The organism is Devosia sp. Z6_126 (assembly GCF_058133495.1).
Genome location: NZ_JBYUNO010000001.1, coordinates 953,347 through 1,066,595 on the forward strand (window position 1 = coordinate 953,347; position 113,249 = coordinate 1,066,595).

General features: G+C 63.4%; 108 protein-coding genes and 1 pseudogene (2 of these 109 only partly in view). 52 read left to right on the forward strand and 57 right to left on the reverse strand.

What is annotated here, in order from left to right:
* The 3 genes in view from holA to leuS are tightly spaced (each overlapping or abutting the next) and all read right to left on the reverse strand, a layout consistent with a single transcriptional unit that may run on beyond the window.
* A protein-coding gene (holA, locus tag AC3YOG_RS04685; RefSeq protein WP_489934252.1) for a DNA polymerase III subunit delta crosses the window boundary here: on the reverse strand, positions 1-31 show its start. Its footprint begins 992 nt before the window's first position; only the first 31 of its 1,023 coding nucleotides appear in the window; the start codon lies at positions 29-31; its stop codon lies beyond the left edge, outside the window.
* Positions 32-535, reverse strand: a complete 504-nt coding sequence (locus AC3YOG_RS04690; RefSeq protein ID WP_489934253.1) for a hypothetical protein — start codon at positions 533-535, stop codon at positions 32-34.
* Positions 522-3,140 (reverse strand): leucine--tRNA ligase, encoded by a 2,619-nt coding sequence (leuS, locus tag AC3YOG_RS04695; protein WP_489934254.1) that lies wholly within the window; start codon positions 3,138-3,140, stop codon positions 522-524. The genes AC3YOG_RS04690 and leuS overlap by 14 nt, the downstream gene beginning before the upstream one ends.
* A 128-nt stretch (positions 3,141-3,268) precedes the next feature.
* Between leuS and AC3YOG_RS04700 the strand changes: the two genes are divergently transcribed.
* From AC3YOG_RS04700 to AC3YOG_RS04710, 3 genes are all read left to right on the forward strand, one after another.
* A complete protein-coding gene (locus tag AC3YOG_RS04700; RefSeq protein WP_489934255.1) occupies positions 3,269-3,955 on the forward strand; it encodes a YggS family pyridoxal phosphate-dependent enzyme in 687 nt (228 codons plus the stop codon).
* Positions 3,956-4,125: 170 nt separating this feature from the next.
* Complete coding sequence (locus tag AC3YOG_RS04705) at positions 4,126-4,809, forward strand: response regulator transcription factor (protein ID WP_489934256.1); 684 nt, start codon at positions 4,126-4,128, stop codon at positions 4,807-4,809.
* A gap of 109 nt (positions 4,810-4,918) precedes the next feature.
* Positions 4,919-5,365, forward strand: coding sequence for a cyclic nucleotide-binding domain-containing protein (locus tag AC3YOG_RS04710; RefSeq protein ID WP_127754946.1), 447 nt, complete (start codon positions 4,919-4,921; stop codon positions 5,363-5,365).
* Positions 5,366-5,368: 3 nt separating this feature from the next.
* Here AC3YOG_RS04710 and AC3YOG_RS04715 read toward each other — a convergent pair whose 3' ends face one another.
* Entirely contained in the window at positions 5,369-6,178 is an 810-nt protein-coding gene (locus AC3YOG_RS04715) for an exodeoxyribonuclease III (protein WP_489934257.1), read from the reverse strand.
* A gap of 288 nt (positions 6,179-6,466) precedes the next feature.
* Between AC3YOG_RS04715 and ffh the strand changes: the two genes are divergently transcribed.
* Positions 6,467-8,044: a signal recognition particle protein gene (gene ffh, locus AC3YOG_RS04720; RefSeq protein WP_489934258.1), complete on the forward strand. Its 1,578-nt coding sequence runs from the start codon at positions 6,467-6,469 to the stop codon at positions 8,042-8,044.
* Positions 8,045-8,070: 26 nt separating this feature from the next.
* Entirely contained in the window at positions 8,071-8,445 is a 375-nt protein-coding gene (rpsP, locus tag AC3YOG_RS04725) for a 30S ribosomal protein S16 (RefSeq protein WP_489889537.1), read from the forward strand.
* A 144-nt stretch (positions 8,446-8,589) separates the two neighbouring features.
* Here rpsP and leuB read toward each other — a convergent pair whose 3' ends face one another.
* The 4 genes from leuB to argC form a co-directional block, all read right to left on the reverse strand.
* Positions 8,590-9,690 (reverse strand): 3-isopropylmalate dehydrogenase, encoded by a 1,101-nt coding sequence (gene leuB, locus AC3YOG_RS04730; protein ID WP_489934259.1) that lies wholly within the window; start codon positions 9,688-9,690, stop codon positions 8,590-8,592.
* Between the two features lie 11 nt (positions 9,691-9,701).
* Positions 9,702-10,091 carry a RidA family protein gene (locus AC3YOG_RS04735; RefSeq protein WP_489934260.1) on the reverse strand — a complete coding sequence of 130 codons (390 nt, stop codon included), beginning with the start codon at positions 10,089-10,091 and terminating at the stop codon, positions 9,702-9,704.
* Positions 10,092-10,102: 11 nt separating this feature from the next.
* Positions 10,103-10,708 (reverse strand): 3-isopropylmalate dehydratase small subunit, encoded by a 606-nt coding sequence (gene leuD / locus AC3YOG_RS04740; RefSeq protein WP_127754940.1) that lies wholly within the window; start codon positions 10,706-10,708, stop codon positions 10,103-10,105.
* A gap of 341 nt (positions 10,709-11,049) precedes the next feature.
* Positions 11,050-12,000 (reverse strand): N-acetyl-gamma-glutamyl-phosphate reductase, encoded by a 951-nt coding sequence (gene argC, locus AC3YOG_RS04745; RefSeq protein ID WP_127754939.1) that lies wholly within the window; start codon positions 11,998-12,000, stop codon positions 11,050-11,052.
* Positions 12,001-12,131: 131 nt separating this feature from the next.
* On the opposite strand from argC, the gene deoD reads away from it, so the two are divergent.
* Positions 12,132-12,842 carry a purine-nucleoside phosphorylase gene (gene deoD / locus AC3YOG_RS04750; protein WP_489934261.1) on the forward strand — a complete coding sequence of 237 codons (711 nt, stop codon included), beginning with the start codon at positions 12,132-12,134 and terminating at the stop codon, positions 12,840-12,842.
* A gap of 52 nt (positions 12,843-12,894) precedes the next feature.
* Here the strand turns inward: deoD and AC3YOG_RS04755 are convergent, their stop codons facing one another.
* The gene (locus tag AC3YOG_RS04755) at positions 12,895-13,257 is read right to left on the reverse strand and encodes a hypothetical protein (RefSeq protein ID WP_127754937.1); all 363 of its coding nucleotides are present in this window, start codon (positions 13,255-13,257) and stop codon (positions 12,895-12,897) included.
* 323 nt (positions 13,258-13,580) lie between these two features.
* On the opposite strand from AC3YOG_RS04755, the gene glgX reads away from it, so the two are divergent.
* From glgX to AC3YOG_RS04790, 7 genes are all read left to right on the forward strand, one after another.
* A complete protein-coding gene (gene glgX / locus AC3YOG_RS04760; protein WP_489934262.1) occupies positions 13,581-15,668 on the forward strand; it encodes a glycogen debranching protein GlgX in 2,088 nt (695 codons plus the stop codon).
* 126 nt (positions 15,669-15,794) lie between these two features.
* Positions 15,795-18,113 (forward strand): AI-2E family transporter, encoded by a 2,319-nt coding sequence (locus tag AC3YOG_RS04765; protein WP_489934263.1) that lies wholly within the window; start codon positions 15,795-15,797, stop codon positions 18,111-18,113.
* Between the two features lie 136 nt (positions 18,114-18,249).
* Positions 18,250-19,026: an ATP-binding cassette domain-containing protein gene (locus AC3YOG_RS04770; RefSeq protein ID WP_489934264.1), complete on the forward strand. Its 777-nt coding sequence runs from the start codon at positions 18,250-18,252 to the stop codon at positions 19,024-19,026.
* A gap of 54 nt (positions 19,027-19,080) precedes the next feature.
* Positions 19,081-20,091, forward strand: a complete 1,011-nt coding sequence (locus AC3YOG_RS04775; protein ID WP_127755386.1) for a sugar ABC transporter substrate-binding protein — start codon at positions 19,081-19,083, stop codon at positions 20,089-20,091.
* A 70-nt stretch (positions 20,092-20,161) separates the two neighbouring features.
* A complete protein-coding gene (locus AC3YOG_RS04780; RefSeq protein WP_489934265.1) occupies positions 20,162-21,157 on the forward strand; it encodes an ABC transporter permease in 996 nt (331 codons plus the stop codon).
* Entirely contained in the window at positions 21,154-21,930 is a 777-nt protein-coding gene (locus AC3YOG_RS04785; RefSeq protein ID WP_489934266.1) for an SDR family NAD(P)-dependent oxidoreductase, read from the forward strand. The genes AC3YOG_RS04780 and AC3YOG_RS04785 overlap by 4 nt, the downstream gene beginning before the upstream one ends.
* Positions 21,931-21,972: 42 nt before the next feature.
* Positions 21,973-23,208 carry an NAD(P)/FAD-dependent oxidoreductase gene (locus AC3YOG_RS04790; RefSeq protein ID WP_172121669.1) on the forward strand — a complete coding sequence of 412 codons (1,236 nt, stop codon included), beginning with the start codon at positions 21,973-21,975 and terminating at the stop codon, positions 23,206-23,208.
* A gap of 17 nt (positions 23,209-23,225) precedes the next feature.
* Here the strand turns inward: AC3YOG_RS04790 and AC3YOG_RS04795 are convergent, their stop codons facing one another.
* A complete protein-coding gene (locus tag AC3YOG_RS04795) occupies positions 23,226-24,317 on the reverse strand; it encodes a Crp/Fnr family transcriptional regulator (RefSeq protein ID WP_489934267.1) in 1,092 nt (363 codons plus the stop codon).
* Positions 24,304-24,672, reverse strand: coding sequence for a response regulator (locus AC3YOG_RS04800; protein WP_489889548.1), 369 nt, complete (start codon positions 24,670-24,672; stop codon positions 24,304-24,306). Before AC3YOG_RS04800 ends, AC3YOG_RS04795 begins: the two co-directional genes overlap by 14 nt.
* A 468-nt stretch (positions 24,673-25,140) precedes the next feature.
* Here AC3YOG_RS04800 and AC3YOG_RS04805 point away from each other — a divergent pair.
* A pseudogene (locus AC3YOG_RS04805) lies at positions 25,141-25,459 on the forward strand (helix-turn-helix domain-containing protein); the annotation flags it as partial.
* Positions 25,460-25,475: 16 nt separating this feature from the next.
* Here the strand turns inward: AC3YOG_RS04805 and AC3YOG_RS04810 are convergent.
* Positions 25,476-27,338 carry an adenine deaminase gene (locus tag AC3YOG_RS04810; RefSeq protein ID WP_489934268.1) on the reverse strand — a complete coding sequence of 621 codons (1,863 nt, stop codon included), beginning with the start codon at positions 27,336-27,338 and terminating at the stop codon, positions 25,476-25,478.
* 199 nt (positions 27,339-27,537) lie between these two features.
* On the opposite strand from AC3YOG_RS04810, the gene AC3YOG_RS04815 reads away from it, so the two are divergent.
* From AC3YOG_RS04815 to AC3YOG_RS04840, 6 genes are read left to right on the forward strand one after another with little or no spacing between them, the layout of a single operon-like run.
* The gene (locus AC3YOG_RS04815; RefSeq protein ID WP_172121664.1) at positions 27,538-28,575 is read left to right on the forward strand and encodes an ABC transporter substrate-binding protein; all 1,038 of its coding nucleotides are present in this window, start codon (positions 27,538-27,540) and stop codon (positions 28,573-28,575) included.
* A gap of 59 nt (positions 28,576-28,634) precedes the next feature.
* Positions 28,635-29,459, forward strand: coding sequence for an ABC transporter permease (locus tag AC3YOG_RS04820; protein ID WP_489934269.1), 825 nt, complete (start codon positions 28,635-28,637; stop codon positions 29,457-29,459).
* A complete protein-coding gene (locus AC3YOG_RS04825) occupies positions 29,456-30,247 on the forward strand; it encodes an ABC transporter permease (protein WP_489889551.1) in 792 nt (263 codons plus the stop codon). Before AC3YOG_RS04820 ends, AC3YOG_RS04825 begins: the two co-directional genes overlap by 4 nt.
* Positions 30,248-30,259: 12 nt before the next feature.
* Complete coding sequence (locus AC3YOG_RS04830; RefSeq protein WP_489934270.1) at positions 30,260-31,327, forward strand: ABC transporter ATP-binding protein; 1,068 nt, start codon at positions 30,260-30,262, stop codon at positions 31,325-31,327.
* Positions 31,324-32,649 (forward strand): amidohydrolase family protein, encoded by a 1,326-nt coding sequence (locus tag AC3YOG_RS04835; RefSeq protein ID WP_489934271.1) that lies wholly within the window; start codon positions 31,324-31,326, stop codon positions 32,647-32,649. The genes AC3YOG_RS04830 and AC3YOG_RS04835 overlap by 4 nt, the downstream gene beginning before the upstream one ends.
* On the forward strand, positions 32,646-33,572 hold the full coding sequence (locus AC3YOG_RS04840) for a nucleoside hydrolase (RefSeq protein ID WP_489934272.1): 927 nt from the start codon (positions 32,646-32,648) through the stop codon (positions 33,570-33,572). Before AC3YOG_RS04835 ends, AC3YOG_RS04840 begins: the two co-directional genes overlap by 4 nt.
* Here the strand turns inward: AC3YOG_RS04840 and AC3YOG_RS04845 are convergent.
* Complete coding sequence (locus AC3YOG_RS04845; protein ID WP_489934273.1) at positions 33,554-34,720, reverse strand: M20 aminoacylase family protein; 1,167 nt, start codon at positions 34,718-34,720, stop codon at positions 33,554-33,556. The two genes, AC3YOG_RS04840 and AC3YOG_RS04845, sit on opposite strands and share 19 nt — an antisense overlap.
* A 74-nt stretch (positions 34,721-34,794) precedes the next feature.
* Here AC3YOG_RS04845 and AC3YOG_RS04850 point away from each other — a divergent pair, with 74 nt between their 5' ends.
* A complete protein-coding gene (locus AC3YOG_RS04850; RefSeq protein WP_489934274.1) occupies positions 34,795-35,493 on the forward strand; it encodes a phosphoribosyltransferase in 699 nt (232 codons plus the stop codon).
* Positions 35,494-35,556: 63 nt separating this feature from the next.
* On the opposite strand, the gene AC3YOG_RS04855 is transcribed toward AC3YOG_RS04850, so the two are convergent.
* From AC3YOG_RS04855 to AC3YOG_RS04895, 9 genes are all read right to left on the reverse strand, one after another.
* Positions 35,557-35,826, reverse strand: a complete 270-nt coding sequence (locus AC3YOG_RS04855; protein ID WP_127754919.1) for a DUF2312 domain-containing protein — start codon at positions 35,824-35,826, stop codon at positions 35,557-35,559.
* Between the two features lie 116 nt (positions 35,827-35,942).
* On the reverse strand, positions 35,943-36,824 hold the full coding sequence (locus tag AC3YOG_RS04860) for an N-acetylmuramic acid 6-phosphate etherase (RefSeq protein ID WP_489934275.1): 882 nt from the start codon (positions 36,822-36,824) through the stop codon (positions 35,943-35,945).
* Positions 36,821-37,729 carry an N-acetylglucosamine kinase gene (locus tag AC3YOG_RS04865; protein WP_489934276.1) on the reverse strand — a complete coding sequence of 303 codons (909 nt, stop codon included), beginning with the start codon at positions 37,727-37,729 and terminating at the stop codon, positions 36,821-36,823. Before AC3YOG_RS04865 ends, AC3YOG_RS04860 begins: the two co-directional genes overlap by 4 nt.
* Positions 37,729-38,406: an N-acetylmannosamine-6-phosphate 2-epimerase gene (locus AC3YOG_RS04870; RefSeq protein ID WP_489934277.1), complete on the reverse strand. Its 678-nt coding sequence runs from the start codon at positions 38,404-38,406 to the stop codon at positions 37,729-37,731. Before AC3YOG_RS04870 ends, AC3YOG_RS04865 begins: the two co-directional genes overlap by 1 nt.
* The gene (locus tag AC3YOG_RS04875; RefSeq protein WP_248305190.1) at positions 38,403-39,266 is read right to left on the reverse strand and encodes a carbohydrate ABC transporter permease; all 864 of its coding nucleotides are present in this window, start codon (positions 39,264-39,266) and stop codon (positions 38,403-38,405) included. Before AC3YOG_RS04875 ends, AC3YOG_RS04870 begins: the two co-directional genes overlap by 4 nt.
* Positions 39,263-40,183 carry a carbohydrate ABC transporter permease gene (locus AC3YOG_RS04880; protein WP_489934278.1) on the reverse strand — a complete coding sequence of 307 codons (921 nt, stop codon included), beginning with the start codon at positions 40,181-40,183 and terminating at the stop codon, positions 39,263-39,265. Before AC3YOG_RS04880 ends, AC3YOG_RS04875 begins: the two co-directional genes overlap by 4 nt.
* Positions 40,184-40,245: 62 nt before the next feature.
* Entirely contained in the window at positions 40,246-41,484 is a 1,239-nt protein-coding gene (locus AC3YOG_RS04885; protein ID WP_489934279.1) for an extracellular solute-binding protein, read from the reverse strand.
* Positions 41,485-41,538: 54 nt separating this feature from the next.
* Entirely contained in the window at positions 41,539-42,603 is a 1,065-nt protein-coding gene (locus AC3YOG_RS04890) for an ABC transporter ATP-binding protein (RefSeq protein WP_127754914.1), read from the reverse strand.
* 89 nt (positions 42,604-42,692) lie between these two features.
* A complete protein-coding gene (locus AC3YOG_RS04895; protein WP_489934280.1) occupies positions 42,693-43,490 on the reverse strand; it encodes a GntR family transcriptional regulator in 798 nt (265 codons plus the stop codon).
* Between the two features lie 276 nt (positions 43,491-43,766).
* Between AC3YOG_RS04895 and AC3YOG_RS04900 the strand changes: the two genes are divergently transcribed.
* From AC3YOG_RS04900 to AC3YOG_RS04925, 6 genes are read left to right on the forward strand one after another with little or no spacing between them, the layout of a single operon-like run.
* Positions 43,767-45,236: an ABC transporter substrate-binding protein gene (locus AC3YOG_RS04900; RefSeq protein WP_489934552.1), complete on the forward strand. Its 1,470-nt coding sequence runs from the start codon at positions 43,767-43,769 to the stop codon at positions 45,234-45,236.
* A gap of 49 nt (positions 45,237-45,285) precedes the next feature.
* Positions 45,286-46,245, forward strand: a complete 960-nt coding sequence (locus AC3YOG_RS04905; protein WP_489934281.1) for an ABC transporter permease — start codon at positions 45,286-45,288, stop codon at positions 46,243-46,245.
* Positions 46,245-47,084, forward strand: coding sequence for an ABC transporter permease (locus AC3YOG_RS04910; protein ID WP_489889560.1), 840 nt, complete (start codon positions 46,245-46,247; stop codon positions 47,082-47,084). The genes AC3YOG_RS04905 and AC3YOG_RS04910 overlap by 1 nt, the downstream gene beginning before the upstream one ends.
* Positions 47,081-48,811: an ABC transporter ATP-binding protein gene (locus AC3YOG_RS04915; RefSeq protein ID WP_489934282.1), complete on the forward strand. Its 1,731-nt coding sequence runs from the start codon at positions 47,081-47,083 to the stop codon at positions 48,809-48,811. Before AC3YOG_RS04910 ends, AC3YOG_RS04915 begins: the two co-directional genes overlap by 4 nt.
* On the forward strand, positions 48,808-49,815 hold the full coding sequence (locus tag AC3YOG_RS04920; RefSeq protein ID WP_489934283.1) for a serine hydrolase domain-containing protein: 1,008 nt from the start codon (positions 48,808-48,810) through the stop codon (positions 49,813-49,815). The genes AC3YOG_RS04915 and AC3YOG_RS04920 overlap by 4 nt, the downstream gene beginning before the upstream one ends.
* A gap of 4 nt (positions 49,816-49,819) precedes the next feature.
* Positions 49,820-50,935 carry an anhydro-N-acetylmuramic acid kinase gene (locus tag AC3YOG_RS04925; protein WP_489934284.1) on the forward strand — a complete coding sequence of 372 codons (1,116 nt, stop codon included), beginning with the start codon at positions 49,820-49,822 and terminating at the stop codon, positions 50,933-50,935.
* On the opposite strand, the gene AC3YOG_RS04930 is transcribed toward AC3YOG_RS04925, so the two are convergent.
* Positions 50,932-51,351, reverse strand: coding sequence for a GNAT family N-acetyltransferase (locus AC3YOG_RS04930; RefSeq protein ID WP_489934285.1), 420 nt, complete (start codon positions 51,349-51,351; stop codon positions 50,932-50,934). The genes AC3YOG_RS04925 and AC3YOG_RS04930 overlap by 4 nt on opposite strands.
* Positions 51,352-51,607: 256 nt before the next feature.
* On the opposite strand from AC3YOG_RS04930, the gene AC3YOG_RS04935 reads away from it, so the two are divergent.
* Entirely contained in the window at positions 51,608-53,272 is a 1,665-nt protein-coding gene (locus tag AC3YOG_RS04935; protein WP_489934286.1) for a hypothetical protein, read from the forward strand.
* 21 nt (positions 53,273-53,293) lie between these two features.
* On the opposite strand, the gene uxuA is transcribed toward AC3YOG_RS04935, so the two are convergent.
* The 4 genes from uxuA to AC3YOG_RS04955 are packed head-to-tail and all read right to left on the reverse strand — an operon-like array spanning position 53,294 to position 57,407.
* Entirely contained in the window at positions 53,294-54,514 is a 1,221-nt protein-coding gene (gene uxuA, locus AC3YOG_RS04940; RefSeq protein ID WP_489934287.1) for a mannonate dehydratase, read from the reverse strand.
* 55 nt (positions 54,515-54,569) lie between these two features.
* Positions 54,570-55,853 carry a TRAP transporter large permease gene (locus AC3YOG_RS04945; protein ID WP_489934288.1) on the reverse strand — a complete coding sequence of 428 codons (1,284 nt, stop codon included), beginning with the start codon at positions 55,851-55,853 and terminating at the stop codon, positions 54,570-54,572.
* 2 nt (positions 55,854-55,855) lie between these two features.
* Positions 55,856-56,377, reverse strand: coding sequence for a TRAP transporter small permease (locus AC3YOG_RS04950; protein ID WP_489934289.1), 522 nt, complete (start codon positions 56,375-56,377; stop codon positions 55,856-55,858).
* Positions 56,378-56,429: 52 nt separating this feature from the next.
* Complete coding sequence (locus AC3YOG_RS04955; protein ID WP_489934290.1) at positions 56,430-57,407, reverse strand: C4-dicarboxylate TRAP transporter substrate-binding protein; 978 nt, start codon at positions 57,405-57,407, stop codon at positions 56,430-56,432.
* 90 nt (positions 57,408-57,497) lie between these two features.
* Between AC3YOG_RS04955 and AC3YOG_RS04960 the strand changes: the two genes are divergently transcribed.
* Positions 57,498-58,202: a GntR family transcriptional regulator gene (locus AC3YOG_RS04960; RefSeq protein ID WP_489934291.1), complete on the forward strand. Its 705-nt coding sequence runs from the start codon at positions 57,498-57,500 to the stop codon at positions 58,200-58,202.
* A gap of 16 nt (positions 58,203-58,218) precedes the next feature.
* Here AC3YOG_RS04960 and AC3YOG_RS04965 read toward each other — a convergent pair whose 3' ends face one another.
* Positions 58,219-58,689 carry a MarR family transcriptional regulator gene (locus AC3YOG_RS04965; RefSeq protein ID WP_489889570.1) on the reverse strand — a complete coding sequence of 157 codons (471 nt, stop codon included), beginning with the start codon at positions 58,687-58,689 and terminating at the stop codon, positions 58,219-58,221.
* A gap of 69 nt (positions 58,690-58,758) precedes the next feature.
* Here AC3YOG_RS04965 and AC3YOG_RS04970 point away from each other — a divergent pair, with 69 nt between their 5' ends.
* The 9 genes from AC3YOG_RS04970 (at position 58,759) to AC3YOG_RS05010 (ending at position 68,893) form a co-directional block, all read left to right on the forward strand.
* Positions 58,759-59,940 carry an HlyD family secretion protein gene (locus AC3YOG_RS04970; RefSeq protein ID WP_489934292.1) on the forward strand — a complete coding sequence of 394 codons (1,182 nt, stop codon included), beginning with the start codon at positions 58,759-58,761 and terminating at the stop codon, positions 59,938-59,940.
* A gap of 9 nt (positions 59,941-59,949) precedes the next feature.
* Positions 59,950-60,987, forward strand: coding sequence for a hypothetical protein (locus AC3YOG_RS04975; protein ID WP_489934293.1), 1,038 nt, complete (start codon positions 59,950-59,952; stop codon positions 60,985-60,987).
* Between the two features lie 143 nt (positions 60,988-61,130).
* Positions 61,131-62,177 carry a LacI family DNA-binding transcriptional regulator gene (locus AC3YOG_RS04980; protein WP_489934294.1) on the forward strand — a complete coding sequence of 349 codons (1,047 nt, stop codon included), beginning with the start codon at positions 61,131-61,133 and terminating at the stop codon, positions 62,175-62,177.
* 89 nt (positions 62,178-62,266) lie between these two features.
* On the forward strand, positions 62,267-63,322 hold the full coding sequence (locus tag AC3YOG_RS04985) for an ABC transporter substrate-binding protein (RefSeq protein ID WP_127754899.1): 1,056 nt from the start codon (positions 62,267-62,269) through the stop codon (positions 63,320-63,322).
* A 67-nt stretch (positions 63,323-63,389) separates the two neighbouring features.
* Positions 63,390-64,214: an ATP-binding cassette domain-containing protein gene (locus tag AC3YOG_RS04990; RefSeq protein ID WP_127754898.1), complete on the forward strand. Its 825-nt coding sequence runs from the start codon at positions 63,390-63,392 to the stop codon at positions 64,212-64,214.
* The gene (locus tag AC3YOG_RS04995; protein ID WP_489934295.1) at positions 64,211-65,470 is read left to right on the forward strand and encodes a sugar ABC transporter permease; all 1,260 of its coding nucleotides are present in this window, start codon (positions 64,211-64,213) and stop codon (positions 65,468-65,470) included. Before AC3YOG_RS04990 ends, AC3YOG_RS04995 begins: the two co-directional genes overlap by 4 nt.
* Before the next feature lie 126 nt (positions 65,471-65,596).
* Positions 65,597-66,328, forward strand: a complete 732-nt coding sequence (locus AC3YOG_RS05000) for an SDR family oxidoreductase (protein WP_489934296.1) — start codon at positions 65,597-65,599, stop codon at positions 66,326-66,328.
* 24 nt (positions 66,329-66,352) lie between these two features.
* Complete coding sequence (locus tag AC3YOG_RS05005) at positions 66,353-67,972, forward strand: FGGY-family carbohydrate kinase (protein WP_489934297.1); 1,620 nt, start codon at positions 66,353-66,355, stop codon at positions 67,970-67,972.
* Between the two features lie 72 nt (positions 67,973-68,044).
* Positions 68,045-68,893, forward strand: coding sequence for a sugar phosphate isomerase/epimerase family protein (locus AC3YOG_RS05010; protein ID WP_489934298.1), 849 nt, complete (start codon positions 68,045-68,047; stop codon positions 68,891-68,893).
* Positions 68,894-68,918: 25 nt separating this feature from the next.
* Here the strand turns inward: AC3YOG_RS05010 and AC3YOG_RS05015 are convergent, their stop codons facing one another.
* From AC3YOG_RS05015 to AC3YOG_RS05070, 12 genes are all read right to left on the reverse strand, one after another.
* Entirely contained in the window at positions 68,919-69,503 is a 585-nt protein-coding gene (locus AC3YOG_RS05015) for a DUF6969 family protein (protein WP_489934299.1), read from the reverse strand.
* A gap of 1 nt (position 69,504) precedes the next feature.
* Positions 69,505-69,939 carry a hypothetical protein gene (locus AC3YOG_RS05020; RefSeq protein WP_489934300.1) on the reverse strand — a complete coding sequence of 145 codons (435 nt, stop codon included), beginning with the start codon at positions 69,937-69,939 and terminating at the stop codon, positions 69,505-69,507.
* The gene (locus AC3YOG_RS05025) at positions 69,936-71,153 is read right to left on the reverse strand and encodes a YeeE/YedE family protein (protein ID WP_489934301.1); all 1,218 of its coding nucleotides are present in this window, start codon (positions 71,151-71,153) and stop codon (positions 69,936-69,938) included. The genes AC3YOG_RS05020 and AC3YOG_RS05025 overlap by 4 nt, the downstream gene beginning before the upstream one ends.
* A gap of 94 nt (positions 71,154-71,247) precedes the next feature.
* Positions 71,248-72,150, reverse strand: a complete 903-nt coding sequence (locus AC3YOG_RS05030; RefSeq protein WP_489934302.1) for a sulfurtransferase — start codon at positions 72,148-72,150, stop codon at positions 71,248-71,250.
* Positions 72,151-72,312: 162 nt separating this feature from the next.
* Entirely contained in the window at positions 72,313-73,002 is a 690-nt protein-coding gene (locus AC3YOG_RS05035) for a hypothetical protein (protein ID WP_489934303.1), read from the reverse strand.
* Between the two features lie 112 nt (positions 73,003-73,114).
* Positions 73,115-74,395: an O-acetylhomoserine aminocarboxypropyltransferase/cysteine synthase family protein gene (locus AC3YOG_RS05040; protein WP_489934304.1), complete on the reverse strand. Its 1,281-nt coding sequence runs from the start codon at positions 74,393-74,395 to the stop codon at positions 73,115-73,117.
* Positions 74,396-74,524: 129 nt separating this feature from the next.
* Positions 74,525-75,313 (reverse strand): DUF1684 domain-containing protein, encoded by a 789-nt coding sequence (locus AC3YOG_RS05045; protein ID WP_489934305.1) that lies wholly within the window; start codon positions 75,311-75,313, stop codon positions 74,525-74,527.
* Positions 75,310-76,071 (reverse strand): ABC transporter ATP-binding protein, encoded by a 762-nt coding sequence (locus tag AC3YOG_RS05050; protein WP_489934306.1) that lies wholly within the window; start codon positions 76,069-76,071, stop codon positions 75,310-75,312. The genes AC3YOG_RS05045 and AC3YOG_RS05050 overlap by 4 nt, the downstream gene beginning before the upstream one ends.
* Complete coding sequence (locus tag AC3YOG_RS05055; protein WP_489934307.1) at positions 76,068-76,877, reverse strand: ATP-binding cassette domain-containing protein; 810 nt, start codon at positions 76,875-76,877, stop codon at positions 76,068-76,070. The genes AC3YOG_RS05050 and AC3YOG_RS05055 overlap by 4 nt, the downstream gene beginning before the upstream one ends.
* A complete protein-coding gene (locus tag AC3YOG_RS05060) occupies positions 76,874-77,728 on the reverse strand; it encodes an ABC transporter permease (RefSeq protein ID WP_489934308.1) in 855 nt (284 codons plus the stop codon). The genes AC3YOG_RS05055 and AC3YOG_RS05060 overlap by 4 nt, the downstream gene beginning before the upstream one ends.
* Positions 77,725-78,672, reverse strand: coding sequence for an ABC transporter permease (locus AC3YOG_RS05065; protein WP_489934553.1), 948 nt, complete (start codon positions 78,670-78,672; stop codon positions 77,725-77,727). The genes AC3YOG_RS05060 and AC3YOG_RS05065 overlap by 4 nt, the downstream gene beginning before the upstream one ends.
* A gap of 389 nt (positions 78,673-79,061) precedes the next feature.
* Positions 79,062-80,549, reverse strand: coding sequence for an ABC transporter substrate-binding protein (locus tag AC3YOG_RS05070; RefSeq protein WP_489934309.1), 1,488 nt, complete (start codon positions 80,547-80,549; stop codon positions 79,062-79,064).
* Between the two features lie 385 nt (positions 80,550-80,934).
* Here AC3YOG_RS05070 and AC3YOG_RS05075 point away from each other — a divergent pair, with 385 nt between their 5' ends.
* From AC3YOG_RS05075 to AC3YOG_RS05090, 4 genes are all read left to right on the forward strand, one after another.
* A complete protein-coding gene (locus AC3YOG_RS05075) occupies positions 80,935-81,564 on the forward strand; it encodes a hypothetical protein (protein WP_489934310.1) in 630 nt (209 codons plus the stop codon).
* 144 nt (positions 81,565-81,708) lie between these two features.
* On the forward strand, positions 81,709-82,725 hold the full coding sequence (locus tag AC3YOG_RS05080; RefSeq protein ID WP_489889591.1) for a TRAP transporter substrate-binding protein: 1,017 nt from the start codon (positions 81,709-81,711) through the stop codon (positions 82,723-82,725).
* A 96-nt stretch (positions 82,726-82,821) separates the two neighbouring features.
* Positions 82,822-83,340, forward strand: coding sequence for a TRAP transporter small permease (locus AC3YOG_RS05085; protein ID WP_172121621.1), 519 nt, complete (start codon positions 82,822-82,824; stop codon positions 83,338-83,340).
* A gap of 1 nt (position 83,341) precedes the next feature.
* Positions 83,342-84,625 carry a TRAP transporter large permease gene (locus AC3YOG_RS05090; protein ID WP_172121620.1) on the forward strand — a complete coding sequence of 428 codons (1,284 nt, stop codon included), beginning with the start codon at positions 83,342-83,344 and terminating at the stop codon, positions 84,623-84,625.
* A 72-nt stretch (positions 84,626-84,697) separates the two neighbouring features.
* Here the strand turns inward: AC3YOG_RS05090 and AC3YOG_RS05095 are convergent, their stop codons facing one another.
* From AC3YOG_RS05095 to AC3YOG_RS05120, 6 genes are all read right to left on the reverse strand, one after another.
* Positions 84,698-85,408, reverse strand: coding sequence for an orotate phosphoribosyltransferase (locus AC3YOG_RS05095; RefSeq protein WP_127754878.1), 711 nt, complete (start codon positions 85,406-85,408; stop codon positions 84,698-84,700).
* Positions 85,409-85,513: 105 nt separating this feature from the next.
* A complete protein-coding gene (pyrC, locus tag AC3YOG_RS05100; protein WP_489934311.1) occupies positions 85,514-86,554 on the reverse strand; it encodes a dihydroorotase in 1,041 nt (346 codons plus the stop codon).
* A gap of 17 nt (positions 86,555-86,571) precedes the next feature.
* A complete protein-coding gene (locus tag AC3YOG_RS05105) occupies positions 86,572-87,864 on the reverse strand; it encodes a hydantoinase/carbamoylase family amidase (protein WP_489934312.1) in 1,293 nt (430 codons plus the stop codon).
* Positions 87,861-88,802, reverse strand: coding sequence for a dihydroorotate dehydrogenase (locus AC3YOG_RS05110; RefSeq protein ID WP_489934313.1), 942 nt, complete (start codon positions 88,800-88,802; stop codon positions 87,861-87,863). The genes AC3YOG_RS05105 and AC3YOG_RS05110 overlap by 4 nt, the downstream gene beginning before the upstream one ends.
* The gene (locus tag AC3YOG_RS05115) at positions 88,796-89,641 is read right to left on the reverse strand and encodes a dihydroorotate dehydrogenase electron transfer subunit (protein ID WP_489934314.1); all 846 of its coding nucleotides are present in this window, start codon (positions 89,639-89,641) and stop codon (positions 88,796-88,798) included. The genes AC3YOG_RS05110 and AC3YOG_RS05115 overlap by 7 nt, the downstream gene beginning before the upstream one ends.
* A gap of 67 nt (positions 89,642-89,708) precedes the next feature.
* Entirely contained in the window at positions 89,709-90,602 is an 894-nt protein-coding gene (locus AC3YOG_RS05120) for a helix-turn-helix domain-containing protein (RefSeq protein ID WP_172121616.1), read from the reverse strand.
* Between the two features lie 86 nt (positions 90,603-90,688).
* Between AC3YOG_RS05120 and AC3YOG_RS05125 the strand changes: the two genes are divergently transcribed.
* Positions 90,689-91,009 (forward strand): hypothetical protein, encoded by a 321-nt coding sequence (locus AC3YOG_RS05125; protein WP_173088346.1) that lies wholly within the window; start codon positions 90,689-90,691, stop codon positions 91,007-91,009.
* A gap of 227 nt (positions 91,010-91,236) precedes the next feature.
* Here the strand turns inward: AC3YOG_RS05125 and AC3YOG_RS05130 are convergent, their stop codons facing one another.
* The 5 genes from AC3YOG_RS05130 to AC3YOG_RS05150 form a co-directional block, all read right to left on the reverse strand.
* Complete coding sequence (locus tag AC3YOG_RS05130) at positions 91,237-92,403, reverse strand: mandelate racemase/muconate lactonizing enzyme family protein (protein WP_489934315.1); 1,167 nt, start codon at positions 92,401-92,403, stop codon at positions 91,237-91,239.
* Between the two features lie 79 nt (positions 92,404-92,482).
* The gene (locus tag AC3YOG_RS05135; RefSeq protein ID WP_172121614.1) at positions 92,483-93,682 is read right to left on the reverse strand and encodes a mandelate racemase/muconate lactonizing enzyme family protein; all 1,200 of its coding nucleotides are present in this window, start codon (positions 93,680-93,682) and stop codon (positions 92,483-92,485) included.
* A 242-nt stretch (positions 93,683-93,924) separates the two neighbouring features.
* The gene (locus AC3YOG_RS05140) at positions 93,925-95,283 is read right to left on the reverse strand and encodes a mandelate racemase/muconate lactonizing enzyme family protein (protein WP_489934316.1); all 1,359 of its coding nucleotides are present in this window, start codon (positions 95,281-95,283) and stop codon (positions 93,925-93,927) included.
* A gap of 53 nt (positions 95,284-95,336) precedes the next feature.
* Positions 95,337-96,506, reverse strand: coding sequence for a mandelate racemase/muconate lactonizing enzyme family protein (locus AC3YOG_RS05145; protein ID WP_489889600.1), 1,170 nt, complete (start codon positions 96,504-96,506; stop codon positions 95,337-95,339).
* Positions 96,507-96,548: 42 nt separating this feature from the next.
* Entirely contained in the window at positions 96,549-97,250 is a 702-nt protein-coding gene (locus tag AC3YOG_RS05150) for a GntR family transcriptional regulator (protein ID WP_489889601.1), read from the reverse strand.
* Positions 97,251-97,485: 235 nt separating this feature from the next.
* Between AC3YOG_RS05150 and AC3YOG_RS05155 the strand changes: the two genes are divergently transcribed.
* The 6 genes from AC3YOG_RS05155 (at position 97,486) to AC3YOG_RS05180 (ending at position 103,972) form a co-directional block, all read left to right on the forward strand.
* On the forward strand, positions 97,486-98,970 hold the full coding sequence (locus AC3YOG_RS05155) for an ABC transporter substrate-binding protein (protein ID WP_489934317.1): 1,485 nt from the start codon (positions 97,486-97,488) through the stop codon (positions 98,968-98,970).
* Positions 98,971-99,050: 80 nt separating this feature from the next.
* Positions 99,051-100,010, forward strand: a complete 960-nt coding sequence (locus tag AC3YOG_RS05160; RefSeq protein ID WP_489934318.1) for a carbohydrate ABC transporter permease — start codon at positions 99,051-99,053, stop codon at positions 100,008-100,010.
* A 110-nt stretch (positions 100,011-100,120) separates the two neighbouring features.
* Positions 100,121-100,915, forward strand: a complete 795-nt coding sequence (locus tag AC3YOG_RS05165) for a carbohydrate ABC transporter permease (RefSeq protein ID WP_210258578.1) — start codon at positions 100,121-100,123, stop codon at positions 100,913-100,915.
* Positions 100,916-100,926: 11 nt separating this feature from the next.
* On the forward strand, positions 100,927-102,024 hold the full coding sequence (locus AC3YOG_RS05170) for an ABC transporter ATP-binding protein (RefSeq protein ID WP_489934319.1): 1,098 nt from the start codon (positions 100,927-100,929) through the stop codon (positions 102,022-102,024).
* Positions 102,025-102,042: 18 nt separating this feature from the next.
* Complete coding sequence (locus AC3YOG_RS05175; protein WP_489934320.1) at positions 102,043-103,203, forward strand: mandelate racemase/muconate lactonizing enzyme family protein; 1,161 nt, start codon at positions 102,043-102,045, stop codon at positions 103,201-103,203.
* A 28-nt stretch (positions 103,204-103,231) separates the two neighbouring features.
* Positions 103,232-103,972, forward strand: coding sequence for a ribonuclease activity regulator RraA (locus tag AC3YOG_RS05180; RefSeq protein ID WP_489934321.1), 741 nt, complete (start codon positions 103,232-103,234; stop codon positions 103,970-103,972).
* Positions 103,973-104,032: 60 nt separating this feature from the next.
* Here the strand turns inward: AC3YOG_RS05180 and AC3YOG_RS05185 are convergent, their stop codons facing one another.
* Positions 104,033-104,911, reverse strand: a complete 879-nt coding sequence (locus AC3YOG_RS05185; RefSeq protein ID WP_489934322.1) for an aldo/keto reductase family oxidoreductase — start codon at positions 104,909-104,911, stop codon at positions 104,033-104,035.
* A 91-nt stretch (positions 104,912-105,002) separates the two neighbouring features.
* Here AC3YOG_RS05185 and AC3YOG_RS05190 point away from each other — a divergent pair, with 91 nt between their 5' ends.
* Together AC3YOG_RS05190 and gst are read left to right on the forward strand one after the other, a co-directional pair.
* Positions 105,003-105,905 (forward strand): LysR family transcriptional regulator, encoded by a 903-nt coding sequence (locus tag AC3YOG_RS05190; protein ID WP_489934323.1) that lies wholly within the window; start codon positions 105,003-105,005, stop codon positions 105,903-105,905.
* Positions 105,906-105,978: 73 nt separating this feature from the next.
* Entirely contained in the window at positions 105,979-106,680 is a 702-nt protein-coding gene (gst, locus tag AC3YOG_RS05195; protein ID WP_489934324.1) for a glutathione transferase, Atu5508 family, read from the forward strand.
* A 39-nt stretch (positions 106,681-106,719) separates the two neighbouring features.
* Here gst and AC3YOG_RS05200 read toward each other — a convergent pair whose 3' ends face one another.
* The 5 genes from AC3YOG_RS05200 to AC3YOG_RS05220 form a co-directional block, all read right to left on the reverse strand.
* Positions 106,720-107,652 (reverse strand): manganese catalase family protein, encoded by a 933-nt coding sequence (locus tag AC3YOG_RS05200; RefSeq protein ID WP_127754859.1) that lies wholly within the window; start codon positions 107,650-107,652, stop codon positions 106,720-106,722.
* Positions 107,653-107,811: 159 nt separating this feature from the next.
* Positions 107,812-109,344: a TolC family protein gene (locus AC3YOG_RS05205; protein ID WP_489889608.1), complete on the reverse strand. Its 1,533-nt coding sequence runs from the start codon at positions 109,342-109,344 to the stop codon at positions 107,812-107,814.
* A complete protein-coding gene (locus AC3YOG_RS05210; RefSeq protein WP_489934325.1) occupies positions 109,344-111,305 on the reverse strand; it encodes an FUSC family protein in 1,962 nt (653 codons plus the stop codon). Before AC3YOG_RS05210 ends, AC3YOG_RS05205 begins: the two co-directional genes overlap by 1 nt.
* 19 nt (positions 111,306-111,324) lie before the next feature.
* Positions 111,325-112,371 (reverse strand): multidrug transporter subunit MdtN, encoded by a 1,047-nt coding sequence (gene mdtN, locus AC3YOG_RS05215; protein ID WP_489934326.1) that lies wholly within the window; start codon positions 112,369-112,371, stop codon positions 111,325-111,327.
* Positions 112,371-112,565: a YtcA family lipoprotein gene (locus AC3YOG_RS05220; RefSeq protein WP_349236651.1), complete on the reverse strand. Its 195-nt coding sequence runs from the start codon at positions 112,563-112,565 to the stop codon at positions 112,371-112,373. Before AC3YOG_RS05220 ends, mdtN begins: the two co-directional genes overlap by 1 nt.
* Before the next feature lie 340 nt (positions 112,566-112,905).
* On the opposite strand from AC3YOG_RS05220, the gene AC3YOG_RS05225 reads away from it, so the two are divergent.
* On the forward strand, positions 112,906-113,249 hold the 5' portion of the coding sequence (locus AC3YOG_RS05225; protein ID WP_127754854.1) for a TetR/AcrR family transcriptional regulator. 220 nt of this gene lie beyond the right edge of the window; 344 of the gene's 564 nt are visible here — the first part of the coding sequence; the start codon lies at positions 112,906-112,908; its stop codon lies beyond the right edge, outside the window.

Sequence of the window (113,249 nt, forward strand, 5' to 3'; positions counted from 1 at the left end):
GCGCGACCTCATGAGCCTTGAGCGCGCTCATCTAGCGCGACAGGACGGCCAGGAGCCCGAGACGCAGTGACTCGGCGACCGATTGGGCCGCGCGTTCCGCGGCTTCGGTGCCGGCCATGCGATCGGCCAGAACCTGATCATTCTTGGTGAAGCTCGCTGTCGCCGTGCGGGTGAGCACGATCGGCTTGCCACTTGGTAAGGCTGCCACGGTCAGGGTGCCGGTAATGGTCACTTCGAGCGGCTTGTAGGGGCTGCCAGTTTGCGACAGCGCCGCATCGGCATAGGTTACTGCGAGGCTGACGCGGGCCTCGCGAGGGGTAGCAGTGGCCGAATTGCTGAAGCTTTCAGCCAGCTCCTGGTAGATGATTTGCTCGAGCCGGTTGCCCGGCTTGGCAAAGCTCAGCGCAAACTGCTCGACCAGCGCCGCATTGGCTTGCCCATAGACCGGCGAGAAGCTGCAGCCACCCAAGGTGGCCGCAGCAGCGACAAGGCCAAGAGCGAGCAATGCGCTCCGGAGCGGGCTAGACCACGACATTGACGATCCTGTCCGGCACCACGACGATCTTGCGCGGTGTCTTGCCGTCCAGCATGCGGGCAATCGCTTCAAGTGACAAGACCATGCGCTCGATCTCGGCAGGGGCGGTGCCCTTGGCCGCCGTGATTTCACCACGCCGCTTGCCGTTGACCTGGATGGGCATGACCACGTCATTGTCCACGAGGAGCGCCGGATCGACCTGGGGCCAGGCTGCATCGGCCACGAGACCGTCGCGGCCTAGTGCCTGCCAGCAGGTTTCTGCCAGGTGCGGCATCATCGGGGCGATCAGCTGCACGAGATAGCCAACGCCTTCCTCGAGCGCGGCGAGACGCGCAGCAGGCGCTGCGGACACCAGGCCCGAGGAGCGCACCAGGGCATTGGTCAGCTCATAGATCTGAGCGACAGCGCGGTTGAAGCGCAGGCCTTCAATGTCGTCTGCGACCTGCTGCACGGCACGGTGGGCGGCGCGGCGCAGGGCGATGGCTTCTTCGTCGGCGGCAACAGGGGCGAGGTCCTGCGACTGGGCGCGCAGGGCCACCGTGTCGCCTACCAGTCGCCAGACGCGCTGCTGGAAGCGGCTGGCGCCTTCAACGCCCGCTTCGGTCCATTGCACGTCGCGCTCGGGCGGGGAGTCCGAGAGCATGAACCAGCGCGCGGTATCGGCGCCATAGGTGGCGACGATCTCGTCGGGATCAACGACGTTCTTCTTGGACTTGCTCATCTTTTCCACCGAGCCGATGCTGATCGGCGCGCCGGTTTCGAGATGCGTGGCGGAGCGGGTTTCGCTGCTGGTTTCGAGCACGACGTCCACCGGGGCGACCCATTCGCCCGCTGCCGAGCGATAGGTTTCATGGGTGACCATGCCCTGGGTGAAGAGGCCCTTGAACGGCTCATCGAGCCCCACATGGCCGGTCGCCTTCATCGCGCGGGTGAAGTAGCGGGAATAGAGCAGGTGCAAAATCGCGTGCTCGACGCCCCCGATATACTGATCGACCGGCAGCCAGCGATTGGCAATGGCCGGCACCGTCGGGGTTTCCGCCTGAGGTGCGGTGAAGCGCGCATAATACCAGGAGCTGTCCACGAAGGTGTCCATGGTATCGGTTTCGCGCCGGGCGGGGCCGCCGCATTGCGGGCAGGGCACGTGCTTCCAGGTCGGGTGATGATCGAGGGCGTTGCCGGGTTTGTCGAAGGTGACATCCTCGGGCAGCACTACCGGCAGGTCCTTTTTGGGGACGGGCAGGGTGCCGCAGACCTCGCAATGGATCACCGGGATCGGGCAGCCCCAATAGCGCTGGCGCGAAACGCCCCAATCGCGCAGGCGATAATTGACCTCGACCTTGCCCTGCGGCTTGCCGTCGACGGTCCGCTCGGCAAAGAACTGCGCTGCGGCGGTCTTGGCTTCGGCAATGGAGAGACCGGAAAGGAAGCCCGAGTTGAAGATGTGACCAGTGTCAACATAGGCTTCATCGCCAATGGCAAAGCTGGCCGCGTCCGCGTCGGGCGGCAGCACGACGGGGATCACCGGCAGGTCATATTTGCGCGCAAAGTCGAGGTCACGCTGGTCATGGGCCGGGCAGCCGAAAATGGCGCCCGTGCCATAGTCCATCAGCACGAAATTGGCGACATAAACAGGCAGGGTCTGGCCTTCGAGCACGGGGTGCTTGACGTGGAGGCCGGTGAAGACGCCCTTCTTTTCCGCTTTTTCGATGGTTTCGGTTGCCGTGCCGAGGCGCCGCGTTTCCTCGACGAACTCGGCCAGCGCCGAATTGCTGCCCGCCAGTTCAGCCGTCAGCGGGTGATCGGGGGAGAGGGCGACAAAGGAGGCGCCGAAAATGGTGTCGGGGCGGGTGGTGAAGACCTCGATGCTGCCGGCATTGACGGTGTTGTTGGGCACCATCTCAAACAGCAGGCGCAGCCCTTCGGAGCGGCCGATCCAGTTGCGCTGCATGGTGCGCACTTTTTCGGGCCACTCGGTCAGGCCATCGAGCGCTTCGAGCAGCTCTTCGGCAAAGTCGGAGATCTTGAAGAACCACTGCGTCAGCTCGCGCTGTTCCACGACGGCGCCCGAGCGCCAGCCCTTGCCATCGATCACCTGCTCATTGGCGAGCACGGTCATGTCGACGGGATCCCAGTTCACCTTGCTTTGCTTGCGGGTAACGAGGCCGGCCGCCATCATGTCGATGAACATGGCCTGCTGGTGCTTGTAGTATTCGGGCTCGCAGGTGGCGAATTCGCGCGTCCAGTCGATGGACAGGCCCATGGATTTGAGCTGGCCCTTCATGGTCGCGATATTGGCGCGGGTCCAGGTGCCGGGATGGGTCTTGCGCTCGATCGCGGCATTTTCCGCCGGCAGGCCGAAAGCGTCCCAGCCCATGGGGTGCAGCACATTCTTGCCCCGGGCGCGGTGATAGCGCGCGACAACGTCGCCCATGGCATAGTTGCGCACATGGCCCATATGGATGCGCCCCGAAGGATAGGGGAACATTTCGAGCACGTAATAGGGCTCGCGCGGGTCATCATTGGAGGTCACAAAGCTTTGGCGCTGGTCCCAGACCTGCTGCCAGTGCGGTTCCATTTCGCGCGGATTATAGCGTTCGCCGCTCAATCTATCAGTCCTTGGGGGCAAATGCGCAGTATGCCGAAAGGGCGAAGCTGCTTGCGTTTATTGGGGATTTTGGCTACCGGACCATCATCAGAAATCACCCCTCAGGTCAACAGCAACAGGGCAAAAGCGTGAGCGAGACTGCAGTGGACGCGCCGGCGCGGCTGGCCGAAATCCGTCATCGCATCGCGCGGGCGCAGGCTCGCTTCGAGCCAAGGTTGGCCGAGGTCAAGCTGGTGGCGGTATCCAAGACCTTCGATGCCGACGCGATCGTCCCCTTTCTCGTGGCAGGGCAGCGCGTCTTCGGCGAGAACCGGGTGCAGGAGGCAAAAGGCAAATGGCCGACGCTGCGCGAGCGTTTTGCCGATGTGGAACTGCACCTGATCGGGCCGCTGCAGACCAACAAGGCGCGCGATGCGGTGGCCCTGTTCGATGTGATCCAGAGCGTCGACCGCGACAACCTAGCTGAGGTGCTGGCCGCTGAGATGGCGCGTGCGGGGCGGAAATTGCCCTGCTATGTGCAGGTCAATATTGGGGAAGAACCGCAAAAGAGCGGCATTGCGCCGGCCGAAGCCGTGGCGTTTGTGGAGCGCTGCCGGAGCGTGCATGGGCTCGATGTGGTGGGGTTGATGTGCATCCCACCCGATGGGGTGCCGCCTGGGCCTTATTTTGCTCATCTGGCCACGCTGGGCCGGGCGGCCGGGGTGTCGCGCCTCTCCATGGGCATGAGCGGGGACTTCGAAACGGCGATCGCCATGGGCGCCACCGATGTGCGGGTTGGATCGGCACTGTTCGGGGCGCGTCCGCCGCTTACCTAAGTCAGCCAAATGGTTAGCGCGCGATAAACTTGGCGCGGTTTTCTCGCGCACTGCAACTTCTGGCCGCCATGTTCCGTTGCTTATCACCGTAACGGCGACGTGACCGGCAGGCCAGCGTTCCAGCAGGCAGCCTTTTGCACTCGCCCTGGTCCAAGTCCGGAGCGAATCCCATGAACAAGCGCCGCATTCTTCTGGTTGATGACGATGCGGATCTGCGCCAGACGCTGGTGGATCAACTCGAAGACGAACGCGAATTCGAGATCGTGCAGGCCGCCAGCGCCAATGATGCGCTCAAAGCCACCCGCGAAAGCAATATTGACCTCATGATCCTCGATGTCGGCCTGCCCGACATGGATGGGCGCGAGGCGGTCAAGATCCTGCGCCAGGAAGGCTTCAAGAGCCCGATCCTGATGCTGACGGGGCAGACCAGCGATGCCGATCAGATCAAGGGGCTGGAATCGGGCGCCAATGACTATCTGACCAAGCCCTTCCGCTTTCCGGTGCTGATGGCGCGCATCCGCTCGGCGCTGCGCCAGCACGACCAGAGCGAAGACGCGGTGTTCACCATCGGGCCTTATAGCTTCCAGCCGGCGGCCAAGATGCTCGAGGCTAATGACGGGGGCAAGGTGCGCCTCACGGACAAGGAAACCTCGATCCTCAAATATCTCTACCGGCAGGGCCCAAAAACCATCACCCGGGATGTGCTGCTCAAGGAGGTGTGGGGCTACAACAACCGCGTGACCACCCATACGCTCGAAACCCACATCTATCGCTTGCGCCAGAAAATCGAGCGTGACCCGTCTCATGCCCGGCTCCTGGTGACCGAAGAAGGGGGCTATCGCCTCGTCCCCTAGCCCATTGGCGCTAAAGGGGGTTCAAAGCGGGAGCCGAATTGCCCTATAGCTTGGCGAACCGCTTCGGACCGACCGGGCGACCCGCTGATTTGTTGGATAGGGCGATATTATGGACGATACGGCCGCGATGTTGGCGCGGGCCGAGTTCCTGGAAATGTGCGACGACGAGCAGCGGCGCATGCTGGCCTTTGCCGGCGACCAGCAGCATTTTGGCGCCGAACAGGTGCTGTACCGGGCCGGCGAGATCCCGAGCGGCGCCTTTGTGCTGCTCGAGGGAGTCCTGCAGGTGGCGCCACAAGGCGACGGCTCGGCCCCCTATACAATCGATGAGCCCGGCAGCGTTGTTTCTGCCATGGCGCTGATCCTGGCCAAGCCTCGTCCCGTCACCATCACTGCTTTGACCGAAGCCCAGGTGTTTTTCGTGCCGCGGCACGCTTTCATGAAGCTGGTGCAGCAGTCCCCGGTGCTGGCGCAGCGCGTGGCCGAGCGCATCCAGGCCGACCTTGGCAGCTATCTCGAAGCGCTGCAGCCCATTCGCAACAAGTTCAAGCGCTAGGCGTCACAGGCCAAATTGGGCGATCACCGGCACGTGGTCAGAGGGCTTCTCGGTCCAGCCGCGCGCCGGCTTGATGATCTCGGCCCCTGAGCAATGGGCGGCCACGTCTGCGGTGGTCCAGATATGGTCAAGCCGGCGACCGCGATTGCTTTTTTCCCAGTCGAGCCCGCGATAGCTCCACCAGGAAAACAGCTTCTGGTCATAAGGGAAATGCTTGCGCACCACGTCCACCCAGCCGTGGCCCCCCGCCAGCAAGGCATCGAGCCGGTCGGTTTCAGCTGGCGTGTGGCTGATGACCTTGAGCATCTGCTTGTGGCTCCACACGTCGTTCTCGTGCGGGGCGACATTGAAGTCACCGGCGATGAGCTGGCCCTGGGCGAACTGCGGTTCGGCAAACCAGAGCGCCATTTCGTCGAGGAAATCGAGCTTGTGCTTGAACTTGACGTTGATCTCGGCGTCAGGCTCGTCCCCGCCAGCCGGGATATAGAAGTTGTGGAGGGTCACGGGGCCATTGCCCCAATCAAGCCGCGCCGAAACGTGGCGGGACTGCTCGATATTGCAGAACTGGCGGGTGGCAATCTCGGTGAGGGGAAAGCGCGAGATGATCGCCACCCCATGATAGCCCTTCTGCCCGCTCACCGCCTGATGGGGATAGCCAGCTTCGGTAAAGGCCACGCGTGGGAACTGGTCCTCGGTGCACTTGATCTCCTGGAGCATCAGCACATCGGGGCTATATTGCTTGAGAAAGTCGAGCACCATGGGCAGGCGCAAGCGCACCGAGTTGATGTTCCAGCTGACAACGGCAATCGGCATGGGTGGATCCAGTTGTTCGGGGTGGCGCCCTTATGGCTGAGCGGAGCGGCGGGCGTCCAGCCGCTAAAGGGGCGCAGGCCGGGCTTTCCTTGACTCGAAGGCGTGAAAACTCTATGCAACACCCATTCATCAGGCCGTACCTGATCCGCCGACCGGGACCCCAAGTGGTATAAAACGATCCCGGAGGCCACCATCCGCCAGCGCGTTGCGCCCGCGGGTGGGTTTGGCGTTTGGGCTGATGGATCTTATCTCTCCTCGGATCACCCGAAGAGAATAAAGGACAAGTTCATGTTCGAGAGCCTTTCAGACCGGCTTGGCAAGATCTTCGAGGGACTGCGAGGGCGCGGTGCGCTCAACGCTGCCGATGTCGATGTAGCGCTGCGCGAAATCCGCCGCGCGCTGATCGAGGCCGACGTGTCGCTCGAAGTGGTGCGTGCCTTTGTGGAACAGGTGCGCGAGCGCGCGGTAGGCGCCGAAGTCACCCGTTCGGTCACGCCCGGCCAGCAAGTGGTCAAGATCGTCCACGACCAGCTCGTTGCCGTGCTGGGCGAGGACGCCGTTGCGATCGATCTCAATGCGCCTGCGCCCGTAACCCTCCTAATGGTGGGTCTGCAGGGCTCGGGCAAGACCACGACCACGGCCAAGATTGCCAAGCGCCTCAAGGACCGGCAGAAAAAGAAGGTGCTGCTGGCCTCGCTCGATACAAGCCGCCCCGCTGCCATGGAGCAGCTGCGGGTGCTGGGCGAGCAGGTGGGCGTTGCCACTTTGCCGATCGTCGCGAGCGAAACCCCGGTCGAGATCGCGCGGCGCGCCGCGCGCGAAGCCCGGCTGGGCGGCTTTGATGTGCTGGTGCTCGATACCGCCGGTCGCACCCATATCGATGAAGAGCTGATGGTCGAAACGACCCAGATCAAGTCGATCGCCAATCCGCACGAAATCCTGTTGGTCGTCGACGCCCTGACCGGTCAGGACGCGATCAATGTGGCGCGCTCGTTCGATGAGCGGCTCGATGTCACGGGTATCGTCCTTACCCGCGTCGATGGCGATGGCCGCGGGGGCGCTGCGCTTTCGATGCGTGCCGCCACCGGCAAGCCGATCAAGTTGATCGGCGTGGGCGAAAAGATGGATGCGCTTGAGGATTTCCATCCCTCGCGCATTGCCGACCGGATACTCGGCATGGGGGACATCGTTTCCCTGGTCGAGCGGGCGGCTGAGCATGTGTCGGCCGAAGACGCCGCCAAGATGGCCAAGAAGCTCAAAAAGGGCTCCTTTGACCTCGAGGACCTGCGCAACCAGCTGCTGCAGATGAAAAAGATGGGCGGCATGGGTGGCCTCATGGGCATGCTGCCGGGCATGGGCCAGATGAAAAAGGCCATGGCCGGCGCCAATGTCGACGAAAAGATCTTTGATCGCCAGGTCGCCATCATCAATTCGATGACCAAGAAGGAGCGGGCGGAGCCTGACCTGCTCAATGCCTCGCGCCGCAAGCGCATTGCCGCTGGCGCGGGCGTGGAAGTCAGCGAAATCAACAAGCTCATCAAGCAGCATCGGCAGATGGCCGATATGATGAAAAAGGTCTCCAAGGGCGGCATGGGCGCACTTGGCGGCATGTTCGGCGGCAAGATGGGCAATATGCTGGGCGGCATGCCGGACCTGAGCAATATGGATCCCGCACAACTCGAAGCCATGGCCCGCCAGGCCGGCATCGATCCCAAGCAGTTGCAGGGCCTGCCCTCCGTGCAGCCGCAGCTGACCGAAAAGCTGCCGACCGATGTCGGCTCGCTGCTAAAATCCGCCCCGGGTCTACCCGGCCTGGGCGGTGCTCCCCGTTTCCCCGGCCTGCCTGGCTTGGGCAAGAAAAAGTAACCCTTCAACCAAACTAGGATACCAAAATGGCTCTCAAGCTCCGTCTGGCTCGTGGTGGCACCAAGAAGCGCCCATTCTACCACATCGTTGTTGCCGATGCCCGCTCGCCCCGCGATGGCCGCTTCATCGAAAAGCTGGGCACGTTCAACCCGCTCCTTAACAAGGATGCCGAGAACCGCGTCGTGCTGAATGGCGAGCGCGCCAAGCATTGGCTCGAAGTTGGCGCCCAGCCGACCGACCGCGTGCTGCGCTTCCTTGACAATGCGGGCCTGACCAAGCGTGACCCCCGCAACAACCCCAACAAGGGCAAGCCCGGCGAGAAGGCCACCCAGCGCGCTGAAGAAAAGGCCGCCAAGGCTGCTGCCGCCAATGCTCCGGCCGAGGACGCTGCCGCCGAGTAATTCGGCTTTTTGGCGACTGCCAGAAGAACCCCGGTGCGCAAGCGCCGGGGTTTTTGGTTTGTGGGGCTTGGCCGTGCGCCGGCACAAACAAAAACCCCGGCGCGAGGCCGGGGTGATCTTGGTGCAACGCTGAGGAAAGGGGCCTTAAGCCTTGAGCTTGGCGAGGATCGCGGAGCCCATTTCCTCGGTGCCCACTGTCTTGCGGTTGTCCTGGGCGATGTCGCGGGTGCGCAACCCGTCGCTGAGCACGGCCGAGATGGCATCCTCGACCTTGCCGGCCAGTTCCACCATGCCAAAGCTGTAGCGCAGCGACATGGCAAAGCTCGCGATCATGGCGATCGGATTGGCAATGCCCTGGCCGGCGATATCGGGGGCCGAGCCATGGACGGGCTCGTAGAAGGCCTTGCGCTTGCCGGTGACCGGATCGGGTGCACCCAGCGCGGCGGAGGGCAGCATGCCGAGCGAGCCAGTCAGCATGGCCGCCACGTCCGAGAGGATATCGCCAAAGAGGTTATCGGTGACCATGACGTCGAACTGCTTGGGATTGCGCACGAGCTGCATGGCGGCGTTGTCGGCCAGGATATGGCGCAGCTCGACGTCCGAGTAGTCCTTGTGCACCTGGTGCACGACTTCATCCCAGAACACGCCGGACTTCATGACGTTCTTCTTGTCGGCGGAGTGCACGAGACCGCGGCGGGTACGGGCCAGGTCAAAGGCGACGCGGGCGATGCGGTCGATCTCATAGGTCTCGTAGACCTGGGTGTCGACGGCGCGTTTCTGGCCATTGCCAAGATCGGTGATCTCCTTGGGTTCGCCAAAATACACGCCGCCGGTCAGTTCGCGCACGATCAGGATATCGAGGCCTTCCACCAATTCCCGCTTGAGCGAGGACGCGTCGGCCAGCGCCGGATAGCAGATGGCGGGGCGCAGATTGGCGAACACAGCCATTTCCTTGCGCAGGCGCAGCAGGGCGGCTTCCGGGCGGTGCTCATAGGGCACATTGTCCCACTTTGGCCCGCCCACGGCGCCAAACAGCACGGCATCGGCCGCGAGTGCCTTGGCCACGTCAGCGTCGGTGATGGCCACGCCATGCTGGTCATAGGCTGCGCCGCCAGCCAAGCCTGTGTCGATGGTGAAATCGGTCAGCTGCTCGCCGTTGGTCCAATCGATGAGCTTTTCGACCTCCACCATGATCTCGGTGCCGATACCATCGCCGGGCAAGAGGAAGAGGGAATGGGTGGCCATATTTTGTGCTTTCAAGAGTTGGAGGCGCCCAGGCGGGCGGTGACTTCGATTTCAATCTTCATGCCGGGCTCGATCATCTGCACGATCAGCATGGAAGCGGCGGGGCGGACCGTGCGGAAAACCGGTCCGACCGCCGCTACGACGTCCTCGACATGTGAGCGGTCTGCTACGTAATAAACGACGCGGACCGTGTCGGCGATCGTGCAGCCCAGTTCACGCAGGGCCGCATCGATGGTGGCGAGGGCATTGCGGGCCTGATCGCCCACGCCCTCGGGCATGACCATGCTGGCATAGTCATAGCCGGTGGTGCCCGAAACATAGACGGTGTCCCCGTGCCGGACGGCGCGGGAATAGCCAAGGTCGGTTTCAAACGGCGAGCCGGTAGAAACGCGCTGCACCATGGCCGGGAGCCTTAGAGCCAGGGGCGGTCCACGGCCATCTTGCTTTCAAAGCCAGCGATGGACGGGTCGGATTTGAGTGTGCCGGCGATATCGTCGAGGCCTTCGAGCAGGATCTGCTTGCGGCTGGGGTCAATATCGAAATGGATGGTGCCGCCATCGGGACCCTGAACGGTCTGGGCTTCCAGATCGATGGTCAGGGTGGCGTTGGAGCCGCGCTCGGCATCGTCAAGCAGGAGCTTGAGCTGCTCGGGGCTGACGACCAGCGGCAGGATGCCGTTCTTGAAGCAGTTGTTGTAGAAAATATCGGCAAAGCTCGTCGAGATCACGCAGCGGATGCCGAAATCCAGGAGCGCCCAGGGGGCATGCTCGCGCGAGGAGCCGCAGCCGAAATTGTCGCCGGCCACAATGATCTTGGCGCCGCGATAGGCTGGCTTGTTGAGCACGAAGTCGGGGTTTTCGGTGCCGTCTTCGTTGTAGCGCATTTCCGAAAACAGCGCGGTGCCCAGACCCGTGCGCTTGATGGTTTTCAGATACTGCTTGGGGATGATCATATCGGTGTCGATATTGATGATCGGCAATGGCGCCGCAACACCGGTCAGGGTGGTGAATTTGTCCATCGGAAAACCTCGCTTTGGCTTGGTCTTTGCGCGAAAGCGGGGATGGGGTCAAGTCGAGTTGGGGGGAAACCGTTCGCTGGCGTACTCTTGGTTACGCCTGCGAAGTGGTTTTGGGGTGGAAGAGGGAATTTCCGGCGTTTGGAAGGGCTCAAAGGTGGCCTTATCAGCCAGCTGTCATTCCGGCCTTGAGCCGGGACCCGTCCTGAGGTGTTGGTGGAAGGTGCTCAAGGTGCCCTGGTGGAGCACCTTGCGGCAGGGGCCGGATTTCGTGATGGGGCCGGGTGACATCGAGGGTGGGGCGGCGGTGATCGTCCTGCCGTCGTCAGGTTTGGGGGCTTGCCTTAAGCCGCGAGGCTTTCGCGCGCGTCCACGCCGAGCATCAGGTTGAGGTTCTGCACGGCAGCGCCCGAGGCGCCCTTGCCCAGATTGTCGTAGATCGCCACGAGCAGCGCCTGGGCGCGATCATCATTGGCGAAGACGTGCAGGGTCATGCGGTTGGTGTCGTTGTGGTGCTGTGGATCGAGCGCCGGGGTCTTGGCCACGGCCTCGAAGGGCGCCACGTCGACAAAGCTGTCGGGAATGGCAGCGTAATGGTCGGCCAAAGCGGCATGCAGTTGCTTGCCGGTCGGGGCCTTGGGCAGAATGCCCAGCTGCAGCGGCACGGCCACCAGCATGCCCTGGGCGAAATCGCCAACGGCCGGCTGGAACAGCGGCTCGCGCTGGAGGGTGCCGTATTGGGTAAGCTCGGGCACATGCTTGTGCTGGAAGGTCAGGCCATAGGGCATGAAGTGGCTGGCGCTGGCACCGGCGGCTTCATATTCCTCGATCATCTGCCGACCGCCGCCCGAATAGCCCGACACGCCATTAACCGTCACCGGGTAATCGGCCGGCAGCAAGCCCGCAGCGATCAGCGGGCGCAGCCCGGCAATGGCGCCTTGAGGCCAGCAGCCGGGATTGGCCACGAAGCGCGCTTCGGCAATCGCCTTGGTTTGTGCGCGGTCCATCTCGGCAAAGCCATAGGCCCAGTTGGGGTTCACCCGGTGCGCGGTGGAGGCGTCGATCACGCGGGTGGTGGTGTTCTCGATCAGCGCGACGCTTTCCTTGGCGGCATCGTCCGGCAGGCAGAGAATGGCCACATCGGCCTCGTTGAGCAGCTGGGCGCGCATGCCTGCATCCTTGCGCCGCTCGGGCGGGATGGTGAGCAGTTCGAGATCGCGCCGCTCCTGCAAACGCTCGCGGATCTGCAATCCGGTGGTTCCAGCTTCCCCATCGATGAAGATCTTGGCGGCCATGTGCTGTTTCGCGCTCCTCGTGTTGCTCGTCTAGATGGGCCGCGTCCGACGCGGCGTCAAGCCGCCGGCCTTGCCCGGAGGGGCGGCCGATGGCAGGGTTTTGTCTCCGAAACCAGCCAGGGACGCAACCGATGACGCCGCATAATCATGCAAAGCCGGGCGATTACGCCGATGCCGTGCTGCTGCCGGGCGATCCGCTGCGGGCTAAATGGATTGCCGAAACGTTCCTCGCCGATGCGCAGCAGGTCAACAGCGTGCGCAATTGTCTGGGCTATACCGGCACCTATCAGGGCCGGCGGGTTTCGGTGCAGGCGAGCGGAATGGGGCAGCCTTCGCTCTCGATCTATGTGCATGAGCTCATCAATGTTTATGGCTGCAAGACGCTGATCCGGGTGGGCACCTGTGGCGGCCTCAACACCAAGGTCAAGGTGCGCGACGTAATCCTGGCGCAAGGGGCCTGCACCGACAGCTCCATCGTCAAGGGGCGGTTTGGCCCCTATAGTTTTGCCCCGATCGCAGATTTTGGGCTGTTGCGCCGTGCCGCCGAGCGCGCCGAAGAGCTCAAGCTGCGCTTTCACGCTGGCAATATGCTGTCGGCCGATATCTTCTATCATGCCGATGGGATGGCCGGTTACGACGCCTTGCCCGAACATGGCGTTCTGGGCGTCGAGATGGAGGCGGCCGCGCTTTATACGATCGCCGCCCGGTTCGGGGCGAGGGCGCTCGCCATCTGCACCATGACCGATTGCATCATCACCAAGGAGGAGCTCAGCGCCCAAGAGCGGCAAAGCTCCCTTCGCGAGATGGTAGAACTGGCGCTCGAGGTGGCCATCGCGGGCTGACCCTCAAGCGGTCAGCAAGCAAAAGGCCCGGCATAAAGCCGGGCCCAAGCGATTAGCGGCGAACCCGGTCGCGATCGATGATGCGGCCGCGGCAGGCGTCTACAGTCACAATATAGGAGCGGCGACCTTCGTCACCCCGGACGCGAACATAGCGGTCGCCCGAAGCATAGATGCGGACGTGACGATAGCCGGCGCGCTCCACCAAGCGCCGCACCTCACGATCGCTCATGCAATCGCGCTGCGGGCGGTGGCGTTCGCCAACCGAAAAGCCATAACCATTGCCGTTCTGGAAGCTGAACGACAGGCTGGGGCTATTGGACTGGGCCTGGGCCGGCATGGCCGAAACTGCGGTGACACCCAGTGCCAGTGCCACGGCCCCAGCACGCAGGAGGGGAGAAAAAGCGGGGAGTTTCATGGGAGAACCTCAGGGTTTTAAAATGATCATGCCCTCAAAAGCATGCTCGGTTCTAACCGCTGGGCTCTGAACCAAACCATATCGCCTGGTTCATTTTCGGTTCAGCGTAGGGCGCCTGCCCAACCAAATGGACAGGCGCCTCACTGACGCTGTTTGCACGTACCCGGTACATACCGTGCGCCTTCCTTGTAGGGCGCGCATAGTGAAGACGAGGTTACCGCCGCCCGCCGTCGCCGCCAATTTGGCGCATTAACGCCACAGATTTGAGGCAACTTCGAAGGGCCTCGCGACGTTGAGCGGCGTCAATCAAGGGTTCCCGCTCCATGTCGATTACAAGCTCGTCTTCCCGCCAGGTCCTGCCCGGTGATTTCACCACGCTGGGCGCTCACTGGGACGGGGACGGGACCAATTTTGCCCTGTTCAGCGCTCATGCCGATCGGGTGGAGCTGTGCCTGTTCGATCCGGCAAGTGGGGCGGAAGAGCGCATCACCCTTCCCGAATATACCAACGAAATCTGGCACGGCTATCTGCCCGGTGTAGGACCCGGCACCCTTTATGGCTATCGCGTCCATGGTCCCTATGATCCCATGAACGGCCATCGGTTCAATCCCAACAAGCTGCTGGTGGATCCATATGCCCGTGAATTGGTGGGTGACGTGCAGTGGTCGCCCGCCCATTTCGGCTACATCACCGATAGCGAAGACAAGGATCTGTCCTTTGACGAGCGCGACAACGCCGCAGGCATGCCCAAGGCGCGGGTGATCGATCCGCGTGGCTATGACTGGAGCGGTGATCGCAAGCCCAATATCGCGTGGGACCAGACCATCTTTTACGAAACCCATGTGAAGGGCTTCACCCAGCTCAATTCGGCGATCCCCGAAAACCTGCGCGGCACTTTCGAAGGAATGGGCCACAAGGCGGTGGTGGACTATATCAAGAGCATGGGGCTGACTTCGGTTGAACTGCTGCCGACGCACTTCTTCCCCGATGACGATTTCCTGCTCAATCGCGGGCTCAAGAATTTCTGGGGCTATAATACTCTCGGCTTTTTCGCGCCGGCGAACCGTTATTTTGGCCCGCGGGGGCTCGACGGGTTCCGCGACATGGTGCGCGCCTTCCATGATGGCGGCATCGAGGTGATCCTCGACGTCGTGTACAACCACACCGCCGAAGGCAACGAAATGGGCCCGACCCTCTCGTTCAAGGGCATCGACAACTTCGCCTATTACCGCACCATGCCGGGCGAGCCGCGCTACTACATCAACGACACCGGCACCGGAAACACGGTCAACACCAGCCATCCGCGCGTGCTGCAGATGGTGACCGACAGCCTGCGCTACTGGGTCGAGCAGATGCATATCGACGGCTTCCGCTTCGATCTGGGCACGATCCTGGGGCGCGAGCCCTATGGCTTTGACGAGCGCAGCGGCTTTTTCGAAGCGGTCGGGCAGGACCCGGTGCTGAGCAAGGTCAAGCTTGTGGGTGAGCCCTGGGATATCGGCCCGGGGGGTTATCAGGTCGGTGGCTTTCCGCCCGGCTGGTCGGAATGGAACGACAAATATCGCGATACCGTGCGCGATTACTGGCGCGACGAGGACAACACCGTCCGCGATTTTGCGGCCCGCTTTACCGGATCGGGCGATGTTTATGATCTACGCGGCCGCCGCCCCTGGTCGAGCGTCAATTTCATTACCGCCCATGACGGCTTCACCCTCAATGACCTCGTTTCCTACAACGAGAAGCACAATGAGGCGAATGGCGAAGACAACAATGACGGGCACAACGATAACCGCTCCTATAACTACGGCGCGGAAGGCCCCACGGACGATCCCGGGATCAATGAAGTGCGCGAACGGCAAAAGCGCAACATGCTGGCGACGCTCCTGCTTTCTCACGGCACGCCGCTGATCCTGGCGGGCGACGAGTTCAGCCGCTCGCAGCTGGGCAACAACAATGGCTATTGCCAGGACAGCGAGATCTCCTGGGTCAACTGGGACGAACGGCCTGCCTCCACCGCTGAACTGACCGAATTTGTGCGCCAGGTGATTGCGCTCCGGCAATCACAGCCGCTGCTGCGGCGCGCCAATTGGCGCGACGGCATGACCGTCACCTGGTTCAATCCGGGGGGCGGGGAACAACAGGACGAGCATTGGGAAGACGCCGGCGCCACCACGATCGGCCTGCATCTGGCGCGCGAGGATCTCAAGGGCCAGCCCGACACCTGGTGGGAGGTGCTGGTGCTGTTCAATCCCCATGACGGCGACGTGGATTTCGTCGTGCCCGAGCGGGAAGGTGGCCATGAATGGCTGGTCGAGATCAACACTGCTGCCGTCACTGGCGAGGAAGTCCGCAAGCTTACAGCGGGCGAGCCCGTAAGGATGACCTCGCGCTCGCTGCTGCTGCTGCGCTAACCTTGCCGGGGTGCCTGAGGGCACCCCTTGCGCCATTGTGCGCCCTAGGCGCGGAGTAACGGAACCGGGAGGGGCCGTGGCCGTTGCCTTGGCGCAGCAATCTCGCGGCCTTTCAGGTATTCACCCATGAGCGATCCGCACGACACTCCTCCCCTGGTCGGAGCGGTCAACTACAAGGGCGCCCCGCCAACCAACACCTTGGTCACCGCCGCCTTTATCGGAATGACCATTGTGGTGCTTTATCTGGGGGCGGGCATTTTCGTGCCGCTGGTCCTGGCGGTGCTGCTGGCTTTCGCGCTGGCGCCGGTGGTGCATCGGCTGCGGCGGCTGCATCTGCCCCATATCGTGGCAGTGCTGCTGGCCGTGCTGCTGGCAGGCGCGGTGCTGTCGACCATCGGCTATATTGTCGCCACCCAGCTGATCAAGCTCGCGGGCGACCTGCCGCGCTACCAGACCACAGTAATCGAAAAATTTACCGCGCTGCAGCAAACCCTCGGCGGGGAGGGCGGCACGGGTTTCCTCAGCAGTTTCGGCGATGCGATCGGCCAGCTGCAGGGGCAGCTTGAAGCAGCGGATGGCGCTGAAACCACGCGGCCCATGCCGGTCGTGATCACCAATGATGCCGCTGGCCCACTCGCCATGGTGCAATCGGTGCTCAGTTCCGTGCTGGGGCCGCTGACCACCGCCGCTATCGTAGCAGTGTTCCTGATTTTCCTTCTGCTTGAACGCGAAGACCTCCGCGACCGCTTCCTCAAACTCGTTAGCCGGGGCGATCTGCGCACCAGCACCAAGGTAATGAACGAAGCGGCCGCCCGCGTTGGGCGCTATCTGCTGGTGCAGTTCTGCGTCAACCTTTCCTATGGGGTGGTGTACGGGACGGGCCTCAGCCTGATCGGGGTGCCCAATGCGGTGCTTTGGGGCTTGCTCGCGGCCATTTTCCGCTACATCCCCTTTGTCGGTACGCTGATCGCCTCATCCATTCCCTTTACCCTCGCCTTTGCGGTGGATCCGGGCTGGTCGATGCTGCTCTATTCCGTGGCGCTGTTCGCGACGCTCGAGCTCGTCACCACCAATGCCATCGAGCCGAGGCTTTATGGCTCGAGCACCGGGCTGTCACCGCTCGCGGTGTTGGTGGCGGCTATGTTCTGGGCCACACTATGGGGACCAATCGGCCTGATCCTGTCGACGCCTATAACCGTGTGCCTTGTCGTGCTCGGCCGCTATGTGCCCCAATTGCAGTTTTTCGAGACGCTCCTCGGCAGCGAGCCGGTGCTGGAACCGACGGAGCGGTTCTACCAGCGGCTGGTGGCGGGCAACACCGTGGAGGCCATTGAGCTGGCCGAAGAATATGTCGGCGAGCATGATCTGCAGCGCTTTTACCAGGAGATCGCCATGCCCGCGCTGCGCCTGGCGGAAGCAGACCTCGACACCAACGCCAATGATGTCGCCCATCGCCGCCGGGTGGTGGAAAGCCTTTCGGGCGTGGTGGACGACCTCGACGATGATCTGGGCCGCCATGCGGTGGAGGCGGAAAAGCCTCAGGTGCTTTGCATCGGCGGGCGCACCGAGCTCGACGGCTCGGCCGCACTGTTGCTCGGGAGGCTGCTGGAAACCGAATATGCCATCAGCGTCATGCCGCCCCTAGCCGTCCGCCAGGAAAGCATCGGCCAACTCGATCTCGAAGGCGTGCGGGTGGTGTGCCTGTGTTATCTCGGCGAGAGCATGCGCAGCTATCTGCGCTATGTGGCGCGCCGTCTACACCGTCGCCAGCCCGGCCTTGTCGTAATCGCCTGCGTGTTCAATGACGACATGGCGACGGCCGAAGCGGGTGAGCTGAACGTGGACATGGTGGCGCGCAATATCGAGGAAGCAGCCACTGCCGTGCGCGTCGAGATGGCTGAGCCCGAAGGGGGGACACCGGCTCTCGAAGCAACCGACCCGCTTGGCGCGGCCGCCGACATGGCCTGGATCCGGCAACTCGCTCGTCCTGAGGGCCCCGTGGCCGAACGCCTGCGGGAAATTGCGGTGACCATGGAAGTGCCTGTTGCGGTTGTGGACTTGCGCCAGGACGAGGCCGGCGGCAGCAATGGTTCATCCACGCCCGCGACGCCGCATGGCGCCAGCACGGTGGCCGCTCTCGCCATGAGCACGGGCGAAGTCGTGGTGGTGACCGATGTGCGTTCGGACGCGCGTTTCTCCGCCGATCCCGCCCTGCTCGAGAACGGCATCGGGTTTTGTGTTTCGGTGCCGCTGGTTGGGGGCGACGGGGAAATCGTCGGCGCGTTGTCGCTCTTGGACCAGGAAGCGCGCAGCAGTTTTGGCGCCGAGGACGCCGAAAAGCTCAGCCTTCTAGCCTTGCACCTCATGCAGGATGCTGCCAACGGCCACCTTGCGGTGGCGAGCGGTTCAGGAAAGGGACCGGGCGAGGGCAGCAAGAGCCATTGATTGCCGATTGACTTGAAATTTAGGCGCTGCCAGTCTGCTGCCTATTGAGGGAGCACGGCGGCATGGTAGTTGGCGGGGCAGATGGTGCGGTTGGCAGGTTGAACTGCCTATTCGCCGCGGCTGGTGGAGTGGCCGCGTGAACCAGCCTCTCCTCGAGCTCGATGGTATCACCAAGAGCTTTGGCGCCGTGGAGGCGCTGCGAGGAGTGTCCTTTTCCATTGCCAAGGGCGAGGTCATCGCCCTTCTGGGCGACAACGGCGCCGGCAAGTCGACCCTCGTTAAGATCATCTCGGGCGGGCTGGAGGCTAGTTCGGGCAGCATGCGGTTTGAGGGACGCGACTTCCGCCCCCGTTCACCGTCCGAAGCCAAATCCGCCGGGATCGAGACGGTCTACCAGGACCTGTCGCTCTGCACCAATATCGATGTGGTCGGCAATTTTTTCATGGGGCGGGAGCTGACGCGCAAGGTGCTAGGCGTTCGCGTGCTCGATGAAGCCACCATGGAGCGGCAAACGGCCAAGGCCCTCGCCGATGCCGGAACCCGCATTCCCTCCTTGCGCACCAAGGTCGAGCACCTGTCGGGCGGGCAGCGCCAGGCGATCGAGCTCAATCGGTTCGTGCATTGGGGCGGCAAGCTGGTCTTGCTGGACGAGCCCTTTGCGGCGCTCGGCGTCGAGCAAACCCGGCGGGGCCTGCAGATGATCCGCCAGGTCGCTGCGCAGGGCATCGGCGTCGTCATCATCACCCATATCATGCAGCAGGCTTTTCAGGTTGCCGACCGCATCGTGGTGATCCGCCAGGGCGTGGTGGCCGGCGATGTGGCGCGCAGTCAAACCAATGCGGACGCAGTGATCGGCATGATCACGGGCGAAACCTTGACCGGATCCGGACCGGCCCTGGGCGCGGGGCAGTAGCGATCCGGTTCGAGGAGCGATGTTTTGAACAAACTGCTGAAATCGACCCTGCTCATGGCGGCGAGTGGCGCCGCCTTGTTGAGCCCGGCCTATGCCCAGGACAAGGGCACGGTCTACTACATGGTCCCGACCCTCTTGGATGAATTCCAGACCGGCTCGGTCAGTGCGCTCGAAATGTTCCTCGAGCAGGTCGGCTACGACATGACGACGCTCAATGCCGACAACAAGACCGACTTGCAGCAATCGCAGATGAACGACGTCATCACCCTAGCCCCCACGGCCATTATCCTGGCAGCCGTGGACTTCAATGCCCTGGCGCCTTCCGTTGATGCGGCGCGGGCGGCAGGCATTCCCGTCATCCAGTTTGATCGGCAGATTTCCTCTACCGTTTCGGACTTCACCTCGGTCGCCGGCACGATCGAGATTGGCTATGTCGCCGCCCAAGAGGTCGAGCGGCTGCTGACCGAAAAGAACGGCGGGGTTAAAGGCAAGGTGCTGCAGGTGCTGGGCGACCCCGGCGACCCCTACACCCTCGATATTCAGAAGGGTTTTGAAGAGAAGATGGCAGCCTTTCCCGAGGTCACCATCATCAGCCAACCCGCCATGATGTGGGAAGCGAGCAATGCCGGCACCATTGTGTCGGACCAGCTGCTGGCCAATCCCGACATCGACATCGTCTTCAGCCACGCAGCGCATCTATCCGTCGCGGCCGTGGCGGCGCTGGAGTCGGCCGGCAAGCAGCCTGGCGATGTCCTGGTGATGAGCTCCAATGGTGCCCCAGTCGCCCTGCAGCTAATCCGCGATGGCTGGATGCAGGTGGAGGTCGAGCAGCCGCTCTATGCGCAGGCTGCGGCGGTGGCGATGTTCATGGACAAGATCGTTGCCAAGGAGCCCATCGAGCCCGGCGAATATGATGTGCTCGGGCTGACTTCAGCGGTGACGGTCGAAGACTGGGGCCCCACGATCAAGATTCCGGGTGCCGCGGTCACCGCCGAAAATGTGGATGACCCCGCTTTCTGGGGCAACGGGCAGCCGCCAGCACAGCCGATCACGCCGGTTGAATAACCATTGAACCCTCTGCTCCCTCCCCCATCGGGAGGGAGCCTTTGTCCATAGCCCTCCCGGAAGCTCATCCATGCCGCCTCGCCAACGCCAAGCGCTCGAGTTCGTGCTCGATAACCTTGTGTGGTTCATGCTGCTCGCGGTGCTGGCAATCTTTTCGGCTGTTATCCCGAACTATTTCCAGCCCGGCATCTTCGCCAACATCATCGAGCAATCCAGCGTTCTGGGCGTCATGTCCATTGGCCTGGCGCTGGTGATCATCGCCGGCCACATGGACTTATCGGTGGAATCGGTCGCCGCGCTCAGCGCCATGGTCACGGGGATTCTCTTTGCTTCGTCTGGCATCGGCCTTGGCATAACTTTGACACCGGGCTGGCTGGTCGTGCCAGTCTCGCTTGGCGCCGGCCTGCTGGTGGGCGCCGCCATCGGCGTGCTTAACGGCTTTCTCGTGGTCAAGGTCAAGATGAATGCCTTCATCGTCACCCTGGCGAGTTTTATCTGGGTGCGCGGGCTGGTTGTGGCCTTGTCGGGCGGCCGCTCGGCGCAGAACCTGGCACCCGAATTGCGTTGGCTCGGTATTCAGCGCGTCCTTGGCATTCCCCTCACCGCTTACATCGCCATTTCCTGCTTTGTGGCCTTTTCCTTCATCCTGGCGAGAACCCGGTTCGGCCGTCACCTGCTGATGATCGGGGGCAATGAAGGCGCCGCGTTTCGCGCGGGCATCAAGGTCAACAAGGTGCTGATGGCAGCCTTTGTCCTTTCAGGGGCCATTGCCGCCCTGGCCGGCTGGCTCCTCGCCATTCGCACCTCGGGAGCTACCGCCAATCTAGGCGCCGGCATGTTGTTCAATGCCTTTGCCGCGGTGGTGATCGGGGGCGTCAGCCTCAAGGGCGGCGTAGGCTCGCTGCCCGGCGTTTATGCCGGCGTGCTGTTGCTCTCGTCGATCAACACCGCCATCAACCTCATGGGCCTGCCGGCTCATTACACCCAAGTCATCCATGGCCTTCTGGTCTTGGCGGCGGTGCTGCTCGATACCCTCAAACAAACCATCAGAAAGCAATTGGCATGAGCGACAGGCTGGCGGGCAAGACGGCCCTGATCATCGGGGCTGCCCGTGGCATTGGCAAAGGCATTGCGCTGCGCTTTGCCGAGGAAGGCGCCAACCTCGTTCTGGCCGATTGGGAAGCCGAGGCCGGTCGCGCCTCGGCCGAGGAGTTGGGTGCGCAGTTCATCGCCACCGACATTTCGCGGCTGGCCGATGCGGAAGCGGCCGTGGCTATGGCACTATCCGCCTATGGGCGGCTCGATATCATCGTGCAAAATGCCGGCGTTTATCCCTGGCAGTTGATCGAGGACACTTCGGAAGCCGATTGGGATCGCGTCATGGCGGTCAATCTGCGCGGCTCGTTCAATGCCGCCAAAGCTGCGCTCGGGCCGATGCGGGCGCAAGGCTCGGGGCGGATCCTTTTTACCTCCTCGATCACCGGCCCGCATGTCACCAGCCCGGGCCACGGCCACTACGCCGCGACCAAGGCGGGCATCAATGGCTTTATCCGCTCGGCGGCGCTGGAGTTTTCCGCCTATGGCATCACCGTCAATGGCGTCGAGCCCGGCAATATCCTGACCGAAGCGATGCAGGAGCATCGCGGCCCGGCTTTCATCGCCGATATGGAAAGCGCCATTCCCCTGGGTCGGCTGGGTAGCGCCAGGGATGTCGCTAACGCGTTTTTGTTTCTGGCTTCCGACGAGGCCAGTTATATCACTGGCACCACCATTGTCGTAGATGGTGGTCAGTTGCTGCCCGAGGGCAACGACTTCCGCATGCGCCCCAGCGGTGTCTAGACAGCGGATCGCCAACATTATTGAGTTGAGTCGGAATTCTCCATGAAAGCAGATTGCGTTGTCCTCGGGGCTGGGATCGTCGGGGTCAGTGTCGCCATTCACCTTCTCAAGCGCGGCCGTTCCGTGGTGCTGCTGGACCGGGGGGAGGCCGGAAAGGAAACCTCCTATGGCAATGCCGGACTGATCCAGCGCGAAGGGGTGGCGCCGCATCTGTTTCCCCAGTCGCTGGTGACCGTACTCAATTATGGCCGCAACCAGAGCGTCGACATGCGCTTTCGCTGGCGCGACCTGCCCAAGTTGTCGCCGTTCCTTGCGCGCTATTGGTGGGCGTCGCGCTCGGGCTCCTATCAGAAGATCGTTGAGGACTATTCCAAGTTCATCGCCCATTCCGTGTCCGAGCATGCGCCGTTGATCGAGGAAGCGGGCGCCGGGGACCTGATCGGCAAGGCGGGCTGGATGGAGGTGTTCCGCACCGAAAAGGGTTTCCGCGCCGCCCTCGAGGAAGCCGAGGGGCATGGCCGCTATGGGCTGGAGCACCAGGCGCTCGACCAGCAAACGCTGCGCAGCCAGGAACCCCATGTCACTGCCCCGCTCGTTGGCGCGGTGCATTGGACGCAGCCCTGGACGGTACGCGACCCGCTGGCGCTGACGCAGGCTTATCTGCGCTTGTTCATCCAGCTGGGCGGAAGGTTCGTGCATGGCGATGCGCTCAGCCTGCGTGAAGCGGCGCCGGGCTGGAGCGTCGACACGGTCGAGGGCCCGCTCCAGGCGCGCGATGCGGTGGTGGCGCTGGGCCCATGGTCGGGCGGGCTGCTGAGCAGACTGGGGCGGCACCTGCCGCTCGGGGTCAAGCGCGGCTACCACATGCATTACCGCCCGCGCGGCAATGCCACCATCTCCATGCCGATGTTTGATGAAGCGGGCTTCCTGATGGTGCCGATGCGCCAGGGCATCCGGCTCACCACCGGGGCGGAATTTGCCGCGCTCGATGCGCCGCCCAACCCGGTGCAGGTGGATGCGGCCGAGCCTTATGCGCGCGAGGGCTACCCCATTGCCGAGCGGCTCGATGCCAAGCCTTGGATGGGGGCGCGGCCCTGCACGCCCGACATGAAGCCCATAATCGGGCCTGAAGGGCGCAAGGGGCTATGGCTGGCCACCGGCCATGCCCATCATGGGCTGACGCTCGGGCCCGCTACGGGGCGGCTCCTGGGCGAAATGATGACGGGGGAGACCCCCTTTGTGGATCCAACGCCCTACAGCGTTGCGCGTTTCCGCTAAGGGCGCAAAGCCAGGCCTCAGGCCTGGCTTTTGCTGCGGTCGGGCACCAACTGCACCCGGTGAAACAGGCTCGTCAGCGTTTCCACCGTGGCCTTGCGCTCGGGGGCATCGCCCGCCAACTCGTGCAGATCATTGGCGAGGCGGGTGAGCTTTTCAAACAGATCGTCAGCTTCCCCGCGCATGATGCCCGAGGACACAAATGACCAGGTCTTGAGCATCTGCTTGAAATCAGCCGCCTTGCGCCGGAAGGCGTCGGGCTCCTCGGACGCTGTAGGGGCGCGACTGGGGATGAACTCGAAACTGTCCTCAATCCGGCTTTGCAGCACCGGGGTGGGCCGGGCTGGGGCCAGCTCGGCAGCCTGCTCGCCCAGATGCAGATAGCCGGGGGTGAATTCGCCAATTTCAGCCAGCTCGTCCCAGCGGTGGATCGTCAGCACGCCATTGGCAAATTCGATCAGGTTGTCGGCGCGCAGCACCATCAGCGTGCGGTTGACATGCACCACGGACATCCCGGTCACTTCGGCAAGGTGGCGCTGCGAAAGGGGCAGGGGGCAGCTATTGCCCTGGGCAATGCCGGCGGCCTTGGCGCGGATCAGCAATTCGCAAAACAGATGCGCCAGCTGCCCGGCGGCATTCTTGATGCTGTTGCGAAGAAGCCAGATGCGCAGCATCGAGGCCTGCACCAACGTTTCGCGCCACATCAGGCCCTGCAGGGACGGGAACTGCGCGAGCAGGTCGAGCATCTTGCGCTGCGGAATGAGCCCGACAATGGAGGGCACCAGTGCTGAAAGCCCCTGGTCCGCGATCGGCATCTGCAGCGTTTCCAGCCCCGGGGCATCGCCGCGCAGGTAAAGCCCGCAGATCTGGCGATTGCCGCGGGCATCGTCGTTGAAGCGCTGCAAGACGCCATCGAGCACCACGACGATGCTGGACGCGTGCGACCCCAGCTGGGTAATTTCTTCATTGGCCGACAGCCGCACGGTGGAGCCCGTCAGGGCCAGCAGGCCAGTGCGCTCAGCGGGGCTTAGGGGGCCAAACAATCCCAGATGGCCGGCCAAGGCATCGCCGCTGGCGGGCAGGCCCGAGCCTGAATGGTTACGCATGAGCATGTTGCTGCAATCCTTGCTTGATGGCTCGAGCCAAGTCTTCGGTCGAGAACGGCTTGGCCAGCACTGGGGCGTTGCCACATTGGGTCGGCACGTCGGCGGGGGTGTAGCCGGTGGTGAAGACAACAGGGATGTTGCGATCGTGACAGGCGGCCGCGATGCCGAGGCTCGTGGTCAGGCCCAGATTGATGTCCAGCACCGCCAGGGCAGGCTTGTGGCTGTTGAGGTAAACAAAGGCATCCGCTTCGGAGTGGAGGCACCTCCCGACCGGCCAGCCGATTTCATCGGCCATTTCCTCGATCATCATGGCAATCAGGGGTTCGTCCTCAACGATCATCAGTTCCGCACCATCCGACATCGCCAACCTCCTGTTCATTGAACTATGTTAGTCAAACTCGAGAATTACGAAGCCATGTCTGCGCTTGTTGCCGTGCCGCTGATGGCGCCAGGAAGCGCTACAGGGAACTGCAGTTTAATTGTCTCGCCTGAGCCGGTCCGCTCAGGTTCGTGCAGCAATTCTGGCGTATAAAGCGGCCTGGATCGGGCAGTGACGTCCGCTCATGGCGAACGCAGCAGGGCAGCATCGCCTGTGGCGGCTGCGTCTCTAGGCGTCATCAACTCAGTCTTAGCACATCAGCCCCGATAGGACCAACTTGTATTAGCAAGCGTACCAAGTTGGACCGATTCCCCTTGGGTCCGGTCAGCCGGTTCATTTAATCGTGATGCAAATGGCTGGCGCCGGTCACGTCATCGATAGCACAGCATTGCTGGGGGCGTGCCGAGCCAGCCATCCCTGCACCAGATGCTTTCGCTATTTGTGCACACGCTGTCGATCCAGACCGGATATACGGCCTGTCCAACGCCGTGCACCCGGTCCACGAGCGGTTGGCGCGCTGGCTGTTGATGTGTCACGACCGGGCCGAGGCTGATGAGATGGCGCTCACGCACGACTTTCTCGCGCTGATGTGGCCGTGCGCTGCCCCAGTGTCACCACGGCGCTCCACTCTCTTGAAGGGAGCCACTTCATTCGTGCGAAGCGCGGCTTCATCACCATTCGTGATCGCGAAGCGCCGGAGGCCTTTGCCGCCGATGCCTATGGCGCCCCCGAGGCAGAATATCGACGCGTGCTGGGCCCGTTGCACTAGGCGAGCCCAGCCACATCTACCAGACGATGGGGTGGGTGGCTCCGGTGGCAACATTGACGAACCCCTCCGGCGCGAGCGGCGAAGGGGCTACCAGAACCCAACGCCAGGGCGCGCAGGTCAGGGTGGCAAAGGCCAGCCGTTCGGGAAAGCCGGGCCACCAGCGCGGCGAAAAGGTCGGCTCGAACATCCACTCAATGGTTTCCCCCTGCCGATAAAGCTCGGCCATTTCCGCGTCGAGTTCGGCTGCCGGCCGGCAGGTCATCAGCCCCCCGACTTCATAGCGTACCGTGGCGAGCACTTCGCCACCGCGCACCAGCGCCCAGCCCCCTTGCGTTTGGCGCAGGGTATTGACCGCGAGCGCCATGGCCTCGTCCGACGAGCCCACAACCCAGATATTGTGCTTGTCGTGCCCCATGGAACAGGCCAGCGCCGTATCGGGCGTAGCCGGCCCGGTGCCCAGCCAGAACATGGCCGCGGCTTTGCCCTCCCCCGAAAACCGGTCGACAATGGCCCATTTGGTGATGTTGCGGGCAGTGTCGCGCTGCACCAGCCCATTCTCTACCTTGAGTTCGGTGGTGATGAAGTCATCGGCCCAGTGGAAAGGCCGCAACAGCGCAGCCTGAACCGTGTCGCGATCCGCAGGTGCGGGAATGGCGAAATCATCGGCCGTCATCTCCCGCTCGATATGGACCGTCTTGGTTGCCCAGTCGGGCCAGGTGATCTGGGGCAGGGCGCCGGTATAGCTTTTCCCCTGCGAGACCTGGGTGCCGTCAGCCCAGACCTGGTCAATGGCGAGCTTTTCAATGTCATCGAGCAGAACCAGATCGGCAAAGCGTCCTGGCGCGACAGCGCCGACCCAAGGCGTTAGCCGCATATGCCGGGCCGGATTGATCGTCACCAGTTGGATCGCGGTCTCGACCGGCAGCCCTGCGGCGATGGCGAGCCGCACATTATGGTCGGTGGCCCCCAGCTTCATTGTATCGGAACAGGAGCGATCATCGGTGCACAGCGCGACATTGGACCAATCGCTCTGCCCGCGCTCAAGCAGGCCCGTGATCATTTCGGTGAGGGAATGGGGGCGCAGTTCCATGAACAGGCCCCGCCGCAGCTTGTCGCTGACCTCCTCGGCCGTCCAGGCTTCGTGGTCCGACGCCATGCCGGCGGCGGCAAAGGCATTGATGTCATTGAGGTCCCGCATCCCGGCCGCATGCCCCTCGACCACGCCGCGCTGCTCGAAGGTGGCGCGGATCATCCCCCAGAGCCGCTCATAGGAGGGGTTGTCGGGGTTCCAGACTGCCGGCCAATCCATCACCTCGTCGAGCCCCGCCACCATCAGCTGGCTGCGCAGGAACTGGGCCTGTTCGGCATAGCCGAAATGCCCGCCACCCCATTCATAGGCGGTGGGCGGAACGGCCGAGCCGGGCAAGGGGATAATCTTCATGGGCGAGCCGGCCAGCCGCGCAGTCAGCCAGAATTGGAGATTGTGAGCGCCATTCACGTTGGAAAATTCGTGGCTGGCTTCACAGGTCCAGGTGCAGCCATGGGGCAGCACCAGCGCCGCCTCCCATTCGGGGGTCAGATGGCTCGATTCAATATGCTTGTGCACTTCGCCAAAGCCGGGCACCGCCGCCAGATGCGAGCGGTCGATCCGTTCGGCAACAGTGCCGGGATACGCACCAGCAGGGCCGACCCAGGCGATGCGGCGCCCGGCCACGACGATCTCCTGATCCTCGTGCCAGTTGCGGCCATAGACATCGAGCACCTTTCCCACGCGAATGGCGCGATCGGCCGGCCGCTTGCCCAGTGCCACCAGGGCCAGGTTCTGCCGGATCGCGACTTCGTCTTCAGGGTTGATCAGCAGATCGCTTATGGTGGTCATATCAGTTCCGAGATACAGTTTGCCGCGCTGACAATGCGCTTGCCTGTCAATAAGAGGGATGGCGAGTAGAAGCCATCTTCCCATGACAGTTGCACAAAGATAAGGCTTGCGGCATATGCGACCCAAAAAACAGGCTTCTGCCGGCCGGGCCTGCGCTCCATCCGTTCGCGGACGGCACTCCGCGTGCAAAGGAATATCCATGTCGAAAACTGTTTCTTCCGTCTTCGCGGTTGCCCTTGCCGCCACTACCCTGATGGCTGCGCCCGCAATGGCGCAGGACAAGACCCTGACCATCTCCTGGTGGGGCTTCAATGGCGAAAAGCTCGAGACGCTGGTGCTCGCGCCCTTCCGCGAAATGTGCGACTGCGAGATCGTGTTCGAGACCGGCAATAATGGCGAGCGTCTCAACAAGCTGCAGATCCGCAATGGCGGTGGCGTTGACGTCGCCTATTTCTCCGACAGCTTCAGCCAGCAGGGCATTGAAGCGGGCCTGTTCCAGCAGATCGATCCGGCCAAGCTCCCCAATCTTGCCGGTCTCTATGACATCGCCAAGGACCCGCAGGGCGGGTATGGTCCGGCCTATACGATTGGCCGCGTCGGTATCGTTTACGACACCGCCAAGATCGCAACGCCGGTCACCTCCTGGAATGACCTCTGGAGCGAAGACCTCGCTTCCTCGCTCTCGCTGCCCGGCATCACCACCACGGCTGGCCCGATGGTCGTGCTCAAGGCAGGCGATCATGCCGGCGTCGATGCCTATGAAGACACCGATGCCGCCTTTGCCGCCGTCGCCGAACTCAAGCCCAATGTGGTCAAGAACTACAATACCGGCTCGGAGATGATCAATCTCTTCTCGACCGGCGAGATCAGTGCTGCCATTGCGCAGGACTTCACCCTTGGCCAGATTCAGGCTGCCGTGCCGACCGTTGAATGGGCCGAGCTCGAGGAAGGCTCGATCGCCACGCTCAACACCGTCAACATCCCCAAGGGCGCAGCCGAGCCGGAACTGGCCTACCAGTTCATCAACTTCATCCTCTCGCCCGAAATCCAGCAGGTTCTGGCTGAAGAGGGCGTTGACGCTCCGGTCAACACCGCGGTGGAACTGACCCCCGAGCAGGCAGAACTCTGGACCTATGGTGCCGACACCATCGCCGGCCTGCAGCGCATCGACTATGCCAAGATGAACGCCGCCAAGTCCGGCTGGATCGAGCGCTGGAACGAAATCTTCGGCATGTAATCTCCAAGCGGGGCGCCTTAGCGCCCCGCACTCTTTGCTGGACTAAAGGGCCAGGTTGAATGAAGCGATTTTCAGGTTGGACCCTGGCCTCCCCCGCGACGCTGCTCGTGGTCGTCTTTCTGGTGCTGCCGGTGGTCGCCACCATCGTCACCACGTTCATGACGCCCGCTGGTCCGCTGGCGCCGTATCTTGGATTTTTCGGCAGCGGTTTTCGCCGCACGGTGCTGTTCCGCACCATTCAGGTTTCGTTCATAGTTACGGCGATCGCGCTCATAGTTGGCTTCATAACGGCCTTTGTGATCAGCCGCGCGCCGGGTTGGCTCAAGTCGATCCTGATCATTGCCGCCGTGTTCCCGCTGCTGACCGGCGTCGTCGTGCGCTCCTTTGCCTGGCTCATCATCCTGGGCAAGAACGGCATTCTCAACAATTTCCTCGTCTCCACCGGTCTCATCGGCGAGCCCCTGACCATGCTGTACACGCAAGGCTCGGTAATCGTGGCGATGGTCTATCTCTTTGTTCCGCTGATGATTTTGACCCTGGTGGGCGTGCTTGAATCCATCCCGGAAGACCTGATCCAGGCCTCCTCTTCGCTGGGCGCCAAGCCTTGGGCGACCTTCACCCAGGTCATTCTGCCGCTCGCGGTGCCGGGCCTCATCGTGGGCGCGGTGCTGGTGTTCACCGGCAGCTTCACCTCCTATGCCACGCCCCAATTACTGGGCGGCGAGCAGGTGATGATGATGGGCACCCTGATGTATCAGCAGGCCATGGTTACCTTCGACTGGGTCGCGGCCTCCACCATCGCGGCCGTCATGGTGGTGTTCACCATCGCCATTGTCCTTGTGATGACGCGGGTCGCCCGCCGTCTCAACCCGATGGCGGTATGATGACCCAAAAGCTACACCCGGCCCTCATTGGCTTTACCGTCCTCGTTTTCATCTTCCTCATCGGCCCGCTCATCATCGTGGTGGGCTCGGCGCTGAGCGACACGACCTATCTGACCTTCCCACCCCAGGGGCTGTCGCTGCGCTGGTTCGCCAATATCTTCGAGATCGCTGCGTTCCGGCGTACCATCATCACCAGCCTGCAGATCGCGTTCCTCTCAACCTTCATCGCGCTGCTGATCGGTATTCCCGCCGCCTATGCGCTCAATCGCTACCGCATCCAGCTGCCGGGCTGGCTGGCCACGCTGTTCGTGCTCCCGGTGCTGGTGCCCGAGCTGGTGCTGGGCTTTGCGCTGCTCAAGAATGTGGCGGTGCAGTTCAACACCCCCATCTTCCTGACGCTGGTGTTCGGGCACAGCCTGCTCGTGCTACCCTATGTGGTGCGGGTGATCAGCGCGTCGCTGGCCTCGTTCGACTTCTCGATCGAGGAAGCGGCAATCAGCCTTGGTTCTCCGCCGCTGCGCACCTTTTTTACCATCCTGCTCCCCAATGTGCGCTCGGGCGTGATCGCGGCGTTTATCCTCGCCTTCATCACCTCGATCAATGACGTGTCCATCTCCATTTTCCTCACCGGCCCGGGCATTTCCACGCTCCCCATCCAGTTGCTGGCCCATATGGAGCAGTTCTTTGATCCCACCGTTGCCTCGGTGTCAGTGCTGCTGATGGTGCTGACCGTCGGGGTCATGGCGATTGTCGAGCGCACGCTCGGCCTTACCTTCCTTGCTAAATAGAGTGCCACGCGCGTGACCAAAGCTCTTTCGATCCAGTCGATCACTGCCCATTACGGCACGACCAAGGTGCTTGAAGATCTTTCGCTCGAGGTGGCGGAAGGCGAACTCGTCTCGCTGCTGGGCGCCAGCGGCTGCGGCAAGACCACGACCCTGCGCCTCGTCGCCGGTTTTCTGCAGCCGACTTCCGGTCGCATCCAGCTGGGTGGGGTTGACCTGACGCGGCTGCCCGCGCATCGGCGCGATATCGGCCTGGTGTTCCAGAACTATGCGCTCTTTCCCCATATGAGCGTGGCCGACAATGTGGGCTTTGGGCTCAAGCAGCGCGGGGTCGCGCCGGCGGAAAAAACCAAGCGGGTCGCGGCGATGCTCCAGCGCGTAGGCCTCGCGCATCTCGCGAGCCGACTGCCCGGAGAGCTGTCGGGCGGGCAAAAGCAGCGCGTGGCGCTGGCGCGGGCGCTCGTGATTGAACCGCCGCTGCTGATGTTTGACGAGCCGCTGTCCAATCTCGACGCCAAGCTGCGCGTCGATATGCGGGTCGAAATCCGCCAGCTGCAGCGCGCCAATGGCACGACCTCGGTTTACGTCACCCACGACCAGGAAGAAGCCTTTTCGATCTCGGATCGCGTGGCCATCATGCATGCGGGCCGCATCATGCAGCTCGATACGCCCGAAACCCTCTATCAGCGTCCAGCCAATGCGTTCGTCGCGCGGTTTGTGGGCTTTGAGAACCTGATCCCCATGCGAGTTGTCGAGCGGGATGGGGCGAAGATCACCGCCGAGGCTGCCGGTGGCGTGCGGTTGACGCTGGGCCTTGAGCAGTTCGGCGCCATTCCCGACAGCTTCACGCTGGCCTGCCGGGCCGATGGCCTTGTGGCAAGCCCTGACCTGGCCATGGAAGGCATTCCGGCGACGCTGGGGCTGCGCACCTATCTGGGTCGTGCCTACCAGTATCAGTGCGACACGGCCGCCGGCCCGCTGCTGGCGAACGGCCCGCTGACGCGGCCGCTCGAGATGGGTGGGCAGGCCAAGCTCGTGCCCGTGCCCGAGCAATGCACGATTCTGGCGGCAGAAACGGCGTGACCATTCTTTTCGTCAATGCCTGGGTGCTGACGCTCGACGAGGCGATGAGCGAGCACAATCCTGGCTGGGTGCAGGTGGATGGCACCACCATCACGGGACTGGGCGGTGGCGAGCCGCCCTCCATCGCCGGCGCCGAGATTGTCGATTGCGGCGGCGATATCGTGATGCCGGGCATGGTCAACACCCACTGCCATATGGGCATGGCGGTGTTCCGGGGCCTGGGCGAAGACGTGGATGATCGCCTGTACCGCTATATCCTGCCGCTTGAGCGCAAATTCGTGTCGCCCGAAATGGTGCGGGTCGGCTCGGCCCTGTCGGCGCTTGAGATGATCCAGGGCGGGGTCACCACCGTCGCCGACATGTATTATTTCGAGCAGGAAGTGGGCCGGGTAGCTGCGGCTTCGGGCCTGCGCGCCATTGTCGGCCAGACCCTCGCCGACTTCCAGCCGCCCGATCATCGCGACTGGGACGAGGGCTTTGCCCTGGTCGAGGCGCTGGTGGACGAGTTTGCCGGCCATCCGCTCGTCACGGCCTCCATTGCCCCGCATGCGCCATACTCCACCGGCCGGGCCACCATGGAACGGGTGGCGCAATGGTCGGCGGATCACCCCGATATTCCCGTGCAGATGCATCTGGCCGAAAGCGATCTGGAAGTGCGCTGGGCGCAAGACGCCCATGGTTGCTCGACGGTCGAAGTGACGCGCCAGGCCGGGTTGCTCAAGCCCAACCTCATCTGCGCGCACTGCCTGCAGCTCGATCATGCCGATATAACCATGATGGCCGAGGCGCAGGTTTGCGTCGCGACCAATCCGCGCTCCAACGGCAAGGCCGGCCGCGGCATCGCGCCGGTGGAAGCCCTGCGTAATGCCGGCTTGCCGGTTGGAATGGGCAGTGACGGGGCGATGAGCGGCAATACGCTCGATCTGTTTGCGCAGTTCGCGCCGGTGTCGATGTTTGCCAAGTTGCTGGGCAAGTCGCGGCGGCCATTGCCAGCGCGTGATGTCGTGCAGATGGCGACGATCGAGGGAGCCCGGGTGCTGGGGCTCAATCTGCAGACGGGCTCGCTCGAGCCGGGCAAGCAGGCGGACCTTATTCGCATCAGCCTCGCAGCGCCGCGGCTGCATCCGATCTATGATCCTTATTCGGCGCTGGTGTTTGCAGCCATGCCCGGTGATGTGCTCGACACTATGGTGGCCGGCCGCTGGCTGATGCGGGAGCGGCAGGTGCAAACGCTTGAGCCCAAAAAGGCGCTGCGCGATGCCCTGCAGATTGCCGAGCAGTTCAAAGCCGAGATGGTCCTTCTCGACGAGCAGAAAGCTTGAGCGCGCCAGCAACCCCGCGGCGGGTGATCATCGACACCGATCCCGGGCTCGATGATGCGGTCGCAATCCTTTATGCCCTGGCTTGCGGTCAGTTCGAGGTGCTGGGACTGACGACGGTCGCGGGCAATATCGGTATCGAGGCGAGCACAAGCAACAGCCTTCGGCTGCTTGCCGCGATGGCGCGCAGCGATGTGCCGGTGCGCCGGGGTGCTGCGCAGCCGCTCTGCCGAGTGGGGGCGGAGCTCACCTCCATTCACGGCGATGATGGGATGGGCGGCCTTACGCTGCCCCCGCCGCAAGCCCAAGCGCAAGGAGAAGCGGTCGGGTGGCTCGTCGAGCAATTGCAGTCGGCGCCAGCCGGAAGCATCGACATCCTCGCTCTCGGGCCCCTGACCAACATTGCCCTGCTGGTGCGCGACCACCCCAATGCTGCGGCGCGCCTGGGTCGACTCATCGTCATGGGCGGGGCGGTCGACGAGCCCGGCAATATCGGAGCGCGTTCGGAGTATAATTTCGCGACTGATCCGGAAGCGGCGCAGATCGTGCTTGGGGCGGGGCTTGATCTCACCCTGATCCCGCTCGATGTCACCCGGCGCGTCCGGGTGGTTCCGGCGCAGATTGCCTCGTTTGCAGGCTCGCTGGCCGGAGACCTTTGTGCCGAGATCATCGCGCTCTACTTCGGCAGTGGCCGGGAAAGCCGGCCCCTCCACGACCCTTGCGTGATGCTGTTTGCGGTCGAGCCTGGCTTGTTTGGCCTCGACACCTTGAGGCTGGCCGTTGATGTGAGCGATGGACCTGAAGCGGGCGCCCTTATGCAGGACGCGGACGCGCCGCCCATCAAGGTTGCGATGCGGGTCGATGGCTACGGGGCTATCGAGGCCCTTAGGCAGGGCCTCAACGGGGCTCAGCGCAGCTCTTGTTGAACCAGCGTGCTCCAGAAGCGGGCGCCGGTTGCAATGGCTTCGTCGTTGAAGTCGTAACGCGAATTGTGGTGCAGCGCGCCATCCACTGCCGGACCATTGCCCAGCCAGACATAAGCGCCGGGCACCGCTGCGCCAAAGAAGGCAAAGTCGTCGCCGGCAGTCGAGGGTGGGAAATCGGTGACCACCGGCCGGCCGGTCACGGCCTGCGCTGCCGCCAGGGCGCGACGGGTCGCGTCGGCATCGTTGATCACGGGCGGGATGCGGCGCAGGAATTTATAGTCCGCAGTGATGCCGAACATGGCAGCGGTGCCCTGCGCCAGCTGGCCAATTTCGGCTTCGAGCTGGTCGCGCACCGCGGCGCTGTAGGCGCGGGCCGTACCGCCGATGCGGACAGTGTCAGGGATGACATTGAGGGCCCGGAAATCGCCGCTCTCGATAGCGCAGGCGCTCACCACGGCGGGTTGCAGCGGATCGACGCGGCGGGCGACGATGGTGTGGAGGGCAAGAAGGAACTGGCCGGCGGCGGTGACCGCATCGCGTCCCAGATGGGGCTTGGCACCGTGGGTGCCAACTCCGCGGAACGTCACTTCCCAGCTATCGGAAGAAGCCAGCTGCGGGCCGGCGACCACTGCCATCTCGTCGGGAGCGAGCCCGGGCATGTTGTGAAGGCCATAAACGGCATCCACCGGAAAGCGCTCGAAGAAGCCGTCATCGATCATCGCCTTGGCGCCACCGCGCCCTTCTTCTGCGGGCTGGAAGATGAAATGCACCGTGCCCGAAAAATTGCGCTCGCGGGCGAGCTGGCGGGCGGCCGCCAGCAGCATCACCGTATGGCCGTCATGGCCGCAGGCATGCATGGTGTTAGGGGTCTTGGAGGCATAATCGCGCTGGGCCAGTTCGGGCATAGCCAAGGCGTCCATATCGGCCCGCAAGGCGATCGCCCTTGTGCCGGTGCCTACGCGCAAGGTGCCGACGACGCCAGTCTTGCCCAGGCCACGATGCACTTCAATGCCGACTTCCGCGAGTTGTTCGGCGACGATCTGGCTGGTGCGGATTTCCTCAAAGCCCAGTTCGGGGTGGGCATGCAGGTCGCGGCGCAGCTCGATCATGCGCATGAGCTCGAAGGGGTCATTGCTGTTGGATTGCATCGAAAGCCCGTACTTGAAACACTAGTCCCCAGACATCGGCTCCCGGGTGGGGCCCTTGCAAGAGAAACCTTGCCGTGACCATCGAACCACACAGCTTTTGGCAGCAGATCGTGCCGCAGGGCACTTATCCTGGCGACCCGGAAACCGGCTATCTCGGCGGCTATCCGGCCCAACTTGCGGATGGGCGCGAATTGCTGCTGCCCATTCGCGTCCTGCCCGGCGATGGCACCAGGGCGGTTGCCTCCCTGATCATCAACCAGGCGAGCTTTGCCGTGGAAGATGCACTGGCCGAGCAATTGGCGGGGCTGCTCGCCCCTCATGCGCCCGATGTGGTGGTTGGGGTGCCGACGCTTGGTTTGCCGCTCGCCAATAATGTGGCGCGCCGGCTGGGCCACCCCCGGATGGTGGCGCTCGGAACTTCGCGCAAGTTCTGGTATGTCGAGGATCTCTCCGAGCCGATCAGCTCGATCACCAGCCCGGGACTGGGCAAGACCATGTTCGTTGATCCCCGCATGCTGCCCCTGCTGGAGGGCAAGCGGGTGGCGGTGATCGACGATGTGATCAGCTCGGGCACCTCGACAGCAGCCGTGCTGCGGCTGCTAGGGAAGGCCGGGATCGAGCCGGTGGTGATCGGGGTGGCGATGCTGCAGGGCACGCGGTGGCAGGAGCCACTGGCGCCCTGGCGAAAGCGCATCGTGGCGCCCCTGGCTTCGCCCTTGCTGCAGCGCGAGGGCGAGGGTCCCTGGCGGCCATTGCCGAACGGGGCCAGCTGACAGCAAAAAGCACCCCCAAGCTCGTCGGGAGTGCTTTTCCAAGCTCACGAGGCGAAGGCGAGCTCAGGCCGCCTTGGCGTCTTCGGTCTCGTCGGTGCGGTCCATGGCGCGCATATAGAGATCGAGCAGGGTTTCGTGCTCGTCACGCTCGTCCTGGTCCTGCTTGCGCAGCTTGATGATCTCGCGGATCACCTTGACGTCGAACCCTTCGCCCTTAGCCTCGGCAAAGATCTCTTTCTTGCCTTCGTTGAGTTCGGCGATCTCGCCTTCGATCTGCTCGATGCGTTCAACAAAGGAACGGATCCGTCCACCCGCAATACCAGCGTCGCTCATGGTGCCTCCTGGGTTTCAATGAGATCGGCACTATTCGCGGCTGCGGGTTGACGGAAGGTAAACCATAAGCGGTTGTCCCGGGATCTTTGCGCGGGCGCCGCGAAACGCGCGCCGGACTATTGCAGGGCGCTGCGCAGATTGCCGTCAACGCCGGCCAGAGCGGCTTCCGCGTCCGCCCGATCGAGCGACTTGAGCAGCATGACGGCGGCGATCTTGATGCTGCCGCCGGCAGTGGCGAGGGTTTCGGCGGCGGTGGCGTAATCGGTGTCGGTGAGGGTCGCGACCATTTTGGCGGCGCGGTCCTTGAGTTTGGTATTGGTGGGGCGCATCTCGACCATGAGGCCGCGATAGACAAACCCCAGCCGGATCATCACGCCCGTCGAGATGCAATTAAGTGCCGCCTTTTGCGCGGTGCCAGCCTTCATGCGAGTGGAGCCCGAAAGGATCTCGGCCCCGGTATCAAGCAGCACGGCGATGTCGGCGACTTCGCCCAGGCGAGCGCCTGAGTTGTTGAAGATGCTGATCGTCAAGGCACCCTTGGCGCGGGCATGCTGGACGCCGGCAATGGCATAGGGGGTGCGGCCGCTAGCGGCGAGGGCAATCACCACGTCGTTTTCGTTGACGCCGATGCCCTCGAGAGCCTCGATGGCCAGCTGCTCGCTGTCTTCGGCACCTTCGGCGGCGCGGAACACGGCATCTTCCCCGCCTGCCATGAGGCTGAGGGCGCGCTCATAGGGCCAGTTGAAAGTGGGGGGCAGTTCGGCAGCGTCCTGGGTGGCGATGCGCCCCGAGGTGCCGGCGCCGAGGTAAACGAGGCGACCACCACGGGCCAGCCGTTCGGCGCCCCGGTCAATGGCTTCGGCGATGGGGGCGCTGGCGGCCTGGACGGCACTGATCGCGCTGAACTGGCCTTCCAGAATGCCGGCAACGAGATCGGTGCTGGACCAGTCTTCGAGATTGGCGAAGCGCAGGGAGGCGGATTCAGTGGTGTGGCTCATAAAGGGGCCTCCTGTTGGTGAGTGGTTCTGGCCCATTGGGCAGCGTGGCTGGCGGCGTCGATCTGGGGGAAACTGACTGATGTTTCCGGTAGGGCAGCGGTCAGGCCGGATTTGATCAGGGGGTGGAGCGTCGTGATCCCACCCACAAAGGCGACGGGGAGCCTGCCGGCACGGCCAATCAGCGCCTTGGCGAGGCGGGCGAGTTCATCGGCGGCGCGCTCGAGGACCTCGGCTGCCAGTGGATCGCCGGCAGTCGCGGCGCGGGCCACGGCCTGGGCGAGGGTGCCGATGCGGCCGCGGTCGCTTCCATAAACAAAGGCGCGGGTCTGGTCCCAGTGATCGCCGTCCGTCTCGGCAAAGAGTTCGCGCGCGAGGATGGCGGCATCGGCGGGGCCGCCGGTCGCATCGATGCGGCGATAGAGTTGATCAAGCGCGGTCAGGGCGATCCAGGTGCCCGAGCCGCCGTCATCGATCAGGAGCCCGCGACCGCCGACCCGGAGCATGGTGCCGTTGGCATCGAGATGCAGCCCGATCGAGCCAGTTCCCGCCGAGATGAGGTGCCCTTCGCCCGGAGCAAAGGCGGTGCGAAAAGCCAGTTCCATGTCGTCGACGAGGCGAATGGCGCCTGCCTGGAGCTTGAAGCTGCTGCCGACCAGTTGCCGTGCCTCTTCATGCACGCTTTGGCCCAGCCCTGTAATGCCCAGGCAGGTAGCATGGATGGGCTCTTGAGGGAGCGCTGCGGCGATAGCGGCGAGGGTGGTGGCCAGTCGCTCGCGTTCAGCGGGATTAAAGAGATGGCCGGTGGCGCCGGCGGCCGAACCACGGGCGAGCGGGGTGCCAGTTGCATCCACCAGCACCCAGCGCGAGGCGGTGCCGCCGATATCGATGCCTAGAAAGCCTGCCATCAATGTGCCTCGGCAACCGCCCGGGCAAAGCCGCGGGTGATCTCGCGCGGATTGGTGATCATGGTGCCGACCACGACGGCATAGGCGCCAGCAGCGATCGCGGCTTGCGCCAGTTCGGGGGTGTTGAAGCGGCCTTCGGCGATGATGGGCGTCTTAACGGCGGCAGCAAGCGCACGGATCAGCTCGAAGTCGGGCAGGTCGGGCTTGGGCTGGGTGTATTCGGTGTAGCCCGAGAGGGTGGTCGAAACATAGGTCGCGCCCATGGCCGCCGCCGCGATGCCCTCCTCCAGCGTCGAGACATCGGCAAAGCTTTCGAGCCCGAGCCGGTCGCGGATATGGGCTATGATGGCAGCGGGTTCATCGCCATGGCGGGGGCGCGGGGTGCAATCCAACGCGATGATATCGGCGCCGGCTGCCGCCAGCGCATCGGCGGCCGCAATGGTGGGGGTGATGTAGACGGGCGCGTCGGGGGAAAAGACCTTGTGGATACCGATCACCGGCAGACCCGCAGCTTTCACGGCCCGCACATCCTCAGGCCCATTGGCGCGAATGGCGCTGGCTCCCCCATCGCGCGCGGCCAAGGCCATGGCGCCCATGAACTGGGGACCATGCAGGGGATTGTCGGCCCGGGCCTGGCAGGACACGATGAGGCTCCCCTGTTGCAGGCGCAGGCTCATTTGATGGCTCCCGAGGTCATGCCGCTGATGAACTGCCGGGACAGCACGATATAGATGATGATGATGGGAAGGGCCGAGAGGGTGAGGCCGGCATAAAGCACGCCGTAGTCGGTGGAATATTCACCCATGAAGGTGGTGAGGCCCTGGGGGAGGGTTTTCAGGCGATCGTTCTGGATGAACACCAGCGGGAAGAAGAAGTCGTTCCAGATGGGGACGACATTCTGGATGCCCGCGATCACCATGGCCGGACGCACCAGGGGCAGCATGATCGACCACATGATCCGCGCTTCGCTGGCGCCATCCATTCGCGCGGCATCTTCAAGTTCATTGGGCAGGGTGCGGATGAACCCGGTCATGATGAAGATCGTCGTGGGCAGGCCCATGGCGGTATAAACGAAGATCAGCGAGAGCTGATTGTTGAGAATGCCCAGATCGCGCATCAGCATGAAGAGCGGGATGATGGCGAGCTTGAGGGGCAAGGTGAGCCCCGCGATGAAGAACATCAGGATAAAGCCGGCGCCAAAGAACTCGTAGCGCGCCAGCGCATAGGCCGCCATCGTGCCCAGGGTCAGGATCAGCGCCATGGAGGCGCCAGTCACGACAAAGGAATTGATGAGGTATTGAAGGAAGTTGGTCTGCGTCCAGATGCGGCTGAAATTGACCAGATTGGTGAAATCAGGAATGCCGAAGGGCGAAGCGAAGATCTGCGGCGTGGTCTTAAAGGCCGAAAACATCATGATGACGATGGGCGCCAGCATGATGAAGGTATTGGCGATGAGGATGATCTGGATCAGCCCGTCGCGCCCTAGGGTGGCGATCAGGCCGGGACGATCGCTGTAAGTGCTGGTGACCGTGCTCACAACTGGATCTCCCGTGCGCGCAGGCGCACCGTGATGACGCCGGCGATGGCGGCGATAAAGAGGAAGATCAGCACGGCAAGGGCACTGCCCAGACCGAAGTCTTGCTGACCAGAGGACACGTTACCGAAGGCGGTGCGGTAAAAATAAAGGCCCAGCACGTCGGTAGAGCCAAAGGGCGAGCCATCGAGCCCCGCCATCACATAGGGCAGCTCGAACCAGTTAAAGGCGCCCACAAACAGCAAGACGAAGACGACGGTGGCGCTGGGCGCGACGAGCGGCCAGACGATCTTGGTGATCTTGACCCATTCGCTGCGGGTTTCCATGCGCACGGCATCGAGCATTTCCGTGGGGATGCGCTGCATGCCGGCGAGGAAGACAAGGGTGGGAAAGCCGACCATGTGCCAGGCATTGGCCGCGATCAGGGCCCAAAGCGCGGTTGAGCTTTGCCCGAGCCAAGGTTGCGCCAGTTCGCCCAGGCCCATGCCGCGCAGGCTGATGTTGACGACGCCGAACAGCGGATGAAGGAAGAGCTTGAAGAGATAGCCGACAATGATGGTCGAGAGCACGACGGGCAGGAACACCGCGATGCGGTGAAAGCGGGCGCCGGGCAGTTCGCGCCACAGCGCATAGGCAAGGAAGAAGCCAAGGCCGTTCTGCAGCACCATCAGGGCAAAAAAGACGATGATGTTGTGGGAGAAAGCGTTGCGGGTCCAGCTGGCATAGGGCTCGACAAACAGCACGGTATGAAAGTTGTCGAGGCCGACAAATTCGCCGCGCAGCAGCCCGTTCCAGTCAAAGAAGGCATAAGCGAAGGCGGAGATGATCGGATAAACGACGAACAGCGCCACAAAGGCCAGTGGCGGCACGATCAGCGCCGTGATCCAAAGCCCGCGCCCGGTGAGGCGAAGTTGTGGCATGGTGTTCTCCAGCTAGGATCTCCCCCGCCGGTGGGCGAGGGAGGGATTGGGCGAAGGGGTGATCAGTCCTGGAAGGGCTCGTACCAGACCTTAAGGCCATCGGTGATGGCTTGGCCCGCGGCTTCCGGCGTGGTTTCGCCGGCAAACAGCTTTTGCACTTCGCTCTGGATCAGCACCGAGCCGGAGGGCTCGCCATAGCGGAAGTTCACGAGAAACAGGTAGGGGATCGAGGTGGCATTGAGCTCGGCAACCTCGGCCAGGAGCGGATCCTGGAAGGTTACGCCCGGTGCGGTCGAGATGTTGTTGAGGTTGTCGGCAAAGGCCTGACCGAACTCGGTGCTGGCGAGATAGTTGATGAACTTGAGCGCCGCTTCCTTGTTGGCGCCGGCGGCATTGGCTGCATAGCCGCCGTCGAAATAGAGAGCGACAAGCTTTTCGTCCTTGGCAGTACGGCCGGGGGCGGCAAAGACGCCGAGTTCCAGATCGGGGTTCTGGGCGCGGAAGGTGGCCAGCTCATAGGAGCCGCCGCCAAACATCGCCGCCATGCCCGAGGAGAACAGCTGCTGGGCGCTGGCATAATCAAGGCCGATAAAGCCGTCCGGGAAGTACTGTGACAGGTCTTTGAGAGCGGCCAGGGCACTGGTGAAGCGCTCATCGGTGAAGTCGGTTTCGCCCGACATGATATCGGCAACGAAATCCTTGCCCATCAGCGAGGACACGAAGTCGAAGGTCACGGTCTCGTTCTGCCAGGCCGTGGCGGTGCCATTGGCGATCGGGATGATGCCGCTGTCCTTGAGCTTCTGGCTCAGCGCCATGAACTCGTCCCAGGTCTGGGGTTCGCTGAGGCCTGCATCATCGAAAATCTTCTTGTTGTAGATCACGAGCTGAGTCTGGCTGGCGAAGGGCACGGCATAGACCTTGCCGTCGGCGCGCACGGTTTCGGCGGCCAGCGCTTCGGGCGTGTAGTTGGCCAGAGCCGGCACGATTTCGGTCGTCAGCGGCTCGAGATAGCCGGGCACGGCGATGTTTTCGAGCCCCCCATAGGCGCGGACCATCATCAGGTCGGGCCCGCTGCCGCCGGCGAGAGCCGTGGCGAGAATGGTGTTGTAGTTCGTGGCTTCGAAGGTTTCGAAGTTTACGGTGATGCCGGGATTGGCGGCTTCGAACGTGTCGATGAACTGGTCATACTGGGCGCGATCTTCCTGGCGCCAGCTCCAGAAGGTCAGGTCCTGCGCCAGTGCGGGCGCCGCGACGGTGATGGCGGCCAGTGCGGCCCCGATCCGAATGAGTGTGCTTGGCATTTCAACTCCCTTGATTTGTTTGCAGGCGTAATCGTCATCAACTCGCCACCTGGATTACGCGGGTAACCGGCGGCCATCTTCGGCAGAAAAGAAATGGATCGCGTCATTGTCGAGCAGCAGGCCGACCGGCGCGTCGGGCTCATAGAGATCATTGGGCGTGGTGCGGATGCCCACCAGCGTGCCATCCACGAGCCGGGCATAAACAAAGGCGTTTTCACCCAGATATTCGGTGTAAACGACTTTGGCCGGAATGGCGCTGGCACCCGGCTCGCGCTGAATGCGCATGGCGTCGGGGCGAATGCCCAGGCGTAGCGCACCTCCACCGGCGGGCAGGCGAGCGAGTGGCACCGTGGCGCCGGCGACAGTCACGGCATTGCCGGTGCGCTCAGCATTGATCACCGCCATTTTAGGCGAGCCGATAAAGGTCGCCACAAAGAGATTGGCCGGGGTTTCATAAAGTTCGCGGGGCGAGCCCACTTGCTCGATCCGACCGGCATTCATGACGACGATCCGGTCGGCCAGGGTCATGGCTTCCACCTGGTCGTGGGTCACATAGATCATGGTGCCACCGATTTCCCGGTGCAGGCGCGCGATTTCGAGGCGCACTTCGGAGCGCAGGGCTGCATCGAGATTGGACAGCGGCTCATCGAGCAGGAACACTTCGGGCTTGCGCACAAGGGCGCGGCCAATGGCAACGCGCTGGCGCTGGCCGCCCGACAATTCGCGCGGGCGGCGCTTAAGCAGTGGCTCGAGCTGCAGCATGCGCGCGGTTTGGGCGATGCGGGCTTCGACCTCGGTCTTGCTCAGGCCCATCAGGCGAGCGCCAAAGGCCATGTTCTCGTAGACATCCATATGCGGGTAAAGCGCATAGCTCTGGAAGACCATGGCGATGCCGCGCTGGGACGGATGCACTTCGTTCATGCGCCGGCCGTTGAGGATGAACTCGCCTTCGCTGATGGGGTCGAGGCCGGCGATCAGGCGTAGCAAGGTCGACTTGCCGCAGCCGGAGGGGCCGACAAACACCACAAATTCACGGTCACCGATGTCGAGATCGATGCCATGGAGCACTTCAGTGCTCTTGAAGCGTTTCTTGACGCCACGAAGGTTCAACCGCGCCATGCATGGCCTCCTGCGCACGGACCATACCAGTGCAATACCACAGCATTGAACAAGGCGCTGCGGATGTAAAGCACTTGTCGCATTTTGCCTCAGTCTTCCAGGTGCAGTTCGGCGACAAAATCATAGCGATCACCGCGGTAAGCGGAGTGAGTCACCTCAATGGGCTTGCCATTGGCGAGAAAGGAATGGCGCTCGATATGAAGGATCGGGCTGCCTTCGGGAATGTCTAGATGACGAGCCTCGTCCGCGTCCGCTACCGCGGCGCGCAGCCGCTGCAGAGCGCGCACCGGTCGGTTACCGGTGTGTCGCATGGCTTCGTAGAGTGAATGCTCGATCCGGTCTGGCTCAACAGCAAACAAGGGGACCACGGCGTTTTCAATGGCCAGCGGCTCGTCGTCCGCCAGGCGCACGCGCGAAAGGCGGAGCACTTTGTCGCTGGGAGAAAGGGCGAGCTTGAGCAATTCGTCGGGCTTGGGCAGGCTGACCGTCTTGTCCAGCAGAATGGACCGACCCGCAAGGCCCCGGCGCGTCATGTCAGCGGTGAACCCGACCAACACCGACATGGGCTGATCGAATTTGCGCGCGACATAGGAGCCGGCTCCTGGCCGGCGGGACACCAGACCTTCGCGGAACAGCTGATCAATAGCCTTGCGCACGGTGACGCGAGAAATGCCGGTGGCCCGGACCAAAGTGCGCTCCGAAGGCAGCGATTCGCGGTAACGCAGGTGACCGCTTTCGATCAGGCCGCGAATGGCGCGGGCGAGCTGCAGATAAAGTGGGTCTTCATGGGCCATGTCGCTGCGCATGGCAGCAACAATGGCCTGCGACAGGGCAGAGGGCAGCTCTTCACTCTGGGGCGCAAGCGCCGCCAGCCCGTTTTCTGCCATCACCGGCCCCTCCCGATAGATCCAGTATGATACCAGTCTCGACAGAGCAGACGTTATGGCGCTAAGCTCGTCAACGCAAGAAGCGCTGCCAAGCTTTGTGAAGCAAGGCTATCGACCTGTTGGTTGATTGCCGTTCCCGCTCTCCCAGGCATAAGCTCGCCCTCGGCACCGTGATGGCCCATAAGGCATCAAAGAGCGCGCAAGAGTTTCGCACCGGAGATCACAATGCATCTGAAGTTCGGCAAGCCGTTTTTGTCCAGCGTCGCCATAGCGACGATGTTTTCCGCAGCCCTGGCGCTGCCCGTTGAGGCGGCGAGCTTGCGCATGGCCTGGGCGCAGGACGCCACGGGGCTTGATCCGCACACCCAGACCGCATTCTCGTCCCTGCGGCTGCTGGAGTTGATCTATGAGCCTCTCGTGCGGCTCGACGGCAAACTCAATGTGGTGCCGGCGATTGCCGAAAGCTGGAGCTTTTCCGAAGACGGCACCACGCTGACCTTCAAGCTCGATGCCGATGCCAAGTTCAGCGACGGCACGCCGGTGACCTCCGCGGACGTCAAGGCTTCGTTCGAGCGGTTGCTGGATGAAGCAACAGGTGCCGCGGCTCGCTCCAATTTCCTGTCCATTGCCTCCATCGACACCCCCGACGAGGGCACGGTGGTGTTCACCGTGTCCCAGCCCGATGCGCCGATCCTCGTGGCCATGGCCACGATCAATGCCGCTGTGGTACCGACCAGCGCTATTACGGCGGGCAGCATCGGCACCACAGCGCTTGGCTCGGGTCCGTTCAAGCTCGACCAGTGGGATCCTAATTCGCGCGAAGTGCTGAGCGCCAATCCCGAATGGGCGGGCGGCGAGCTTGCCATCGATGGCATCACCATTTCGGTTCTGCCCGATGAGACCGCGATCCTGGCCTCCCTGCGTGCGGGGCAAACCGACTTTGCCCTGCTCAACGATCCGCTGATCGCCACGCTCGTTCCTAATGAGCCGAACCTGCAGCTCAATGCTATTCCGGGCCTTGCGTACAACGTGCTCCAGCTCAATCCCTCGCGAGCGCCGATGGACAACCTCCTGGTGCGGCAGGCCATCTCTTGCGCGGTCAACCGCCAGGAAGTGCTCGATACCGCCCTAGTGGGTGAGGGGCAGGTCACCGGCCCCCTGACCATGCCGGCCTATGCCAGCGATCCCAGCACGCTGTTCTGCTATGAGCAGGACCTGGAAAAAGCCAAGGCGCTGATGGAAGAAGCCGGGATGGCTGACGGGTTCAAGGCCACCGTCATTGCCGCCAGCGGGGAACCTCCGGTCGCCTCGGCCGAGGCCCAGGTGCTGCAGAGCCAGTTGGCAGAGATCGGGGTTGATCTCGAAATTAAGATCATGGAGCTCAATGTCTTTGTCGATACCTGGTTGGCCGGTGATTTCGACATGGCAGTCGCCCAGAACGGCGGCCGTCCCGACCCCTATCCAATGTACAATCGGTACTTCACTAAGGATGGCAATCTGCTCGCCGTTTCCAACTATGTCGATGACGAGCTCGACAGCTTGATGCAGCAGGGCCGGATCGAAACGGACCCCGCCAAGCGCAAGGAAATCTTTGGCCAGTTCGAGGCGCATCTGGTGGAGATGGCCCCGTGGATTTGGCTGTCGACCTCCAACACCTATACGGCCCAGCTCAAGACCGTGTCGGGCTTTGAGCCTTCGCCGACCGGTACGCTGTTCGGCCTGACCAAGGTTTCCGTCACCCCCTGATGCCTGAAGGCGGGCCAGGGGCCCGCCTCCTTTCCCAACGGTTGATTTCATGAACTACGTCGCGCAGCGGCTGCTGACCTTTCCGCTGATCCTGCTGGGCGTTTCGGTGCTGGTATTCGTGTCCATCCGGCTCATTCCGGGCGATGCGATCACCGCCATGCTGGGCACGGAAGCGGGCCTGCTGACCCCGGCGCAACGTGCGTCCCTAGCCGCCTATTTCGGCATCGACCAACCCATCCACCTGCAATATTGGCGCTGGCTTACTGGGCTCTTCGGGGGCGATATGGGTGTGTCGGTCACCTATGGCCGGCCGGTGCTGTCCGTGATCCTCGAGCGCTTCCCGCTGACGCTGGAACTGGCCGTTTTGTCCATGCTCATCGCGCTCAGCATCGGGGTGCCGGCGGGGGTGCTCGCGGCGACGCGGGCGCAGCGTCCCACTGACCTCGTCGTGCGGGTGCTGGCCATGCTGGGTCAATCGACGCCCGGCTTTGTCGTGGGCCTCGTGATCATCTTCGTGCTGTCGGTTTATTTCGGCGTCGTGCCGGCCATGGGCACGTTCACGCCGCTCCACGTCGATCCCCTGGCCAATCTGAGCCAGCTGATCTTTCCGGCGCTGACGCTGGGCTTTGCCTTTGCCGCATCGGTGACCCGCATTTCCCGTTCGGCCATGCTCGATGTACTGCATGAAGATTATGTACGCACCGCCCGCTCCAAGGGCGCTTCGTCTCGCAGCGTCATCTGGCGCCATGCCTTGCCCAATGCGCTCATTCCCGTGGTGACGCTGAGCGGGGTGGAGTTCGGTTATCTCCTTGGCGGCGCCGTGATCGTCGAGCAGATCTTTGCTTTGCCAGGGCTTGGGCGGCTGACGCTGGATGCAATCAGCCAGCGCGATTACGCTTTGGTGCAGGGATCGGTATTGTTCGTGGCTTTCAACTTCCTCATCGTCAATCTTCTGGTTGATCTCGCCTATGCGGCGCTTGATCCCCGCATTCGGCTGGGGAGTCGCTGATGGGTTTGCTCAAAGCTATTGCCGCTCATCCGAGCGGCCGGATCGGCGCTGCCATCGTCACCCTTTATATCTTCCTCGCAATCCTTGGGGCTGTGGGCATCACCCCTCATGATGCCCTGCAACAGTTTCGCATTGACCGGATGAAGGCGCCGAACGGCACCTATCTGATGGGCACTGACCTCCTTGGACGCGATACGGCCAGCCGGCTGATGGTGGCGATCGGGCAGTCCTTCGTTGTCGCCTTTGCTTCGGTTGGCATTGCGACGCTGGCGGGGACGGTCATTGGCCTGTTTGCCGCCTGGTGGGGCGGCCCGGCCGATGGCGTGCTGATGCGGTTGATGGATGTGCTCCTGGCTTTTCCCGCGATCCTTCTGGCGCTGCTGATCATCGCTATTGTCGGCCCCGGCACCATGACCAGCATTGCCGCCATCGGCATTGTTTATACACCGATCTTTGCGCGCGTCGTGCGCGGCCCGACCTTGTCGCTGAAGCGGCGGGAATTCATCGAGGCAGCCAAGACCTTTGGATCCTCGCAATGGTTCATCCTCACCCGCCACCTGCTGCTCAATCTCGTGGCGCCGCTGACCGTGCAGGTGACGCTGGCGCTGGCATGGGCCCTTCTCACCGAGGCGGGGCTCAGCTTTCTCGGTCTCGGCACTCAGCCCCCGTCGCCTTCGCTGGGCTTGATGATGAGCGAGGCGCGCAACCTGATGCAGCAGGCGCCCTGGCTGCTGATCTTTCCCGGGCTGACGATCATGTTGGGTATTTTGGGCTTCAATCTCTTCGGCGATGCCCTGCGCGACATTCTTGATCCTCGCACGCAGGGGCGCACCCCATGAGCCCGCTGCTTTCTGTTCGTGACCTGCGGGTGGGCTTTGGCCGTGATCCCAAAGCCAATGAAGTTGTGCGGGGGGTCAGCTTTGAGCTCGACCAAGGGCAGACCCTCGCTATTGTGGGGGAAAGCGGTTCGGGCAAGTCAGTTACGGCCTTGTCGATCAACCGGCTGGTTGATTTTGGCGGCGGGCGCATCACTGGCGGCACCGTAAAGCTGCAGCGGCCTGACGGCGACCTGCTCGATATTACCAGTGCCGAGGAGGGTGTGCTGCGCCGGATTCGGGGGCGCGAAATCGGCATGATCTTCCAGGAGCCCATGACTTCGCTCAATCCGGTGCAAACCATTGGCAAGCAGATCGAGGAAGCCTTCCGCCTCAACCGCGGGCTTGAGGGCCGCGCGGCAACTCTGGCGGCAGAGCAGGCGCTGGAACGCGTCCGCATTCCCGATGCCAAGGCGCGGCTGGCTTATTATCCACACCAGCTATCTGGCGGCATGCGCCAGCGCGTGATGATTGCGATGGTGATCGCCAGCAATCCGCGTCTGCTGATTGCCGATGAGCCGACCACGGCGCTCGACGTGACGGTGCAGGCGCAGATCATGGCGCTCTTGGCCGAACTGCGCGAAGAAACCGGCATGGCGATGATCTTTATTACCCATGACATCGGGCTCGTCGCCGGAATTGCCGACCAGATCATGGTGATGCAGAACGGGGTTGCGGTGGAGCAGGGGGCGCTCGATGGCGTGCTGGACCGGCCGCAGCACGATTATACCAAGCACCTGCTCGGAGCGGTGCCCCATTTCAACCAGGGTAGTGCGGTGCGCAGCGATGCGCCGCGCAAAGGCTCCGAGCAACGAGCAGTGACCGTCGAGGACCTTGTGGTTCGCTTCCCGGTCAAGCGGGGGCTGTTTGCGCGCGCTAGGGGCGCGGTGCATGCGGTGGATGGGGTCGAGTTCGATCTGGCGCCCGGCGAAACGCTGGCCATTGTGGGGGAAAGCGGCTCGGGTAAATCCACTACCGCCAGGGCCATGCTGGACCTCGTCGCCAGGACCCGTGGCAACATCGAGACGGCCAGGGGCGCAGGTGAGCGTCCGATGCAGATGGTGTTCCAGGATCCGTTCGGTTCGCTTAATCCCCGTCTCAATGTGCGTGACCTGATGGCCGAGCCTGCCATTGCCGCTGGTCAGAAGCTGGATGGAAAAGTGCGTGAGCGCATGAGCATGTTGCTGGGCCGTGTTGGGCTGCCCGAAGATGCTCTCCTGCGCTTTCCGCATCAGTTCTCGGGCGGGCAGCGCCAGCGGCTCTGCATTGCGCGGGCGTTGATGCTGAACCCCAATGTTCTGGTGCTGGATGAAGCCGTGTCAGCGCTTGATGTGTCGGTGCAAGCAAAAGTGCTGGATCTGCTCGTGGAACTGCAGCAGGAATTCGGGCTCGCTTACCTTTTCATCTCGCATGACATGGCCGTGGTGGAGCGGATCGCCCACCGGATTGCCGTGATGTATGCGGGCCAGTTCGTCGAGATTGGAGCGGCAGCCTCGGTGCTGTCTGATCCGCAGCACAGCTATACCAGGCGGTTGATTGCGGCGGTGCCTACTATCGAGCGGCGGCGTCAGCACTTCACCGTGGATGCCACCCAGATCCCATCGCTGGTGCGGCCGCCGGGCTATGAGCCAGCTACGCCGAACTGGCGAGATGCTGGTATTGATCACCGGGTAAGGCTGGAGGACGCATGAGCCTAGAGGATGTTGCGGAGCGCGCTTTTGCCCCCGTGCGGCACGCGATTGAACAAGGGCGCATCCCCGGCGGCGTGCTCGGAGTGGTTGAGCGGGACGGTTCCCGGGCAACAAGGGCTATCGGCTTTGCACAGCTGGTACCAGAGCAGCGCCCCATCAGCGAAGCCTCTTGGTTCGATCTGGCGTCACTCACCAAGGTGATCTTTACCACCCCGCGCATTCTTGCGCTGGCGGATGCGGGCACCATCGATCTCGATGCACCCATCATCTCAGTGCTGCCAGATTGGCGGCAGTACAATCCCGACAATTGGGAACGCAAGATCACCTTCCGGCAGTGTTTGGGACACCAAACGCCGCTACCTGGGGTATTTCCCATCTATACCTATGGCAGTGATCCCGAGCTGTTGCGCGCCTTTGTGATGCAGCATGAATGGACGTCCGGTCCGGCGGTTTATTCCGATCTCAATTTCATCCTTCTGGGCTTTGTGCTGGAGCGGTTGCAGGGCTGCTCCATGCGCCAGATCGATCCCGGACCGGGTTTCGCCTGGTCGGTTGACCCAATTCAGGCGGTAGCAACGGAACAGGATCCCTGGCGCGGCCGGGTCATGGTTGGCGAAGTGCATGACGAGAACTGTTACGCGCTGCAGGGTTCCGGTCACGCCGGGCTGTTCGGCACCGTTGGCGCCGTGCTCGACTTTGCCGAAGGCCTCCTGAATGGCACGGGTGCTTCGGCCAAAGCCATCGAGCTGATGCGCACCCCAATGTCGGGACGCCGGACCCATGGCTGGGAGCGCCCCTATGAGGGGTGGTCGGGTGGGGAGGCTTGCTCGGCCGAGACGATTGGCCATACCGGCTTTACCGGCACCGGCCTATGGATCGATTTCGCGAATAGCCGGGCCTGGACTCTCCTGACCAATCGCGTCCATCCGACCCGGCATTTCGACAGTGGCATTATGAGCCTGCGGCGCGCCGTAGGCGATCTTATTAGCGGCAATGGAGAATAGCACCGTGGACCCGATCTGGACTGTTGGGCTGATGACCGGCACGGTGCTGGACGGCAATATCGATGTTGCGCTGCTCAAGACCGATGGCGAGCGGATCGAGCAGTTCGGCGCCTATACGCTGGCGCCATATACGAGCGAGGTTCGCCGATTGCTCGAAGCAACCCTGGCCGCCGCTCGGCAGTGGAACTTCGAGGGGCCCGAGCCTGCCATTTTTGCCGAAGCCGAAGCCGCGCTCACCCGCGCCCAAGCTGAAGCGGTGCGACAGTTGGTGGAAAGCACGGGCCTCAGCATAGCCGATATTGGCATTGTTGGTTTTCATGGACAGTCGGTGCTGCACCGGGCGCCCCAGCGGGGCCGGATCGGTGCAACCCGCCAGTTGGGCGACGGCGCGTTGATGAGCCAGTTGCTTGGCGTGAAAGTTGCGTTCGATTTTCGCTCGGCCGATGTGCGCGCCGGTGGGCAAGGCGCGCCTCTCGCTGCCGTCTACCACCAGGCGCTGCTGCGGGGCATTGGGGCGAGCGGCGACACCGCCGTCCTGAACTTGGGCGGGGTGGCCAATGTCACTTGGTGGGACGGCGAAGCCGGGCTGATTGCCTTTGACGCCGGTCCCGCCAACGCCCCGCTTAACGACTTCATGAAGGCGCTAGGCCTGGGTGAGATGGATCGCGACGGTGCACTTGCCGCCAGCGGCCAGGTCGATGAGGCGCGGCTCGCGCAATTGCTGCAGCATCCTTATTTCTCCGCGCCCTTTCCTAAATCGCTCGACCGCTTCGACTTCACCGCTGCGATGGCCGACGGTCTCGATCCCGCAAGGGGTGCGGCGACCCTCACCGCGTTTACCGCTGGAGCGGTCGGCAAGGCACTGGACCTGTTGCCGGAGCGCCCAACCAAGCTGGTGGTGTGCGGGGGCGGGCGGCGTAACCCGACCATCATGGCGATGTTGCATGAGCGTGCCGGCGTGGAAGCCATTCCCGCCGAAGCAGTCGGCTGGCGTGGCGATGCGGTGGAGGCGGAATGCTTTGCCTTCCTTGCGGCTCGCGTGCTGCGGGGGCTGCCGATCAGTTTTCCGACCACCACCGGGGCGCCCCATCCTCTCACCGGCGGGCGCATTGCCGGCTAAAGCGGCTTTTGCAAAAAGGTGCGTGTTCGCCCTGCGGGGAAGTTGGGCAGGGCACCAAAGGGCACATAGCCGGCACGCTGGTAAACCTTGAGCGCCACGGGACTGAACGTGTCGATATAAGCGCCGTGGCAGCCGCGGCTACGCGCTTCTGCTTCCGCTTCCTCGAGCATGCGCCCGGCCAGGCCGTGGCCGCGCTGGCCTTCATCCAGCCACAGCCACTGCACGTAAAGCCAGCCCCATGCCGTATAGCCGGAAAGCCCGCCCACAAGCGTGCTAGTACCGTCTTTGAGTGTCACGGCAAGGGCTCGCCGCTCCGCTGGCCCGACATCTGCCTGGTTGAAGGCTGCCAATCCTTCACTGATCGCCGACAGGTCGGCGGCCGAGGGCTCGGCTGTCACGGTCAAGATAATGCTCATCTGCTTGGTGCTTTGCTGCTGCCGTTCTGTTCCCCGGCAAGTAGCACATTTGGGCTTATCTGCTGGGCTTTCACCTGTGTCTTGCGGCGGGGCTACACCCCTCTTTGGAGATTAGCAGCCATCGACCGACGCGTGCTCCGACACGGCAAATGCGTCGAGGTTAATGCTTTGTAAAGCCGCGGCATGCTCAAGCGGAGAATACGGCGCCAACTGAACCGCTTTCGGTTTGGAGACTGCCAAGCAACAAGGCAATATCGTGCGCACTGATTACCTGCTGAAGCGCGTCCGAGAGCTATTCACCGGATCGAGCAAGGCTGTGGGCTTTGCCGCCGCAACATCGGCGTCCTCGCCTCGCGTCAATGACATTGCTGGCCTGGTCAGCCATATACGCGCGCGCAATTCAACGGCCGTGATGGCGGGGTGCGTGCTCCTTGTCGGGCTCGACGAGATCCGGGCGCGCGTTGGGGAGGGATGGAACACGCTCGCGGATCGCGCCACTGGCATAGCCGAGGAGGTGCTGCAGCAATTTCTGGGCCCGCAGGATGTGTTCCAGCTGTTGCCCAGTGGCGCGTTTCAGGTTTGCTTTGAGACCCAGGACGAAGCCTTCGCGCACTTCCAGGTGCAGCGTATCGCGGCGCGGATCGAGGAAAGGATCAAGCTGGAGCTGCAACATGGCGCTCCCATGGTGTCGGTCGAAAGCTTTGCCGCGGCCGTTGACTCGCAACGTTTTACCGAAACCAGCGACCCGCTGGCGGCCCTCCATGCCAGCTTACTTGACATTCGCGATCAGGTCAGCGACCGGTCGGCCAAACGCCACCGCATCACCGCGCTCCGTTATGCCAGTGCCCTGTTCCAGCCGCTCTGGCCTAGCCGCGCCTTTGGTAAAACCATCAACCGGAGCCTGCTTGATAGCTGGGTAGGGACCGCGGCGGCCGAACATCTTACCGCGCTCGAAAGCCGAGATGAGCTGCTGGAGGCGCTCGCCAATCTTGATTGCGTGTTGTTCGCCAAGTCCGTCGAAGGCCTGCATCAGGCGCTTGGAGACATCAAGCAGGCCAGCGTCATGGTTCCGGTGCAGTTTCAAACTCTGCTGGGTGCTTCGCCCGAGTTCATCGAACTGGGCGCGGCCCTGCCTCCACCCTATCGCAAGTTCCTGTTGCTCGACGTTATCGGCGTGCCTTCCGCGGCAAGTGCGCTTGAGTTGCTCCAGGTCGTCAGAACGGCGCGCGAGATCACCGAACGTGTCGTGTTGCAAGTTACGCCTTGGGACGACCGGTTGAACGATGGCGTTCGTGGCGCGACCTGGGGGTTGTCCATCTCGCTGGGTGAAGCCGAGGGCGAAAACCTGCAAATGGCGAGCGAACTCGAGCGGTTCGGGCGGGAAGCGCGGCTTGCCGGTCTGGCCAGCTTTGCTTATGGCGCCAATACGATCGGCAAGGCGGAAGCGGCCTATTCCGCTCAATTCAATTACCTAGGTGGGGCTGCGGTGCACAGTACGCTCGCCACGCCGCGCTCGCATGCGCGCTTTGCGCCGCTGTTTGGGGACCGGCTTCCAAGCTCGGCTGCTGGCGATGACCGCGCGGAATTGCGCGCTGATCCCCGCTTTGTGCCCCTTAATACGCAGGCGCTGATCTTCCTGCCCGATGGCCGGCAAACCCGCTGCCGCATTGCCAATGTTTCGGCCTCGGGCGCGGTTGTGCTGACCTTTCTGGCTCTGGGGGTCGGCGACTATCTCGCGATCGGCGCCATCGGCGCCCAGGTCGTGCGGGTAACCCGCGGCGGCTTTGCGGTGCAGTTTCTCGAGGTGCAGCAAGCCTTGAGCCTCGAAAGCGCACTGCAGGCTAAAAGCATTGAACCGAGGCTGCTCAAGACCCTGCAGGAATTGGGAGCCGATCGCTTGGGGCACCGGAGCAAAGCTTAGTACCGGAGGCGGGCTTCGCTCCTAAGCGTCTTGATAGCGAACGGCGCCGTGTTGCAGCGCTTTGGTGATGCCGCGCAATTCGGCCAAGCCCTTCATGCGACCGATGGTCGGATAGCCGGGTTGGGCACTGCGGTTGAGGTCATCGAGAATGTCCTGGCCATGGTCGGGACGCATCGGGATCTCCCAATCGGTGCGGCCCGCCGCCTTGCGGCGCCCTTCCTCAGCAAGTACCGCCGCGATCAGCGCGACCATGTCGGTATCGCCGCCCAGATGCTCGGCTTCGTAGAACGAGCCCATGATCGCATCGTTTTCGCGCGTCACATTGCGCAGATGCAGGAAGTGCACGCGGTCGCCAAGCTCTGCCATGATGGAGGGCAGGTCATTGTCCGGCCGGGCACCCAACGAGCCCGAGCACAAAGTCATGCCATTGGCCGGGCTGTTGACCGCGTCCAGGATCAGCCGGAAGTGCTCTCCGGTCGACATAATGCGCGGCAGGCCGAGCAGCGGAAACGGGGGATCGTCGGGGTGGCAGCAGAGCCGCAAACCCAGATCTTCAGCAACCGGGACCACTTCTTCCAGAAAAGCGATGAAATGGGCGCGCAACTGGTCGGGGGAGATCGCGCCATAGCGGGCGAGGTGGGTGTGCATGTCGGCAAGCGACATGGACTCGGTGGAGCCGGGCAGGCCCATGGTCACGCTGCGGGCGAGGGTGATTTTATCGGCATCGCTCATATCGGCAAAGCGCCGGCCCGCTTCCTCGACCACAGTCTCGGGGTAGTCGTCCCCAGCGCCTTTGCGTTCCAGGATGTGGATGTCGAAGGCCGCGAAATCGTTGAGCTCGAAGCGCATGCAGGTGCCGCCATGGGCGAGCCGCCAGCGAAGCGCCGTGCGCGTCCAATCGAGCACCGGCATGAAGTTGTAGCAGATCACCTCCAGCCCGGCTTCGGCGAGGTGGCGCAGGCTGGTCTGGTAGTTGGCGATGTGAAGGCGCCAATCGCCAGTCTGCTGCTTGATGTCTTCCGAGATCGGAAGACTTTCGACCACGTCCCAGCGAAGCCCCGAAGGGGAGCCATCCCTGCGAGTGCCGATCTGGCGCTGGCGCAGCGCGATCTCCTCGGGCGTCCAGACCTCCCCATTGGGGATGTGGTGCAGGGCCGAGACCACGCCCTCGGCACCGCTCTGGATGATGTCGTCAATGCTGGTGAGGTCATGGGGCCCGAACCAGCGCCAGGTCTGCTTCATGTCGATCTCCGAGGGAATAGGGTCGGAGCCGCTGCACGCGGCTCCAACGGCGTCGTCAGCTGCCAAAGGCGAGGCGCGGCAGCCAGAGCACGAGGTCGGGCACAAAGAGCAGCACAGCGATCAGAGCGACGACGGCAGCGATGAAGGGGATCGATTCGATGGAATATTCTTCGATCGACACATTCATCAGCGAGCACACGGCAAACATAGCCGAACCGCTGGGCCAGGTCATGCCGCCCAGGGTGACAATCGACATCATCAGAATGCCGAAATGGACGGGATCCATGCCGACCTGCGTGATGATGGGCACAAAGATCGGTGTCAGCAGCAGCACCATCACCGTGCTGTCGAGCGCCAGGCCGGCCACCAAGAGGAAGATCAGGATGACGAGCACGATCATGTTGGGATCGGTGATGCCGGCCAGCATCCAGCCTGCCAGTTCTTGGGGCACCTGCAGATAGATGGTGGCATAGCCCACCATGCCGCTCATCAGGATAATGAGCATGATCAGGCCAACATCGGAGGTCGCCTGACCAAAGCAGCGCCAAACCTTTTCCATAGTTAGCTCGCGATGGGCGAAAAACCCAATGACGAGGGCATAAACCACGGCGGCGGAGCCGACCTCGGAAGGTGTAAAGAGGCCGCCCCGGATGGCCAGCACCAAGGCCACGGGAAACAGCAGCGCCCATTTGGCATCCCAGCAGGCGGCGGCCAGCGCCTTGACCGTCGGTTTCTTGCTGTCGGCGACTACATATTTCCGCTTCTTCGCAATGAGATAGGTGGTGAGCATCAGGACCACCATCATGAGGATGCCAGGAATGATGCCGGCCAGGAACAGCCGGCCAATCGAGACATTGCCGACAAACCCATAAAGGATCAGCCCGATGGACGGCGGAATGGTGGCGGTGATAAGCGAGCCCACGGCAATTGCGGCGGCCGAGAAGCCCTTGCCATAGCCCTTGGCAGTCATGGTGGGGCCAAGAATGCGCGCTTCCATGGCGGCGTCGGCCACGGCGGAGCCGGAAACTCCACCCATCAAGGTGGAAAGCACTATGGCCACCTGCGCCAGACCGCCAGACATCCAGCCTACCGAGAGTAGCGCGACCTTGAGAAGGCGGCCGGTGATGCCGCTTTCATTCATCAGGTGGCCGGCCAGTACGAAGAAGGGCACGGCGAGCAGAGGGAAGCTCTGGCTCATCGATGCGATCTTCTGCACGCCGATGGACATTGGCATGCCCTGCGTGGTCATGAAGAAGATGAAGCCGGAAATGCCGGTCGCGAAGGCAACGGGCATGCCCAGGACCATCAGCACAACAAAGGCGATACCAATCAGGGCCATGATCAGAGCTCCAGTGTGGGGGCGCTGGCGTCCATTTCGGCCTGCGTGCGGTTATAGATCAGCAGTTCCTGCCGACGGCCCTTGAACGCCCGAACCGTATTGTAAATCAGTGTGGCGGCGAGCAGCACGCAGCCCACGGGCACGGCAACGGTGACCCAGGAATAAGAAAGGGTGCTGTCGCCAAAGGTGCGTTCACGGTTGAGCATGGTCAGCTTCCAACCCTCAACTGCCAGCACCAGCAAAAAGGCGATGATCAGCAGCGTGCAGGCAAATTCCAGCCAGAACCGGCGTTTGTAGCCCAGGCGCGACACCAACACTTCCATGCCCAGATGCGATTTTTCGCGCATGGCCTTGTTGGAGCCGAAAAAACACAGCCAGATGAAGAGGAGCTGGGCCATGTCCACCGACCAGATCAGCGGATGGCCAAAGAACCGCATAAGGGCGGCGGTGAACACCAGGCCGGTGATGCCGGCGAGCAAGGCGAAGCAGATCGCCAGCTCGAGTTGAGCCAAACGCTTGAGCATGGATTTTACCTGAGCAATGGAATGGCGGGCTCCGCAGGACCCGCCATAGGAATTACTGGTTGGCGATAGCCTGCAACTCGTCGCGCAGCGCGCCATAGCCGAGCTTGTCATAAACGCCGGCCGTCGCTTCCTTGAACGGGGTGACGTCGATCTCGTTGACAGTCATTCCGGCGGCGACGAGGTCGGCCTCGATATGGGCCAGGGCATCCTGGGTGCCATAGGAAGCGATATCGCCAGCCTTAAGGGCCTCGTCGCGGAGCACGGTTTGCAGCTCGGCCGGCAGGCTGTCGAACCAGGGGCCGGAGGTGACAAGTCCGGTGATCAGGTTGATGTGGCCGGTCTTGGTCAGGACGGACGTGACTTCCTGCAGATTGGAGCCAAAGCCGGCAGGAAGCTGGGCTTCCACGGAATCGATCACGTTCTGCTCAAGGCCCGAATAAACTTCCGAGAACGGCATGGGGGTTGGGGTCGCGCCCATGGCGGAAACCGTTTCCACCCAGACCGGCGCGCCTGGGGTACGCATGCGCGAGCCATTGAGGTCAGCGGGCACATTGACCGGCATCTTGGTCCAGAGGTGCCGCTCACCCTGCCACCAGTTGAACGAGAGCACCTGGTGACCCGAAGCGTCGTGCAGCTTGGTGATCCATTCCTCCATCTGCGGGGAAACGACCACCTTGCGGATGCCTTCATAGCCCGAAGCGAGATAAGGAGCGCCGAGCACGCCAAATTCGTTGACGAATGCGGCGAGGCGACCGCCATCAACCACCACAGCGACCGGCGCTCCGGCACGGGCCTGCTCCAGCACGTCTTCATCGGCGCCCAACTGCGAATTGGGGAAGAGCTTGACTTCGATGGCGCCATTGGAGGCGGTGGCGACATTGTCGCGGAAGGCTTCAAGCCCCTTATACAGCGGGTCTGAAGTGGCCAGCGCCGTGTTGACGCTGAGGGTATAGTCAGCCGACATCGCGGGAACCGAGTACGAGATGACCAAGCCAGCAGCAAGCGCCGCGGCGAGCGGTGTGAATTTCATGATTTCCTCCCAAGCGGCGTAGCCGCGACGTTCCGTGCTCTAGGCAACGGCCTCGCAAAAATGGTAGTATGGTAGTTGAAAGGAGTCAACATGGTAACGATTGCACCCCTGACCCATGAGGGTGCCCAATTGGGGCGGCCCGCTACCGTGGGCAACAAGGTCTTTGAGGCCATGCGCCGGGCCATCATCCAGCTGCAGTTGCGGCCAGGCGATCCCTTGTCGGAAGCCGAGATGGCCCGCCAGCTCGGTGTGTCTCGCCAGCCCGTGCGCGAAGCCTTCATCAAACTGGCAGAGGTGGGGCTGGTGGAGATTCGGCCCCAGCGGGGCACTTCAGTGGTGATGATTTCACGCCGGGAAGTGGAAAACGCCCGGTTCATTCGGGAAGCCATTGAAGTAGCCGTGGTGCGCAAGGCCGCCGCCGAGGCCGACCCTCGTCACCATTCCATTCTCGATGGGTTGATCGAGCGGCAGCGCCAGGCCAATCATGCCGGCGAGCATGTGGAATTCTTGCGCCTCGATGAAGCCTTTCACCAGGCGATTGCACTGGCTGCCGATTGCGAACATGCCTGGCGTTTGCTGGAGAGCCTCAAGGCGCAGATGGACCGGGTGCGCTACCTGTCCCTCTCAGACGCCACGCCGATCCAGACCTTGATCGAGCAGCACGCGGTAATTGCCGACGCCATCCGCCGCCGTGATCCCGATAGCGCCGAAGCGGGGATGCAGCGACACCTAAGCGAAATCCTGACTTCTCTGCCCAAATTGGCGGAAGCCCATGCCAGCTGGTTTTCTGCCTGAGCTGGAAGGCGTCAAATCACGGCCGGGGATGCAGCCGGGTAAGGGCGGCAACGCCATCGAGGAAGTCCGCCACAGTGTCCATATCCTTGTCGGTCAGGTTTTCCGTCACCCGAACATAGGCCTGTTCGATTTCCCGATACCGGGCCAGTGGCTCGGCGGCCTGCTGTTTGTCGAGTTCGATCAACACACTGCGGCGATCGTCTGGATTGGGCAGGCGACGCACAAAGCCGGCCCGTTCCAAGCGATCCAGCAAGGCCGTCCCTGAGCCCGAACTCAGATGCAGCTCGTCAATGATCTGCTTGGGACTGATCGGTGCTCCTGCTCGGGCCAGTAGGCCAATGCAGGAGAAATCGGTTGGATGCAGCTTCTGGGCGCGGGCAGCGGCCTCACGCGCGCTTTCTACATTGCGCATCAGATTTTGCAGCGCCGATCCGAGCCGGCGCATCTTCAGGTCGCGCGCACTGCTGCTTGACGGTTTCTCTTCCATGAAGTATCTCTACGGTGAAGATAAATTACTTGTAGAGGCGTCGGCGCCTTGAGGCAAGGACGAAAAAACGTGGTTCGCACAACTGCTCAAATCGATACCGAAGTTGCAACTCCCGCGCAGGCGCTGCAGCCACACGCTGCGGCAGGCAAGCCAGATGAAGCTGCGCCGCGCGCGGAACCGGCCGCCAAACGAGCCAACCCGGCACGCAAGGTGGCCGGGGTGATCCTTGTTGTCCTTATCGGCACTTTGGGCTGGCATGTAGCGACCGACCTGGTGGCTCCGGCGAGTTCCTCGGGTTCGGTGACGGCGCTAACCGCGTTGATGGCCCCCAGGGTATCGGGACAGGTGCAAACTGTACTGGTGCAGGACAATCAGTTTGTCGTCCGGGGTACGCCGCTGTTTCAACTGGATCCGGCTCCCTTTGACCTGGCGGTCCGGCAAGCCGAGGCCAATCTCGCTCAAGTCACGCAAACCCTTGACGCTTCGGTCATCTCGCTGGTGGCGACGGAAGCCAAAGTCGAGCAGGCGCGCGCCAGCCTTGATACGGCCCGGACCGCTGCCGAGCGCACCACGAGCCTGCATCAGCGTGGTTTGGCATCACAGGTTCAGCTCGATGCGGCAAATGCACAACTGGCATCGGCGCGTTCGGGACTTGATGCCGCCACTGCGGAACTTGAAAGCGCCCGGCTTCGTGCCGGTGGCAAGGAAGCCAATCCGCAGGTGGAAACGGCTGCGGTGCAGCTCGAGCAAGCGCGGCTCAACCGATCCTTTGCTTCGGTGCTGGCCCCCGCTGACGGGGTGGTCACCAATCTCAAGCTCGCCCAGGGCCAGTATGTGAATGCCGGCACCCCCGCGCTCACCTTTATCGAGGCCGATAGTTCCTGGGTGGTGGTCGATATGCGCGAAAATCAGCTTGCCAACATCGATGTCGGCGATGACGCTGATATCCTGTTTGATGGCGCACCGGGCCGCAAATATCCTGGCGTGGTGCGCGGCATTGCCTGGGGCATTGATCCCGGCCGCACCGCTGCTAACGGCTTGCCGCAGAATCAGGCCATGGCCCGCTGGTTCGAGCCGGCCCGGACGATCCCGGTGCATGTTGAACTGGCGCCCGACCAAACCTGGCCGGACAATGTTCGGGTGGGCTCAAAGGCCAGTGCGCTGGTTTACGCGCAGGGCCGCTCGCATCCGGTGGCTGTTGCGGCCTCTGCCTTGCAGACGCTCAGCGCTTATTTCTCCTATCTGTACTAACGGGCAGCCATGTTCATCGCTCCCCGGCCGCTGATCGATGAAGACCCGCTATTTGCCGTGCGGGTTGCCATCATGCCTGTTATCGGGCTCCTCATTGGCATGGCCTTCCGCTCGCCCTTGGCGATGATTTTTCCCACCCTGATGTTCTCGCTCCTGGCGGGCAATCGGAAGGCTTTCGACGCCCGGCGGGTCTTTGCCGCTCCCATCATGTTCAGCGGGGTGTTGTGGCTGATGTCGGGTGTGGTGCTGCTGTTTTCAGGCATCCCGGCGCTGCTGTTGCTGGTGATCGGCGGCATCTACTTTCTGGCCTTTTACCTGATCCAGCGAACCGGCAACGCCTTTGGCTTGCTGATCATCGTCGCCGTGGCGCTGATGTCGATCATGGGCCTCGGCTCCTACCCGGCCATGGCTTATCTGCGCAGCGAGATGAGCAAGGCGGCCTTGTGCTCGGCCGTCGTCATCCCACTGCTTTATGTGCTGCTGCCGCCCCGCACCACCGAGATCAATGTGGACAAGTATGAACCGGCATTTCCCTCAGGATGGGGGATCCGTGCGGCCAATCGCACGGTGGTCATGCTGGGCTATAGCCTGTTCTTGTACACGATCCTCGACTTCTCCAACATGATGCTGGCAGTCGCCGGCATGTTCGTGCTGGTGCAATCGACGCGTCGCTCGATCTGGGCAGAGGCGGGACAGCGCAGTTTTTCAGTGATCCTTGGGGGAGTGCTGGCGCTCACCATTCTTGCGCTGCTCAATTGGGTCGGGCATCTGGCTGTGCTGCTGTGCCTGGTCTTTCTCGCGACCCTCTGGTTAGGGCACAAGATGCTGAGCGGCCGGTTGCCCTCTATGGCTTATCAGGATGCTGCTTCGGTGATGATTTCGCTGGTCGGCAGCGCGCTGGCCACCTCCGAGCCCGGCTTTGCGTTCGTCCAGCGGGCGGGCTTGACGGTGGCCGGTACGCTGCTCGCCGCGCTCTTGGTGTCGCTTCTGGACGCCACCTTTCTTCCTCGGGACTCCGCCGGAGACAAGGCGGCGGCGCCTGCATAGGCTTCTGCAGCCCTCCTCCTGCGGCGAGCAAAGCACCCGCTTGACAGCCTCGCGGCGCCGTGAAACGATTTACGTAAATCGTTTTTAGCTTCGGCTGGAGGCGGCTCACCGGGGAGGGTGGGAAGATCAAGATCAACGTGACAATGAAGGACGTTGCCAAGCGCGCGGGCGTTTCCGTGGCGACGGTGTCCAACGTGCTATCGGGCGACAAGCCGGTTCGTGCCGGCTCGCGCGAGCAGGTCATGGCGGCGGTTGAGGCGCTCAACTACCGGGTCAATCCGGCGGCCTCTTATCTCCGCAGCGGACGCTCCAAGATCGTGGCAGCGATCGTGCCGGCCCTCGACAACCCATTCTTTCCCACCATCCTGGCGGCAGTGGAAGCCAGCTGCCAGAAGGATGGCTTCGAGCTGATCGTGGCAAGTTCCGCCCATCAGCCCGAAATCGAGGAAGCCCGCATCAACGCTTTGATGCAATGGAAGCCCGCCGGCTTCATCATCATACCCTGCTCGGCCGGACTTGCGTCCCGCAAGCAGATCGAGGCGGCCCGCATCCCCTTGGTCTTTGCCGATCGGGCGCCCGACGGCGAGCCCAGCGACTTCGTCGAGATCGACAATGTTGCCGCCGGTGCGGCAGCGGCCCGCCACCTGGTGCAGCTCGGTCATCGACAAATCACCGTCTGCGCCCCCTCGCTGGGAGTGCGAAATCTGCGCGAGCGCATCGCCGGCGTGGCGCAAGTGCTGGCTGAATTCGGCGCCGAACCCTTGGTGGTGGAAACCGGCCTTGGCGGCGTGCCCGAAGCGTTGCCAGACACGGCGGAGGCGCAGATTGCCAGCGCCAGCGCGATCGTTGCCTTGATGAATACCACGACACTGCAAGTGCTGGCGGCGCTCAACCGCACTGGGCGTGCGGTACCTCACGACGTGTCGCTGGTGGGCTTTGATGATTATTCCTGGATGCCGGTTGCCCGGCCGTCCATCACCGCGATCCGGCAGCCTGTTGACCTCATAGGGCGGCTGGCCTGGTCGCAATTGCTCGAACGCATCAACGGCGCCAGCGGTGGCCCGGTGCACCGGCAGCTGCCGGTGGAACTGGTGCTGCGTGAATCGACCGCCGCACCGGGCTCCACGGGCAAGAGCGTGGGACACGCAACAGGAGGCGCAGAGCTGCTGACGCTCGGCCGACGGCGCTAAGCGCCGCCACGAAGAATCAAGGGAATCCCGGCCCAGACACAAAGTCGGGCGGGGGGAGTGAGTGAAATCAACCACAATGGGAGGACTACATGTCTAGAACTTTGATCGGAACTGCGCTGGCGACGACGCTTGCTGGCTTGCTGATGGCGGCCCCAGCTTTCGCCCAGGCCGAAAATGCCACGATTGCCTTTTTGATGCCGGACCAGGGCTCCACGCGCTACGAGGAGCATGATTGGCCGGGCTTCCAGGCAGAGATGCAAAAGCTCTGCGCCAACTGCAATCTGATCTACCAGAACGCCACGGCTGATGCCGCGCTGCAGCAGCAACAGTTCAACTCCGCCATCACCCAAGGCGCCACGGTGATCGTGCTTGACCCGGTGGACTCCTCGGCCGCCGCATCGCTGGTCCAGCAGGCCCATGCCCAGGGCGTCAAGGTGATCGCCTATGACCGCCCGATCCCCGATACCCCGGCGGATTATTATGTGTCCTTCGACAATGAAGGTATTGGCCGGGCCATCGCGCAGTCGCTGGTGGACCACCTCAAGGCTGAGGGCGTGCCCGAGGGCGCGGGGGTGCTGCAGATCAATGGTTCGCCCACCGACGCGGCAGCCGGCTTGATCCGGGACGGCATTGACTCGGCGCTCGATGCGTCCGGCTACGAGACCCTGGCTGAGTTCGATACCCCCGACTGGGTGCCGGCCGAAGCCCAGCAATGGGCGAGCGGACAGATCACTCGCTTTGGCGACCAGATCGTGGGCGTGGCTGCGGCCAATGACGGCACTGCCGGCGGCGCCATCGCTGCGTTCAAGGCGGCAGGCGTTGACCCCGTTCCGCCCGTCACGGGCAATGACGCGGTGATCGCGGCACTGCAGCTGATCATTTCGGGGGATCAGTACAACACCATCTCCAAGCCGTCCGAGATCGTGGCGGCTGCTGCGGCGCAAGTCGCCTACAAGCTGCTGAACGGGGAAACCCCCGAAGCCAAGACGACGCTTTACGACACGCCCTCGGAGCTGTTCGTGCCGGTTGTGGTGACGCGCGAAAACATCAAGGCCGAGATCTTCGACAAGGACATCGCCAGCGCAGAGGAAGTGTGCACGGGTGAATATGCCGAAGGCTGCCGCGAACTGGGCATTCTCGAGTAAGCGCCACCCCGTCCGCTCGGCCAGGTCATGGCCGGGCGGATGTTTCTCCTGAGCGAAGGGGCAGGCCATGTCCGACCAGTCATCAACTGCGCAGCATACTGGCGAGCCGGTACTCAGCCTGCGTGGTATTTCCAAGAATTTCGGCGCGGTATCAGCGCTGACCGATATCGAGCTAGAGGTGCATGCTGGCGAGGTCGTGGCGCTGGTGGGCGACAACGGCGCTGGCAAGTCGACCCTTGTCAAGATCCTGGCTGGCGTGCACCAGCCGTCGGCAGGCACTATCCGTTTCAATGGGCAAGAGGTGAGCCTCGACAGCCCCGCCGCAGCGCTTAATCTTGGCATCGCCACGGTGTTCCAGGATCTGGCGCTGTGCGAAAACCTCGATGTTGTCGCCAATATCTATCTTGGGCGCGAGCAGAACCCCTGGCGCCTTGATGAGGTGGCGATGGAAGTGCGCGCCTGGACGCTGCTTAACGAGCTGTCCGCCCGCATTCCTTCGGTGCGCGAGCCGGTGGCGTCGCTCTCGGGCGGGCAGCGCCAGACCGTAGCCATCGCTCGCTCGCTGCTGCTGGAACCCAAGCTCATCATGCTTGACGAGCCCACTGCCGCTCTTGGCGTGGCGCAGACCGCCGAAGTGTTGAACCTGATCGAGCGGGTTCGCGCGCGGGGGCTGGGTGTGCTGATGATCAGCCACAACATGGAGGATGTGCGGGCGGTCGCAGACCGCATTGTCGTGCTGCGCCTGGGCCGCAACAATGGCGTGTTCACGCCCGAGGATTCCAACCACGAGCTGGTGGCGGCCATCACCGGCGCTACTGAAAACGCCGTGTCGCGGCGCATGAGCCGCAAACAACTTGCTGCGGACACATCCGACCAGGAGGCAATGCGATGAGCCAGCTCGATCAGGTAAAGCCTGAGGCTTCCCGTGAACTGGACCGCAGCGATGTACGCGTCCGGCATGACGAGGGCGTCTCGGGCGCGATCCGAGGCTTTTTCGACCGGGTGCGTTCGGGCGATCTCGGCATGCTGCCCGTTGCCGTCGGGCTGGTGGTGATCTCGCTGGTGTTCAGCGCCCTCAACCCAGTTTATCTGGCGCCCAACAACCTCGTGAACCTGCTGTTCGATTGCGCCACGGTCGGCATCATTTCGCTTGGCATTGTTTGCGTGCTGATGCTGGGCGAGATCGACCTGTCGGTCGGCTCGATGAGCGGCCTGGCTTCCGCGCTATTCGGCTCGCTTTGGGTGACGCAGGGCTGGCCTTTTGAGGTCGCGCTCCTTGCGGCCCTCCTCGCCGGCGTCGTCGTCGGCAGCATCTATGCGCTGCTCTACAACCGGCTGGGCATGCCAAGCTTTGTGGCGACACTGGCGGGCTTGCTCGCCCTCTTGGGCCTGCAGCTCTACATCCTGGGCAATGCCGGCTCGATCAACCTGCCCTATCAGTCGCCGCTCGTTATGTTCGGGCAGATCCTGATGATGCCCAAATGGCTTTCGCATGCTGTGGGCCTGCTGCCCGGCATTTTCACCATCGTTCTGGGCATGCGGACGATCCGACGCCGGCGCGCGGCAAATCTGAGTGCCGGGGGCATGGGCGGGCTCTTGTTCAAGGCGGCGGTGTTGACGCTCGTGATCGAAGGGGCCGTTTACTACCTTAACCTCGGGCGCGGCGTGCCCTGGATGTTCGGCCTCTTTGTGGCGCTGGTCATCATCATGGATTACGCCTTTACGCGCACTAAATGGGGCCGCTCCATGCAGGCGGTGGGCGGCAACAAGGAAGCGGCCCGCCGCGCCGGCATCAATGTGCGGCGCATCTATGCCAGTGCCTTTATCTTGTGCTCGACCTTTGCCGCGCTGGGGGGCGTGCTGGCGGCGTCGCGCCTGGCGTCCTCGAGCCAGCAGGCCGGCACGGGCGACGTGAACCTCAACGCCATCGCGGCGGCAGTGATCGGCGGCACGAGCCTCTTTGGCGGGCGGGGCAGTGCCTATTCAGCGCTGCTCGGCATCATCGTCATCCAGGCCATCGCCAATGGGCTGACTCTGCTGAACCTCAATTCGTCCCTGCGCTACATGATCACCGGCGCCGTGCTGGCCATCGCCGTGATCGTGGATTCGCTGGCGCGGCGCTCGCGCGCCTCGCATGGGCGGGCCTGAGAGCCGGAACCAGCTGCCAGCAAGCACGCAAGAACCAGGCTGATGGGCAAACCCGCCCATCAGCAACAGTTTGGGTGAGGCACAAGGCTGCGGCGCGCTTCAACCCCTTTATCCAGGAGAACAAGAATGGCGGAATCCCTGCAGGGCAAGATCGCGGTGATCACCGGGGCAGCTTCGGGCATCGGCTTGGCGACCACCAAGGCCCTGCTCAAGGAGGGCGCGACGGTGGTGATGGTCGACCGCAACGAGGCGGCGCTGACGGCGCTTGCGGGCGAACTGGGGGACAAGGCGGTTGTCCAGGTCACCGACCTGCTCGACGCCGAGAGCTGCAACGCCATGGTGCCCGAGATCCTCGCCAAGGTGCCGCATATCGACATCCTTTACTGCAATGCCGGCACCTATGTCGGTGGCGATCTGCTTGAAACCACGCCCGAAGCCATCGACCGCATGCTCAATCTCAACGTCAATGCGGTGATGAAGAATGTGCATGGCGTGCTGCCCCATATGATGGAGCGCAAGACCGGCGATATCCTCGTTACCTGCTCGGTGGCCGGGCATTTCCCCACCTATTGGGAGCCGGTTTATTCGAGCTCCAAATGGGCCATTACGAGCTTTGTGCAGGGCATGCGCCGCCAGCTCATTCCCCATGGTATCCGCGTTGGCCAGGTCTCGCCGGGGCCAGTGGTTTCAGCCCTGCTGGCCGACTGGCCCGAGGAGAATCTGCGCAAGGCCAAGGAGGCGGGCAGCCTCATGGACCCCGAGGAAGTGTCGGACGCCGTTGTCTACATGCTCACCCGCAAGCGCACGGTGACGATCCGCGACATGATCGTGCTCCCCACCAGCTTCGATCGCGTCTGACACGGGCTTAGGGGAGAGACCGCCATGGCCAGCTATGTTATTGGGGTTGATGTCGGCACCGGCTCAGCGCGAGCCGGCGTGTTCGACACAGATGGCCGCATGCTGGCCACGGCGCGCCGCAATATCGACATGCACCGCGAGGACGGCGGGATCGCCGAGCAATCCAGCGCGCGAATCTGGCAGGCCGTTTGCGAAACGGTTCGGCAAAGCGTCGCCGAAGCCGGGATCGACCCGGCCGATGTGCGCGGGCTTGGGTTCGACGCCACCTGCTCACTGGTTGTGCTGGGCCCCCAGGGCGAAAGCCTGCCGGTAGGCGACCCCGCCCATCCCGAACGCGACATCATCGTGTGGATGGATCATCGGGCGCTGGAGCAGGCCGAGCGCATCAATGCGCAGGGCCATCCCGTGCTGCAATATGTGGGCGGCCGCATTTCGCCTGAGATGGAAACCCCAAAACTGCTGTGGTTGAGCGAGCATCGCCCGGACATCTATGCCCGGGCCGCCAATTTCTTTGACCTCACCGATTTTCTGACCTGGAAGGCGAGCGGGGCGCTGGATCGCTCGGCCTGCACCGTCACCTGCAAATGGACCTATCTGGCCCATGAGCGCCGCTGGGATGGGAGTTATTTCCGCCAGATTGGCCTGGCCGACCTGGCGGACCAGGACTTCGAGCGTATCGGGCAAAGCGTGGTTGACCCCGGCACGCCGCTGGGACAGGGGCTGACCGAAACCGCCGCACAGGCGATGGGCTTGTTGCCGGGCACGGCCGTGGCAGCCGGGTTGATCGACGCCCATGCGGGTGGATTGGGCACGGTTGCGGCCGGTGGCGACGCCATGCGCTGCCTCGGCTATGTGTTCGGCACCTCATCGTGCACCATGACGACTACCAAAGAACCGGCTTTTGTACCCGGTGTGTGGGGGCCCTATTATTCGGCCATGGTGCCCGGCGCCTGGCTGAACGAAGGGGGGCAGTCGGCAGCCGGTGCCGCAATCGATCAGCTGGTGCAACTGCATCCCGGCAATGCGGAAGCGACGGCCGCAGCAAAAGCGGCCGGCATGTCCCTGCCGCAGTGGCTTGCCGATCGCGCCTTGCAGCTCGCCGACAACGCCAGCGCCACGGTGCGGCTGGCCGAAGACCTGCATGTGGTGCCGGAATTTTTGGGCAACCGCGCGCCCTTTGCCGATCCGCATGCCCGTGCCGTGATCATGGGCCAAGGCATGGAATCGGGTCCGGATTCGCTGGTAGCCCTTTACGTCGCCGGCATTTGCGGCCTGGGTTATGGCCTGCGCCAGATCATCGAAACGCAGGCGGCTCATGGCGCTCCAGTGGAGACGATCAGCATTAGTGGTGGCGCCGGCGCCCATCCACTGACCCGGCAATTGCTGGCCGATGCCACGGGCCTGCCGGTCGATATCACGGAATCCCCCGAGCCCGTGCTGCTGGGTTCGGCCATGCTGGGGGCGGTGGCGTGCTACCTTTATCCGGACCTGCAAACGGCAATGCCGGCCATGTCTCGCGTGGCGGCGCGCTGCCTGCCCAACCCTGACCTGCGGGCGCTGCAGGATTTCCGCTACCAGGCGTTCCTCACCCTGCAGGCTACGGCGCGGGATCTCCGCAACCTTGCCGCCGCGCATCGGTCCTGAGGCGCCATGTTGGTTTTTGGCTATTTGAGACGGCACCGTAGTCAAGATTTCTGACGAGAAGAGGAAAAGGCGATGCAAGGCTTTGGTGTTCACACCAGCATGTGGACGATGAACTGGGATCGGGCCGGAGCGGAGCGCACGGTTGCCGCCGCTGCGGCCTACAAGATGGATTTCATCGAAATCGCCCTGGTCAACCCGGGTGTGGTGGATCCGGCCCATACAAGATCGCTGCTCGAGCAGCACAATATGCGGGCGGTCTGCTCGCTCGGCCTGCCTGAGGGCAGCTGGCCTTCGGTTGATCCAGAAGCGGGGATCGCCCATCTCAAGCATGTCATGGATGTTGCCGCAGCCATGGGGGCGGAGGCCCTGTCGGGCGTCACCTATGGCGGCATCGGCCAGCGCAGCGGGCTGCCCCCCACGGCGCAGGAATATGACAACATGGCCCGGGCGCTGGAAGCGGCGGCGCGTCATGCCAAGCAGGTGGGCCTGGCCTTTGGCATCGAGCCCGTCAATCGCTACGAGAACCACCTGATCAACACGGCAGCACAGGCCCGCTGGATGATCGAAAAGGTGGGCGCCGACAATATCTTCATTCACCTCGATACCTACCACATGAATATCGAGGAAAAGGGTGCGGGCAACGGCATCATCGATGCGGGCGACCTGCTGCGCTATATCCATATGTCGGAATCCGATCGCGGCACGCCGGGCGAAGGCACCTGCGATTGGGACGAAATCTATGCAACCCTCGCCGCTATCGGCTTTAAGGGCGGCATTGCCATGGAAAGCTTCATCAACATGCCGCCCGAACTGGCCTATGGCCTTGCGGTTTGGCGGCCCGTCGCCAACAGCTTTGAGGAAGTGATGGACAAAGGCCTGCCGTTCCTGCGCAACAAGGCCAAGCAGTACCGGTTGCTTTAGCCGGTCAACAAACCCGGCCGTCGGCTCAGGCGGCGGCCGGAAAGAACTCTGAGAGCACTTCGAGCGAACGATCCTGGCGGCGGGCGTCGATATCCCCGCCGCCTTCCGCCAGAGCTGCATCGCGCTGGCGCAGCAGGTCCGCGATCTGCTCCCCATAGGCAACGATGATCGCCGTCAGCCACCGGTTCACCAGATAAGAGGGCCGGGGCATCTGCATGTCGAAGCGCTCGAGCAGCGGGATCGTTGTCCCGGCATCGGCCCAGTCATCGCCCACTACCCATTGATTGACGGTGAAAAGGCGCAGTAGGCGCCCTTCACCATCGACGCCGATCGCCACCAGATGGTGGATGGGACCGGCGGGACCCTGCGGGCGCAAGAAGCAGTGAAAATGGCCGTGCTCGCGCGCCCCTTCCGCTGCCGGGTGGCAATGGTAGAACCATTGGGAATTGCTCGCAGGGTCGAACACATCGCCGGGGGGATAATGCTCCCATGCCTCAATCGCGGTCACGCCGGCAAAGGTTTCGCTCAGCACATTGAGGCCGCCCTTGGCGAGGATTGTCTCGCACAAGGCGACTTCAGCCAGGGCTTGCCCGCGGGCGTCCTCACCCATTTCAGGACGGGTCCAGAACCAGATCAGGCGCTTCCTCACCCGCAAGCTTAGCCTTGGGCGGAGGTGGCGGGGCAGCCAGCGCAGCCTGCGGCTGAGCCGGAAGTGTCGCCGGTGGTGGCGGGGGCGGTGCCTTGCCGGCATCAGGCGGGGTGGCTGGTGGTGGCGGCGGCGCCGCCAGCTGTGGCGCACCGGCCGCGCAGGGTGCAGCGGCTGGGGGTGGGGGAGCCACGCGCATGGGTGGGGCCGGCGCGCCGGCGGCGCAGGGAGCGGCCCCCGCGGCACAGGGCGCGGCTGCACAAGGGGCAGAGCCCCCCGCTGCGGCAACGGTCTGGGTGCCCGGGCGCGGCGGCACCGGATTGGTCACGTGGTCATAGGCGATCGCGGCAGTGGAAACGGCCAGAGCAGCGCCAAACAGAAGGGTGTTACGCGCGCTCATTTCTTGGCAAGTCCATCAAGTCCAAAGACGGGCCGCAGGGCAATGCCGAAGAACGAGCCAACGAAAGCTGCGGCAAACCAGAGCCAGCCATGTAGGCTCCCGGTGGCGATGCCCGAAAACAGCGCGCCGATATTGCAGCCAAAGGACAGGCGGGCGCCGTAGCCCATGAGGAGGCCCCCAACAATGGCAGCAAGCAGCGAGCCGAGAGGCAAGGCGGCCCTGGGCGCAAATTTGCCGGCGATGGCGGCGGCAGCTGCGGCGCCAAGCACAAGGCCAAAATCCATCACCGAAACGGTGTCGGCCAGAACGCTGGATTGTAGGGCCTGGGCCTGAGCGGGCCAGGTCCAGAACTCCCAACTGGCGACATCGATGCCGACGGCCTGGGCGATCTTGGCGCCCCAAAGCCCGAAGCCATAGGTAATGGACCAGGGATGGCCGGCCAGCAGAAGCGTCGCGATATTGAGCAGCGCCAGCACTAGGCCGGCACCCACGAGAGGCCAGGGTCCACGCAGGATCCAGCCCCAATCGGCCCGCGCCGGTGCCGGTTCGTGCTCGATATTGCCATGCACGCGCTTTTCAACCAGCGCGGTGATCAGCGCCACGATGGCCAGGCCAGCGATGGTGACGGCAATGGCAAAGCCGACACCCAGTTCGGCACCGATGCTGATCGGCGGCAGCGAGGGCTGCTGCAGCCAGAACGGCAGATGGGCCGTGCCGGCGACGGCGCCGATGATGAAGAAGACCAGCGTCACCAGCATCCGGGCGGAGCCGCCCCCAACGGTGAACAGCGTGCCCGAGCCGCAGCCGCCGCCCAGTTGCATGCCCAACCCGAAAATAGCGGCGCCGAGCAGGACGGAAAGGCCGACCGGCGCCATGGCGCCAACCATGGCCTGGCCGCCGATATTGCCGGCAGCCACCAGGGGGATCATGGCGATGGCGGCCACGCCGATGGCGAGCATCTGGGCGCGCATGCCGCGGCCGCGCTTTTCCACCACCATGCGGCGCCAGCCGCCGGTGAAGCCAAAGGAGCCGTGGTAAAGCGCAACGCCCAGGGCGGCGCCGATCAGGAAGAGCCCGCCCTGACGCAGGTCGACCTGCCAGGTGATGAGGGCAAAGCCGAGCACCAGCATGACGCTGGCCACGAGGAGCGGCGCCCGGTCAGGGACAATGGTGGGGAGCAGTTTGGGCGGGGCGGCCGCAGATATCTGGCTCATGGGTCTCGAAAAACTGGTGTGTTCAAAAAGCTTTGGATGCTGCGCCGGTCAAGCGCAACACCCAAGATGGTGGTGGCGGGGCGGCGCCAGGTTTTTACTGGATCGGGCGGGCCGGATCGGCAGCCCATTCGGCCATGGAGCCGTCATACATGGCGGTGTTCTTGTTGCCCGCCACTTCGCTCAGGGCGAACCAGGCGATGGATGCCCAGTGGCCGGTGTTGCAGAAGACGATGTTTTCTTCGCCTTCGGCCAGGCCCACGCCCTGCGCCAGGGTGGCAATGGTTTCGGGCTGGGCAAAGCTCGCATATTCGCCGCTGTAAAGGGTCGAGTGCGGGATGTTGACCGCGCCCGGGATGGTGCCAGTGACACGAACGACCGGGCTCTTGGACTGGCCGACGAACTGCTCGGTGGGGCGGCCATCGATGAGCTTGGTGCCTTTTTCAAGAGCGGCCTGCACGTCAGGGGTGGTGGCGCGCAGTTGGGGCTGAATCTCGTAGGGGAACTCAACGGGCACGGGCTTGGCGGCCTCGGCGACGCGCTCGCCGCCCTGGGCGTCGTATTGGCGCCAGCCGCCATCGAGAATGGAAACATCGTTGTGGCCCAGATATTTGAACGTCCAGTACACTCGCGTGGCGCCGCCAAATTCGGAGGAATCGGTGCCCCAGGGAACGATCACGACGTGATCGTCGCCATCAATGCCCAGATTGCCGATCAGCTCGGCGATCTCAGCTTCGGGCGGGATCTGGCCGGGGACGCCGTCGACCTCGGTGCGCCAGCCGGCGCTGGCATAGGGAGCGACCACGGCATTGGCGATATAGGGCAATTCGCCGAGGTCGGTGCCTTCGATCTCGTCACGGATGTCGATGATCTTGACGTTCTCGTCGGCGGCATTGGCCTTGAGCCATTCGGCGGTGACCAGCGGGGTCACCTCGGCGGCCTGGACGGCGACGGGAACCGCGACCAGCATGGCGGCCGCAACCAAAGACGAAAAACGCATCCCACACTCCTGCAAAGTTGCTGGGAGCATAAGGCTTTGGGCGTGCGGAAGCGAAGTCTGGCGCTCCAAAGCCCGGGCAGAATAGATAAAAGCCTGGTTGTTTGGGCCGCCGAGCAGAGAAGAAAATTCTACTCGGCGGCAAGCATCGCCGCGGGGTGGAGTTTATTGTGCCCCGGCGCGGAAGATCTCGACGGCGCCAAAACTGTCGAGCTCGGCGCGGATATGGTTGGCGGCAAGCTCGATCGGGCCGAGGCGGGCGCCGGTGATGATGACGGTGCCGGGGGTGAAGGGCAGGCCGATGCGGCTGGCGTATTCGCTGGTCCAGCGGGCCGCTTCAAGGAGGTCGGAGACTGACAGATTGGTGGTCAGCGTCTGGCTTTCGTCGCCCGCAAGTAGCTGGATTGTCACGGCAATTTCGCTGTCGGACGATGGCAGGGGCTGGGGGGTGCCGAGGACGAGGCCGCCGGTGACGAGAAGGTCGGCGTGCTTGGCGGCGGCGGGCCATTCAGCGTCGGCCTGAGTGCGCGAGCGGATGAATTCGAGGGCGGGGGCGATGCGGAAGGAGCCGTCATCAGCGACAACCAGGGCGAACTCGACCTCGAAGCGCAGGCCGGAAAGATCAACGGTTTCAGCGCTTTGGTGAACCCAGGCCTTGGGAATGGGAGCCGCCGTCATGGTGGTACCGGGTGACCAGGGGGAGACTTTCCAGGCACCGATGCCACCGAGGGCGGCGATCAGTTCGGCCTGGATGGCTTCGCTTTCAGCCGCGGTTTGCGGGGGATTGGCGGTGGTGCGGCGGACCGGATTGCCGGTGTTGATGGCGTCGAGCAGCTGGGTAGTGAAGGGGTGCAAACGGGGTCTCCGGGGCGGGTTGGCCGGGTTTTGGCCATGATGATGAACGCGTTCTGAACAAAATGTCAGGTGCTCGCCGGCTGGTGCGATTGCAGCCGGCGAGCGGAGTGGGTCAGGCGGCTGGGACGGCGGCCAGGGCCTGCTCGATATCGGCAATGATGTCGTCGATATGCTCGATGCCAACCGAGATGCGCACGAGGTCTTCGGAAACCCCAGCCTTGGCCAGTTCTTCGGCGTTGAGCTGGCGGTGGGTGGTGGTGGCCGGATGGGCGGCGAGCGACTTGGCGTCGCCGATATTGACCAGCCGCAGGATCATCTTGAGGTTGTCGATGAAGACGCCACCGGCGTCGCGACCGCCCTTGATGCCAAAGCTCAAAATGCCCGAGGCCTTGCCCTTGGTGATCTTTTGGGCCACGGCATGGAAGCGGCTATCGGGGAGGGCGGCGTAGTTCACCCAGGCGACCTTGGGGTGGTTCTGGAGGAATTGGGCGACCTTGAGGGCGTTGTCGCAATGGCGCTCCATGCGCAGCGCCAGGGTTTCGAGGCCCTGCAGGATCAGGAAGGCGTTGAAGGGCGAAAGGGCGGCGCCGGTATTGCGCAGCGGCACGACGCGGGCGCGGCCGATAAAGGCGGCAGCCCCCAGCGCTTCGGTATAAACGACGCCATGGTAGGAGGGGTCGGCCTGGTTGAGGATGGGGAAGCGGGTCTTGTTGGCGACCCAGTCGAACTTGCCGCTATCAACGATGATGCCGCCGATCGAGGTGCCGTGCCCGCCGATATATTTGGTGAGGGAATGCACCACGATATCGGCGCCGAAATCGAAGGGGCGGCAGAGCACGGGGGTGGCGACCGTGTTGTCGACGATCACGGGCACGCCATGGCGATGGGCGATCTCGCTGATGCGCTGGATGTCGACGACATTGCCAAGCGGGTTGCCGATGGATTCAAGGAACACGGCCTTGGTCCTGGCGTCGATCAGGCGTTCAAAGCCCTCGAAATCGTCAAAGCCGACCATGCGCACTTCGATGCCCTGGCGGGGGAAGGTGTGCTGGAAGAGATTATAAGTGCCGCCATAAAGCTGGGAGATGGAGACGATGTTGTCGCCGGCTTCCGCGATGGTTTGGATGGCATAGGTGATGGCCGACATGCCCGAGGCGACGGCGAGGGCGCCAATGCCGCCTTCCATTTCGGCGACCCGCGCTTCGAGCACAGCGGTCGTGGGGTTCATGATGCGGGTATAGATATTGCCGGCGACCTTGAGATCGAAGAGATCGGCGCCGTGCTGGGTGTCGTCGAAGGTATAGGACGTGGTCTGGTAGATCGGCACGGCCGCGGCCTTGGTGGTGGCTTCGGCGGTGTAGCCGTGGTGCAGGGCGATGGATTCGAGCTTCATGGTTTCCTCCAGTGTTTTTGTGGGCCGGTCGGCTGGTGCAGCAAGGGAGCATGCCGAAGTGAGGGCGGCAACCGCCCGGGGCGGAACAGTGTTCCCCCGGGCGGTGGCGCAGGGGAAAAGCGCCGCGGCCTAGTGGCTGTTGGCCAGACGCTTTTCGCCGGCCTCGATGCGGATAGGCAGGACGTTCTCGGCGGGCGGCAGCGGGCAGACGGCGAAATCGGTGAAGGCGCAGGGCGGATTGATGGCCTTGTTGAAGTCGAGCACGATCGAGGTGTCGGTAACCTCCTCGCCGAAGACAAAGCGGCAGGCGCCATAGGTTTCGCTCTGCGCCGTCAGGTCGCGAATGACGAATTGCGGGCTTTGCGGCGTGCCATGGGTGGCGAGCAGCTCGTAAGTGGTGCCCTCGCGGGTGAACACGGCCTTGTGGGAGGCCTCAACCTCGGTCGGGATCGCCTTGGAGGTGGTGATGGAAAGCTGCTTGGGGGCGTCGAGCGCGATCCACTGGGCGGAGATGCGCCAGCTCGGATCATAGGGGAAGTATTGGATGGGCGGCAGGTCGTCGCCAGCTGATGACGCGGTGTCGCGCACGCGCAGCGCGTTTTCGCCGTTGAGGGTGGTCACTTCGAGCAAGAGGTTCTCGGCGGTGAAGCGGGGAGGGTTGGTTTTGGAGAGCGCAAGCCTAGTCGGCTCGCCGTCAAGGGGCGTATAGGTGACGCTGCCATCCGCGGATTGCGTCAGGGTGCCGATATGGGCGGGGCCGGTGGGCAAGACGATGTCGTTATCGGCGGCGCTGCCGACCGAGACGGTGCCTTCGGAGAGCCAATCGCGGGCAATGATGTTGAGCCAGCCATCGGGGGCCTTGAGGGCGGCGAGGCGGCGGTCTTGCCAGGCGGTGTAATCGGCGGGGGCGGTGGTCATGGCGTCGGGGTCTCCAGATGCAGGCGCGGCACGCTAGCAAGCAGGCGCTGCGTATAGGGGTGTTGGGGATGGGCGAGCACGTCGCGGGTGAGGCCGGCTTCAACAATGCGGCCGCGCTCGAGAATAATGACGCGGCGACAGAGGGCCGCAACGACACCTAGATCGTGCGACACGAGCAAGAGGCTCATGGATTGGCTGAGGCCCGCCAGGAGTTCGACAATGCGAATGCGAGTGGTGAGATCCAAAGCGCTCACCGCTTCATCGGCCAGCAGCAGGCGGGGCCGGGCGACAATGGCGCGGGCAATGGCGATGCGCTGGCGCTGGCCGCCCGAGAACTGGTGGGGATAGCGGGTGGCGGCATCGGCATCGAGCCCGACGGCGGCGAGGGCGGCCCTGATCATCTGCGGATGGTCGCCTTCGACCCGGAGCGAGCGCAGGGGTTCGGCAATGACGGCCTGGATCGTTTGGCGCGGATCGAGCGAGGAATAGGGATCCTGAAACACGACCTGCGCCTGGCGGCGGAAATTTCGCATGAAAGCGCGGTTGCGCGGGTCGAGCGGGGCGCCATCGAAATGGATGGTACCACTGTCCGGGCGTTCGAGGCCGAGGAGCAGGCGCAAAATCGTGGTTTTGCCGGAGCCGGATTCCCCGACCAGCCCGACGGTGTCGCCCTCCGCGATTTCGAACGAGATATTGTCGAGGATTGGGCGGCTCCGGGTGTAGCCGAAGCCGACATTTTCAACCGTAACAAGGCTCATGGCTGGCCCTCCAGTGCACGGTCAAAGCTGCGCGCAGCGGCCAAGAGGCTGCGCGTATATTCGTCGTGGGGGGTGTTGAACACGGTGCTGACGGGACCGGCTTCCACGGCAATGCCGCGGCGCAACACGACCACGCGCTCGACCGTGTTGGCGACGACGGGCAGGTCGTGGCTGATGAAGAGGAGCGCCATGTTGCGCTCGCGCACGAGGCGGTCCAGCAGTTGCAGGATTTCGGCCTGCGTCGTGACATCGAGCGCAGTGGTGGGCTCGTCGGCGATCAACAGGTCAGGCCGGCAGGCCAGGGCCATGGCGATGGCGACACGCTGGCGCTGCCCGCCCGAGAGCTCGTGGGGATAGGCACGGGCGATGCGGGCGGGATCGGGGAGGGACACTTCGCCCATCAGGATCTGCACTGCTTCGGCGAGAGCGCTGCCGGACAGGGGCTTGCCGTCGCGGCGGGCGCGACGTGCCAGGGGCTCGGCGATCTGCTTGCCGATGCGCATCAGGGGATCGAGCGCGGTCAGCGGTTCCTGGAACACGGTGGCGACAGCGGTGCCGCGTAGCGGGTTGAGCTTTTGCTCTGATGTGCCGACCATCTGCTGGCCGGCGAGATGCACCGAGCCGGTGGCGGAAAGGCCCCGCGGCAGCAAGCCGGTGGTGGCCAGCGCGGTCAGCGACTTGCCAGAGCCGGATTCGCCAATCAGGCCGAGGCGTTCGCCGCGGGCGAGGGTAAAGCTCAGATTCGAGACCAGCGTCGTCGTACCGGCCTGGATGGAAAGGTTGTCGACCGTCAGCAAGGGGCTCATCGGCTGCGCCTCGTCGGATCGGCGCGGTCGCGCAGGCCATCGGCGAGAAGGTTCATGCCAATCACCAGCGACACAAGGGCGAGGCCGGGCGCGATGGCGCCGATGGGGGCGGTGTAAACCGTGGCCTGGGCTTCCTGCAGCAGCCGGCCCCAGGAGGCATTGGGCGGCGGGGCGCCAAGGCCCAGATAGGAGAGCGAGGCTTCGGCGATGACGGCAAGGCCGAACTGGAGGGCGAAATTGACTGAAAGGGTGGGCAGGATATTGGGCAGGATGTGGATGAGCACGATCTTTGGCCAGGAGCTGCCCGAGGTGCGAGCGGCGGTGATGTAGTCCATCACCAGAACGCGCTTGGCGAGAATGCGGGTGAGCCGGGCAACAATGGCCGAAAGGGCAATGCCTAGCGCGAGGATGGCGGAGCCAAGGCTCGCCGTATCGCTGGCCGCCACCACCAGCATGGCGATGAGGAGGGTGGGAAAGGCAATGAGAATATCGAGGGCGGCGGCGAGCACGTCATCGAGCCATTTGCTGGCAAAGGCGGCAAGGAGCCCGAGGGTCACGCCGATCACCGCGCCAATGGCGACAGCGCCGGTGCCGACCTGAAGGGCAATGCGGCTGCCGATCATCAGCTGGGTCCAAAGATCGCGGCCGAGCCGGTCGGTGCCGACCCAGTGGAGAAGGCTTGGGCCCTCGAGGCGGCCGCCGGAAAAGGCGGTGGGATCATAGGGCGTCCAGACGAGGGTCAGGAGCCCGACAACGAGATGCAGGCTCACCAGGGCAATGCCGACCCAAAGGAGCAGCGCGCGCGGGCGGCGCTGCGGGGCCGCGGCGGCGGTGGTGGAAATGCCGGTCATGCGCGGGCCTCGCTGCGGGTGCGCAGGCGCGGATCGATCAGGCGCTGGGCGAGATCGGCGGCAAAGCCGATGAGCAGGACGAGGAGGGTCGAAACGAAGAGCACGCCCTGCACATTGGGATAATCGCGCTGCTGGATGGCAAGGAGCAGCATGGAGCCAAGGCCGGGCAGGCTGAAGACGCGTTCGATCACCACGGCGCCAAGAAAGGTCGAGGCCAGCTCGATGCCAAGAATGGAAATCACCGGCACGGCGCCATTGCGGATGCCGTGGCGGATGAGAGCCTCGGGGAAGCTGGCGCCCAGGGCACGGGCGGTGCGCAGGAAGTCGCTGCCGAGCACTTCAAAGGTGGCAGCGCGCACATAGCGCAGCAGCGAGGCGCCCATGACGAGGCCAATGGTGAGAGCGGGCAGGATCATGCCGGTGGCCGCTTCGCCAAAACTGCTCCAGCCGCGCAGGGGAAAGCCGCCCGAGGGCAGCCAGCGCAGGTTCACGGCAAAGAGGGTAACGAGGAGAATGCCGACCCAGAACACGGGAATGGCGATGCCGAGTTGCGAGACCACCGAGATGGCGGCGCCATACCAGCGATCGGCCTTGACCGCCGAGATGATGCCGAGGGGAATGGCGAGGAGGAGCGCGATGGCAAAGCCAAGCGCGGTGAGGGGCAGGGTGACGGCAAGGCGATTGCCGATTTCGGCGAGCACGGAGGCGCGGCTGACGAACGAGGTGCCCAGATCAAGCCGGGCGATATTGCCGAGGAAGGTGGTGAACTGGGTGAGGAGGGGCTGGTCGGAGCCGACCTGGGCCCGGGCGGCCTCGATCTGCTGGGGGGTGGCGCCGACGCCCAGCAGTGCATTGGCGGGATCGCCGGGCAGCAGCCGCAGAAGGACGAACAGCACCACGGCCGCGATCAGCAGGGACAGCAGCAGGATGATGGTGCGGCGGATGGTATAGGCGAGAATGGGCTGATGTCCTTTGGCGGCGATGCGACGCGCGCAGTGTAGCTGGGGGCGATGGACAAAACCACCGGCGCCCCGAAAGGGCCGGTGGGGTTATCCAAGGTTTGGATGTGTGCTCTAGGTTCGCCCTCTGGAGAAGGGTGGCCTAGCGGTGGCAGGCTCGACGACCCCCTCCCCAGCTCCGCTAGGGCCTTGCGGCCCAAGCTGCGCTACCCTCCCCGCAAGAGGGAGGGTGGGATGGAGCGGAGAGGCTGGCGGCGAGCGTTGAGGGAAGCGCCGGGGTTCTGGCTGGTGGATGGGCTGGCACCCCCACCCTGGCCCTCCCCTCAAGGGGGAGGGGATGGGCCGGTGTTTGCCGGTGGATCGGGGTCAGGCCGTCAGTTGGTCTTCTGGATGTCGTAGGCGAAGAACTGGGCGTTGAGGCCGTTGGTGGGGTAGCCGGTGACATTGGCGGCCGAAACGACGATCTGGGGATAGAGATAGAGCCAGTTGCTGGCGGCATCTTCGGCGATGATGCGGTTGGCTTCGGTCAGCTTTTGCGTCTGCTCGGCTTCGGAGGCGGCCGCTTCGGCGCTGGCGATCAGCTCGACCACTTCGGGGTTGTTGTAGCCCCAGTAGAAATCGGGATTGCCGTAAAAGACGATGTCGCGGTGATTGACGTGCTCCTGCAGCGTCGCCTGGAAATCATGGCTCTGGTAGACCTTGGTGTACCATTCATTGGCGGTGATGATGTTGATGTTCACCGTGACGCCGATCTTGGCATATTCGGCCTGGAGGAACTGCGCCACCAGCGGATGGGGGTCGTAGTCGGGGGTGTCGAGGGTGAACTCGAAGCCGTCGGGATAGCCGGCCTCGGCAAGGAGCGCCTTGGCGGACTCGACGTCATAGGCATCAACGCCGGTCAGATCCACATACCAGGGATCGGTGGGGGGCACGAAGGAGCCGATCAGCGTGCCGTAGTCGCCCCAGACGGAATTGAGCAGCTGCGCCTTGTTGGTGGCGCGGGCGAGGGCCTTGCGCACCTGGGGGTTATCGAAGGGGGCGACGCGGTCGTTATAGGCGAGGATTTCCTTGGTGGTGGAGGCCCCTTCGGTGACGGTGAAGGCCGGGTTGTCGGCGAACTGGGCCAGGGAATCGGGGCTTTGCACCGAGGTGATGATGTCAACGGCGTTGGTCAGCAGCGCATTGTTGAGCGCGGTGGCCTCGGTGAAATACTGGAACAGCACGCCGCCATTGCTGGGTGCTTCGCCCCAATATTGTTCGAACGGGGTGAGGGCGAGGGCCGAACCGCGGCGCCATTCGGCGAGCTGGTAGGGGCCGGTGCCGTCTTCGGCCGCGGTGATGTCGGGGGCGGCGTCGTTGACGATCCAGACATAGGAGAGATTGTAGGGCAGCGAGATGGAGCGCTGCGAAAGGGTGATGACTACGGTCTGGTCATCGGGGGTCTCGATGCCGGTGATGGTCGAAAGGCTGCGCTTGCGCGAGCTTTGCGAGGTTTCGGCGGTGACGCGCTCAATGGAGTGCTTCACATCGGCTGCGGTCAGCGGATCGCCGGAATGGAAGGTCACTCCATCGCGCAGGGTGAAGGTATAGGTGAGCCCGTCTTCCGAGACGGTGTAATCGGCCACGAGCCGGGGCTCGACCGTGCCGGCATCGGTGAGCTGGAACAGCGCTTCATAAACATTGCCGTTGAAGGCCTCGTTGATGCCCTGGCCAGCGCCCGCGGTGTTGTCGAGGTTTTGCGGCTCGTAGAGCGAGCCGATACGGATGGTGGCGGCGGGATCAAAATCCTGGGCAAAGGCGGCGGCGGGCAGAAAGCTGACGCCAGCAAGGAGGGCGGCGGCAAGAAGCGCAATTTTGGGCATGAGGGCTCCACGAAAAGGGTGCCGCAGCATAAGGCAGGGCGGCAGCCAACTCCATTAGCGGAAGGAAGATGGACTGCTCGCGCTGGGTTCCAGAGGAGTAACAAATTCTGCAAAACGACCGTTTGTGGAAAGCTGTTCTCCGGCGGCTGGGGCAACCGGACGCGGGGGCGTGGGCATTGCCAAGCTGGCGGCAGCCGGGATAAGCAGCCGGCCGGGGCTGGCGCCAAGTTCTGCTGGGGTGTGCCAGGGCAACAACAGCAGAACGCGGGCGGATACTGCACAAGCGGCAAAGCAGACGGAGCTTTTGTCTCAATCGTGAGACGAAGCGGCGATGTTGCGCGGCTGCGAGGCAGTTATAGCCGGGCCGATAGTTGCGGAGACACGGATGCATTCACTGGCGGGGCGCGGCTTTGTGGCGATCTGGAACGGGATCCCGGCCGAAGGGCGGCAGGATTTCGTCGATTGGCACCGCGAGGAGCATATGCCCGAGCGCCTCGCCATCCCCGGGTTTTTGAGTGGCACGCGCTGGCGGGCCGACGAGGCGCCGCTCGAGTTTTTTACGCTCTATACCCTTGCGGAGCCCGAGGTGAGCCGGTCGGCGGCGTATCTGGCGCGGCTCAACGATCCCAGCCTGTGGACGCAGCGAGTGATGCGCCAGTTCCAGAACAACCGGCGCTGCGTCGGCGGTTTCGCCCAGAGCGCTGGCGAGGCTCCGGGCGAGCGGGTGCTGGTGGGGTGCCTTGTCGCCGAGGCTGCGGAGGGCTGGGCGGCGGTGGCGTCGCGGATTGCGGCGCTGCCCGGGGTGGCGGGGTGCCATCTGGGCCTCGCTGATCAGGCCATCTCGGCGCTGCCGACAGCGGAGCGACAGGGGCGCGATGTGGGTGAGCCGCAAGGCGTGGTGCTGGTGGCGCTGGCGCGCGATGTCGATGTGATAGCGGTGCGCGAAGCGGTGCGGGCGCTGCTGCCGGTGGAGACGGAACTGGCCGGATTTACCGAGGAACTGGCGCTGCCGTGAACCGGTGCCAACCGGGGCAGAGTTTGGGCAGGCCGCCCAACATTGGGGCAGGCTAACAGAACTGTCTAGTTTTTGAGAAAGTTCGCTTGACTCCGTTGGGGCGCAGGGCTTTTGTCGAAAATAATTTGAATGAAGGGGAACCAAATGAACCGTCGTGTATTGCTTGCCAGCGTCGCGGTCCTGTCCGCACTGATCGGGGCGCTGCCCGCCGCCGCCCAGCAATTCACCGCCCGGATCGGCCACCTGGAATCGGACCAGCAGCCGCGCCACAAGGGCCTGGTGATGGTTGCCGACCTCGTCAAGGAGCGCACCGACGGCAACGTGGCGTTCCAGCTGTTCCCCGCCGGCCAGCTCGGCCAGGCCCGCGAGATGAATGAAGGCACCCAGCTGGGGCTGATGGAAGGCACGGTGTCGCCCGCCGCGTTCCTTGCCGGCTTCAACCCTGCAGTATCGATCCTCGACGTGCCATTCCTTTATCCCGCCGACCGCGCCCAAGCCAATGAGCTGCGCACCGGCGCTTTCGGGCAGGCCGTGCTCGACAGCTTTGCCCCGCTCGGGCTCAAGGCCATTGCTATCTGGCCCAATGGGCGCAAGTCGATGACTTCCAACGAGGAGATTGCCGCGCTCGAGGACTTCGCCGGCCAAAGCTTCCGCGTCATGGACAGCAAGGTGCTGATCGAGCAGTTCAATGCCGTGGGCGCCTCGGCCGTGGCGCTGCCCTTTGGCGAGCTCTATACCGCGCTGCAGACCGGCGTGGTTGATGGGCAGGAAAATGCCCTCGATACGATCGCGACCATGAAGTATCACGAAGTGCAGAATTACCTGCTCGTCTCCGAGCACGGCGCCAATGAAGACGTGGTGATGTTCAACCAGGCCTGGTGGGATGGTCTGCCGGCCGAATACCAGACCGTGATCACCGAGGCCTTCGAGGAAGTGCGCCCGCAGGTGGAAGAGCTCAAGGAAGCCGCCCAGGCGACCGCGCTCGAAACCATCCGAGCCAGCGACATCACCATCCATGAACTCGACGACGCCCAGCGCGCCGCTTTCCGCGAAGCCATGTATGGCCCCGCGCGCGACGCCTATCTCGCCAATGCGGGTGCCGCCGGGCAGGGGATCGTGGATGCCTATGAAGCGCAGTACAGCGCGGTCTCGGGGCAGTAACCCCAAGGATCAACCGGCGCCGGCAGGCGCCAGCCACAAGGCGCCAGGTTCCAACACCCCTGGCGCCTCTTTTGTGCAGAGGGAACCCGCAGTGACATGAGCCCAAACAGTAAGTTATCCAAGGCGCTGGCCGCCTGGTCGTCCCTGGAGCGGATCGCGTTGGCAGCCCTGATGCTGATCATGGTCGCGCTTTACGTCACCGGCGTGGTCGTGCGCGAACTGGTTCCCGTCTATGCGCGCAATTTCGCCTGGATCGACGAAGCCGCCCGCTATCTGATGGTATGGCTGGTGTTCCTGTCGCTAGGGCTAGCGCTGGCCGAAGGGCGCCAGATCGCCATGACCAGTTTCCTCGAACGCATGTCCCCGGGCGCCCAGCTCTGGATCCGCCGGGCCATTGATCTGTCGGGGCTGGTGCTGTCGCTTTATATCGCCTGGTTTGGCCTGCAGATGGCACTGACCGTGGCAAAGACCGGCCAGATGAGCCCGACGCTCGGCGTGCCGGCTGCCCTTTTGTATTACGCGCTGCCCGCCGGCTTCCTGCTGCTGGCGCTGCGCTATGCCATGAGCCTGTTCGGGCTGATCGATCGCTGGTCCAACAAGGCTGAGGCCCACTGAGATGTTGATTGCCGTTCTTGTTGCCGGGGCCCTGGCCCTCCTCTTCCTTGGCTTTGAAATGCTTATCGTGCTCGGCATTCCGGGCATCCTGACCAAGGAGTTCTTTTTCTCGGGCATGCCCGATTTGATCTATGGGCAGCGCATCGTCGGGGGCATCAACCATTCGACGCTGCTGGCCATTCCCTTCTTTATCTTTGCCGCCGAGATCATGTCCAAGGGGGTGATCGCGCGGCACCTGATCCAGCTGGTGGGGGCCTTTCTCGGCCATCGCCGGGGCGGCATGGGGCTGACGACGGTGGCAGCCGCGGCGGCCTTCGGTTCGGTATCGGGTTCGGCGCCGGCCACCGTGGCGGCGCTGGCCGGCATTGTTTATCCCGAAATGCAGCGGCAGGGTTATTCCGACAAGTTCTCGCTCGGGCTGATCGTGTCTTCGGCGGAAGTATCGCTGCTGATCCCGCCCTCCATCACGCTCATCATCTATGCCTGGCTGACCGGCACGTCAGTGGCGGCGCTGTTTGCCGCCGGCCTCGTCGTGGGCTTGTTCCTCGCCGGCGTGTTTTGCTGCTATGTGCTGTTTTACGCCTATCGCCACGACATCAAGGGCGATGCGCCGCTGCCCTGGAGCGAGCGGCTCAAAGTGGTCGGGCGCGGGATCTGGGCGCTGGGCCTGCCGGTCGTGCTGCTCGGCGGTATCTATTCGGGCCTCTTCACCCCCACCGAAGCTGCCGCCGTCAGCGTGGCCTATGCGCTGATCGTCGAGGTGCTGATCTATCGCCACATGAAACTGGGCGATGTGTTCAAGGTCGCGACCGGCGCGGCGGTGACCACGGGCACGATCTTCGTGCTGCTGGCGATGGGCTCGATCGTGGCCTATTTCATTACGCTGGCGCAGCTGCCAACTCTGGTTATCGACTTTCTCGGGGCGATCGATGCGAACTGGGTGATGTTCCTCCTGATCGTCAACCTGCTGTTCCTTGTCGCCGGCATGTTCATCGATCCCAATTCGACCATGCTGATCCTCGTACCGGCGCTCTATCCGGTGGCGGTCAGCTTTGGCATCGATCCCATCCATTTCGGCATCATCGTGTGCCTCAACACCTGTATCGGCATGATCACGCCCCCATTCGGGCTCGACATTTTCGTGGCGTCCTCGACGCTCGGGGAGTCGGTGGGCAAGATCATTTCGGGCATTTTTCCCTTTGTGGTGGTGAACCTGCTGGCCTTGCTGGTGATCACCTATCTGCCCGAGATCTCGATGTTCCTGCCCCGCATGCTGGCGCCCTGACCGGGGTCACAGAGGGACAAAAAAAGGGCCGCCCACTGGGCGGCCCTTTTGTTTTGCCGGTTGAAAACGGGCTTATTCCTTAGGGGTAGGGGAGAATTCGGAAATGCCGCCATGGGCAGCCGACCAGCTCGAGGGGTCGTTGAGGAAGCTTTCGACCTCGGTCAGGGTCTTGGCATCGAAGTGCCCGGATTCCTTGGCTGCCTCGAGGATATCCCACCAGGTCGCGAGATAATGCAGCTCGATGCCGAGCTCCTTCATCAAATCGTGGCTGTTGGGGAAGATGTCGTAGAAAAAGACGATGAAGCAGTGGTCGACCTTGGCGCCCGCCTTGCGCAGCGCATCGGCGAACATGACCTTGGAGCGCCCGTCGGTGGCGAGATCTTCCACGAGGAGGGTGCGGGCGCCGGCGATCACTTCGCCCTCGATCTGGGCGTTGCGGCCAAAGCCCTTGGCCTTCTTGCGCACATACTGCATGGGCAGCATCAGCTTGTCGGCGATCCAGGCGGCAAAGGGGATGCCCGCGGTTTCGCCACCGGTGACCACGTCGATCGACTCATAGCCGATTTCGGTGACGATGGTCTGGGCGGCCATGTCCATCAGCGCCGAACGCAGGCGCGGATAGGAGATGAGCTTGCGGCAATCCACGTAAACCGGGCTGGCCCAGCCGGAGGTGAAGACGAATGGATGTTCAGCATTGAAGTGAACAGCGTTGATCTCGAGCATCATCCGGGCGGTTTGCCGGGCGATGGCTTTTTTGTCTTCGCTGCGGTGCAGTGCACTCATGGGAAACAGTCCTTCATCATTGCGTCATGCGGTCGCGCGAAATCGCGGCCGCCGGATGGAAGTCCAGCGCCGCAGGGTGCTTAAATCTCGATTGCAACCGGTTCGCTATAAACCGCGGCTCAAAGCCCAGTCAACTCGTTCGCCCGCAAAGAGCGGGACAATCTGGTGCTCTTCCACCGAAACGCTGGCGGGCGCGGTCCAGGCGCGTTCCTCATAGGTCACGCGGGTTTCCGAAGGCGCAAAGCCGTAAAAGGCGGGACCATTGAGCGAAGCAAAGGCCTCGAACTTGTCGAGCGCGTTTTCCTCGGCAAAGACCTTGAGATAAGCCTCGACGGCGACAGGGGCGGAAAAGACGCCGGCGCAGCCGCAGGCATTTTCCTTGAGGTGGCGCAGATGGGGCGCGGTGTCGGTGCCAAGGAAATAGTTTGGCGCACCGCTTGTAGCCGCCTCGCGCAGCGCCAATTGGTGGGAGCGGCGCTTGAGGATGGGCAGGCAATAATAATGCGGGCGGATGCCGCCTTCAAACAGCACATTGCGATCATAAAGCAGGTGCTGGGGGGTGATGGTGGCAGCCACGCGCGGGCCGTGGCTCCTCGCGAACTGGGCGCCTTCACTCGTCGTGATATGCTCCATCACCACTTTGAGTGTGGGGTGGCGCTCGAGCCGCGGAGCGAGAACGGCGTCGATGAAGCGCGCTTCGCGATCAAAGATATCGACATCGTGGTGGACGAGCTCGCCATGGGTCAGGAGCGGCATGCCGGCTTGTGCCATGGCGGCGAACACTGGATCGAGCCCGGCGATGGAGGTGACGCCATGGGCCGAATTGGTGGTGGCGTGGGCGGGATAAAGCTTGGCCGCGGCAAAGATGCCGTCGCGATGACCGGCAATGAGGTCGGCGGGATCGGTGGCGTCGGTGAGGTAGCAGGTCATCATGGGGGTGAACTCGACCCCCTCGGGAATGGCCGCCTCGATGCGCCCGCGATAAGCGGCGGCCATGGCTGATGTGGTGACCGGAGGCACCAGGTTGGGCATGACGATGGCGCGCGCAAACTGGCGGGCGGTATGGGGCACGACGGCATCGAGCACCGCGCCGTCGCGGAAATGCACGTGAAGGTCGACGGGCTTGCGGATGGTCAGGGATCGCATGGGGTCGGGGGCCTGGCTCAGTTGGTGGCGGTCACGGCCTTATAAAGCACATCGGTGCCTTTGATGAGATCCCCGATATCCATGGCTTCGGCGGGATTGTGCGAGCCATTGGCATTGCGCACGAACACCATGCCCGAGGGAATGCCGGCATTGGCGAACACCGCCGCATCATGGCCGGCGCCCGAAGGCAGGGTTTGCGGATCGAGGTCGCAGTCGGCGGCGGCGGCGCAGAGGCGCTCGATCACGGCGGGGTCCATGCGAGCGGGCTCGGTATAAACGCGCTCGTCGAGCTCGAAGACGACGCCACGCTGCTGGCCGACGGCGCGGCATTCGGCGCGGAAGAGTTCGTAGAAGCTTTCGAGCGTGTCGTGGCTCTGGCTGCGCACTTCAAAGGAGAACATGACTTCGCCCGGAATGCGGCTGAGGGCGTGCTGGTCGGGATCGGTGCCGACAATGCCCGTGGTCACCACGAGGTCGAGGCCGCGCTCGAGGAGGACGCGCCAATGCTCGTCGAGGCGCCCGACGAGATCGGCAAAGGCGAAAACGGCATCCTTGCGCAGCCAGCGGGGGATGGTGCCGGAATGGCCCGCTTCGCCGCGGCAAACGACGCGGCGGTGGCGCAGATTGCCGCGAATGCCGGACACGACGGCGGCGGGCAAGCGGCGGTCGATCAGCACCGGCCCCTGCTCGATATGCAGTTCAAGATAGCTGGCGGCGGTCGCGGGATCAAAGAGAGACTGGCCGGCGCGGATGGGGGCGAGGTCGATGCCGACCGAGGTCATGGCTTCGGCCAGGGTCCGGCCGGTGCCGCGTGAGCGGGCGGCAAGATCGGCGGGGGAAAGAATGCCGAAGAGGGCGCGCGAGCCGATATTGGCGCGGCCATAAAAGGCGCTTTCCTCGCCGCGCAGCATCAGCAGGCGCACGGGGGTGGTGAGCTCGCGCCCCGAGCGGGCAATGCGGATAAGGCAGGCGAGACCCGCGACGATGCCGGCGGCGCCATCGTAATTGCCGCCCTGGGGCACGGAATCGGCGTGCGAGCCAATGAGATGGGCGGGGCGGGTGCCATCATCGCCGGGCAGGCAAACGAGGAGATTGCCGACGGGATCGATGCTGATGGCAAAGCCATGGGCGTGCGCCACGGCCGAGAAGATGGCGAGCGCGGCGTCTTCGCCGGGCGCATAGCATTCGCGGGTGATGCCGACGCCGTCGCCCGTGCAGCGGGCCAGTTCGGCAAAGATGGCGCTGGCGAGCTCATGCTCGGTGGGGAAGGCGGTCCAATCGATGTCGGCGGCGGGGGCAAGCGCGTTCATTGAGCGGCCTCCATGAGGTGAGGGAGCTGCAGGTCGGTATCGAGGGCGCCGATAAGCTGGTCGAGGCTCGTGAAGCCGTGGCGCTCGCAATAAAGATCGATGCCGGCGATCACTTCGGGCATGGTGCCGGGGCGGGTGAAGGTGGCGGTGCCGATTTGCACGGCGCGGGCGCCAGCCAGCAGGAACTCAATGGCGTCGCGGGCGCTGCTGATGCCGCCACAGCCAATCACCGGAATGCGGACGGCGCGGGCGCATTGATAGGTCATGCGCAGGGCAATGGGCTTGAAGGCGGGGCCGGAAACGCCGCCCATGATGTTGCCGAGGGTCGGGCGCATCGTATCGATGTCGATCGACATGGCGAGGATGGTGTTGGCGACGACCACGGCATCAGCGCCCGCGGCTTCAGCGGCGCGGGCAACGCCGGCAATGTCGCCGGTATTGGGGGTGAGCTTGGCCCAAAGCGGCAGGTCGGTGACGGCGCGCATGGCGGCAATCGCCTGTTCGGTGGTGGCGGGGCGCATGGCGAAGGCCTTGCCGTCTTCCTCGATATTGGGACAGGAGATATTGGCTTCGATGCCAGCAATGCCGGGCTGGTTGAGCTGCGCGGCCGCTTCGGCAAATTCGGCAATGGTGGGCGCCGAGACCGAGACGATCAGCGGGCTCGCAAAGCTGCGGTAAAAGGGCAGGGTTTCGGCGAGGAAATGCTCGATCCCCTTGGACGGGATGCCGATGGAATTGAGCATGCCATTGCCCACTTCCGCCACGCGAGGGGTAGCATTGCCGCCGCGCAATTCGGCGGTGATGGTCTTGGTGACCAGCGCGCCTAACGTGTTGAGGTCGATGACGTCGGCGAGGCCTTCGGCAAAGGTGCCCGAGGCGGGCATGACGGGATTGGCGAGGACGAGGCCCCGCCCGAGATCGGTGCGCAGGTCTACCATGAGGTGGCCTCGGCAAGGGGAAAGACGGGACCATCCCAGCAGACGCGCTTGGACACGGTTTGCCCATCGACAGTGAAATTGCGCACGCAGCAAAAGCACATGCCCAGGCCGCAGGCCATTTGCTGTTCCATGGCGACTTCGCCGTAAAGGTCGAGTTCAGTGGCGAGGCGCTGGAGCAGCAGCATGAGACGGTTGGAGCCGCAGGTGTAAAGAGCGTCGGCGCGGTCTTCGGCATGGAGGCGCCGCAGCAGGGCCTCGACATGGGGCAGCTCGCTGGTGCCATCGCTGTCGAGGACGATCTCGACCGCAGCGCCGGCAGAGCGGAAGCGCTCCACCGAGAGCACAGCTGCGGGATCGCGGGCGCTGACAAGGGCAGTAACGGCGATGCCGCGGCTGCGGGCGAGTTCGGCCAGGGGCGCGAGGGTTGCAAGCCCGACGCCACGCCCAACCACGACAATGGAGCGGATGCCCTCGGGCAAGCTGAAGCCGACCCCCAGGGGACCAAGAATGCGCAGCGTGCTGTCGGGCGCAAGGCTGGCGAGGCCACGGGTGCCGGCGCCGGCGACCTTGTAGAGGAACTCCACCCGGCCCGTCGCGGGGTCGGCGGCATAGGTGCTCATGGGGCGGCGAAAGAACGGCTTGTCTTCGCCGATTGCCGGGCAGTCGATGTTGAAGAACTGGCCCGCTTCAGCCGTGGCGGCAACGCCGGGGGCGTCAAGCACGACGCGCTTATATTCGGCATTGACCCAGTCATTGCTAAGGACGCGCGCCGAGGTATCCGCGATGCGCGGAACAAAAGGAGTGGCGGGGGCGAGGGCGGAGATTTCATCCTGTCTCATTTTTGAGACAATGCGCAGCCCCGGGCAGGTTGTCAATGGGCCTGCGTGGTCGGCCGCCCGCGCGCGCTCAGGGGAAGGTCGCGGCGGTACGCTCGATGATGCGGCGGAGGATGGCGGCGCCATCGGGGCCTTTCTTGGCCACGGCCCATTGCGCTTCGAGCGTGTCACGGAAGTGGTGCACCGCTTCGGGCGCGGTGGTGACAATGGCGATGCCCGAGGAAATATTGGGTTGATCGCCAAGGCGATAGGGCGAAAGGGTGACCGCGGAATCGGCGTCGCGCTCATAGATCTGGAAGGTCTGGCTGGGCGGCTGGCCATCGATGATGCCGATCTGCGTGCCGATGGGCTGGCGCTCGAGCGTGGTGCATAGCCGCTCGATTTCGAGACGGGCGGCCGCGCGGCGCTCGGCCTGCACTTCGCGCGGCAGATCGAGCCGCCCGACCAGACCCAAGAGCAAAAACCGCTCGATATCCTGGCTGCCGACAATGGAGACGATGGGCACATTGCGCCGGGTGGCGCTGCGGCGGCGCTCATTGAGGAGATCGAGAATATTGTCGATGGCGTGTAGAGCGGCAGGGCGGTCCCGCTCGTTTTCAGAAATGGCCTCCACCAGCATCAGGCGGAGATAATCCATGTAGTCGGGCGACAGCAAGAGGGACGAGACTGGCGAGAAATTGCCGAGGAGATAGTGCGACTTTTCTTCGAGCTGACGCATGCGCTCGAAAAACGAAAGGGCATTACTGTAGTATTCGACGCCAACGCCCAGGAGCGATGGCAGGGATACATCAAGGAAGCGGGCGATGGATTCCAGGATCTGGACCTTGACGATCTCGCCCTTCTCGAGCCGGTAAACGGCGGCGCGAGAGATGCCAAGATGGGCGGCAATATCATCGGCGTTCAGATTCTTGCCGATCCGATGAGCGCGCAGTCGTTTGCCGATTTCCTCGAACTGGGCGGACATGCTTTCCCTTTGCGCTAAGTCTCACTTTTGATATACACGCCCGTTTCCGCCGTCCAGCAAGCGTCTGTTATGACAGGAGACCTAGAGTGCACGACCTTTATACCTGGCTTGAAGAACAAAGCGGGGGCATCCGGACCTATACCGAGTTCCACCAGAAAGTGCGCGAACTGGCCCGTCGGGATAGCGACAATGCCGCCATTCTCGCCCTGCTCGGCCGGGTGGCTGCACGCTTTGTCGCCCGGTTCGAAGGCGAGCCCTTTTCGGTGGATGATGCGAGCGCGGCGCTGGTCGAATTCAAGGCGCTGCTGAACCAGGCGATGACGGCGATGGACAGCTCCACCGCTGAAAAATTCGCCTTTGCCAACAAGGTCGCGACCTTCGACCTGCTGGAAGCCCAGGCGGCGTAAGTCCCGCTGGGGGATAGTGACGCGGCCGGCGCTTGGGGCGCCGGCTCCGGTGCGGCCGACGCTATGGGGTGGCGCAGCGCGACCGCCGCGATGCGGCGGCGCGGGAGTGCGCGACTGGCGCCAGAAGCGCCAGCGCGGGCGCGATCGGCACTAGCGTGCCGACGCTGGGGGCGACCGGCGCTTGCGCGCCGGCGCCGGGGAGACCACCGCTATGCGGTGGCGCCGGACTACTGCATCGGCTCAAACCAGGTCGTGCCGGGATATTGGTGGGCGCGGGCAACTTCCTCGTTGAGCTCGAGCCCGATGCCCGGCCGGTCGCTGAGCGCAATCCTGCCGTTCTTGATGATCTCGCCGCCATCGCTGATGGTGGACCAGTAATCGCGGTGGAACCAATGGAACTCGAGAACGAGGAAGTTGGGCACCGTGGCGCAAACCTGGGCCGAGGCCATGGTGCCGATGGGCGAGGACACATTGTGGGGCGCAAACGGAATTGAATAGAGATCGGCCAGCTCGGCGATCTTGCGGCATTCCGACAGGCCCCCGCATTTGGGGATATCGGGCATGATGATATCCACCGCCTGCTGCTCGAGCAGCTTGCGGAAGCCATGGCGCAGATAAAGGTTTTCGCCGGCGCAGATCGGGGTCGTGGTGCTGCGGGTGATCTCGGCCATCACATCGATGTTCTCGGGCGGAATGGGCTCTTCGAGCCACATCAGCTGCAGATGTTCGAGATCGCGGGCGAGGCGGATGGCGCTGTGCTTGTCGAGGCGGGTATGGAGGTCGCAGGCGACTTCCACCTCCTTGCCGGCAGCTTTGACCACCATTTCGGCCAGCTGCACCATGCGGTCATGCTCCCATTTGTTGGGAGTCATGTTGAAGCCGTCCTTCTCGTACCAGTCGGTTTCCGTGCCGGTATGGCCATAGGCGCGGATATCGAGATCGACCTTGAGGGCGGTAAAGCCGGCCGCGAGCACCTGATCGACCTCGGCCTGCACCTGGTCCATGTTCATGCCGGGCGAGACTTCGCAATCGCAGTAGACGCGAATGTGGTCGCGGAACTTGCCGCCCATGAGCTCATAGATCGGCACGCCCAGGGCCTTGCCCTTGAGATCCCACAGGGCGATCTCGACGCCGGTGAGCGCCGTGACCAGGGCGCCGGCAAAGCCGCCTTCAAAAACGAGGCTGCGGCGGATTTCCTCAAAGATGGCGTCGATGGCGAAGGGGTCGCGACCGACGAGCTTGCCCGCTAGTTCGCGCTGGATGATGGCAATGGCCTGGTGGCCGCCATGGACGCATTCGCCGAGGCCGGTGATGCCGGCATCGGTTTCGATGCGCACCCATAGATGCATGCAATGGCCTGATGTGGCCGCTGTGGTGACCGAAGTGATTTTCACGTGGTTCTCCTCCGCGCGAGTGGCTGCCCCTTATGGTGCAGCCCGATTGTTGTGTGAAAGCTGCTCCCTCGCCCTCTCCTCAGGGGGCGAAAAAGTCCAGATCATCTTCCAGCAGATAGGGCCGGGCGCCTTCGGGATCGATGTCGAGCCCCAAGCCTGGCGCTTCAAGCAGATCGACCATTGAATTGGTGACGATCTGGTCGGGCAGGCCGATGACGATGTCTTCCCACCACGGATCGGAAGCGCTGGGATATTCGAAGGCGATGTAGTTGGCGGGGAGCGTGGCGCAGACATTGATGAGAGCACCAAGGCCCAAAAGGCCATTAGCGGTGCCATGTGGGGCCATCATGATGGAATGCATATAGGCGTGCTCGGCCACCCATTTGAGTTCGGCAATGCCCCCGATATCGGCGGGATCGGGGCCGATGACGCGCACGGCCTGGGTTTCGATCAGCTCCTTGAAATTGTGCCGGAGATAGATTTGCTCGCCGGTATGGATGGGGGTGGAGGTCGAGGTGGTGAGCTCGCGATAGGCCTGGGGATTTACCCAGGGCACGTAGTCGCCGGTCAGCATGTCCTCGAGCCACATCAGATTGTATTTCTCGACCGCCTGGGCAAAGCGGATGGCGTCGGGCAGGAACCAGCCGGGGCCGCAATCGAGCGCGAGGGAGACCTTGTCGCCCAGCACTTCCTTCATGGCGATGACGCAATCGAGCATGTGGTTGAAGGCGTGCTCGCTGATTTGGCCCTGGTCCATGGCGCCGTGAAAGAGGCGCGGCTGGGTAACGCCGTAATGGAAATCGGGAACATTGGTCTTCATGTTGGAATGAAAACTGATGCCCTGTTTGACCATGAAGAAGTTCTGCGGCTGCTCCATCATCCATTTGACGTCGGCGGCATAATCCTCCGGGCGATCGCCGGTGCGTTTTTGCCGGATGGAGCCGTTATAGACACGAACCTGGTCGCGCACCTTGCCGCCAAGGAGCTTGTAGACGGGCACATTGGCGGCTTTGCCCGCAATGTCCCAAAGGGCATGCTCGATGGCCGAAACGGCGGCGCCATAGGGCTTGAACGAGCCGCGCTGGCGGATTTTCAGCATGCAGCGCTCGACATCGGTGGGGTCTTCCCCGATCAGCGCATCGCGGAAATGGAGCACCCAGGGTTTGAGATAAGCCTTGGTGTATTCCACTTCCCCCAGGCCATACAGGCCTTCATCGGTGACGACGCGCACAATGGGGTGCCGGCCAATAACGGCGCAGCGCAGATCGGTGATTTTCATGGTGTTCCCTGAACCTGTTCTCGGCTTGGCAAGCTCTCAGTCGACACCCTCCCCCTTGCGGGGGAGGGATCAAGGGTGGGGGGCGTTCGCCCCGATATCGTGGCCCCTCCCAGCCTCCCCCATCGAGGGGGAGGTGCCGTTCAGTGGGTGGGCGCTATTTTCGCCTGGAATGGACGCTCGCCATTTTCGCTGCGCGAAAAGGCGGGGAAAGGCTGGGCGATTTTCCCCGGCGGGGAAAACGCCTAGCTCCACGTCCGGTCCCAGGAATAGTCGTCGTCCCACTGGTCGGTGGGCAGCCAGATGCCTTTGACGCCGTCCTGCAGGTGCTCGGCGATGACCTCGTCGACGATGTCGTCGATCCCCAGGCCCGGCTTGTCGGGCACGGTGATGAAGCCGTTCTGCACCAGGGGCTTGGGCAGGCCGGTGACGATGTCGTCCCACCAGTCGACCTCGACCGAATGGTATTCAAGCGCCATGAAGTTTTCCGTGGCGATGGCGACATGGGCGGCGGCCATGCAGGCGATGGGGCTTTCGGCCATGTGGATGGCCATGGCGATGCCCTGTTCCTGGGCGGCGTCGCCGATCTTCTTGGTTTCAAGAATGCCGCCGGAGGTCAGGAGATCGGGATGGATCACCGAAATGCCCGAACCCAGCAGCGGCTCGAAACCCTCGCGCAGATAGATGTCCTCGCCGGTGCAGATCGGCACGGTCGTGGCCTGCTGCAGTTCGCGATACTGCTCGGCATATTGCCAGGGGATCACGTCCTCGAGCCAGGCGGGGGCGTATTTCTCGATGCGGCGGGCGAGCCGGATGCCGCTTTGCAGCGAGATATGGCCGACATGGTCGATGGCGAGCGGGATCTCGTAGCCGATCACCTCGCGCACTTCGTGGATATATTGCTCGAGCTGGTCGAGCCCGCGCTCGGTGAAGTTGAGCCCGGTAAAGGGGTGGCGCACATTGTGGGTGTCGTAGACCGCGTTGCGGGCGCGCCGGTCTTCGAGCGTCTTGCCGTGGCCGCGGGGCGGATGGATGCGATAGCCCTCAAGCGAGCCCGCGGGCGCCACAACGGAGCCGGGGGTATCGACGACCTGCATCAGCCCGAGGTCCATCTTGAGGAAGGTGAAGCCCAGCGCCATCCGTTCCTTCAACCGCTTGCCGGTTTCGGTGCCGCTGGCGACGCTGGCATCGGTGTCGCAATACATGCGCACCTTGTCGCGGAACTTGCCGCCCAGCATCTGGTAGATCGGCACGCCATAGGCCTTGCCGGCAATGTCCCATAGAGCAATCTCAATAGCCGAAACGCCGCCGCCCTGCCGGCCATGGCCGCCGAACTGCTTGATGCGGCGGAAGAGGCGATCCACATCGAGCGGGTTTTCGCCGAGCAGCCGGCTCTTGAGCATCAGCGCATAGGTGGCGCTGGCGCCGTCGCGCACTTCCCCAAAGCCGACAATGCCCTGATTGGTGTAGATCTTGAGGAGCGCGCTGATGAACGGCGCCCCCACGATTTCGGCAACGCGGATATCGGTGATGCGCAGATCGCTCGGGCTTGAGCTGGTGCGCACATTACCTTGGATCAACTCATTGGTGTTGATCTCGTTCATGGGTCAATTCCTCCCTTTCCCATTGGGGCGCCTCCACGCGCCCGTTCCCGCCTTCAGGCGAGGTCCACCAGGTTTTCCTCCAGATAAGCCCGGTTCATTTCGATGCCGAGCCCGGGGGCCCGGTTGAGTTTGAGCGAGCCGTTCGAGTTGTCGAGCGGCTTGTCGATCAGGTGGTCGTACTTGCTCAGATTCCATTCCGAGGTTTCGAGCCGGTAGAAATTGGGCACGGTCATCATCACCTGCGCGCCCGCCACCACATTGATGGGCCCGGCCGCATCATGGGGCGAAACGGGGATGTAATAGGCTTCGCAGAGCGCCGATATCTTCTTGAGCTCGGTGATGCCGCCGGTCCAGGTGACGTCGGGCATGATGTAGTCGGCGAGCTGGTTTTGCAGGATGGGCACGAAATCCCATTTGGTGTGGCCGCGCTCGCCCCAGGAGATGGGGCAATTGACCTTCTCGCGCACCTGCTGGAGGGCGTTGAAGCTTTCGGGCGGAACGGGCTCTTCGAACCAGTCGATATCGCCCGCTTCCTCCAGCGTACGGCAAAGGCGAATGGCGGTGGGCACGTCAAAGCGGCCGTGGGCATCGATGAGGATTTCGATGTCGGGCCCGGCGGTCTGGCGGATGAGTTCGGTCAGTTCAGCGGCTTCCCGCTCATCCTTGCGCGTCATCGTGCCATCGAGATAGCCCTCGAACTGTTCGCGGGCGATGCCGTTGGCCAGCACCGGTCCCTGCTGTGGGAAGGGGTCGAATTTGAGCGCGGTGTGACCGGAGGCGACGATGTCGCGGATTTCCTGGGCGACGGCTTCCGGGCTGGTGAACTTGCGCTGGTCGGGGTGGGTGTACAGGAGAATGTCCTCGCGCACCGGCCCGCCCAGCAATTCATAGATGGGCTGGCCCAGCACCTTGCCACGGATATCCCAGAGGGCGATGTCGATGGCGCTGGTGCATTCCACCGCGGCGCCGCGGCTGCCCATATAGGTGAAATTGCGGAAGATCTTGTGCCAGATGCGTTCGATATGGGCGGGGTTGTCGCCTTCGATGATCTTGCTGATCTGGGTCAGCATGACGCAAAGCGCCCGGTTGGCGACATAGGTGGTGGTGGTGATCTCCCCCCAACCCGACACGCCCTCGTCGGTGGTCACCTCCACAAAGAGGAACTCGCCCCAATAGGATGCGGCTGACTTGATCAGCCAAGGTTTGACGCCAGTTATCTTCATTGCCTTCCTCCCCAAGGCGCCGATTGCTGTGCAGATGCGGCGCTAACTCGCCCGTGCCGTTTCGGCGGCACGCATATGTTCCAGAATATGGCGGCCCGAGCCCTCGACATGCTGGGCCACGAGCGCCGCCGACCCATCGGCATCGCCCGCCTTGATCAGTGCGATCAGCTCGCGATGCTCGCGCATGACCTGCGCGCGGCGCGCCAGGGTGAAATCAAAGCGCCGGCTGACGGCGCGCAGCACTTCGCGGTGCTTCCACCAGAGCTCGGCGGCATGGCGGTTGTAGTGGCGCTCATACATGATGGTGTGAAAGCGGGTATCGAGCTCGCTGTGGCGCAGGGTATCGGCGAAATTGTTGGCCTCGATCTCGTCCTGCACCGCTTCGAGTTGCGCGATATCCTGGCTCGTCGCCATGCCCACGAACCAGCGGGTGAGTGCGGGCTCGATCAAGACGCCGATCTCGTAGATGTCGCGCACGAAATCCTGGTCGATCGGGCGCACCCGGGCGCCGCGATTGGGAGAAATGATGACAAAGCCCTCGCCACGCAGCATCTGCAGGGCTTCGCGGATGGGGTTGGCGGAGGTGTTATGGCGCTGCGCCAGTTCGGCCACCACCAGGCGTTCGTTGGCCACAAGGCGTCCCGAAATGATGTCGTCCCGGATCTGCTGGTAAACCGAATCACCGGCTGGAGTCGCGCCGCTGGGCTCCATGCCTGCGGGCGGCTGCGCCTTGTAGTCGTTCATTGATAGTCCCGTCACTTCCATGGGTTGGTGTCGTTGCGGCAGGGCCAAGCCTAGCCAAGACGGGCCGGGATCGTACAACAAATCTTGCGGATAATGTGCAATTTTAGCCCGTTGACACATAATTTATTGTCTGCAAACCTGCCTGAGGTGGCGCGAGACAGAAGAGGCACAAGCCCGCTGTCCGATCGCCAAGGGAGCCCGCTGCGCCGAGCCCAGCGGATGACAGGAGGACGAGATGAGGAAGCCCAGTTTGGGCCGTGCCCTTGTGCATGGCGCAGCAATAACTGCGCTCGCTGTGTCGACGATGATGAGCACTTCCGTGCTCGCGCAAAGTGTCGATATCAGCCAGTGGTCGCCGGAATATGTGCGCTCGATCGCGGGCACCGAGGAGTTCGACACGGCCGAGCAGTGCGGGGCCGTCACCCCGCTCGATTACCAAGGTAAGCTGACCTTCTGGTACCAGGGCGTGTTCGAGGGTGATCCCGATCTGCTGCGCCAGTACTACAAGGACTTCTTTGTCGCCTTCCGGGAAACCTATCCCAATATCGAGCTGCAGGAACAAGCGCTGACCTATAACGACCTGCTCGACAAGTTCCGCACGGCCCTTCTGGGTAATGCCGGCCCGATGATGGTGCGCTTGCAGATCCTGGGTGGGGTGGAATTTGCCTCCAAGGGGTATCTGCAGGAGCTCAGCCCCGAGGATGTGGGCTGGAAGAGCGAGGATTTCTGGCCGGGCGCCCTGAAGTCGGTGATGTGGGAAGGCAAGACTTACGGCATTCCCACCAATAACGAGACGATGGGCTTTATCTGGAACGCCGACATCTTCGAGCGGGCGGGCCTTGATCCGGAAAAGCCACCGGCAACCTGGGATGAGGTGGTCGCCTATTCCAAGCAGATCCACGACACGCTGGGCATTGCCGGCTATGGGCTCGTGGCGCGCAAGAATGCGGGCAATACCCCCTATCGCTTCATGCCCCAGCTCTGGGCTTATGGCGGGGGCGTGTTCGACGAAGCCGATCCCAATCCCACCTACCAAGAGGTTCGCCTCGACAGCCCGGAAAGCAAGGCGGCGCTACAGGCATCCTATGACATGTATGTGCGCGACAAATCGGTGCCAGTTTCGGCGCTGACCAACCAGCAGGCGGACAACCAGCCGTTGTTCCTGGCCGGCCAGGTGGCGATGATGGTGTCGCACCCGTCCGACTATGACGTGATGCTGGACCTGCAGGCCAAGGCCACGGGCGCCGACAAGGAAAAGGCACAGACTGTCATCGACAATATGCGCTATGGCCTTATTCCCACCGGTCCCGATGGGCGGCGCGCCGTGGTGTTCGGCGGCTCCAATATCCACATTCTCAAGCCTGAATATGTGGACGGTGGCGTCGTGGACGAGGCAGCCGCCAAGGCGATGACCTGCTTTTGGACCAGCCCCGAATGGTCGCTCAAAATGGCCTATGCCGGCTCCAATCCGGGCAATCTGAATGGCTTCAAGACCAGCTGGATGAAGGAGCGGCTTGAAAACATCGAGTTCCTCGATGTCACCACCGCCATGCTGCCCTATGGCGTGCCGTTTCCGGCGCTGCCAGTGACGCCCGAAATCATGAACATCATCATTCCCGACATGCTGCAAAACGCATTGACCGGGGCGATGACGGTCGATGAAGCGGCCGATGATGCGGCGCAAAAGGTGCGCGACCTGACGGGCGGCGGCGGGCTCTAGGCCCAGCCGGCACAGAAGACGCGACCGGCGGCAGCCCTGCGCCGCTGCCGGTTAGTTTTTCTCTCACCACGAGAGCCACAATGACCACCCAGATCGGGTTTGCCGGCGCTGCTACCCCAGCGCGCATTGTTCGCCCCAGTGTGTTGCAGCAGATATGGGCCAGCCGGGCCGACTATCTTTATGTGCTGCCCGCGATCATCGTGATGCTGATCGTCATCGCTTATCCCATCTATTACACGATCGACCTGTCGTTCTTTGAAACGCCCCCCGGCCTGCAGCTGCGCGACAAGAACTTTGTGGGGGTCGAGAACTACGCCACGATCCTCTCAAGCAATGTGTTCTGGCGCGTCACCCTCAACACCGTGATCTGGACCTTTGCCTCGACCCTGATTGCCTTTGTGCTGGGCTATGCCGCGGCGCTGGCGCTGCACCGCGATTTTGCCGGCCGGGCCGTGCTGCGCGCGATCCTCATCATTCCCTGGGTGATCAGCGCGGTGGCGGCGTCCTATATCTGGAAGTGGATGTACCATTCCGATTTCGGCATCCTGGGCGCGGTGATGGTGCAAATGGGGCTGGTGGACCAGCAGCCCAACTTCATCGACAATGTCCACACCGTCTTGCCCTCGCTGATCGTGGTCAATATCTGGCGCGAGTTCCCCTTTGCCATGATCATGATAATGGCCGGACTGCAGACCGTGCCCGAGCAATTGCTGCGCGCCGCCAAGGTCGATGGCGCCTCGACCTGGCAGCGGTTCTGGCACGTGACCTTCCCCTATCTGAGCGGGGTATCGACGGTCACCATCCTGCTGCTGGCAGTGGCGAACTTTAATTCCTTCATTATCCCCTGGATCATGACCGGCGGCGGGCCATCCAACGCCTCCCATATCTGGATCACCCACATCTATGAGCTGGCCTTCGGGCGGCAGCGCTGGGGCGTGGCTTCGGCTTATTCGGTGCTGCTGTTCATCATCCTGATGGCGCTGGGCTACTTCTATGTCCGCGCGCTCAGCGGCAACGAGAAAAAGGAGCACGGCGCGTGACCAGCATCACCCAAACCGCTGCCTCATCCGGCCGCACCGCAATTACCGCCCGGCGTGGGCGCAAGAAGATCGATGGCTGGCGCTGGGCAGGGCGCATCTTTCTCGGCTTCATGCTGGTTTACACCGCATTGCCCATGATCTGGATGCTGCTGACCTCGATTAAATCGGGCTTTGCCGCCATGCAGTTCCCCCCGCAATGGTGGCCGAGCGAGCCGACGCTGGCGAGCTACCAGAAGCTGCTCGATCCGCAAAACAGCGTGGGGCAGGATTTCCTGCGCTTTTTCTGGAATAGCCTCTTTGTTTCGGTCTGCACCACGATCATGGCGGTGGTGGTGGCGGTGCCGGCCGCCTATGCCTTCTCGCGCTTCAGCTTTCCCGGGCGAAAATTCCTGTTTTTCGCGGTGCTGCTGCGCAACATGTTCCCAGCGGTGATTTTCCTCGTGCCCCTCTTCATCCTGATGCGGGTGCTGGGGCTGGTGAACACCCATGGCTCGCTGATCCTGACTTACCTGACCTTCGGGCTGCCGCTGGCGATCTGGCTGCTCAAGGGATTTTACGACAACATCCCCGTCCAACTCGAGCAGGCGGCGCGGATCGATGGGGCCACGCGCTTCCAGGCGTTCCTCCTCATCGTCATGCCTCTTTCGGCGCCGGGGATCATCGCCACCGCGATCTATTCCTTTATCGGGGCGTGGAACGAATACATCTATGCCGCGACCTTCCTTACCCGGAATGACCAACTGACCCTGCCCGTCGGCATCCAGCGGTTCTTTTCGGAAAACACCACCGATTTCCCGGGCCTGATGGCGGCAAGCTTCATGATGAGCGTGCCGGTGGTGGTGCTGTTCCTCGTGCTCCAGAAATATTTCGTGCGTGCGCTCACCGAAGGCGCGGTCAAACACTAGAAAGTTGCCCCATGGCTCAGGTGGTTCTCAAGGATCTCGTCAAGACCTATGGCTCGGTTTACGCGGCCAAGGACGTGTCCCTGACAGTTAATGATGGCGAGTTCGTCGCCCTGGTCGGCCCGTCCGGTTGCGGCAAGACGACGACGCTCAATCTCGTGGCGGGGCTGATCCCGATCACCTCGGGGGATATCGTGATCGGAGACCGGGTGGTCAACGATCTCGACCCCAAGGACCGGGACATCGCCATGGTGTTCCAGAACTATGCGCTTTATCCGCAAAAAAGCGTGTTCCAGAACCTCGCCTTCCCCCTGCAGATGAGGAAGCTCCCCAAGGCCGAGATCGAGGCCAAGGTCAATGCGGCGGCCAAGGTGCTCGACATCACCCATCTCCTCGAGCGCAAGCCGCGCGAACTGTCGGGCGGGCAGCAGCAGCGCGTGGCGCTGGGGCGGGCGCTGGTGCGCGACCCGGCGGTGTTTCTGATGGACGAGCCGCTGTCCAATCTCGATGCCAAGCTGCGCGTGCAGATGCGCTCGGAAATCAAGCGCTTCCACCAGGATCTGGGGGCGACCATCATTTATGTGACCCATGACCAGCTCGAGGCCGTGACCATGGCCGACAAGATGGCTGTCATGAACGGGGGACTGCTGCAGCAATATGATACGCCGGCGCAGGTCTTTGCCCATCCGGTCAATATGTTCGTCGCGAGCTTTATCGGCAGCCCGGCGATGAGTCTGGTGCCGCTGGAAGCCAGCAGTGCCAATGGGCAAACGGTGCTGACCAGCGCCGAGGGCTGGCACATGCCGCTTTCGGAGGCCAATGCGCGCAAGGTTGCGGGCGCCAGTTCGCGCAAAGTGGTGCTGGGGGCGCGGCACTCGACCATCCGGCTGCACAAATCGGCGGTGGACGGGGCGGTGCCGGCGCGGGTGTATACGGTGGAGCCCACCGGGGACATCACCTTTGTGCAGGCGTTCGTCGCGAGCTCGATCGTCAATATCAGCCTGCCACCCACGGTGCAGGTCGCGCCCGACGAGCAGGTCTGGCTCGAATTCGACCAGGAGCGCATGCATCTGTTCGATGGGCAAACCGAAATGGCGCTGCGCTCGGCATAATCCGGATTACCCCTGCTCATGCCGTTCCAGCTCAAGATCACTGCCATTACGCCCTTTGCCGTGCGCGTGGGTATCCGCAACCAGTTCCTGCTCAAGATCGAAACCGATGGCGGGATCTTTGGCTGGGGTGAAAGTGGCCTTACCGGGCGCGAAAAGGCCGTGGCCGGGGCGGTCGAGCATTACCGCGAGTTCCTCGTCGGGCAGGACGCGATGCAGATCGGCCGGATCTGGCAGGAAATGTATCGCAGCCAGTATTTCGAGGGCGGGCGGGTGCTGCAGGCCGCGATTTCGGCCATCGACATTGCGCTCCATGACATCAAGGGCAAGGCGCTGGGCGTGCCGGTCTATCAGTTGCTGGGGGGCAAGCAGCGCGACGTGATCCCCACTTTCGCCTCCACCGGCGACAGTGCCGGGGAGGGGGCGATCGAGCGGGCCGTTGAGCTGATGGAAATGGGGTTCGACGCGATCCGCTTCTTCCCCATCGGGCAAGACAGCCGCGACATTTTCGAGCCCCGCCAATCCATTGCCAGCACGGCGCGCCTGCTTAACCGGGCCCGCGAGGCCTTGGGCGACGCCGTGGTGCTGGGGATCGATTATCACCACCGCCTGTCGGTCGCGGAAGCGGCGAGCTTTTGCAACAAGCTTGACAGGGGCGTGCTCGATTTTCTCGAGGAGCCCATCCGTGACGAGACGCCCGAGGCCTACGAATCGCTGCGCGGGATGACCGATATTCCCTTCGCCATTGGCGAGGAGTTTTCCAGCAAGTGGCAATTACTGCCCTATATCGAGCGGGGCATTCACCAGTTTAATCGGCTTGATGTGTGCAATGTCGGCGGGCTGACCGAGGCGATGAAGGTCGCTGGCTGGAGCGAGGCCCATTATGTCGACCTGATGCCGCATAACCCGCTGGGGCCGGTCTGCACAGCCGCGACCGTGCACTTCGCGGCGGCCGTGCCCAATTTTGCCTGGCTCGAGACCCGGGAGCCCGAACGCGGGTTGGGCTTTAACAACGCCGACTTCTTTCCGGTGCAGCCGCAGCTGGAGGGCGCGGTTTACCGGGTCAGCGATGCGCCGGGGCTGGGGGTGGAGGTCAATGAAGACCTCCTGGCGCGGCAGAGTTTTGAGTTCTGGGAAGCGCCGCATCTGCGGCGCCGAGATGGTTCGGTGACCAACTGGTAAGCGGCCGGCCAAAGTGGAGGAAAGACGAATGACGAGTGGCGCCGAGATTCAACGGCCGGCAAAGGAATTGATCGAGGGCTTGCGCGGGCTGGGCGCGGCGACCATTGCCGGCACGCTGGGGCATATGGGGTTCCGCAACCCGCATATGACCGGCATCCTGCCCCAGACCAAGGGCAAGGTGATCTGTGGGCCGGCGCTGACGCTGCAATGCCTGCCGCAGCGACCGGACCTCTTTAGCGAAGGCGAATATGCCGATCCCGAAACGCAGCTGCACCGGCATGTGCTCTATCATGTGCAGGATGGCGATGTGGTGGTGGTGGATGCGCGCGGCGACATGCGCTCGGGCATTTTCGGGGACATGATGTCCACCTATTTCAAGGGCCGCGGGGGCGCGGGCATCATCATCGACGGGGTGATGCGCGACCGACCCAATGTGGAAAAGCTCGACCTCGCACTCTGGCTCAAGGGCTGGTCGCCCAATTACCATGTGCAGACCGATATCTATCCCTATGCGGTCAATGTCACCATTGCCTGTGGCGGGGTGACCGTGGTGCCGGGCGATATCATCGTGGGCGATGACGATGGCGCGGTGGTGGTGCCGGTGTCGATGGCCCAGCAGGTGATCGAGGACGGCCAGAAGCATGCCGAATGGGAGGAATTCTCGCGCATGAAGCTGATGGCCGGGGAATCGCTGCAGCGCTATTACCCGCTCCATCCCGATGCCCAGGAAGAATACGAGGCCTGGCGGCGCGAGAACCCGCTGCGCTAGGGCCCTGCCGGCCGGCCCTGCGTTGGAGGAGCGCATGGCCGGCCAAGGCTGCAAAGCGGGTTACGACGCTGCAGCGGGAGCGGCGATGCTGTTGAGTTCCTCCATATCGTCCGCGGAGAGTTCAAGTTGCGCGGTGGCGAGATTTTCCCGGAGATGGGCCACCGAGGACGTGCCGGGGATCAACAAAATATTGGGTGAGCGGCGGAGCAGCCAGGCGAGGGCCACCTGCATCGGGGTGGCGCCGAGGCGCTCGGCCACGTTCGACAGCGTCGCCGACTGCAGCGGGGAAATGCCGCCTAGCGGAAAGAACGGCACATAAGCGATGCCAGCGGCGGCGAGTTCGTCGATCAGCGCATCATCCTCGCGATGGGCGAGATTGTACTGGTTCTGCACGCAAACAATGTACGCGAGCTTGCACCCTTCGGCAACCTGGGCCGCGGTGACATTGCTCAGCCCGACATGCCGCACGAGGCCACGGCTTTGCAGTTCGAGCAGAGCGGTGAGCGGGGCTTCGATCGAGCCTTCAGTCGGGCCCATGCCGAACATGATGCGCAGATTGACCACGTCGAGCACATCCAGCCCAAGATTGCGCCGGTTGTCGTCCACCGCCTGGGCAAGGGCGGTCGCCGAGAATGCCGGCAGCCAGGAGGCATCGGCGCCGCGCACCGCGCCGATCTTGGTGGTGATGACGAGGTCGGCAGGGTAGGGCGCGAGCGCTTCGCGGATCAGCTGGTTGGTGACATGGGGGCCATAGAAGTCGCTGGTGTCGATGTGGTTGACCCCGGCCGCAATGGCTTCGCGCAGAACAGCCCGGGCAGCGTCGGGATCACGCGGGGGCCCGAATACATGCGGGCCGGCGAGTTGCATGGCGCCAAAGCCGAGGCGCTTCACGGGACGGTCGCCAAGGGGATAGGTGCCGGCAATTTCGATTGTGGACATGATCATTCTCCAGTTGTCGCACCAAGATAGGGCTTGCCGATTGGCCTGATAACGCCCCACAATCCGCACGGGCTGTGCGGAAGGGCGAACAGTGGATTTCGACCTCAATGACCTCAGTGCCTTTGCGGTAGTGGCGCGCGCCGGAGGCTTTCGTGATGCTGCGCGGGAGCTGGGCCGCAGCCCTTCGGGGCTGAGCGACGCGGTGCGGCGCCTCGAAACGCAAATGGGCGTGCGGCTGCTTAATCGCACCACCCGCAGCGTCGGACCCACCGAAGCGGGGCGCGACCTGCTGGCGCGGCTTGCGCCCGCGCTGCAGGAGATTGCGCTGGCGGTAGACGTGGTCAACGTGCATCGCGAGCGCCCGATGGGCACGCTGCGGCTCAATGTGCCGGTCAGCGCCACGCGCACGGTGCTGCCCGCCATCATCCCCCCGTTCCTGGCTGCCTATCCCGAGATCCGGGTCGAGATCGTGGCCGATGAAAGCTTTGTGGACCTTCTGGCAACCGGGTGCGATGCCGGCATCCGCTATGAAGAAAAGCTGGCGCAGGACATGATCGCGGTGCCGATCGGGCCGCGGGTGCAGCGCTTTGGCCTGGGAGCCGCGCCGGCTTATCTCGCGCAACGGGGCACGCCCACCCATCCGCGCGAGTTGCTCGAACATGCCTGTTCCCAGGGCCGATTTCCGAGCGGGGCGCTGTTTGCCTGGGATTTCGAGCGCGATGGGGAGCGGGTCAGCATCGAGCCCAAGGGTCCGCTGATCGTGCAGGCCGGGGCAGCGATGGAGCTGGCGATCGATACCGCGATTGCGGGCATGGGCATCGTCGCGCTGTTCGAGGATTGGTTGCGGCCCCATTTCGAGCGGGGAAAACTGGTGCCGGTGCTGGAGCCATGGTGGTCGAGCTTTAGCGGGCCGTTTTTGTATTATCCCGGCCGTCGGCTGGTGCCAGCGCCGCTGCGCGCTTTTGTGGATTTCATCAAGTCGGGCAAGTTCTAGGGGCGACCGGTCAAACGGGAACGCCGCCGGGCACGGCTTCGTTGGTTCCTTCCCAAGCATGAGGAGAGGGATCGTGGCCGATTATGAGCTCCTATACTGGTCAGTGCCGTTTCGCGGCCAGTTCGTGCGAGCAGTGCTGGCCTTTGCCGGCAAGAGCTGGACAGAAACCGATGATGGCGCGATTGCGGGGCTGATGGGGGGACCGGTCGCCCAGATGCCGGTGCCGTTCATGGGCCCGCCGGTGTTGATCGACAATGGCAACGGCTTTGCCGTGTCGCAGATGCCCGCGATTATTCTTTATCTCGGGGAAACGCTCGGGCTGATGCCGCCGACGGCCGAACTGCGCGCCCTGACCATGAAAGTGGTCAACGACGCCAATGACGTGATCGACGAGCTGACCCTGCAAGGGGGCATGGAGATGTGGAACGAGGTGCGCTGGCACGAGCATGTGCCGCGCTTTGCCAAGTGGATGACGCTGTGGGAGGAACTGGGCAGCCGCCACGGCCTGACCGAGGACGCCGGCTTGCTGCTGGGCGGGGAGGGGCCGGGGATTGCCGATGTGATCACGGCAACGCTCTGGACCACGGTGGCGGACCGGTTCAGCCGGATCGAGGCGTTGCTGGCGGATACGGCGCCGCGGACGTTGGCGCTGTCGCGGCGGGTGGCGGCGGAGCCCAGTCTGGCGGCGCTGGCGGAAAAGACGCGGGCCGATTACGGCGATGCTTATGCCGGCGGGCAGATCGGCCAATCCATGGCCAAGATACTCAATGGCTGAGTGGCGGGGAGCGGGGCGGCCGAAGCCGCCCCGATGGGATCAGCGCGAAGCCTGGTAGAGCTTGGCGGCGATTTCGTAGAATTCCTCGGGGGCATAATCGGGGGTGAAAGCCGATGGGACGCCCTGGAGCTGCTGCATCTTGCCGCCATTGGGCATGCCTTCAACGACCTCAAGCGGGCCGGGAGGATCGCCGGGCAGGGCGACTTCGTCATTGGACCAGATGCCCGAGATGTCCTTGTAGTCGTTCTGGCTCCAGGTGTAGAGGCGGCGATGTGAGCCTTCGTCCAGGTATTTCTGGCATTCCGGGATCTTGGCCAACGGGATATTGGGCGTTGGCAGCATCTTTTCGATCTCGACGCCGGTGAGCTTCTTGAGCGCCAGCGCATAGGAATGAGCGTGCACCGAACCGCGCACCAGCAGATAGCCGCACACTTCCCGGCCCGTGGCGTCGTCAGCGCTCAGGGTTTCGTATACGCGCAGCTTGTGGAGGCGCGCGCCGCATTCGAGATGGAAATTGTGCAAGAGATCAAAGATCAGATTGCCGGTGGTGGTGATGAAATCATTGTTCCAGCTAACGCCATTGGAGTTGACCGGCGTGGCGCCACCGCCATTGGAAAGGAACGCCGCCGCAAGGCGGATATCCTGCATGGCCTCGAAGGGCGACTTGGAAATATCGCCACCAGGGCCGGCATCGCCGCCCGGCTTTTCGGGGCCGTTGTTGAGCATGGCCACGCCATTGCTCACGAGCTCCACATGGGCGAGTTCTTCGGCGGTGATCGAGGCGACAAGGCTATAAAAGGGGCGCAGCTTGTCCTTGCTGCGGAAGTTGAAGCTTTGGAACATGTAGTTCCCGAGGGTGGACATTTCGCCATATTTGCCACCCAGCAGTTCCTGCAGTGCGGCCGCAGCATTGGGATCCTGCTTTTTGGGGGGCGGCAGCTCGGTTATGAGGCGATCGACGCGCATGAACATGCTTGGCACTCCTTGTGTTAGCCAAGCAGAAGCAACGGTGGCCCCGCGGGGACGTTCCGATAAACGGGAAATAGTCTTGCCGGTTGCTTGGGCACAGCATGAGCAATCGTCGTTTATTTTAGCGGCCGCCGCCAGGCGGGGCAGCGAGCAGCGCCGGCATTAAAGACCATGCGCGCTGGTCAAGGTTCCCGTGGCAAAGGCGAGGGCCGCGGCGGCGGAAAACGCATTGCTGCGCGCCTGGGCCTGGGCATATTGCGCCTTGAGCAGCCCCGCCTGGGACACGCTGGTTTCGGGCAGGGTGCCGATGCCGGTGCTGTAATATTCCACCGCGGCGTCGTTGTTGGTGCGGGCGGCGTTGACGAGCTGAGTTGCGGCGGCATAGCCCGAAAGGCTGGTGCGCAGCACGTCATAGGCGACAACGATCTCCTGGGCCGCGGTGCTTTGCAGGCGGTTGAAATCGGCTGCGGAAGCGGCGGCATTGGCTTGCGCCGATTGGAGCTGGCTGTCGCGCAGGCCGCCATCAAAGATGGGCAGGCTGAGCCCCAGCAGCACGGCGGCATTGGGTTGGGCGACGGTGAGCGAGGCATCGGCATCAAAGCGGCTGTCATCCACCGAATAGCTGCCGAGAACGGCGCTGAGATTGCCCGTCAGCGCCACTTTGGGCATGAAATTGGCCTGGGCGGCGAGGATGCCCTGTTCGCTGGCTTTCATCTGGGCAAAGGCTGCCTGGACATCGGGGCGGCGCTGTAGCGACGCGATGATCAGCCGGTCAAGATTGGCGGGCAGCTTGCTCGGCAGCGGCTTGTTGCTGATGTCCTGCACCTTGATGTTGGTGAGGGGCGACACGCCCATGGCCCCCAGCAACATGGATTGTGTGCTCCGCTCCTGGCCGACGGCCTGGGTGAGGTCGAACTCGGCCTGGGCCACCTGCTGCTTGGCCTGAGCGACCTCCATTGTGGTAGCGAGGCCCTGTTTCAGCTTGGCCTCGGCGGCGGCGAGGACAACTTTGACATTGTCGAGGGCTTCGCGATTGATCCGCGTCTGCGCCCGGGCGGCGTTGTATTGGTAATAAGCGTTGCTGACATCGTAGATCAGCTTCTGGTGGGCGAGGGTGAAGCCGAGATTGGCGGCAAAGGACAGCTGTTGCGCGCTGGCCAGCGCTGCGTCGCGCGAGCCGAAGTCGAACAGGAGCCATTCGATGGCGAGCGCGGGCACCACTTGCACGCCTGAGGTGGTGATGGTGCCGTTGGGGATGTCGATGGGGACGTCGAGGATTTCGGTTTGCAGGCCCGGGGCGGTAGTGGAGGTGGCGGCAAAACCGGCTAAAACATCGGCTGACAGCACGGGCAGATAGGTGGCTTCGGCCACCCCGGTCGCGGCGGCCGCTTCGCGCGCCCGCTGCCAGGCGGCGCGGGTGGCGGGGCTGGCGAGCTGGGCGATGTTGATGAGCTGGGGCAGGCTGTAGGTGGTGGAGGAATTGAGCGTGGGCGTCGTCACCACGATGGGCATGCTGGGATCGGGCGCGGCGGCGAAGTTCCGCGTGCCCTTGTCCAGCGCCGGCATGCCCGCAACGCCATTATAGGGCGTGGTGGCGCTGGCGGGCGCGAGATTGAGGGAGGAGGGAGAGCAGCTGGCGAGCCCCACCCCCATCAGCAGAACAGCCAGGACGTGGGGGAGCCGGTGCACAAGCATTAGATTGCCTCGAGCGTTCGAGCAAAACCAAGCAGCAATTTTCGATAGGAGTGGATGGCGCCCTCCAGGTCGGCGCGCCAGCGGGCCCGGCGAGGCGCCTTGCGCTCCAGCCGCTCGAGGCGATGCAGCGACTGGAAGGCTTGATGCAACGACTGGTCGAGCATGGTCCGGGCCTCCGGGGCAGGCTCGAGGATAGCATCGGCGGCAGTCTTTAAAAACCCGCCCACAGACGCTTCCTGCGCCAGCGTTGCTGCTTTGACACTGCGCGGGGCGCCACGCAGGAAGCGCCCGGTCTGGCGCAGCAGTTGCAGCCGCGCGATTTCGGGCACGGCGCGCTGGCTCGCCTCGAGAAGGGTGGCGACATGGGGCAGGACGGGCGAGCTGAGGCGCAGCCATGCTGGCTCGAACACCGAGATCAGGGTGAGGCGGTGGGCTTCGGCAATTTCGGTGGCCGGCTCGGCCGCGCCGGGCGTGGGGCGCCGGAGGGCCGTGGCGAGGCTTTGGAGGGCATGGGAGAGATGGCCGGCGATGACGCTGGCAACGCTGGTGGGCCAGAACGAGAGAAAGACAATGGCCACCACCACATTGCCGATCAGGATGCCCAGAACGCGATTGGTGGCGACCCCGACATCGAGCGAGGGGCCAAAGCCGTGCAGGGTGCAGAGGAAAAAGGCCAGCGCCATCTGCCAGCCGGCATATTGGATCAGGCTCGAGCCATTGGCGACCCAGGCGGCAATGAAGCTGCAGACGCCCACCAGCAGCATGAGCTGGCCGATATCGGTCATGTGCGGCATGAGAAAGAGGATGCTGCCAACGCCCATGGCGGCGCCGATGAGGCAGCCGATGATGCGCAGGGTGGCTTTGTGCAGGGTTTCGCCGGTGGTGCCGAGCGCCACGTAAAAGCAGGTGATCATGGCGGTATGCACTTCGAACCAGTCGCGGGCGGTGTAGATGGCATAGGTGATAAAGACCGCGAGCGTGGTCTTGAGCGCGAAGTGCAGATAGGCGGGGTTGGTGAAGGTGTCGGCCCTTAGCTCGAGGCTGGGTTCGGGGCTGGGCGGCAGGGGCGTGCCCCCGCTCCAGAGATCGGCCAGCCGGTCGGCAGCCTCGGCCAGCGGCTGGGTGGCGGGGGAGGAGGCCTTGGGTTGCCAGCTGCCCCGGTGGGGGGCTCGGGTTTCGATCAGAGTGGCAAGGCGGTCGAGATCGGCGGCGAGCGCGGGATCTAGGGGCGCACCGAGCGTGGCGAGGAGCAGGTTTTCGCTGGCGGGCAGGGTCGCGCCAAGGCGCGCGGCTTCGGCTGGCCTCGCATACCCTAGCAGGGCGGCCAGCTGGATGGGGGAAGCCAGTTTATCGCCTTCCTCGGGTTCTTCGGACAGGAGAGCCAGGGCTACAGCGCCCGCCCCGGCATCGCCGCGCAGCGCCCTGGCGCCGGTGCGCAGGCGCTTGCCAATGGCGTGGCGCACCATGGTGTTGGGATTGGGACCGATCAGAGCATTGACCAGAACCAGGGTCGCCATAGGGAAGAACACCACAACCCACATCCAGCTCAGCCCGCGGACCAGCAGGCCCGGAATGGGTACGAAATCGTTTAGGGTGAGCACAAAAGCGAAGACGAAACCGACCGTGGCAGCAATGGAGCCGGCGGAGGTGGCGACGGAGAAATACATGCCGCCAAAGGTGAAGGCCGCAACGAGCGCGAGGCGCACCATGGGTTCGTCGGCCGCGATGTCGAGCACCAGGACGCCGAGCGCGATGCCGACGCTTGCGGCCATGATGAGGGCCAAGGCAATGACGATGCCGCTGGCAGCATTGTTGCGGCTGGCAAAGAACACGAGATAGCAGGACAAGGCCGCTTCGGGCACCTGTTGGCTCATGGAGAGCACCACGACGATCACGCAGCAGAGCGCGGTGCGCAGGGACGCGCCAAGCCGCCCTTGATGGGGGCGCAGTTCTTCGATCAAGACGTCGCCAAGCCTGGGCCTAGGGCTGACGGGGAGCATCGCGGCGATCCGAAGGTCTGTCCACGACAACAACTGCCGACGCCCCGACGCGCAGCAGTGAGGAGGGCGGCTCATGCATTTCCAGATAAACCGGGAAACGCTTGGCCACCTTTACCCAATTAAGTGAATTGGACAGCACGGGTAGCCCCAGAATGGTGGTTTCATCGGTGGAGCGAACGCCCCAACCGATCGCCGTGACCGTGGCGCGCACACTCAACTCGGCATCGGCCATGATGTAGACATCGGCCTCATCGCCGAGAGAGATATTGGGCAGTTCGGTTTCGCGGAAAAACGCCACCGCTTCCCATTTGGAGGTGTCGATCATGGCAAAGGCGGGCACGCCGGTCAGCACATATTCGCCTGGCGCCATGGTGAGGCCCGAGATGATGCCGTCGATGGGCGCGCGCACGGTGGTGTTGGCGAGGTCCCGTTCCGCCAGGGCCACGGTGGCGGTGGCGGTTTCGACCTGGGCTTGCCGCGTTTCCACCGTGCCGATCACCTCGGTGGCGCCTTGGGATTGCTGAAGTGCCTGCTCGAGGCTCACCAGGGAATCGTTGTAGGCGGTGCGGGCTTCATCGACCTGCTGGGCCGTGACAAAGCCGCGCTTGAGCAGGGGCTCGAGCCGGTCAAGGGTCTGCTTGGCGAGGTCCGAATTGTACTGGGCGCGTTCGATCTGTTTTTGGGTGACATCGGCATTGGCTTGTTCGGCCGAAATGTTGCGCTCGCCCTGGGCGAGTTCGGATTGAGTGGCGCGCAGCTCGGCCTGGGCTTGTTCAAGTCGCAACCGGTAAGGCTCCGGATCGATCTGGAACAGGGTATCGCCTTTGCTGACGGCGGCGTTGTTGCTGACCGGGATCTCGATGATGCGGCCCGGCACATTGGGGGAAATCTGCACGAGGGGCGCATCGATCTCGGCGAAATCCGAGCTTGGATTGGCGGCGCCCTCGCTCCAGGCCAGATAAATCATCCCGGCGGTGAGGATGAAGATGGCATAGCCGACCAATCTGCCGAAGATCTTTGCCAGCATCACAGATATCCCGACCAGAGGAGCCAGCAGCCGATGCCGGCGCTGATCGACAAGCAGAGATAAACCAGGGGCGGGGCGGGCAGGTTTTGATCAATGTGGAGAAGAATGAAGAGGGCGCGCACGACCACCGCAATGATGATGCCGGCTACGGCGCAGATCACCCAGGCGGGAAAATAGGAGCCGAATATGGGCACGGATGGGGCGTGAGGGACGCGGGCGCAGCCGGGGAGGGCAACGGCTAAAATGACAGCTGTGCCCCACCCCCTCGATTGCACCCCAAGCTCCCGTGTTCCGCTCGCGGTGAGGACGGCCGGAAGCGGCCGGACCACGCCAATTGCAGTTCATTTCTAGCAATAGGGCGAGCGGCGCGGCTGACGGATATCAAGCGCCGGCGCGAATGCGGGTGGGAGCTTGGTGGCGGTGGCGGGGTGGTGTGGCGCTGCTTTGCCCGCGGTAACCAAACGCGCGGCGCTACGCTTGACAGGGTCCGCAAGCAATAATAGCTGACTGTTCAGGAATTAATCGGGGTTGGTCATGGCGCGCCACAGGACTATCGAGGAAAACACCATCCTCGACGCGGCCGAACGCGTCATCGCCCAGAATGGCGCGGCCAATTTCACCCTTGAGGACGTCGCGGTGGAGGCGGGGATCAGCAAGGGCAGCGTCGTGCGCGATTGCGGCAGCAAGCAGGACCTGATCCGCCTCATTGTCAAACGCCGTTTCAACGAATGGCAGCGCATGCTCGACCAAGCCGAACTGGATCAGCCGGTCCAGGGCGCCTCAGGGCGCATTGCCGCCCATGTGGAACTGACAATGGCCGCCCTGCCGCAAGAACAGCGAGCCGTGGCGCGCAATCTTTGCGCCTCGCTTACCAATGA

Coding starts and splice junctions, on each gene's coding strand:
- AC3YOG_RS05110 (WP_489934313.1), bottom strand. CDS start 88,802: ATGGTAGACCTGCGCACCGATCTCGGGCGGGGCCTCGTCCTCGCCAAT.
- leuD (WP_127754940.1), bottom strand. CDS start 10,708: ATGGACAAATTCACCACCCTGACCGGTGTTGCGGCGCCATTGCCGATC.
- uxuA (WP_489934287.1), bottom strand. CDS start 54,514: ATGAAGCAGACCTGGCGCTGGTTCGGGCCCCATGACCTCACCAGCATT.
- pyrC (WP_489934311.1), bottom strand. CDS start 86,554: ATGCGATCCCTGACCATCCGCAAGCCCGTCGACCTTCACGTGCATTTC.
- AC3YOG_RS04910 (WP_489889560.1), top strand. CDS start 46,245: ATGGGTTTGCTCAAAGCTATTGCCGCTCATCCGAGCGGCCGGATCGGC.
- AC3YOG_RS04995 (WP_489934295.1), top strand. CDS start 64,211: ATGAGCCAGCTCGATCAGGTAAAGCCTGAGGCTTCCCGTGAACTGGAC.
- AC3YOG_RS04905 (WP_489934281.1), top strand. CDS start 45,286: ATGAACTACGTCGCGCAGCGGCTGCTGACCTTTCCGCTGATCCTGCTG.
- AC3YOG_RS04915 (WP_489934282.1), top strand. CDS start 47,081: ATGAGCCCGCTGCTTTCTGTTCGTGACCTGCGGGTGGGCTTTGGCCGT.
- AC3YOG_RS04880 (WP_489934278.1), bottom strand. CDS start 40,183: ATGCCACAACTTCGCCTCACCGGGCGCGGGCTTTGGATCACGGCGCTG.
- AC3YOG_RS04985 (WP_127754899.1), top strand. CDS start 62,267: ATGTCTAGAACTTTGATCGGAACTGCGCTGGCGACGACGCTTGCTGGC.
- AC3YOG_RS04980 (WP_489934294.1), top strand. CDS start 61,131: ATGAAGGACGTTGCCAAGCGCGCGGGCGTTTCCGTGGCGACGGTGTCC.
- AC3YOG_RS05165 (WP_210258578.1), top strand. CDS start 100,121: ATGCTGGTTTACACCGCATTGCCCATGATCTGGATGCTGCTGACCTCG.
- AC3YOG_RS04785 (WP_489934266.1), top strand. CDS start 21,154: ATGAGCGACAGGCTGGCGGGCAAGACGGCCCTGATCATCGGGGCTGCC.
- AC3YOG_RS05175 (WP_489934320.1), top strand. CDS start 102,043: ATGCCGTTCCAGCTCAAGATCACTGCCATTACGCCCTTTGCCGTGCGC.
- AC3YOG_RS05105 (WP_489934312.1), bottom strand. CDS start 87,864: ATGAACGCGCTTGCCCCCGCCGCCGACATCGATTGGACCGCCTTCCCC.
- AC3YOG_RS04870 (WP_489934277.1), bottom strand. CDS start 38,406: ATGAGCCTGCGCCTGCAACAGGGGAGCCTCATCGTGTCCTGCCAGGCC.
- AC3YOG_RS04855 (WP_127754919.1), bottom strand. CDS start 35,826: ATGAGCGACGCTGGTATTGCGGGTGGACGGATCCGTTCCTTTGTTGAA.
- AC3YOG_RS05040 (WP_489934304.1), bottom strand. CDS start 74,395: ATGAAGCTCGAATCCATCGCCCTGCACCACGGCTACACCGCCGAAGCC.
- AC3YOG_RS05005 (WP_489934297.1), top strand. CDS start 66,353: ATGGCCAGCTATGTTATTGGGGTTGATGTCGGCACCGGCTCAGCGCGA.
- rpsP (WP_489889537.1), top strand. CDS start 8,071: ATGGCTCTCAAGCTCCGTCTGGCTCGTGGTGGCACCAAGAAGCGCCCA.
- AC3YOG_RS04765 (WP_489934263.1), top strand. CDS start 15,795: ATGAGCGATCCGCACGACACTCCTCCCCTGGTCGGAGCGGTCAACTAC.
- AC3YOG_RS05015 (WP_489934299.1), bottom strand. CDS start 69,503: ATGGGTGAGGACGCCCGCGGGCAAGCCCTGGCTGAAGTCGCCTTGTGC.
- AC3YOG_RS05150 (WP_489889601.1), bottom strand. CDS start 97,250: ATGAACGACTACAAGGCGCAGCCGCCCGCAGGCATGGAGCCCAGCGGC.
- AC3YOG_RS04900 (WP_489934552.1), top strand. CDS start 43,767: ATGTTTTCCGCAGCCCTGGCGCTGCCCGTTGAGGCGGCGAGCTTGCGC.
- AC3YOG_RS04885 (WP_489934279.1), bottom strand. CDS start 41,484: ATGCCAAGCACACTCATTCGGATCGGGGCCGCACTGGCCGCCATCACC.
- AC3YOG_RS05025 (WP_489934301.1), bottom strand. CDS start 71,153: ATGAGCCAGATATCTGCGGCCGCCCCGCCCAAACTGCTCCCCACCATT.
- AC3YOG_RS05080 (WP_489889591.1), top strand. CDS start 81,709: ATGAACCGTCGTGTATTGCTTGCCAGCGTCGCGGTCCTGTCCGCACTG.
- AC3YOG_RS04690 (WP_489934253.1), bottom strand. CDS start 535: ATGTCGTGGTCTAGCCCGCTCCGGAGCGCATTGCTCGCTCTTGGCCTT.
- argC (WP_127754939.1), bottom strand. CDS start 12,000: ATGGCCGCCAAGATCTTCATCGATGGGGAAGCTGGAACCACCGGATTG.
- leuB (WP_489934259.1), bottom strand. CDS start 9,690: ATGGCCACCCATTCCCTCTTCCTCTTGCCCGGCGATGGTATCGGCACC.
- AC3YOG_RS04865 (WP_489934276.1), bottom strand. CDS start 37,729: ATGGCAGGCTTTCTAGGCATCGATATCGGCGGCACCGCCTCGCGCTGG.
- AC3YOG_RS04775 (WP_127755386.1), top strand. CDS start 19,081: ATGGCGGCGAGTGGCGCCGCCTTGTTGAGCCCGGCCTATGCCCAGGAC.
- AC3YOG_RS04920 (WP_489934283.1), top strand. CDS start 48,808: ATGAGCCTAGAGGATGTTGCGGAGCGCGCTTTTGCCCCCGTGCGGCAC.
- deoD (WP_489934261.1), top strand. CDS start 12,132: ATGACGCCGCATAATCATGCAAAGCCGGGCGATTACGCCGATGCCGTG.
- AC3YOG_RS05115 (WP_489934314.1), bottom strand. CDS start 89,641: ATGAGACAGGATGAAATCTCCGCCCTCGCCCCCGCCACTCCTTTTGTT.
- AC3YOG_RS04945 (WP_489934288.1), bottom strand. CDS start 55,853: ATGGCCCTGATTGGTATCGCCTTTGTTGTGCTGATGGTCCTGGGCATG.
- AC3YOG_RS05050 (WP_489934306.1), bottom strand. CDS start 76,071: ATGAGCCTTGTTACGGTTGAAAATGTCGGCTTCGGCTACACCCGGAGC.
- AC3YOG_RS05070 (WP_489934309.1), bottom strand. CDS start 80,549: ATGCCCAAAATTGCGCTTCTTGCCGCCGCCCTCCTTGCTGGCGTCAGC.
- AC3YOG_RS04815 (WP_172121664.1), top strand. CDS start 27,538: ATGTCGAAAACTGTTTCTTCCGTCTTCGCGGTTGCCCTTGCCGCCACT.
- AC3YOG_RS04890 (WP_127754914.1), bottom strand. CDS start 42,603: ATGGCGCGGTTGAACCTTCGTGGCGTCAAGAAACGCTTCAAGAGCACT.
- AC3YOG_RS05180 (WP_489934321.1), top strand. CDS start 103,232: ATGACGAGTGGCGCCGAGATTCAACGGCCGGCAAAGGAATTGATCGAG.
- AC3YOG_RS04965 (WP_489889570.1), bottom strand. CDS start 58,689: ATGGAAGAGAAACCGTCAAGCAGCAGTGCGCGCGACCTGAAGATGCGC.
- mdtN (WP_489934326.1), bottom strand. CDS start 112,371: ATGCTGGCAAAGATCTTCGGCAGATTGGTCGGCTATGCCATCTTCATC.
- AC3YOG_RS04810 (WP_489934268.1), bottom strand. CDS start 27,338: ATGACCACCATAAGCGATCTGCTGATCAACCCTGAAGACGAAGTCGCG.
- AC3YOG_RS04825 (WP_489889551.1), top strand. CDS start 29,456: ATGATGACCCAAAAGCTACACCCGGCCCTCATTGGCTTTACCGTCCTC.
- AC3YOG_RS05060 (WP_489934308.1), bottom strand. CDS start 77,728: ATGACCGGCATTTCCACCACCGCCGCCGCGGCCCCGCAGCGCCGCCCG.
- AC3YOG_RS05045 (WP_489934305.1), bottom strand. CDS start 75,313: ATGACCACCGCCCCCGCCGATTACACCGCCTGGCAAGACCGCCGCCTC.
- ffh (WP_489934258.1), top strand. CDS start 6,467: ATGTTCGAGAGCCTTTCAGACCGGCTTGGCAAGATCTTCGAGGGACTG.
- AC3YOG_RS05120 (WP_172121616.1), bottom strand. CDS start 90,602: ATGTCCGCCCAGTTCGAGGAAATCGGCAAACGACTGCGCGCTCATCGG.
- AC3YOG_RS05075 (WP_489934310.1), top strand. CDS start 80,935: ATGCATTCACTGGCGGGGCGCGGCTTTGTGGCGATCTGGAACGGGATC.
- AC3YOG_RS04950 (WP_489934289.1), bottom strand. CDS start 56,377: ATGCTCAAGCGTTTGGCTCAACTCGAGCTGGCGATCTGCTTCGCCTTG.
- AC3YOG_RS05090 (WP_172121620.1), top strand. CDS start 83,342: ATGTTGATTGCCGTTCTTGTTGCCGGGGCCCTGGCCCTCCTCTTCCTT.
- AC3YOG_RS05140 (WP_489934316.1), bottom strand. CDS start 95,283: ATGAACGAGATCAACACCAATGAGTTGATCCAAGGTAATGTGCGCACC.
- AC3YOG_RS04780 (WP_489934265.1), top strand. CDS start 20,162: ATGCCGCCTCGCCAACGCCAAGCGCTCGAGTTCGTGCTCGATAACCTT.
- AC3YOG_RS05085 (WP_172121621.1), top strand. CDS start 82,822: ATGAGCCCAAACAGTAAGTTATCCAAGGCGCTGGCCGCCTGGTCGTCC.
- AC3YOG_RS05020 (WP_489934300.1), bottom strand. CDS start 69,939: ATGAGCGCGCGTAACACCCTTCTGTTTGGCGCTGCTCTGGCCGTTTCC.
- AC3YOG_RS05155 (WP_489934317.1), top strand. CDS start 97,486: ATGAGGAAGCCCAGTTTGGGCCGTGCCCTTGTGCATGGCGCAGCAATA.
- AC3YOG_RS04710 (WP_127754946.1), top strand. CDS start 4,919: ATGGACGATACGGCCGCGATGTTGGCGCGGGCCGAGTTCCTGGAAATG.
- AC3YOG_RS04800 (WP_489889548.1), bottom strand. CDS start 24,672: ATGTCGGATGGTGCGGAACTGATGATCGTTGAGGACGAACCCCTGATT.
- AC3YOG_RS05000 (WP_489934296.1), top strand. CDS start 65,597: ATGGCGGAATCCCTGCAGGGCAAGATCGCGGTGATCACCGGGGCAGCT.
- AC3YOG_RS04795 (WP_489934267.1), bottom strand. CDS start 24,317: ATGCTCATGCGTAACCATTCAGGCTCGGGCCTGCCCGCCAGCGGCGAT.
- AC3YOG_RS05030 (WP_489934302.1), bottom strand. CDS start 72,150: ATGCGTTTTTCGTCTTTGGTTGCGGCCGCCATGCTGGTCGCGGTTCCC.
- AC3YOG_RS04960 (WP_489934291.1), top strand. CDS start 57,498: ATGGTAACGATTGCACCCCTGACCCATGAGGGTGCCCAATTGGGGCGG.
- AC3YOG_RS04755 (WP_127754937.1), bottom strand. CDS start 13,257: ATGAAACTCCCCGCTTTTTCTCCCCTCCTGCGTGCTGGGGCCGTGGCA.
- AC3YOG_RS05145 (WP_489889600.1), bottom strand. CDS start 96,506: ATGAAGATAACTGGCGTCAAACCTTGGCTGATCAAGTCAGCCGCATCC.
- AC3YOG_RS05205 (WP_489889608.1), bottom strand. CDS start 109,344: ATGCTTGTGCACCGGCTCCCCCACGTCCTGGCTGTTCTGCTGATGGGG.
- AC3YOG_RS05185 (WP_489934322.1), bottom strand. CDS start 104,911: ATGTCCACAATCGAAATTGCCGGCACCTATCCCCTTGGCGACCGTCCC.
- AC3YOG_RS04845 (WP_489934273.1), bottom strand. CDS start 34,720: ATGCAATCCAACAGCAATGACCCCTTCGAGCTCATGCGCATGATCGAG.
- AC3YOG_RS05055 (WP_489934307.1), bottom strand. CDS start 76,877: ATGAGCCCCTTGCTGACGGTCGACAACCTTTCCATCCAGGCCGGTACG.
- AC3YOG_RS04955 (WP_489934290.1), bottom strand. CDS start 57,407: ATGAAATTCACACCGCTCGCCGCGGCGCTTGCTGCTGGCTTGGTCATC.
- AC3YOG_RS05160 (WP_489934318.1), top strand. CDS start 99,051: ATGACCACCCAGATCGGGTTTGCCGGCGCTGCTACCCCAGCGCGCATT.
- AC3YOG_RS04715 (WP_489934257.1), bottom strand. CDS start 6,178: ATGCCGATTGCCGTTGTCAGCTGGAACATCAACTCGGTGCGCTTGCGC.
- AC3YOG_RS04930 (WP_489934285.1), bottom strand. CDS start 51,351: ATGAGCATTATCTTGACCGTGACAGCCGAGCCCTCGGCCGCCGACCTG.
- AC3YOG_RS04860 (WP_489934275.1), bottom strand. CDS start 36,824: ATGAGCCACACCACTGAATCCGCCTCCCTGCGCTTCGCCAATCTCGAA.
- AC3YOG_RS05135 (WP_172121614.1), bottom strand. CDS start 93,682: ATGAAAATCACCGATCTGCGCTGCGCCGTTATTGGCCGGCACCCCATT.
- AC3YOG_RS04790 (WP_172121669.1), top strand. CDS start 21,973: ATGAAAGCAGATTGCGTTGTCCTCGGGGCTGGGATCGTCGGGGTCAGT.
- AC3YOG_RS04820 (WP_489934269.1), top strand. CDS start 28,635: ATGAAGCGATTTTCAGGTTGGACCCTGGCCTCCCCCGCGACGCTGCTC.
- AC3YOG_RS04895 (WP_489934280.1), bottom strand. CDS start 43,490: ATGGCAGAAAACGGGCTGGCGGCGCTTGCGCCCCAGAGTGAAGAGCTG.
- AC3YOG_RS05170 (WP_489934319.1), top strand. CDS start 100,927: ATGGCTCAGGTGGTTCTCAAGGATCTCGTCAAGACCTATGGCTCGGTT.
- AC3YOG_RS05095 (WP_127754878.1), bottom strand. CDS start 85,408: ATGAGTGCACTGCACCGCAGCGAAGACAAAAAAGCCATCGCCCGGCAA.
- AC3YOG_RS04705 (WP_489934256.1), top strand. CDS start 4,126: ATGAACAAGCGCCGCATTCTTCTGGTTGATGACGATGCGGATCTGCGC.
- AC3YOG_RS05010 (WP_489934298.1), top strand. CDS start 68,045: ATGCAAGGCTTTGGTGTTCACACCAGCATGTGGACGATGAACTGGGAT.
- glgX (WP_489934262.1), top strand. CDS start 13,581: ATGTCGATTACAAGCTCGTCTTCCCGCCAGGTCCTGCCCGGTGATTTC.
- AC3YOG_RS04735 (WP_489934260.1), bottom strand. CDS start 10,091: ATGGTGCAGCGCGTTTCTACCGGCTCGCCGTTTGAAACCGACCTTGGC.
- AC3YOG_RS05200 (WP_127754859.1), bottom strand. CDS start 107,652: ATGTTCATGCGCGTCGATCGCCTCATAACCGAGCTGCCGCCCCCCAAA.
- AC3YOG_RS04975 (WP_489934293.1), top strand. CDS start 59,950: ATGTTCATCGCTCCCCGGCCGCTGATCGATGAAGACCCGCTATTTGCC.
- AC3YOG_RS04990 (WP_127754898.1), top strand. CDS start 63,390: ATGTCCGACCAGTCATCAACTGCGCAGCATACTGGCGAGCCGGTACTC.